This is a genomic window from Phaeobacter sp. CC-HEC084, from assembly GCF_059429255.1.
The window spans coordinates 1-83,309 of sequence record NZ_JCAIJQ010000007.1; the positions used below are offsets into that span (position 1 = coordinate 1).

General features: G+C 60.9%; 73 protein-coding genes and 1 pseudogene. 45 read left to right on the forward strand and 29 right to left on the reverse strand.

Annotated features, from left to right (window positions below):
• Positions 1-52: 52 nt before the first annotated feature.
• Entirely contained in the window at positions 53-511 is a 459-nt protein-coding gene (locus AC5SSZ_RS16805) for an Lrp/AsnC family transcriptional regulator (protein WP_274830762.1), read from the reverse strand.
• 116 nt (positions 512-627) lie between these two features.
• Between AC5SSZ_RS16805 and AC5SSZ_RS16810 the strand changes: the two genes are divergently transcribed.
• Positions 628-1,830: a methionine gamma-lyase gene (locus tag AC5SSZ_RS16810; protein ID WP_495438943.1), complete on the forward strand. Its 1,203-nt coding sequence runs from the start codon at positions 628-630 to the stop codon at positions 1,828-1,830.
• A gap of 10 nt (positions 1,831-1,840) precedes the next feature.
• Entirely contained in the window at positions 1,841-4,207 is a 2,367-nt protein-coding gene (locus AC5SSZ_RS16815; RefSeq protein WP_495438945.1) for a thiamine pyrophosphate-binding protein, read from the forward strand.
• Positions 4,208-4,217: 10 nt separating this feature from the next.
• Here the strand turns inward: AC5SSZ_RS16815 and AC5SSZ_RS16820 are convergent, their stop codons facing one another.
• From AC5SSZ_RS16820 to AC5SSZ_RS16830, 3 genes are all read right to left on the reverse strand, one after another.
• A complete protein-coding gene (locus tag AC5SSZ_RS16820; RefSeq protein ID WP_495438947.1) occupies positions 4,218-5,174 on the reverse strand; it encodes a 1-phosphofructokinase family hexose kinase in 957 nt (318 codons plus the stop codon).
• 103 nt (positions 5,175-5,277) lie between these two features.
• On the reverse strand, positions 5,278-6,165 hold the full coding sequence (locus AC5SSZ_RS16825; protein ID WP_495438949.1) for a LysR substrate-binding domain-containing protein: 888 nt from the start codon (positions 6,163-6,165) through the stop codon (positions 5,278-5,280).
• A complete protein-coding gene (locus AC5SSZ_RS16830) occupies positions 6,165-7,064 on the reverse strand; it encodes a LysR substrate-binding domain-containing protein (protein WP_495438951.1) in 900 nt (299 codons plus the stop codon). Before AC5SSZ_RS16830 ends, AC5SSZ_RS16825 begins: the two co-directional genes overlap by 1 nt.
• A gap of 142 nt (positions 7,065-7,206) precedes the next feature.
• Here AC5SSZ_RS16830 and amaB point away from each other — a divergent pair, with 142 nt between their 5' ends.
• Positions 7,207-8,709: an L-piperidine-6-carboxylate dehydrogenase gene (amaB, locus tag AC5SSZ_RS16835; RefSeq protein ID WP_495438953.1), complete on the forward strand. Its 1,503-nt coding sequence runs from the start codon at positions 7,207-7,209 to the stop codon at positions 8,707-8,709.
• Entirely contained in the window at positions 8,699-9,973 is a 1,275-nt protein-coding gene (locus tag AC5SSZ_RS16840; RefSeq protein WP_495438955.1) for an NAD(P)/FAD-dependent oxidoreductase, read from the forward strand. Before amaB ends, AC5SSZ_RS16840 begins: the two co-directional genes overlap by 11 nt.
• 44 nt (positions 9,974-10,017) lie before the next feature.
• On the opposite strand, the gene AC5SSZ_RS16845 is transcribed toward AC5SSZ_RS16840, so the two are convergent.
• Positions 10,018-11,064, reverse strand: a complete 1,047-nt coding sequence (locus AC5SSZ_RS16845) for a zinc ABC transporter substrate-binding protein (RefSeq protein ID WP_495438957.1) — start codon at positions 11,062-11,064, stop codon at positions 10,018-10,020.
• Between the two features lie 135 nt (positions 11,065-11,199).
• Here AC5SSZ_RS16845 and AC5SSZ_RS16850 point away from each other — a divergent pair, with 135 nt between their 5' ends.
• The 4 genes from AC5SSZ_RS16850 (at position 11,200) to AC5SSZ_RS16865 (ending at position 14,267) form a co-directional block, all read left to right on the forward strand.
• Entirely contained in the window at positions 11,200-11,682 is a 483-nt protein-coding gene (locus tag AC5SSZ_RS16850) for a Fur family transcriptional regulator (protein ID WP_274830753.1), read from the forward strand.
• A complete protein-coding gene (locus AC5SSZ_RS16855) occupies positions 11,679-12,476 on the forward strand; it encodes an ATP-binding cassette domain-containing protein (RefSeq protein WP_495438961.1) in 798 nt (265 codons plus the stop codon). The genes AC5SSZ_RS16850 and AC5SSZ_RS16855 overlap by 4 nt, the downstream gene beginning before the upstream one ends.
• Positions 12,473-13,285 (forward strand): metal ABC transporter permease, encoded by an 813-nt coding sequence (locus AC5SSZ_RS16860; RefSeq protein WP_495438963.1) that lies wholly within the window; start codon positions 12,473-12,475, stop codon positions 13,283-13,285. The genes AC5SSZ_RS16855 and AC5SSZ_RS16860 overlap by 4 nt, the downstream gene beginning before the upstream one ends.
• Positions 13,286-13,352: 67 nt before the next feature.
• Positions 13,353-14,267: a MurR/RpiR family transcriptional regulator gene (locus tag AC5SSZ_RS16865; protein ID WP_495438964.1), complete on the forward strand. Its 915-nt coding sequence runs from the start codon at positions 13,353-13,355 to the stop codon at positions 14,265-14,267.
• Between the two features lie 5 nt (positions 14,268-14,272).
• Here AC5SSZ_RS16865 and AC5SSZ_RS16870 read toward each other — a convergent pair whose 3' ends face one another.
• From AC5SSZ_RS16870 to AC5SSZ_RS16885, 4 genes are read right to left on the reverse strand one after another with little or no spacing between them, the layout of a single operon-like run.
• A complete protein-coding gene (locus AC5SSZ_RS16870) occupies positions 14,273-15,055 on the reverse strand; it encodes a dimethylarginine dimethylaminohydrolase family protein (RefSeq protein WP_495438966.1) in 783 nt (260 codons plus the stop codon).
• Between the two features lie 3 nt (positions 15,056-15,058).
• Positions 15,059-16,660, reverse strand: coding sequence for a 5-guanidino-2-oxopentanoate decarboxylase (locus tag AC5SSZ_RS16875; RefSeq protein ID WP_495438967.1), 1,602 nt, complete (start codon positions 16,658-16,660; stop codon positions 15,059-15,061).
• On the reverse strand, positions 16,657-17,844 hold the full coding sequence (locus AC5SSZ_RS16880; protein WP_495438969.1) for a pyridoxal phosphate-dependent aminotransferase: 1,188 nt from the start codon (positions 17,842-17,844) through the stop codon (positions 16,657-16,659). Before AC5SSZ_RS16880 ends, AC5SSZ_RS16875 begins: the two co-directional genes overlap by 4 nt.
• Positions 17,841-18,500, reverse strand: a complete 660-nt coding sequence (locus tag AC5SSZ_RS16885) for a TetR/AcrR family transcriptional regulator (protein ID WP_495438971.1) — start codon at positions 18,498-18,500, stop codon at positions 17,841-17,843. The genes AC5SSZ_RS16880 and AC5SSZ_RS16885 overlap by 4 nt, the downstream gene beginning before the upstream one ends.
• A gap of 91 nt (positions 18,501-18,591) precedes the next feature.
• Between AC5SSZ_RS16885 and AC5SSZ_RS16890 the strand changes: the two genes are divergently transcribed.
• Genes AC5SSZ_RS16890 through AC5SSZ_RS16905 form a run of 4 tightly spaced genes read left to right on the forward strand, consistent with a single transcriptional unit; the run spans position 18,592 to position 21,756 of the window.
• Entirely contained in the window at positions 18,592-19,401 is an 810-nt protein-coding gene (locus tag AC5SSZ_RS16890; protein WP_274834727.1) for an ABC transporter ATP-binding protein, read from the forward strand.
• Positions 19,402-19,450: 49 nt separating this feature from the next.
• Entirely contained in the window at positions 19,451-20,215 is a 765-nt protein-coding gene (locus tag AC5SSZ_RS16895) for a transporter substrate-binding domain-containing protein (protein WP_495438973.1), read from the forward strand.
• A gap of 9 nt (positions 20,216-20,224) precedes the next feature.
• Positions 20,225-20,977, forward strand: a complete 753-nt coding sequence (locus AC5SSZ_RS16900) for an ABC transporter permease (RefSeq protein WP_274830743.1) — start codon at positions 20,225-20,227, stop codon at positions 20,975-20,977.
• Positions 20,974-21,756: an ABC transporter permease gene (locus AC5SSZ_RS16905; protein WP_274833981.1), complete on the forward strand. Its 783-nt coding sequence runs from the start codon at positions 20,974-20,976 to the stop codon at positions 21,754-21,756. The genes AC5SSZ_RS16900 and AC5SSZ_RS16905 overlap by 4 nt, the downstream gene beginning before the upstream one ends.
• 45 nt (positions 21,757-21,801) lie before the next feature.
• On the opposite strand, the gene AC5SSZ_RS16910 is transcribed toward AC5SSZ_RS16905, so the two are convergent.
• A complete protein-coding gene (locus tag AC5SSZ_RS16910; protein ID WP_495438976.1) occupies positions 21,802-22,485 on the reverse strand; it encodes a hypothetical protein in 684 nt (227 codons plus the stop codon).
• A gap of 557 nt (positions 22,486-23,042) precedes the next feature.
• On the opposite strand from AC5SSZ_RS16910, the gene AC5SSZ_RS16915 reads away from it, so the two are divergent.
• Complete coding sequence (locus AC5SSZ_RS16915) at positions 23,043-24,347, forward strand: AAA family ATPase (protein WP_495438977.1); 1,305 nt, start codon at positions 23,043-23,045, stop codon at positions 24,345-24,347.
• A complete protein-coding gene (locus AC5SSZ_RS16920) occupies positions 24,344-25,462 on the forward strand; it encodes a ParB/RepB/Spo0J family partition protein (protein ID WP_495438978.1) in 1,119 nt (372 codons plus the stop codon). Before AC5SSZ_RS16915 ends, AC5SSZ_RS16920 begins: the two co-directional genes overlap by 4 nt.
• A gap of 88 nt (positions 25,463-25,550) precedes the next feature.
• On the opposite strand, the gene AC5SSZ_RS16925 is transcribed toward AC5SSZ_RS16920, so the two are convergent.
• Positions 25,551-26,591 carry an OmpA family protein gene (locus AC5SSZ_RS16925; RefSeq protein ID WP_495438980.1) on the reverse strand — a complete coding sequence of 347 codons (1,041 nt, stop codon included), beginning with the start codon at positions 26,589-26,591 and terminating at the stop codon, positions 25,551-25,553.
• A gap of 190 nt (positions 26,592-26,781) precedes the next feature.
• Here AC5SSZ_RS16925 and AC5SSZ_RS16930 point away from each other — a divergent pair, with 190 nt between their 5' ends.
• A complete protein-coding gene (locus tag AC5SSZ_RS16930) occupies positions 26,782-28,278 on the forward strand; it encodes a caspase family protein (RefSeq protein WP_495438982.1) in 1,497 nt (498 codons plus the stop codon).
• 62 nt (positions 28,279-28,340) lie between these two features.
• On the opposite strand, the gene AC5SSZ_RS16935 is transcribed toward AC5SSZ_RS16930, so the two are convergent.
• From AC5SSZ_RS16935 to AC5SSZ_RS16960, 6 genes are read right to left on the reverse strand one after another with little or no spacing between them, the layout of a single operon-like run.
• Positions 28,341-29,843 carry a DUF4384 domain-containing protein gene (locus tag AC5SSZ_RS16935; RefSeq protein ID WP_495438984.1) on the reverse strand — a complete coding sequence of 501 codons (1,503 nt, stop codon included), beginning with the start codon at positions 29,841-29,843 and terminating at the stop codon, positions 28,341-28,343.
• The gene (locus tag AC5SSZ_RS16940; protein ID WP_495438986.1) at positions 29,840-30,247 is read right to left on the reverse strand and encodes an ExbD/TolR family protein; all 408 of its coding nucleotides are present in this window, start codon (positions 30,245-30,247) and stop codon (positions 29,840-29,842) included. The genes AC5SSZ_RS16935 and AC5SSZ_RS16940 overlap by 4 nt, the downstream gene beginning before the upstream one ends.
• Positions 30,244-30,654 (reverse strand): ExbD/TolR family protein, encoded by a 411-nt coding sequence (locus AC5SSZ_RS16945; protein WP_495438987.1) that lies wholly within the window; start codon positions 30,652-30,654, stop codon positions 30,244-30,246. The genes AC5SSZ_RS16940 and AC5SSZ_RS16945 overlap by 4 nt, the downstream gene beginning before the upstream one ends.
• Positions 30,655-30,669: 15 nt before the next feature.
• Complete coding sequence (locus tag AC5SSZ_RS16950) at positions 30,670-31,287, reverse strand: MotA/TolQ/ExbB proton channel family protein (protein ID WP_495438988.1); 618 nt, start codon at positions 31,285-31,287, stop codon at positions 30,670-30,672.
• 1 nt (position 31,288) lies between these two features.
• Positions 31,289-31,723, reverse strand: coding sequence for a hypothetical protein (locus tag AC5SSZ_RS16955; protein WP_274833996.1), 435 nt, complete (start codon positions 31,721-31,723; stop codon positions 31,289-31,291).
• A gap of 54 nt (positions 31,724-31,777) precedes the next feature.
• Complete coding sequence (locus tag AC5SSZ_RS16960) at positions 31,778-32,617, reverse strand: hypothetical protein (protein ID WP_274830731.1); 840 nt, start codon at positions 32,615-32,617, stop codon at positions 31,778-31,780.
• A 171-nt stretch (positions 32,618-32,788) separates the two neighbouring features.
• On the opposite strand from AC5SSZ_RS16960, the gene tssA reads away from it, so the two are divergent.
• The 22 genes and pseudogenes from tssA to AC5SSZ_RS17070 all read left to right on the forward strand — a co-directional run bounded on the left by tssA (position 32,789) and on the right by AC5SSZ_RS17070 (position 62,635).
• Positions 32,789-33,844, forward strand: coding sequence for a type VI secretion system protein TssA (gene tssA / locus AC5SSZ_RS16965; RefSeq protein WP_274830730.1), 1,056 nt, complete (start codon positions 32,789-32,791; stop codon positions 33,842-33,844).
• Positions 33,845-33,926: 82 nt separating this feature from the next.
• Positions 33,927-34,445: a type VI secretion system contractile sheath small subunit gene (tssB, locus tag AC5SSZ_RS16970; RefSeq protein WP_274830729.1), complete on the forward strand. Its 519-nt coding sequence runs from the start codon at positions 33,927-33,929 to the stop codon at positions 34,443-34,445.
• Between the two features lie 11 nt (positions 34,446-34,456).
• Positions 34,457-35,953, forward strand: coding sequence for a type VI secretion system contractile sheath large subunit (gene tssC / locus AC5SSZ_RS16975; protein WP_274830728.1), 1,497 nt, complete (start codon positions 34,457-34,459; stop codon positions 35,951-35,953).
• A gap of 79 nt (positions 35,954-36,032) precedes the next feature.
• Positions 36,033-36,536: an Hcp family type VI secretion system effector gene (locus AC5SSZ_RS16980; protein WP_274830727.1), complete on the forward strand. Its 504-nt coding sequence runs from the start codon at positions 36,033-36,035 to the stop codon at positions 36,534-36,536.
• 72 nt (positions 36,537-36,608) lie between these two features.
• Positions 36,609-37,436, forward strand: coding sequence for a type VI secretion system accessory protein TagJ (locus AC5SSZ_RS16985; RefSeq protein ID WP_495438992.1), 828 nt, complete (start codon positions 36,609-36,611; stop codon positions 37,434-37,436).
• A complete protein-coding gene (tssE, locus tag AC5SSZ_RS16990; protein WP_274830725.1) occupies positions 37,429-37,926 on the forward strand; it encodes a type VI secretion system baseplate subunit TssE in 498 nt (165 codons plus the stop codon). Before AC5SSZ_RS16985 ends, tssE begins: the two co-directional genes overlap by 8 nt.
• Before the next feature lie 2 nt (positions 37,927-37,928).
• Positions 37,929-39,806 (forward strand): type VI secretion system baseplate subunit TssF, encoded by a 1,878-nt coding sequence (tssF, locus tag AC5SSZ_RS16995; protein WP_495438994.1) that lies wholly within the window; start codon positions 37,929-37,931, stop codon positions 39,804-39,806.
• Positions 39,770-40,825: a type VI secretion system baseplate subunit TssG gene (gene tssG / locus AC5SSZ_RS17000; protein ID WP_495438996.1), complete on the forward strand. Its 1,056-nt coding sequence runs from the start codon at positions 39,770-39,772 to the stop codon at positions 40,823-40,825. The genes tssF and tssG overlap by 37 nt, the downstream gene beginning before the upstream one ends.
• 1 nt (position 40,826) lies before the next feature.
• Positions 40,827-43,535, forward strand: coding sequence for a type VI secretion system ATPase TssH (gene tssH, locus AC5SSZ_RS17005; protein ID WP_495438998.1), 2,709 nt, complete (start codon positions 40,827-40,829; stop codon positions 43,533-43,535).
• A gap of 90 nt (positions 43,536-43,625) precedes the next feature.
• Positions 43,626-44,864, forward strand: a complete 1,239-nt coding sequence (locus AC5SSZ_RS17010) for a hypothetical protein (RefSeq protein ID WP_495439000.1) — start codon at positions 43,626-43,628, stop codon at positions 44,862-44,864.
• Positions 44,865-44,895: 31 nt separating this feature from the next.
• Positions 44,896-45,753, forward strand: coding sequence for an ion transporter (locus tag AC5SSZ_RS17015; RefSeq protein ID WP_274830720.1), 858 nt, complete (start codon positions 44,896-44,898; stop codon positions 45,751-45,753).
• A pseudogene (tssB, locus tag AC5SSZ_RS17020) lies at positions 45,746-46,240 on the forward strand (type VI secretion system contractile sheath small subunit); the annotation flags it as partial. The gene AC5SSZ_RS17015 and the pseudogene tssB (AC5SSZ_RS17020), both read left to right, overlap by 8 nt.
• Before the next feature lie 768 nt (positions 46,241-47,008).
• The gene (locus tag AC5SSZ_RS17025) at positions 47,009-50,155 is read left to right on the forward strand and encodes a type VI secretion system contractile sheath domain-containing protein (RefSeq protein WP_495439030.1); all 3,147 of its coding nucleotides are present in this window, start codon (positions 47,009-47,011) and stop codon (positions 50,153-50,155) included.
• Positions 50,156-50,218: 63 nt separating this feature from the next.
• On the forward strand, positions 50,219-52,330 hold the full coding sequence (locus AC5SSZ_RS17030) for a type VI secretion system Vgr family protein (protein WP_495439003.1): 2,112 nt from the start codon (positions 50,219-50,221) through the stop codon (positions 52,328-52,330).
• A 9-nt stretch (positions 52,331-52,339) separates the two neighbouring features.
• Complete coding sequence (locus AC5SSZ_RS17035; RefSeq protein WP_274830718.1) at positions 52,340-52,948, forward strand: DUF6931 family protein; 609 nt, start codon at positions 52,340-52,342, stop codon at positions 52,946-52,948.
• A 17-nt stretch (positions 52,949-52,965) separates the two neighbouring features.
• A complete protein-coding gene (locus AC5SSZ_RS17040) occupies positions 52,966-53,265 on the forward strand; it encodes a PAAR domain-containing protein (RefSeq protein ID WP_495439006.1) in 300 nt (99 codons plus the stop codon).
• An 8-nt stretch (positions 53,266-53,273) separates the two neighbouring features.
• The gene (gene tagH, locus AC5SSZ_RS17045) at positions 53,274-54,779 is read left to right on the forward strand and encodes a type VI secretion system-associated FHA domain protein TagH (RefSeq protein ID WP_368999463.1); all 1,506 of its coding nucleotides are present in this window, start codon (positions 53,274-53,276) and stop codon (positions 54,777-54,779) included.
• Between the two features lie 39 nt (positions 54,780-54,818).
• Positions 54,819-56,159 carry a type VI secretion system baseplate subunit TssK gene (tssK, locus tag AC5SSZ_RS17050; protein ID WP_274866621.1) on the forward strand — a complete coding sequence of 447 codons (1,341 nt, stop codon included), beginning with the start codon at positions 54,819-54,821 and terminating at the stop codon, positions 56,157-56,159.
• 77 nt (positions 56,160-56,236) lie between these two features.
• Positions 56,237-57,661 carry a type IVB secretion system protein IcmH/DotU gene (icmH, locus tag AC5SSZ_RS17055; RefSeq protein WP_495439007.1) on the forward strand — a complete coding sequence of 475 codons (1,425 nt, stop codon included), beginning with the start codon at positions 56,237-56,239 and terminating at the stop codon, positions 57,659-57,661.
• Positions 57,658-61,233: a type VI secretion system membrane subunit TssM gene (gene tssM / locus AC5SSZ_RS17060; RefSeq protein WP_495439008.1), complete on the forward strand. Its 3,576-nt coding sequence runs from the start codon at positions 57,658-57,660 to the stop codon at positions 61,231-61,233. The genes icmH and tssM overlap by 4 nt, the downstream gene beginning before the upstream one ends.
• Positions 61,233-61,916 carry a type VI secretion system-associated protein TagF gene (gene tagF / locus AC5SSZ_RS17065; RefSeq protein ID WP_274830712.1) on the forward strand — a complete coding sequence of 228 codons (684 nt, stop codon included), beginning with the start codon at positions 61,233-61,235 and terminating at the stop codon, positions 61,914-61,916. The genes tssM and tagF overlap by 1 nt, the downstream gene beginning before the upstream one ends.
• Positions 61,913-62,635: a PP2C family protein-serine/threonine phosphatase gene (locus AC5SSZ_RS17070; RefSeq protein ID WP_274834027.1), complete on the forward strand. Its 723-nt coding sequence runs from the start codon at positions 61,913-61,915 to the stop codon at positions 62,633-62,635. The genes tagF and AC5SSZ_RS17070 overlap by 4 nt, the downstream gene beginning before the upstream one ends.
• 25 nt (positions 62,636-62,660) lie before the next feature.
• Here the strand turns inward: AC5SSZ_RS17070 and AC5SSZ_RS17075 are convergent, their stop codons facing one another.
• The gene (locus AC5SSZ_RS17075; protein ID WP_495439011.1) at positions 62,661-64,826 is read right to left on the reverse strand and encodes a serine/threonine protein kinase; all 2,166 of its coding nucleotides are present in this window, start codon (positions 64,824-64,826) and stop codon (positions 62,661-62,663) included.
• Positions 64,827-64,870: 44 nt separating this feature from the next.
• Positions 64,871-65,389 (reverse strand): OmpA family protein, encoded by a 519-nt coding sequence (locus tag AC5SSZ_RS17080; RefSeq protein ID WP_495439013.1) that lies wholly within the window; start codon positions 65,387-65,389, stop codon positions 64,871-64,873.
• A 256-nt stretch (positions 65,390-65,645) separates the two neighbouring features.
• Here AC5SSZ_RS17080 and AC5SSZ_RS17085 point away from each other — a divergent pair, with 256 nt between their 5' ends.
• Positions 65,646-66,485: a M15 family metallopeptidase gene (locus AC5SSZ_RS17085; protein ID WP_495439015.1), complete on the forward strand. Its 840-nt coding sequence runs from the start codon at positions 65,646-65,648 to the stop codon at positions 66,483-66,485.
• A 15-nt stretch (positions 66,486-66,500) separates the two neighbouring features.
• On the opposite strand, the gene AC5SSZ_RS17090 is transcribed toward AC5SSZ_RS17085, so the two are convergent.
• The 9 genes from AC5SSZ_RS17090 to AC5SSZ_RS17130 form a co-directional block, all read right to left on the reverse strand.
• Positions 66,501-67,103 carry a hypothetical protein gene (locus AC5SSZ_RS17090; protein ID WP_495439017.1) on the reverse strand — a complete coding sequence of 201 codons (603 nt, stop codon included), beginning with the start codon at positions 67,101-67,103 and terminating at the stop codon, positions 66,501-66,503.
• A 22-nt stretch (positions 67,104-67,125) separates the two neighbouring features.
• Entirely contained in the window at positions 67,126-68,556 is a 1,431-nt protein-coding gene (locus AC5SSZ_RS17095; protein WP_495439019.1) for a caspase family protein, read from the reverse strand.
• Positions 68,557-68,759: 203 nt separating this feature from the next.
• Complete coding sequence (locus tag AC5SSZ_RS17100; RefSeq protein WP_274830705.1) at positions 68,760-69,086, reverse strand: DUF8776 family protein; 327 nt, start codon at positions 69,084-69,086, stop codon at positions 68,760-68,762.
• A gap of 1 nt (position 69,087) precedes the next feature.
• Entirely contained in the window at positions 69,088-69,474 is a 387-nt protein-coding gene (locus AC5SSZ_RS17105; protein WP_274830704.1) for a response regulator, read from the reverse strand.
• Between the two features lie 33 nt (positions 69,475-69,507).
• Positions 69,508-70,374: a CheR family methyltransferase gene (locus AC5SSZ_RS17110; protein ID WP_274830703.1), complete on the reverse strand. Its 867-nt coding sequence runs from the start codon at positions 70,372-70,374 to the stop codon at positions 69,508-69,510.
• Entirely contained in the window at positions 70,371-70,859 is a 489-nt protein-coding gene (locus tag AC5SSZ_RS17115; RefSeq protein WP_274830702.1) for a chemotaxis protein CheW, read from the reverse strand. The genes AC5SSZ_RS17110 and AC5SSZ_RS17115 overlap by 4 nt, the downstream gene beginning before the upstream one ends.
• Entirely contained in the window at positions 70,843-72,990 is a 2,148-nt protein-coding gene (locus AC5SSZ_RS17120; RefSeq protein ID WP_274830701.1) for a chemotaxis protein CheA, read from the reverse strand. The genes AC5SSZ_RS17115 and AC5SSZ_RS17120 overlap by 17 nt, the downstream gene beginning before the upstream one ends.
• A 1-nt stretch (position 72,991) precedes the next feature.
• Positions 72,992-73,366, reverse strand: a complete 375-nt coding sequence (locus AC5SSZ_RS17125) for a response regulator (RefSeq protein ID WP_274830700.1) — start codon at positions 73,364-73,366, stop codon at positions 72,992-72,994.
• Positions 73,363-73,650 carry an STAS domain-containing protein gene (locus AC5SSZ_RS17130; RefSeq protein WP_274830699.1) on the reverse strand — a complete coding sequence of 96 codons (288 nt, stop codon included), beginning with the start codon at positions 73,648-73,650 and terminating at the stop codon, positions 73,363-73,365. Before AC5SSZ_RS17130 ends, AC5SSZ_RS17125 begins: the two co-directional genes overlap by 4 nt.
• 442 nt (positions 73,651-74,092) lie before the next feature.
• Between AC5SSZ_RS17130 and AC5SSZ_RS17135 the strand changes: the two genes are divergently transcribed.
• The 7 genes from AC5SSZ_RS17135 to AC5SSZ_RS17165 all read left to right on the forward strand — a co-directional run bounded on the left by AC5SSZ_RS17135 (position 74,093) and on the right by AC5SSZ_RS17165 (position 82,364).
• Entirely contained in the window at positions 74,093-76,372 is a 2,280-nt protein-coding gene (locus AC5SSZ_RS17135; RefSeq protein WP_495439021.1) for a methyl-accepting chemotaxis protein, read from the forward strand.
• A gap of 154 nt (positions 76,373-76,526) precedes the next feature.
• The gene (locus tag AC5SSZ_RS17140; protein WP_274830766.1) at positions 76,527-77,465 is read left to right on the forward strand and encodes a CheB methylesterase domain-containing protein; all 939 of its coding nucleotides are present in this window, start codon (positions 76,527-76,529) and stop codon (positions 77,463-77,465) included.
• A 35-nt stretch (positions 77,466-77,500) separates the two neighbouring features.
• The gene (locus AC5SSZ_RS17145) at positions 77,501-78,058 is read left to right on the forward strand and encodes a chemotaxis protein CheD (protein WP_274830765.1); all 558 of its coding nucleotides are present in this window, start codon (positions 77,501-77,503) and stop codon (positions 78,056-78,058) included.
• Positions 78,059-78,255: 197 nt separating this feature from the next.
• On the forward strand, positions 78,256-79,038 hold the full coding sequence (gene modA / locus AC5SSZ_RS17150; protein WP_495439024.1) for a molybdate ABC transporter substrate-binding protein: 783 nt from the start codon (positions 78,256-78,258) through the stop codon (positions 79,036-79,038).
• An 8-nt stretch (positions 79,039-79,046) separates the two neighbouring features.
• The gene (gene modB / locus AC5SSZ_RS17155; protein WP_274834948.1) at positions 79,047-79,739 is read left to right on the forward strand and encodes a molybdate ABC transporter permease subunit; all 693 of its coding nucleotides are present in this window, start codon (positions 79,047-79,049) and stop codon (positions 79,737-79,739) included.
• A complete protein-coding gene (modC, locus tag AC5SSZ_RS17160; RefSeq protein ID WP_274830763.1) occupies positions 79,739-80,827 on the forward strand; it encodes a molybdenum ABC transporter ATP-binding protein in 1,089 nt (362 codons plus the stop codon). The genes modB and modC overlap by 1 nt, the downstream gene beginning before the upstream one ends.
• A gap of 190 nt (positions 80,828-81,017) precedes the next feature.
• Positions 81,018-82,364 carry an ISNCY family transposase gene (locus tag AC5SSZ_RS17165; RefSeq protein WP_495439026.1) on the forward strand — a complete coding sequence of 449 codons (1,347 nt, stop codon included), beginning with the start codon at positions 81,018-81,020 and terminating at the stop codon, positions 82,362-82,364.
• A 69-nt stretch (positions 82,365-82,433) separates the two neighbouring features.
• Here AC5SSZ_RS17165 and AC5SSZ_RS17170 read toward each other — a convergent pair whose 3' ends face one another.
• Complete coding sequence (locus AC5SSZ_RS17170; protein ID WP_495439028.1) at positions 82,434-83,159, reverse strand: hypothetical protein; 726 nt, start codon at positions 83,157-83,159, stop codon at positions 82,434-82,436.
• Positions 83,160-83,309 lie beyond the last annotated feature (150 nt).

Genomic DNA, 83,309 nt, shown 5'->3' on the forward strand with positions numbered 1-83,309 from the left:
CAATTAGGGCGACGTATCTGCGCCGACCGCTTTTTGGCGACATGCACCGCGCTCACGCAACCGAAGGAAACACCGCCGTCTTTTTCACCGTGCCGTAGACAAAACTGGTGTCGATCGAGGCGATGCCGCCGATGGGATGAATGCGGTTCCGGATGAAATCCTCATAGGCTTCGAGATCGGGCACAAGCACCCTCAGCTGGTAATCCATTGCGCCGGTCATCACGTGACATTCCAGCACCTCATCGATCATCCGGATACGGCTTTCGAAGTTCTTTACATCCGCCTCGTTGTGCCGCTCCAGCCGGACGCGCACGAACACCATGATCGACAGACCATAGGCCGCCGCGTCCACATCGGCGCTGTAGCCCTGCACGATCCCCTTGGCTTCAAGGTTCCGGATCCGCCGCAGACAAGGAGAGGGTGACAGATTCACCGCATCGGCAAGATCCTGGTTGGTCATGCGACCGTCCCGCTGCAACGCACGGATGATTTGTCGGTCCTTACTGTCCATGAAGCCCTCATATTGGCAGATACTGCCAATAATTACCTCAACCAAGGCAGAATTGGCAATCAAATGCCGTACAAGGCAGCACAAAGTGGCGCCATCAAGTTTCAGGAGATATCCCAATGAGCCGCGCCACAGGATTTGCCACCCGTGCCATCCACCACGCCTATAACCCGCTCGACAATGACGGCGCGCTGACCCCGCCCCTGCATCTGACCTCGACCTTCTCCTTTGAAACCGCCGAAGCGGGCGGAGATACCTTCGCCGGAGAGCGCGAAGGCCATATCTATTCCCGCATCTCGAACCCGACCTGCGATTTGCTTGAGCAGCGCATCGCCACGCTCGAAGGGGCCGAGGCAGGCCTTGCCATGGCCAGCGGCATGGGCGCGATCACTGCGGTTCTGTGGACCCTTCTGTCGCCGGGCGACGAGGTAATCGTCGACAAGACGCTATATGGCTGCACCTTTGCCTTCATGCGGCACGGGCTGGCAAAATGGGGTGTCACCATTACCCATGTGGACATGACCGACGTGGAAAACCTGCGTGCCGCGATCAGTGACAAGACCCGCGTCGTCTATTTCGAAACCCCGGCCAATCCGAACATGCGTCTTGTTGATATCGCGGCTGCATCAGACATCGCCCACGCGGCAGGTGCGCAGGTCGTGGTCGACAACACCTATGCCACCCCCTATCTGACCCGCCCGATTGAGCTTGGCGCCGATATCGTGGTGCATTCCGCCACAAAATACCTTGGCGGCCATGGTGATGTGGTGGCCGGGCTGATCGCAGGCACTGCCGAGCAGATCACCGAAATCCGGTTGGTGGGGATGAAGGACATGACGGGGGCAGTAATGGCGCCTTTCAATGCCATGCTGATCCTGCGCGGGCTCAAGACTCTGGCCCTGCGCATGGATCGTCACTGCGCCTCTGCCCGGGTGGTGGCGGAGTATCTGGAGGCGCATCCGGCCGTCAGCAGCGTCCATTTTCCGGGGCTTCAAAGCTTCCCCCAGCACGAACTGGCCGAACGCCAGATGACGCAGCCGGGTGCAATGATCGCCTTTGAAATCGACGGCGGTATGGCTGGCGGGATCCAGTTCATGAACGCGCTCGAGATGATCCAGCGCGCCGTGTCGCTTGGCGATGCGGAAACGCTGATCCAGCACCCGGCCTCGATGACCCATTCGACCTATACCGCCGAGGAACGGCTTGAGCATGACATCAGCGATGGCCTGATCCGCCTGTCGGTGGGGCTGGAAGACGTGGCCGACATCCTGCAGGATCTGGATCAGGCCCTGCCCACGCCCGCCAAACACGCTGCCGAATAAGGAGAGCGCCATGCCCGCCGATCTCACCCACCTGAAGACCGTCGAACAGCGGCTGCTGTGGCTGTCGCACTGGATGATCCATCACGCCAATCACGTGCGCCCCAAGGTGGACGGGATCAAGATCGGCGGGCATCAGGCCTCCTCCGCCTCGATGGTATCGATCATGACCGCGCTCTATTTTTCGGCCCTGCGGCCCGAGGACAGGGTGGCCGTGAAACCCCATGCCTCGCCGGTCTTTCACGCGATGCAATACCTGATGGGCAACCAGACCCGCGAGAAGATGGAGAATTTCCGCGGCTTTGGTGGCGTGCAGAGCTATCCCAGCCGGACCAAGGATATCGACGATGTGGATTTCTCCACCGGTTCGGTGGGCCTTGGCGTGGCGATCACCTCATTTGCTGCGATTATCCAGGATTACATCAAGGCCAAGGATTGGGGGCGCGATGCCCCGATGGGCCGCATGGTGGCGTTGGTCGGCGATGCAGAACTGGACGAGGGTAATATCTACGAAGCCCTGCAGGAAGGTTGGAAAAACGATCTGCGCAACACTTGGTGGATCATCGATTACAACCGCCAGTCACTGGACGGAATCGTACGCGAAGGGTTGTTCGGGCGGATCGAGAAGATTTTCGACGCCTTCGGCTGGGATGTGGTGCGGGTCAAACATGGCGTCTTGCAGCGGGCCGCGTTCGAGGAACCCGGTGGCGATCATTTGCGCGACTGGATCGATGCCTGCCCCAATCAGGAATATTCCGCGCTGACCTTCATGGGCGGTGCAGTCTGGCGCAAGCGGCTGATGGATGATCTCGGCGATCAGGGCGATGTGACGGCCCTGATCGACCGGCGCAGCGACGCCGAACTGGCCGCGCTGATGGAAAACCTGGGCGGCAACTGCGTAGAGACCATGGCTCAGACCTTTGACGCCATCGACCACGACCGGCCCACCTGTTTCCTCGCCTATACGATCAAGGGCTGGGGCACACCCATTGCGGGACACAAGGACAATCACGGCGGGCTGATGAACAAGTCCCAGTTTGCCGAATGGCAACAGCACATGGGCGTGGCTGAAGGCGAAGAATGGGAGCCTCTGGCAGCGGTCAAAGACCCGGATGCCCTGCGCGCCTTCCTGTCTGAGGTGCCCTTCTTTGCCAAGGGCACCCGCCGCTATCAGGATGACAAACTGGCGGTGCCCGCGATTGCCGTCGACACCTCGCGCGAGGTGTCGACCCAGATGGCCTTTGGCAAGATCCTTGATGATCTCTCGAAGGGCGATAGCGCACTGGCCGACCGCATCGTCACCACCTCACCTGATGTGACCGGCACCACCAACCTTGGCCCATGGGTGAACCGGCGCAAGCTCTTTGCTCGCACCGAACAGGCCGATGCCTTTATCGAAAACCGCATTCCCTCGACCGCGAAATGGGAGTTCACACCGCAGGGCCAGCATATCGAACTGGGCATTGCCGAGATGAATCTGATGCTGCTCTTGGGCGCGGCGGGCCTGTCGCATTCGCTCTTTGGCAAGCGGCTCATCCCCATCGGCACGGTCTATGACCCCTTTGTCGCCCGCGGCCTCGATGCGCTGAACTATGCCTGTTATCAGGACGCGCGTTTCATTCTGGTCGGCACCCCCTCCGGGGTGACACTGGCGCCCGAAGGCGGTGCGCACCAATCCGTCGGAACCCCTCTCATCGGAATGAGCCAGGACGGGTTGGCCTCCTTTGAACCTGCCTTTGCGGACGAACTGGCAGTGATCATGGAGTGGGCCTTTGACTACGTGCAGCGCGATGGCGAGGGCGATCCGGATGAACGCACCTGGCTGCGGGATGAGACCGGCGGGTCGGTCTATCTGCGCCTCACCACCAACCCTGTTGAACAGCCCGGCAAACGCGTCGACGAAGAATTCCGTCAGGGTGCCATCGATGGCGCCTACTGGCTGCGCAAGCCGGGGCCGAATTGCGACGTGGTAATCGCCTATCAGGGCGCAGTTGGCCCAGAGGCGATCAAGGCCGCCGGAATGGTCGGCGAAGGTCGCCGCGACATTGGCGTGCTGGCGGTGACCTCGGCGGACCGGCTGAATGCAGGCTGGACAGCGGCGCAACGCGCTCGCGCCCGCGGCAATGCGGCGGCGCAATCGCATATCGAAGCCCTGATGGGGCGGCTGCCGCCCCATTGCCGGATCATCACCTTGATCGACGGTCATCCGGCCACATTGTCATGGCTTGGCTCTGTCGCCGGGCACCAGACAATCCCGCTTGGGGTGGAGCATTTTGGCCAGACCGGCACTATAGGGGATCTTTACCGCCACCACGGCATCGACGCCCGCGCCATCGTCGAAAAGGTGAATGGTTTGACAGCCGGGAAGAAGATGGCCTGAGAGGCGCACATCAAAGGGATGTATCTTCGCGAAGCGCGCAGCGGTCCAGCAGTGCCGTTACATCCTCGGCCTTGAACAATGCGGTACCTTCGGTCTGGACCGTTGCACTGGCGGCGGCAACGCCCCAGCGCAGCGCCTGCCCCAGAGGCTGGCCCTGCGACAGGGCCAGCGTCAGCGCCCCGGTAAAGGCATCCCCTGCCCCGATTTTACTGACCATAGGAACCTCGGGCGCGCGGCAGAAAAACCGCTGCTGCCCCGTCACCAGAATGGAGCCTTCACCGCCGCGGCCGCCAACCACGAGCTCCGCCACGCCGCGCGCAATCAGCGCCTCGGCAAAGGTGTAGCTGTCATTCAGGCTCTCCATCCTGTGCCCTGCTGACTGCTCCGCCTCACGCTGATCCAGCCGCAACAGATGCACCGGATCGGAAGGTGAGGAGAGCAGATGTTCCAGCGCAGTCTTTGAGGTATCGACAACCAGCTTGCCCCGGCTCGGGGTCAGGGCCGCCAGAACCTTTTGCGGGAAATCGTCACCCAGACCGGGCGTGACGCCACCGCTGAGGACCACATAACCATCCCTTGGCGCGGCAGAGGCAATCGCATCGAGCAGACGCGCGCCATCAGCCTCACTCATTTCCTCACCCGGAACACTGAAGCGGAACTGTTCGCCGGTCGATGTATCCGTCACCGCAAAACTCTGCCGCGTTTCACCACCGGCCTGCACGGGATCCACCGGGACGCCCTCCGCTGCCAGAAGCTGCAACAGCCGCTCCCCCATGGCGCCGCCTACGGCAACCAGCGCCAGAACATCGCCGCCCAGCCTGTGAATGGCCCGGGCCACATTGACACCGCCACCGCCCGGATCAGTGCGCGGAGTATCACAATAAAGCTTGGGGCCTGCCACCACGTGGGCGATCGAGGTGGCCAGATCAACGGCAGGGTTCAGCGTGATTGTGAGGATCTTGGACATTGGTTTCCCAGCAGGCAGGTCAGAGCACAGCCTCTGCACATCTAATTCTTTTCTGTCGCGCCACCAATCCCGGACGGTCTGAGCCGCCGGGCGGATATGGCGGCTAAGGCTCTTCCCTGCGCAGCTGTTTTCTAAGCCAGGCCTCGAACCGTTGCACCGGTTTTGGCGCCGCCCCGTAGGGACGCACGAAATAATAGCGTTTGCGGGAGGTCAGATGCGGACCGGGAATGCGCATCAACTCACCCGAGGCGATTTCCTGATCTACCATATCATATGGCACGATCGCTGCGCCCAGCCCGGCCACCGCTGCAGCGATAACCATCGAATGCTGGTCGAAATAGCGCCCGTCCTGACGTGGCGCACCGATGATCCCAGCTCGTGCGAACCAGTCCCGCCAGGCTTCTTCGCGGCTTTCCAGATGCAACAGCGGCACCCCAGGCCAATTCGGATTGCCCGCAAGATCCTGCCCGGTAAAGAAATCCGGCGCGCAGACCGGGATCATCTGCTCGCCGAACAATTCGGTCATCAGCGTACCCGGCCAATTGTCGAGTCCGTAGTGAATGGCCAGATCAAAAGAGGTGCGGCTGAAATCAAACGGCTCCAGCCGGGTGGTGAAATTCAGCTCGATCTCGGGGTGGCGGGCAAAGAAATCCGGCAACCTTGGGATCAGCCAGCGATTGGCGAATGTCGGCAGGACGGCGATCCGCAGCGCCGAACGCCCGGCCCCGGCGGCAACCGCTTTTTGCAGGCTGGCCTTCAGCGATCCCAGATCCTGCGCCAGGTCGGTGGCGAGCCCCTGCCCCGCCGGGGTCAGCACCACACCGCGCCCGACCCGCTGGAACAACTCGAACCCCAGGACCGTTTCCAGCTCTTTCACCTTCTTGCTGACGGCGCTTTGGGTCAGCCCCAGTTCCTCGCCGGCGGCGGTGAAGTTCTGATGCCGGGCCGCGCTTTCGAAGCAACGCATATGGGTCAAGCTGGGCAGCCGCATCACGACACCTCCTGCGGGCCAATCTGCCCGACCAGCCAGTCACGGAATTTCAGCAAGGGATAGTCAGTCGCCCGATCCTGTGGCCAGACCAGAAAATACGACCCCAGCGTAACCGGCGCGCCCGGCACTGCCAGTTGCAGCCGACCCTGGGCAATTTCCGCCTCGGCAATGAAGGTCGGCAGCAAGGCAACGCCAAGCCCATGTACCGCCGCCTGTGTCATCGCCGAGGATTGATCGAACAACATGCCGCGCAGTTTTTCCGCCGGAACATCATGCAAGGCAAACCATTGCTCCCAGCTGTCCGGGTGGGTCTCCAGATGCAGCAGCGGAAAACTGAGCAGCTCCTCCGGCGTTGCGGCCGGGGCATGCATCAGTCCGGGCGCGCAGACCGGCAGCACGTGTTTGGGCATCAGGGGCAAATATTCGACGCCCGGCCAATCACGTGTGCCATAGTGAATTGCAGCCTGTGTGGTGCTGCCCTCAAAACTGAACGGCAGGTTATGAGTCTGAAGGTTGACGGTAATCCCCGGATGCCCTGCCACGAAATCCTTCAGCCGCGGCGCCAGCCAGTGCAGCCCGAAGGAGGGCAGGATCGACAGGTTCAGACTGCCCCCATCCGGGTTGGCCCTGAGTTTCACCGAGGCCTGCGCAAGCCGGGTCAGGATACCGCGTGCCTCCTGTGCGAACCCTGCCCCCGCCGGTGTCAGCTGCATCCGCATCTGATCTCGCGCAATCAGATCAACCCCCATCTGCTCTTCCAGCTGTTTCAGTTGGCGGCTGACCGCGCTTTGGGTCAGCGACAGATCCTCAGCCGCCGCCGAGGCACTGCCCAGACGGTCCACCGCTTCGAGGGCAAGCAGGGATGGAATGGAGGGTAAAAAGCGACGCGGCGCGATCATATGACTTTACCTCATACCGGCAGGAATTAGTTTCATGTGCAAACCACTCCTTTCAATGACAAACAAGGGAAAACGCCAACACCTGATCATCAAAGATAGTTCTTTCCCTCATGATCAGCATTCTCTGACAAGGACTCCTTCCATGGATTACGCAGATATCCTGACCGCCGCTGGCCTGACCAAAGACGAACTCTGGGGTGGAACGCTCAGCGTGACCACGCCGGTCGATGGCAGCGAAATCGCCAAGTTGAAGATGCACAGTGTGAGCGAGGCAAAAACCCAGATCGAAGACGCGAAACAGGCATTCACGGCCTGGCGGCAAGTGCCTGCCCCGCGCCGCGGTGAACTGGTCCGCCTGCTTGGCGAAGAGCTGCGCCGCGAGAAGGAAAACCTTGGCCGACTGGTGACGCTGGAATGCGGCAAGATCTATCAGGAAGGCCTTGGCGAAGTGCAGGAGATGATCGACATCTGCGATTTCGCGGTTGGCCTGTCGCGCCAGCTTTATGGCCTGACCATTGCATCCGAGCGCCCTGGCCACGCCATGCGCGAAACCTGGCACCCGATGGGCACCTGCGGCATCATCACCGCCTTCAATTTCCCGGTCGCGCCCTGGTGCTGGAACGCGGCGCTGGCCCTTGTCTGCGGCGATCCGGTGATCTGGAAACCTTCCGAGAAGACCCCCCTGACGGCGCTGGCGGTTCAGAAGATCTGCGAGCGGGTTATGGAAACTTTCGGCGACGAAGCTCCAAAGGGCCTGATTCAGACTCTGGTCGGCGAACGCGATCTGGGCGAAGCGCTGACAGCCTCCAAGGATGTTGCGATCATCTCGGCCACCGGTTCGGTGCCGATGGGCAAGGCGGTTGCCGCCGATATGTCCAAACGTCTGGGGCGCACGATTCTGGAGCTGGGCGGCAACAACGCGATGATCGTGGCCCCTTCGGCGGATCTGGAAATGGCCCTGCGCGCCATCGTGTTCTCCGCCGTTGGCACAGCCGGGCAGCGCTGCACCACCCTGCGCCGCCTGATCGTGCACAAAGACATCTATGACCAGCTGATCCCGCGCCTGATCAAGGCCTATGAGGGTCTGCCGATTGGCGACCCTCTGGCCGATGGCACCCTGGTCGGCCCGCTGATCGACCGTCCCGCGCTGGACGCCATGGACGCTGCGTTGGCGCAGGCCAAGGCCGAAGGTGGAAAGGTGCACGGCGGCGGGCAGGCGCAAAAGGGCAGCCATGGCGATGCGGCCTATGCCCATCCGGCCATCGTGGAAATGCCGGAACAATCGGCAATCATGCATACCGAAACCTTCGCGCCGATCCTTTATGTGGTGAAATACGACGATCTGGATGAGGCCATCGCCCTGCAGAACGACGTGCCTCAGGGGCTCAGCTCCTGCATCTTCTCCACCGATGTGCGCGAGACCGAATATTTCCTCTCGGCAGCGGGTTCGGATTGCGGTATCGCCAATGTGAACATCGGACCCTCCGGTGCCGAAATCGGCGGGGCCTTTGGCGGAGAAAAGGAAACCGGCGGCGGCCGCGAAAGCGGATCTGACGCCTGGAAAGGGTATATGCGCAGGCAGACGAATACTGTGAACTATTCACGCGATCTGCCACTTGCACAGGGGATCAAATTTGACATCTGATCTGGCGTCCAGTCTTTGGCATGACACCTGCCGGGAGCAGATCCTGGCGCCGCAGCTGACCGAAGAGGTCACTGCGGATCTGGTGGTGATCGGCGGCGGCTACACAGGGTGTGCCGCCGCGCTGAAGGCTGCGGGACTAGGCGCCGATGTCCGCCTGATCGAGGCGGGCAGTTTCGGCAGCGGTGGGTCGGGGCGCAATGTCGGTCTGGCCAATGCCGGCCTCTGGCTGCCCCCCGAGGATATCAACGCCGAAATCGGCGAGGCAGCTGGGCGCCGCCTGTCCGGCCTGCTCGCCGGGGCACCGGATATGGTCTATGACCTGATCGAAACCCATCAGATCGCCTGCGAACCTGTCCGCAAGGGCACGCTGCACTGCGCCCATGCCCCCAGCGGCATGAAAGACCTGCAACGGCGCTTCGGCCAGCTGTCGCGGATCGGCGCTCCGGTCAAACTGTTGGACGCAAGCGAAGCGCAGGCAAGGGTCGGGTCCGAACAGGTGTTCGGCGCGCTGTTCGATCCACGCGCTGGCACGATCCAGCCGCTGGCCTATGCCCGTGGCCTCGCCCGGGCCGCTGCGGGTGCAGGTGCAAAGGTCCACGCAGAGACCCCTGCCCTTTCGGCCACACGGCAGCAGGATATCTGGGACATCACCACCCCCAATGGCCGCATTCGCGCCAAGCATATGATCGTCGCCACCAACGGCTACGCCCTGCCCATCGAAGGGCTGCAAACCCCAGCCATGATCCCGGTGCATTATTTCCAAGCCGCAACCGATCCGCTGCCGGACAGTGTTCGCAGGGCCATCCTGCCCGAGCTGGAAGGATGCTGGGATTCGGCGCTGGTCATGTCCTCCTGGCGGCTGGATCAGGAAGGTCGCCTGATCATCGGCGGCATGGGGGCGCTGAACCATCCCGGCAGCGGCATTCACCTCGGCTGGCTGCGGCGCAAACTGGCCGATCTATTCCCGGCGCTGGCCGACACGCCCTTGCGACAGACCTGGTTCGGGCGGATCGCAATGACCACGGAACACCTGCCGAAGATCCAGCATCTGGACGGCGGCTATGCCTGTTTCGGCTATTCCGGGCGCGGCATCTGCCCCGGCACACTGTTTGGCACCCGCATGGCGGAGGCACTGCTGACTGGCGAGACATCCTGCCTTCCGGTAGACCCGGTGGCCAGCCACAGCCTTCCCTTTGCCGGACTCAAACAAGCCTATTACGAGACCGGCGCGACCCTGACGCATTTGGTCAAGAACCGGTTTTGAAAGGGGCGGACCAGTGTCCCCCGCCCTGCCCCTTTCCGGAATACCTATTGGCAGCTCGCCATGGCGCTGCCCAGTTCGGACAACAGATCCGTGTAGAAATCCGGCCCCGGCAGGATGTGGCTGCCCATGGGGTCGATCACTACCGTTTTTGCCCCGGTCCCATCCAGCACCGTATCGACCAGTCCCGGATTGAACTGCGGCTCGGAAAAGACACAGGCAACGCCATAGGACGCTACCGCATCGCGGATCTCGGCAATGCGCGCAGGGCTTGGGTCCGAAGCATCGCCCAGCGAAATCGCCCCGGATGAGGTCAGCGCAAAACTGTGCTCGAAATACTGGTAAGCGTCGTGGAAAACGATGAAGGCGCTGGCGCGCAGTGGCTCCAGAACCGCATCAAGGCGCCCTACGGTTTCCTTGATTTCCGCCTGACCGGCCTTGGCGTTGGCCATGTAGATCTCTGCGTTTTCGGGGTCCAGCGCGGCCAGCTCTGCGGCAATGACCGATAGCCACAGCTCTGCGTTTTCCGGCGCCAGCCAGGCATGGGGGTCAATGCCTTCATGTGCGTGGCCAGCGTGATCCTCGTGATGCGCGTCGCCGTGTTCATCATGCGCCATGTGATCATGATCGTCACCATGCTCGCCCTCTTCGGCGTGATCCTCATGTCCATCGTGATCTTCGCCAGCGTGACCGTCATGATCATGCTCGGCTTCATGATCGTGATCATCGTGATCAAAGGTCGTGCCCGACCGGAACTCCAGCTCCAGCGTGCCATCGACATCCAGCAGTTCGGTCACCCGCGCCCGCCCCGCCAGGGTCTCAAGCGGGCCTTCCAGCCAGGGTGTCAGTGCTTCGCCAATCCAGAACACCGCATCAGCGCGGTCCAGCGCCAGCGCTTCGGAGGGGCGCATCGCGTAGCCATGGGGTGACGCACCGGGCGGCACCACCAGATCCGGCTCTCCCACTCCCTGCATCACACGGGCGACCAGCCCATGCACCGGCGCGATATCAACCGCTACCCGCGGCACCTCGGCCAGCGCCATCCCTGCTCCAAAAACAGCAGGCAGCGCCGCTGCGTAAGATAAGCCTTTCATTCCGACAGTCCTCTCGTCCCGAGTCGATGTAATTGTATAACATTACGCGGCTTGATAAACGTCATAACATAACATATCAAGACCCAAATCGGCGCCTGTTACTGCCCCTTCAATTGCCCTGTGCGGAGACCCCTGATGGATTCGATCGGCTTCGAAACCCACGATCACAGCAGCTGTATCCACGACTGCATTGCCGCAGTGGATGCCCGGTGCAAGGCAAAGGGCCTGCAATTCACCCCCGTACGGCGGCGGGTGCTGGAAATCCTGCTGCAAGAGCACCGGGCGCTCGGCGCCTATGACATTCTGGACCGGTTGCGCGAAGAGGGACTCGGCTCGCAGCCCCCGGTCGCCTATCGGGCGCTGGATTTCCTGGTCAAGAATGGCTTTGCCCACAAGATCGAACGGTTGAATTCCTTTGTGGCCTGCACCCATCCCGGCGACAGGCACGCGCCGATCTTCATGATCTGCCGAATCTGCGATGCCGTGGCCGAAGTGCATACCGATCCTACCAAGGGACAGCTCGGCGCCGCAGCAGAGGAAGCCGGGTTCCTGATCGAACGCACCGTCGTCGAAGCCGAAGGGATCTGCCCAAAATGCCAGAAGGCACAGGCTGCATGAGCCTTGTATCCCTGAAAGGCCTGTCCGTTCAGTATGGCGGCAACACGGTGCTGTCCGATGTGAACCTGAATATCGAAGCGGGTGAGATCCTCACCATCGTCGGGCCGAACGGATCGGGAAAATCCACGCTCTTGCGCAGCATCATCGGCGCCCTGAAGCCCAGCCGGGGCAGCATCACCCGCGCGCCTGGCCTGCGCATCGGCTATGTGCCGCAAAAACTGCATATCGATCCGACCCTGCCGTTAACCGTGCGCCGGTTTCTGAGCCTGCCGAGCCGCGTCACTGACGCCCAGGCCGAAGCCGCATTGGCACAGGCCGGCGCCGACCGGCTGGCCACCCGGCAGATGTCGGGCCTGTCGGGCGGGCAGTTCCAGCGCGTCCTTTTGGCCCGGGCGCTGCTGACAAACCCGCAACTTCTGATTCTGGATGAAGCCACCCAAGGCCTTGATCAGCCCGGCTCCGCCGCCTTTTACCAACAGATCGCAACCGTACGGGCTGAACTCGGCTGCGCGGTGTTGATGGTCAGCCATGAATTGCACGTGGTCATGGCCGCCTCTGACCGGGTGATCTGCCTCAACGGCCATATTTGCTGCGAGGGGGAGCCGGAACACGTGGCCTCTGCCCCGGAATACCGGGCGCTGTTTGGCACCGGAACCCAAGGAGCGCTGGCGCTTTACCGGCACGAACACAACCACTCGCACGACCATTCCCACGATCATGGTCCTGGCTGCGACCACGATCATGGCCCCTCCGACGCAAACCGGGACGCCGCAGATATGGACAAGGTATCATGAGCTTTCTCGACAGTTTCCTGATCCGCGCCGCACTTGCCGGGATCGGTGTCGCGCTAGCGGCGGCGCCGCTGGGCTGTTTCGTGGTCTGGCGCCGGATGGCCTATTTCGGCGATGCCACGGCGCATGCTTCCATCCTGGGCGTAGCTTTGGCGCTGGCTTTTGACACCTCGGTTTTTGCGGGCGTGCTCGTTACCTCGCTAATGATGGCGACAGCGGTTTCGAGCCTCAGCAACCGGGGCTATGCCATGGATACGCTGCTCGGGGTTCTGGCACATTCTTCGCTGGCCTTTGGCCTAGTCGCGGTCTCCTTCCTGCATGGGGTCCGGATTGATCTGATGGCTTATCTGTTTGGCGATATTCTGGCCGTCAACCGCGTTGATCTGGCGATTATCTGGGGCGGCGCGGCGCTGGTTCTGCTGTTGCTCTGGGCGCGGTGGTCGGCGCTTCTGACGGCGACCCTGAACCCAGATCTAGCCTATGCCGCCGGGATCGACCCGAAACGAGAGCAGATGGTGCTGACCATTGCCCTCGCGCTTGTCGTCGCGGTGGCGATCAAGGTGGTCGGCGTCTTGCTGATCGCCGCGCTGTTGCTGATCCCGGCCGCCGCCGCACGTCCCTTTGCCTCGACCCCGGAACGAATGGCGCTGATTGCGGCAACGATCGGCGCCTTGTCTGCCCTCGGGGGGCTGCAACTGGCTTTTACCTTTGACACGCCGACCGGGCCGACCATTGTCTGCCTTGCCGCCATCCTGTTCGCGCTTTCCGGTCTGGGTCACGCCCTGCGCCAGCATATCATCGGTCGCAATTGATCCGTGGGCCTGCGCAGACCGTGTGATTTCCTGTTGCATGGTTCAGCACATATGTTCTTTTTATCCCATGAACCCCCAACTTGATCCGAAACAGACCGCCCGCCTGCTGGCCACGCTGAAAGAGGGCATTTCCCACATGCCGCCCAAACTGGCGGCGGCGGCGAAATATATCATCGATAAGCCGGGTGATTTCGCGCTCGACCCGGTGCGACTTACCGCTACCAAGGCCGGGATCAGCGCCAATACGCTGGTGCGTCTTGCTGAACATCTGGGGTTTGACAGTTTCGAAGCCCTGCGCACCCCCTTCCGCGCCGCGCTTGTCACTGGGCAAGAGGCGGGGCTGGGAGAGGATTGGCTGGCGCAGATGCAAACCTCCGATGCGCCGTCGGCGGCGCTTCAGGCGCGCGCGGCCCGCAACGAGATCAACATCGTAGCGCGCTCTTTGCGGCTGATGACCCCCGAACGGACCGCTGCCATTGTTGAAACGCTGACCTCGGCACGGCGATGTTACGTCACCGCCACCCGCGCCTCATATTCACTGGCGCATTACTTTCACTACGTGGGGCGGATGGCACTGCCGGATCTGGATCTGGTGCCGCGCCATATGGGCTCGGCGATGGACGATCTAATCGACCTCTCGGCGGAGGACTGCCTGATCGCCATCACCTTTGCCCCCTATTCCTCGGGGACCATTCAGGCCCTGCGCATGGCGGCAAAGAGAGGCGCCAAGGTCGTGCTGATTTCAGACAGCGAGGTGATCGCCCCCGGCATCCACGCCGATCATGTGCTGGCCGTCGCGTCGAATTCGCTGCATGCCTTTGGCGCCTATGGTGGTGCCATGGCGGTGCTGGAATGCCTGCTGACACACCTGATTACGGCAGGCGGAGACACCGCCCGCCGCCGGATCGAGGCCTATGAGGACCTGCGTCAGGACAGCGGCGCCTACTGGAGTGGCACCAAACTGCCCCGCACTGGCCGCTGACGGGATCAGAACCGCAGCGACAGGCAGGACATGCCGCCGTCCAGTTTCGCGCAGTCGCGGTTGTCAATCTCCACGACCTCGAACCCTTCGCGGTCCAGCATTTCGGCAGTGCGCGGGAACCCCGCCGCCATCAGCACCAGATTGTTGAACCGGATCGCGTTGGCCGCTGCCTCTTCGCCATCGGCCACGTGCAGAACCCGGTAGCCTTCGAAACAGCCCGAGGCATCCAGCCGACGGGTGGACAAGATCGTTTCCGCATCCATCAGGGAACAATCGGTCTTGAAGTGCAAAACCCCCTCGGGCGTGAAAACCTCGCGCAGGGAGTGGCCCCATTCCGCCGCGATCTCTGCCAACTCGGCAACGCCCGCCGCATCCGTGCGATCCGAGCGGCCCACCAGGATCTCGCGACCGGTCACCAGAATGTCCCCGCCTTCGATATGGCCGGGTCCCTTGATTTCGCGCAGATCCTCATAGCATCCTCGCAGGGCCGGAGCCATTTCGGCCACCTCCCCCATGCGGGACGGCGCGCCGGGGCGCATCAAAACGGCGCCCTGCGGCAGGCACAGCGCGGTGTCCTCGACAAAGACCGCATCGGGATAGGCCTCCAGCGGCTCCAACTCGATCACTTCGGCGCCGGTGCTTTTGAGGGCCGCCACATAAGACGCATGGGCCTTCAGCATGGTCTCCAGATCCGGGGTGCCGATATCCTCGGCGCGCAGCCCGTTGACGATGCTGGCCGCCGGACGGCGGGTGATAGCGCGGGTAAACTCAAACGAAGGGTTGCTCATATTCTAGTCCTGTGTCGGCACAAAAACAGGTGCCGCGATTTCAATCATGGAAGGGCCGGTTTTCGGCGCCGCGCGCAAAGCAGCGGCGACCTCGGCCGGGGTTTGAGCCACCGCCTGATGCGGAATGCCAAAGGATCGGGCGGTTGCGGCAAAATCGGGCGGCGTGGGATCACAGCCAACCACTGTCACGCCAACGTCCTGCATCGAGGTCGCGATTTCGCGGTAGCCGTGGTTGTTCCAGACCACGAATGTGACCGGCAGATCTTCCTCGACCGCGACCATGACTTCGGGCAGCGAAAACTGCGCACCGCCATCGCCGACGATACAGATCACCCGCGCGTCAGGCGCAGCTATCGCGGCCCCGATGGCTGCGGGAATGCCATAGCCGAGCGCGCCATATCCCGTTGCCGCATTGAACCAGCCGCCGGGGCGGTCGTGATCGTAGTAAAGATTCCCGGCATAGATCGGCTGCGTTGAATCCCCGACCATGATCGCCCCCGGCAGCGCATCGCGCATGGCCTCAAGCACGGCAACCTGATCGCGATACTCCGGTCCAAGCTCTGCCAGCGCGGCATCGCGGGTGCGGGCCGCCCGCGCGGCGCCATCACTACCCGCCTGCCCGTCCGGCATCGCTGCCAGAAGGGCAGTCAGAAAGCCCCCTGCCCCGCTTTGAATGCTGAGCTCAGCAGGGTGACGCTGCAATTGTTGGTCACATAGATCGACCCGGATCAGCCCAGCCATCGCAGGCATGGTGCCGGTTGCGTACATGTCATAATCCGTCGGCCCCATCTCGGTTCCGATGGCCAGAACCACGTCGGCCTCTTCGATCAGTGCCCGTGTTGCCTGCAGGCTGGGGCTCGCCGGAACGCTCAGGGCATGATCGAAAAGCACCCCACGGGCGTTGACCGTCTGTACCACTGGAGCATCCAGCCGTTCAGCCAGGCGCCGCAACTGCGCCGCTTCCGATTTGGCCCCGCCGCCTGCAAGGATCACCGGGCGCCGCGCGGCGTTCAGCCGTCGCGCGGCTTCGGCAATCTGATCGGCATCCGCCTCTGGATAGTTCGCGTTTGACTGGGGAGCCGCCGCGCCTTCGGGTGCAGCATTACCGGCGATATCCAGCGGGATCTGCACATGCACAGGACCGGGTCGCGGGCTCTGTACCTGATCGAACACCCGGTTCAGCGCCGGAGTCAGCGCTTCTGGACTGTCGACATGTTCGGACACCAGTGCCACCGTCGCCGCCAGCGCGTGCTGGTCGGGCAATTCGTGCAGATGCCCCATACCCTTCCCCAGCGACGGGGCCGCATTGACCCCAGAGACGACCAGCATCGGCACGGAATCCGCCCGCGCCTGCGCCATGGGCGTCAGCGTGTTGGTCAATCCCGGCCCGGTGATGACAAAGGCTACGCCTGGCTGTCCCGACACGCGGGCGTAGCCATCTGCCATGAACCCAGCGCCCTGTTCGTGGCGCGGCGTCACATGACGCAGCCCCGACGCGGCAAGCCCCCGGTAAAGTTCCACGGTGTGCACTCCGGGAATACCGAACACACAGGTCACGCCGCGCGCCTTCAGATCTGCGACAAGCTGTTCTCCGACGCTGGTCATGCGACCTCCTGCGCCTTTTGGGCGGCATGGGCCACGATCCGGTCAAGCGCTTTGTCGAAACCAGCATCTTCGATGGTCAGTGCCACGCGCACCCAGGTTTTCAGGCTTTCCCCGAAAGAAGAGCCCGGCATCACCGCAACCCCAGCGTTTTCCAACAGATCCATCGCATAGGCATCACCATCCATGCCGGTGGCAGAGACATCGATCATCGCGAACATACCGGCTTCGGGACGGTGCACGGTCAGTCCTGTTTCCGCATGCAGCCGATCCGCCAGACGTTCGGCGCGGGCAGAGAACCGGCTCACCATGCCTGCCGCCACAGAAGATCCCTCGCGCACAGCCTGTTCGGTCATGTCCGCGATGAAAGGCTGGTTGCCGAACAGCATGGTTTCGGAAAACGGCAGCAAGGCATCGCAGAACTCCTTGGAGGCGACACACCAGCCGCTGCGGAATCCCGGCGCCGCATGGGATTTGGAAACCGAGGATACGGCGATCACCCGGTCCGCGATATCGGCCTGCGCCAGCGGCGATGTAAACTCAGCACCATCGAACACCAGTTCGGCGTAAACCTCATCCGAGATGATCCAGAAATCATGCTCCACGGCAAGTTTGCCGATGGCCGCGATATCCTCTGGCGTCAAAATCGACCCTGTGGGATTGTGCGGTGAGGTCAGCAGCACCGCGCGGGTCCGCGGTGTGATACGGGCGGCGATATCTTCGGCCTGCATGCGAAACCCGTGTTCGGGGCGCAGGGGCACGGGCACCATATTGGCGCCGGTTGCGCGAATGACCCCTTCGTAGGTGGCATACATAGGATCCCCGACCAGCACCTCATCGCCGTGCTGCGCGACACCGGTCATCACCGCGAACAGTGCGGTCTGGGTGCCCGGGAAACAAAGGAAGTTGTCCGGCTCGAACGCCCGGCCGATCTTGCTGCTGTATTGCGCGGCCAGCGCTCGGCGCAGGTTCATTTCGCCCCGCCCATCGGAGTATCCAGTACGGCCAGACTGCATAGCGCGGGCCGCAGTATCCAGCAGCGCCTGAGGCACCGGCACGTCCGGCTCACCGATGGTCATCTCGACCAGATCGGCGCCTGCTTCGGCCATGGCGCGTGCTTTCAGGTGTATTTCCCATTTTGCACCGCCCAGCCCTGCCAAACGCGTGGTCACATCTGTTGTTTTCATGGCCGATCAGCCTTTTCCTGAGGTGTCATTTTCAATTCCAATCCGGTAATGGCGCCGACGGAGCGCACCCCGATTTCGGGCAGCTCTCCCGGCTCAAAAGCATCCGGCAAGGCGCCACCTTCGAGCCACAGACCGTCGATCACCGCGTCGCAGGCAATGGCGAGATGGCGCAGGCCAAGCGGCGCGACGGAGCGTCCGGTCTCACGCAGCGCAGCATCAATCAGCGCCTCAAGCCGGTCCCGGAAATCGGCATAGGTCTGCGCGTGAATCTGGCGCATGACCGGATCCTGCTGCACCTTGTTGAGGAAACTGGCCCAAAGACCAATCGAACGCGGATCGACAACCGGCGGCGTAAGCGAGGCCACAACAAAGGCCGACAGCCTGCTCACCGCACAGCCGGTGACCTGCGTCGCCGGGGCCTCGGTCAGATCCGTCATATAGGTCATGTGATGTTCGTAGGCGGCGCTGATCAACTCTTCCTTGGAGGAGAAGTAGTGCCGGATCAGACCTTGCGTCACATCGGCACGCTCGGCGATGGCCCGGACCGTCGCCCCGCGCACGCCATTTTCGGCAACCAGCTCAAGCGTAGCCGCGATCAGGGCGGCCTTTCGGGCCTCTGCAGTCTCCCGCTTAAATTTCCGGCGTTCTTCGGTCACGGTCTCTCCGGCCTGACGATTTCAAATTATACACTTGCATAATTACTATTGTTCGTCCTTACTACAAGCCGAAAAGTAAGGACCGCGAAAAATGCCGCAAAGCGCCGCTGCCAGCACAGCTGCTCAGACACCCCCTGCCCCCGACGCCGCCACCGAGGCGATCCGGGTCACGGATCTGCACAAATCATTCGGGCATCTGGAGGTTCTGAAGGGGGTTTCACTGACCGCGCAGAAAGGCGACGTGGTCGCCATCATCGGCGGCTCCGGCTCTGGCAAATCAACTATGCTGCGCTGCATCAATTTTCTGGAACAACCCACGTCCGGCAAGATCATCATCGGCGGCGAGGAGGTCGCCATGCGCAGCGATGGCAGCCCGGCGAATCGCCGTCAGATCGAACGGATCCGCACCCGTCTGGCCATGGTGTTCCAGCAGTTCAACCTCTGGACCCACCGCACCCTTTTGGAAAACGTGATCGAAGTGCCGGTGCATGTGCTGAAACAACCGCGCGCCGAAGCGATCACCAAGGCCCGCCAGTTGCTGGAACGGGTCGGGCTTGCCGATAAGGCAGATACCTTTCCGGCCTTTCTGTCCGGCGGACAGCAGCAGCGGGCAGCGATTGCGCGCGCGCTGGCGGTTGATCCGTCGGTCATGCTGTTCGACGAACCCACATCGGCGCTGGATCCGGAACTGGTGGGCGAAGTGCTGACCGTCATCCGCGACCTTGCCGCCGAAGGGCGCACCATGCTGCTGGTAACCCACGAAATGAAATTCGCCCGCGAGGTCGCGGATCACGTTGTCTACCTCTACCAGGGGAGGATCGAGGAACAGGGACCGCCAGAACAGGTCTTTGGCAACCCGCAATCCCCCCGTCTGCAACAGTTTCTGAAATCCGTCCACTAAGGGCGGCAAGGCCGCAAAGGCCAATCATCTCAACTCAGGGAGAATACCTATGACATTCAAATCATTGCTTTCCGCGACGACCGCCGCGCTGGCGCTGGCCGCGACCATGGCCACAGCCGAAGAAGTAAAGATCGGTATCGCGGCCGAACCCTATCCGCCCTTTGCCTCGGCTGACAGCTCCGGCAACTGGGTTGGTTGGGAAATCGACGTCATCAACGCGGTTTGCGCCGCTGCTGAACTGGACTGCGTGATTACTCCGGTTGCATGGGACGGCATTATCCCGTCGCTGACCGGCAAGCAGATCGACGCCATCATGGCCTCCATGTCGATCACCGAAGAGCGCATGAAAACCATCGATTTCTCCGACGCTTACTATAACACCCCCACGGTGATCGTTGCGGACAAGACCATGGACATTGAGCCGACCCCTGAATCGCTGGCAGGCAAGATCCTGGGCGTGCAGGCCTCGACCATCCACCAGGCCTATGCGCAGGAATACTTCAAGGACGCCGAAATCCGCGTCTATCAGACCCAGGACGAAGCCAACCAGGATCTGTTCGCCGGCCGCATCGACGCGACCCAGGCCGACAGCATCGCCATGGCGGATTTCGTCGGTTCTGACGCAGGCGCTTGCTGCGAGATCAAAGGCCCGGTCAAAGACGATCCTGCTATTCTGGGCAAAGGCGTCGGCGCCGGTGTGCGCAAGGGTGAAGAGGATCTGAAGGCGGCGCTGAACAAAGGAATCGCCAAGATCCTTGCCGACGGCACCCACGCCGAAATCACCTCCAAATACTTCACGACCAGCATCTACTAAGGCGCTACCGTGACTGACTTCCTGAACGCGCTTGGTCTGGCTGACAGCGCAGCACTGCTATCGCTGTCGGCTCCAGGCTGGGGAAGCAACCTGCTGCGCGGGTTGGCAAATTCTCTGCAAATCGCCTTTGGTGCTTTTGGACTGGGGCTTCTGATCGGGCTGTTCGGGGCCTATGGAAAACTTTACGGCGGGAAGGTCACGCGTGACCTTCTGGCCGTATACACCACCGTGATCCGCGCCGTTCCCGAACTGGTGCTGATCCTGATCCTCTATTACGTGGGCACCGATCTTATCAACAAGGCGTCCGCGCTGCTTGGCGGTGGGCGGATCGAGATCAACGGGGTCGCCGCCGGCATCTGGGTTCTGGGGATCGTGCAGGGCGCCTATGCGACCGAAGTGCTGCGCGGCGCCATTCAAGCCGTCCCGCCCGGCCAGATCGAAGCGGCCCGCGCCTATGGGATGCCTGCATTGATGACTATGCGCCGGGTCACCATCCCGGCAATGATGGCCTTTGCCACGCCGGGTCTGGCCAATCTGTGGCTGATCGCGACCAAGGACACCGCATTGTTGGCCGTTGTCGGTTTCAACGAGCTGACGCTGGAGACCAAACAGGCCGCCAGCAGCACCCGCGCCTATTTCACCTTCTTCCTTGCTGCCGGGGCGCTCTACCTGCTGGTTACGCTCTGCTCCGGGGTCATCTTTGGCCGGGTTGAGAAATGGGCCCGCCGTGGTCAGCCGTCGCTAAAGGAGGGCCGCCAATGACCAGCCTGCGCGCATTTTTCCAACCGCATCGGATCGTGATGCTGGCGCTTTTTGCGGCCTTTGTTGTCTGGTGCGCCGTCAGCCTGCGCTGGGACTGGCTGCCGAAATACATGCCGCTGGCGATCGAAGGCATGTGGACCACACTCTGGATCCTCGTGGTGACAACCATCCTCGGCTTTCTTCTGGCGGTGCCGCTGGGGCTCGCCCAGGCGGTGGGGCCTTGGTATCTGTCCGCCCCGGCCCGGATGTTCTGCACGGTGATACGCGGCACCCCGTTGCTGCTGCAGATCTGGCTGCTGTATTATGGGCTTGGCTCCTTATTTCCGCAGTTTCCCTGGATCCGTTCCTCTGAACTCTGGCCGTACCTGCGGCAGGCCTGGCCCTATGCGGTGCTGGCGCTGACGCTGTCTTATGCCGGGTACGAGGGCGAGGTGATGCGGGGCGCATTCTCTGGCGTTGCCCGTGGACAGCTGGAAGCGGCCAAATCCTTTGGCATGCCCCGGATGACCATGTTCCGCCGCATCTGGCTGCCTCAGGCCGTGCGCAACGTGCTGCCGACGCTTGGCGGGGAAACCATCCTGCAATTGAAGGCAACGCCGCTGATCGCCACCATCACGGTGATGGACATCTACGCGGTGTCCTCCCGCGTTCGCTCCGACACCTTCATCGTCTATGAGCCGCTCTTGCTGCTGGCACTGGTCTATATGGTGATTGCAGGGATCATCAGCCTTATGTTCGGCTATTTCGAACGTCAGGTGCCCGGCGGGCATCGCCGATAGGTTCACCTACCGTTCTAGGCGCCCTCCGATGCGGGGCGCCTTTCTTCACGACACGACGGTAATGTCTGTAATGTCGCTGTCCACATCACGGCAGGCGGTCAGCAATCTGCGCTTCAGGTGCGACATGACATAGGTCGCATGGAACCGGCTCGGCGCGCGCAGCACCAGGCGGCCCCCTGCCCTACTCTCCCGTGTCAGAGCCTGTATCCAGGCCGTATAGGTCGCCATGTCCTCTGTATGCAGCAGGCCCTTGGCGAGGCTCCATTCGGTGCCATCAGACAAATCCGGCGCCGGTGCGCTGGCCTCGCTGCGCAAGGGCACCACATTGGTTGGCTGTTCGTCGCTACCGCTCATCCTGCAGTCAAAATCAGGGCCTACGGCGGCCCAGCGGTCCCGGGTGTCATCCAGTATCCGATCCAGCCCCAGACCGTACTGAGAGACCCTGCCCCGCGCGCCCTGCCGTTTGATGACCAGCCATCCCATGGAGCGCAGCTTGGCCATCTCTCGCTTCACGGTGCGCTCATCCACATCCCAGAGCCGGGCAATCTCACGCTGGCCTACAGCGAGTTCATCCCGTTGCCAGTTGTAGCGAGCTGTCAGAAGCGTCAGTAAACGAAGAACAAGCCGTTGGGAGGTCGGTCCCTGTGCCAGCGCATATGCTCCCATGGCAGTGAGAACATCGTACTTGATCGCCGCCGCATGACGACCCGCTGGTCTTTTGGCAAGCATTGCCATCCCCGTTCCCGCCATGGCTGCTATTTGAAACAAATAGCAGCCGGTTGCCTCATGCGCTGTGTTTTCTTGTCTGAGAGAACGCAGCCGTCGTGTTGGTCGGTTTCGATCCGAACTCAACGTTTTTCTGTATCTTGGCCTAATTTGCGTCCGGAGTTCCGATTCTGTCAAGAACCCATCGGATTGGTCGGGCATACCCAAACCTTTTTCTGATAAGAAAATTGGTATCAATGGTATTGGGGGACGCGCAGGATGTCCCCTATTCAATCGAAAATGTCCCCCAATAGGTTGGGGAGGGTTTCTTCATGTCCCCCTATATCTGCGCCATTGAAGGCCAAAAAACGGGGCGTATTGCCATGTGCCTCCGAATCGGCTGAGCAGTGACACAGGCGTTTGTTTTCAGCCCTCTGAACAAGGTGTCCCCGCAGGGACAGGACGCTAATTCAAACAATAATAGGTTTTGCGTTTTTTGCAAATCCGACGTAAATGGGTTTTGAGGCAGAATTAGCGTCCTGGGTAAACGGGACCTATGCCACTTTGATGTAGGAGCAGTCATGTTTACACACGAAGACCTAGCCCGGTTGCAGGCGCAGTCACTCAAGATGCAAAGCTGGATCCGGCAGCAGACCTTTTCCCCCGAGATGGAAAAGACCCTGCGCAGATTTTCCAGCTGGGAAGTCGCAGAGCTGATTTTCAAGGTCAATCAATCCACTCTGCGCGGGCGGTTGGCGGCCGACCCCTCCCTGCCGCAGGGACAGGTCGAGGAAGACGGCCGCCAGCGCTGGTATTCCCTGGAAGAGATCAACGAGCTGCGGCGCCGGATCAAGATCAACCGCAAGTCCCTGCTGCCGCAGCGCCCGGCGGGCAAGCGCGCTCTGCGGGTGGCGATTTCCAACTTCAAGGGCGGCGCCGGCAAGTCTACCGTGGCGCTGCATTTCGCCCACGCGGCGGCGCTGGACGGATACCGGGTGCTCTGCCTCGATTTCGATCCGCAGGCGACTCTGTCCCACTCCATGGGGCTGAGCGACGTCACCGAGGACTATACGGTCTGGGGCATCATGGCGCGGGATCTGGTGCGCGAAACCGAACGCATGAACGCATCGGCCCGGGGCGCAGAAACCGGGGCCGCCCTGCCCGAACGCCGCCTGCCGGGATCGATCACCGGCATGGGCCTGCAGGATCTGCGCATCGGGGATTTCATCAAACCGACCAGCTGGCCGACGATCGATCTGGTGCCCAGCTGCGCCAATGCGGCCTTTGTCGAATTTGCCAGCGCGCAGTACCGCTACCTCAATCCCGAATGGTCCTTCTTTGCGGCGGTGTCGCGCTACCTCGATCAGCTGCCTGCGGATGAATACGACCTGATCATTTTCGACTGCCCGCCGGCGATTGGCTATCAGTCGATGAATGCGGTCTTTGCGGCCGACATGCTCTACATCCCGTCGGGGCCGGGCTATTGGGAATATGACTCGACCACCTCCTTTATCGGACAGCTGTCCGAAGCGCTTGAGGATCTGTCAGCCTTCAACGGGGTTGTCCCCGCGGGGACATTCTCTTTGCCCAAGGTGTTTCAGGACGTTCGCTTTCTGTTGACGCGCTATGAGTCCGGCAACGATCTGCACCGCGCGATGCGTAATGCCTTCATGAAGGTTTTCGACGGCAGGATGACCGAGCACCCGATCGAAATGACCCGTGCGGTCGAACAGTCGGGACGGTTCCTGAGCTCGATCTACGAGATCGATTACCGGGACATGACGCGCGAAACCTGGCGGCGCGCGCGGGCGTCTTTCGATCAGGCCTATGATGAGTTCAAGACAAACGCGGTCGCCGCCTGGGAGAAGCTGGAGGATGAGGCATGAGCAAGCGCAGAGTTTTCGACATCGATTTCCCAGAAGACCCCCCTGCCCCGGCTGCGGCCAAAACGCCCCGGCAAAAGACGCCTGAGGTATCCGGCGCCGGAGAGGCGCGGCGCGGTCCGATGGCGACGGCTATCACCGAGAACGCAGATGCCCTGCGCCAGCGCGCCGAGGCAGAGAAAACGATCCGAGCGGAAAATGACCGGCTGGCGCATGAGTTCGTGCGACTCAAGAAACTGGGGCTGGTCGTGGACCGGATCCCGCTGGGGAAGATCCGCACTGACAAACTGGTCCGGGACCGCTCTGTCAGCCGGGATCCCGAATTGGATGAGCTGAAGGATTCGATCCGCTCGATCGGGCTGTCGAACCCGATCCGGGTCGAGGAAGACGGGGGTGTCTATCAGCTGGTTCAGGGCTTTCGGCGTCTGTCGGCTTATCGTGCCCTGCTTGAGGAAACAGGTGATGACAGCTTCGCAGCCATTCCGGCTGGGCTAGTGGCCAAGGGGGAAACCCTGCAGGGCCTCTATCGCCGGATGGTCGACGAAAACTTGGTGCGCCGGGATATCTCCTTTGCCGAGATGGCGCAGCTGGCCGTGTCCTATGCGCAGGATCCCGAGACGGAGGCGGACAGCATTGATGAGGCCGTGCGGCTTCTCTATGCCTCTGCCGGTCGTCAGAAACGCAGCTACATTCGCCATTTTGCCGACTTGCTGCTCATGATCGGGACCGAGCTTACCTTCCCTGAGGTGATCCCGCGCGCGTTGGGGCTCGATCTGAAGAAGCGGCTGGCGGATGATCCAAAGGCGCAAGCGCAGTTGCAGGCGCAGCTGCGGTCTCTGCGGCCTGATACGGCAGAGGCAGAACTGGTGCTGTTGCGGGGCGTCCTAACATCGCCGACATCCGAAGTTTCCAGCAGCCCCGCTGGTGGGACCGCGCCGAAATCGGCCAGTGCAAAGACGACCCTGCGCTGCGCTGTCCCCGCGGGGACGGTGCGATGTCAGGCCCGGGATGGGAAGATCGAGATGGCGATGGAACGGGATTTCTCCGCCATCGACCGGCGTCGGCTCGAAGAGGCAATCTCGGCCTTCTTCACCACGCTGGACCGGGGCGCGGAATAAATCCCAGCCACAGGGCGAAGTGTCTTGGAGAAAATAAAAGGGCTGTCCCCGCGGGGACAGCCCTTTCTTTTTACCGGTTTGCCGTGGGTCAGTTCAGAACCTTGAAATCAATCCGACGGTTCTTGGCACGGTTCTGCGCGGTGTCGTTGGACACCAGCGGCGTGGTTTCACCATAGCCGACCGGTTTCAGTCGATCCGCCCCAATGCCTTTGCGGGTCAGATAGCTCACCACCGCATCGGCGCGTTGCTGGCTCAGTCGCATGTTCCAGGCCGCCTGGCCCTGACTGTCGGTGTGACCGCCAACCTCAAGAATGATCGAGGGGCAGCGGCTGACGATATCGTACAGGCTGTCCAGAAAGATGATCGAGGTTCGGTCCAGCCGCGCGGTGGACGGGGCAAAGTTCACGCTGCGGCTGCGGGACAGAATATCGAACCGGCCAAGGCAGGCCTCACGGCTGAAATCTCCGGCGGTTTCCAGCGCGGCCGAGGCTCCGGACACAGGCGCGGCGATGGCTGGCGCCGTTCCGGGGGAGGTGCGTTGGAAGGTCAGGTTGAGATTGACGATCCCCAGCGGTGTGATGGTGACATTGGCGGCTTCCTCCAGCTTCTCGCGCCCGGCCATCAGGTTGAAATCCTTCAGCTGCAGGATGACGGGATCGACCGAGGAAATATTGACCCGGTCATTGTCCAGCAGGGTTACCGCAACCCGCGGGGACAGGTCGACATCGGCGCCATGCAGCGACAGGGTGACGGGAACCTGCATCAGCTTGCGGCGCACTGTGGGCAGGTCCGCCAGTTGCGCCGGATCCAGAACCGCGGTGACGGTGGCCTCGGGATGGGCGAAGGTTTCAAAGAACAGGAACCGCATCCGCACATTGCGCAGGTCGATCTTGGTATCGACCGAATCCAACGCGATCTTGATCTGGGCGATGCCTTTTTCGGTGATCTGCCCGCTGAAGGCCGCGAATTCGCTGGTCTCGGCGATGGTGCCTTTCTTGACCGACAGGAAGGTGATGGTGGAAATTTCCGGATCCAGTTGCCAGCCGTGTTCGAACGGATCGGCCGCAAAAACCGTGCGGGGCAGGGTGAAAAGGGCAAGGAAAATCGGAAGAATGAGCAATCGGAACATGGGACAAGCCACTCCTGGCGGAACTAGGACACTGTTCCCCGCATAGCACGAAATAGTAGGGAACTGCTGCTAGCATAACAGGAAACTTGTGGTGTGGCGCAAGGATGGCGATACTTTCGGCAGGAATTTCCCGGCCTTGCGATCCTTTGTGGATGCTGCGACGGTGTGAAAAGGTGTTGGAGTAAAGTAAATGCGCGCGATGTTTGCGGCGATCCGAATTGGTCTCGCTCTTCTTTTGGTTGTGTTTTGGGGAGCCAGTCATGCGAGGGCGGAAGAACGTCTGGCCCTGGTCATTGGCAACTCTGCCTATGCATCCGTCACCGCGTTGGACAACCCCGACCGGGACGCACAGTTGATCGCGCAGACGTTGGAACAGCTTGGATTTACGGTCACTGTTGAGACGGATCTGACACAGGTCGGGATGAAGCGAGCGATTGCCCATTTCGGGCGCAGCCTGCGGGCGGCGGGGGAAGATGCCACCGGGCTGTTCTATTACGCCGGGCACGGGGTGCAAAGCTTTGGCAACAACTACCTGCTGCCGGTCGATGTTGCGCTGGCCGATGCCGCGGATCTGGACCTGATGGCGGTCGAAGCGCAATCAGTGCTGCGGCAGATGGCTTCGGCGCGCAATCGAACCAACCTTGTGATTTTGGACGCCTGCCGCAACAACCCGTTCGAAAATGTGCCGGATCTGGACGAAAGCGGCCTTGCCGAAATGAAGGCTCCGACCGGCACCTTCCTGGCCTATGCGACGTCCCCGGGTGGGGTGGCTCTGGATGGGGACGGGGACAACAGTCCGTTTACCCAGGCATTGGCGACGCAAATTCAGGTGCCGGGTCAGCCGGTCGAGCAGGTGTTCAAGGACGTGCGCCGCGCGGTACTGGAGCAGAGCCGGGGGCAGCAGACCCCCTGGGATACCTCATCGCTGGTCAGCGACTTCGTCTTTGCCAAGGCTCCTGAGGAACGGGAGCTCACACCGGCAGAGACTGAGGAGCTGCAGTTGTGGCGCTCGGTCGAGGCGACGCGGGATCCGGTGCAGTTGATGCTGTTCCTGCGCGGCTATCCCGACGGAGCCTATACCCAGGAGGCGCGGGACATGCTTAAGGACGTCATGGCAGAGGAACTGGCCGGTGGTGGCACCGCGGCGCCTGCGCCCACGTCACAAGGTCCCGACGAGGCCGAAACAGCCATGTTCAATGCGGCGCAGCAGGATGGCAGCCTCAGCGCTTATGAGGCCTATCTGCAAGATTACCCGGCTGGCACCTATGCCGAGATCGCCCGCACCGAAATCGCGGCGCTGACGGCCGGTTCCGGCACGGATCCAGAGGCCGGGGGAGAGCCGGAGGTCGTCGCGGCGCCTGCCGAAGATCCGGGGCCAAGACCCGCGGATTCTGGGCCGGTCACCTATGCCAGCCCTCTGGATGCAGAGGTAGCAGCGCTTGCGGGCAAAAGCCTGGCCGAAGTGGTCGATCTATCGCCGATGTTTCCCCCAATCGAGGGGCTGCCGGAAAGCTACTGGAAAGAGCAGACCTGCAGCGCCTGCCATCAATGGAACCGGGAGCGTCTATGCGATCAGGGCAATACCTACCTCAGCCTCAATATGCAGCGTTCCCTGTCCAAGCAGCATCCGTTCGGCGGCGCCTTGAAACGCACGCTGAAATCCTGGGCCGCCGGGGGCTGCCAATAGGGGATCACCTATCACGGGTGGCAGATTGGGTGCCTGCCTGTTCCGCATGATGCTGGACGGGATCAGGGTGCGTGCGTGGTGACAAGGAAATAGACCCATTCCCCTTTAAAATCAGTATGTTGCTCTCTCGCTTCTGTCACACGCTCGCGCAGCCAAGCCAGATAGGGTTCGGCGGGTTCGCTGATAGGACGCAGTCCGGAATAAAGCGGATGAGAGGCGGCAAAGGCGACTGCGATTTCCTGCCCGTAGGGCGGGCCAACAGCGATCTGCAGGCCGGGATCTCCGTCTTCCCTGGCACCAACGCGCAGCGGATCTTTGGCAGGGGTCTGCTGCAGTGCGATGGTTTCATTCGGGACCAGATGCAGCACCTGCCCGCCTGCATCGAAATAATCGACATAGACATAGGCGGGGTAATCCGGCGCGGTCAGATCGAAGAACAGCCGGTCGCCGCCTGCATAGGTCAGGACCCGTGCGTGGGCGTCGTCCCCGACCAACAGGGGATTGGTGATCTGATCCGTACTTTGCGGCAGGCCGACCTCTCCGATCCCGGCAAGGGCGCCGCATTGCGGGCGCGGTAGCAGGCGCATCTGGTCGGATACGGTGATGTCCTGTCCCATCTGCGCCTGCAACGCGGCAAGAACCGGTGCCCGCATTCCGTCTTCCGGAATATGACCCCGCAGGGACAGCGTGGCGGTATCCGGGTCAAAGGCAACCTGAAGCCGGGAGCAGGGCACGGCGGCCAGACTGCCCAGCAGCCCATCCCGCAGGCTGTTTCCGTCTGACGCAGCGGCGGTGGGCGCCATGAAGCTTTGGAAGGCGGCCAGTGAGACAGGGTCGATCCCGTCAGGTGCGCCGCCCTGAAAGGCAAGAGCGGCGGTGACCTGATCGCTTTGCGGAACGGCGGTGGGCAAAACCGTAGCTTTGGGCGGGAGCGTTTGCGCCGCATCCACTGATGGTGATGCCTGCGGCACCGGCGCCGTGTCAGGGGCGAACTGAGCAATGGGCTGCGCCGCCGGGGCCGCTGTTTTCACGTCGAGTGAGGGCTCTGCAGCCGGTGAAAGGCGGGCAGGCGGTAGATCGGTTGCGGCAAGCGCCACATCGGCAGACGGTGTGGTCGATATGGATGGTGTGATCTCGGGAGATAGGCTGGCAACCGCAGCCGGTTTGACTTGCGCTGACGCAATGGGCTGCGCCGCAGGTGGGGTTTGCGCGATCGCTGCACTTTGTGCGGGCGCGGCTGCCGGAACCGGGGCAGGGGAGGGGGGCGAGCTCGCAAGGGCCTGCGGTTGCGGCTCGGCCGGGCGCGCCTCTGATTGCGGCAGAGGATTGGCCGCCAGCCCCTCCTGTTGCGGATCAGCCTCTGCGGCGGCCTCGCCTTCGGGCTGCTGCGGGATTGCCTGGCTGCGGTTCAGCCGTTGCGCCGCCATTGTCAGGCTGCTTTGGGGCGTGGGCTGTTTGACCAGATCATCAGGGCGCAGGCTGAACACCAGCGCCCCCGCCATGGCGGCGTGGGCCAGGCCAGATGCGACAAGACCCGCACCCCATATGGAGGCCCGCGATGTCATCCGCCGGTCTCGGGGGTGACGACCAGAACCACATCGCGGAAGCCGAGCTGTTGCGCGCGGCTGACCAGAGGCAGGACATTGCGCAGCTCTGCTGCGCGGTGGGCGTTGATCCGTAGGCGCAGATCCGGGTTATCCTGCAGATGCCTGCTCAGCACGTCGGGCAGATCTTCTGGGCGCATGTCATCGCCATCCAGCGCCAGGGCGCCCTTCGCCGATACGGCCAGCGTGATGCCGCCAGCGGGCATATCGCGTCCGGTTTCAGCATGGGGCGGGGTGACTTCAAATGGAGCGGTGGCGTCCATCCGTCCGATCAGCATGAAGAAAATGAGCAGGAAGAACACCACATCGATCAGGGCAATGATCGTTTCGGATTGGGCTGCGCGGGCAGGGCGGGTCAGCTTCATGGCTGCACCTCCAGCCTCAGGACCCGTAGCTGCTGCACATCGGCTTGTGCGGCCTTGTCCATCACGCTGATCAGAGCCTGCGTCGATGCGGCTCCAGAGGGCAGGATCAGAACCTGTGTCAGAGGATCGCCGGCAATGGTGCTGCGCAGGAGGCTGTCCAACTCGGAGCCGGACAGGGGCTGCCCTCGGATCACCGGAACGCCATCTGCGCCGAGGCGAATCATCACCGTATCGGTTGGCGTCGCGGCAGGGCCTGTTGCCCCGTCGGGGGCCCGCAGGGCCGGTATCATATCAAGGTTCAGATAGGTCGAGGTGACCATGAAAAACACGAGCAGGATCAGCATCACGTCGATCATCGGCACCAACGAGATCAGCGCGCGGGGTCTTGAGGCTCGTTTCAGGATCATGGCGCCACCATCCGATCAGCGGCTGGCGTCGGCCAGCATCAGCCTGCCCACGGCGCTTTCGATGGTCTGGGCCGCGCGTTCGATCCGGGATGCGAAAAGCCCTGCCGCGATGGCCGCCGGAATGGCCACCAGCAGCCCTGCCGCGGTGGTCAGCAGAGCCTGCCAGATCCCGCCGGCCAGAACCGAGGCGTTTGCAGCGCCCTGTGCCAGTTCAAGCTCCTGAAAAGACTGGATCATGCCCAGAACGGTGCCCAGAAGCCCCAGCAGGGGCGACACCATGGCGATGAGTTCCAGCAACCGGATCAGGCTGTTCATGCCCGCAACCTCTTCGTTGCCGCGCCGCTCCAGTTCGGACATCAGCAGAGGGCCTTTGAGGCCGCTGCCCAGGGCGTTCATCGCATAGGTCATGACACGGTCGGCCGGGGCGCGGCCCGCTGTGATTGCGTCTTTGGCGCTTTTCCGGTCGCCGCCGCTCCAGAGGTCGATCGCTTTTGCCCGCGCCGCCTCTCCGCGGCAGACGGACCAGAGCTGGATCAGCTTCACCGCGATCACGGTGAGGGACAGTAGCGACATCAGCGCCAACAAGGCGATGACTGGCCCGCCAGTGCCCAGCATTTCCCAGGTGGTGGCCATCTTATTTCACCAGCTGCGCAGCTGCGCGCGATTCAAGGTTGAGGATCGGAAAGCAATCCATCTGCTCTTCGTTCTGCGGCTGGCAGGAGGTGATGTCATGCAGCAGGATCTCGGAAATGTTGCTGCAGGCGATGTCGGGAATTTCAAAGAGTTTCAGGGTTGTGCGCTGAACGGGCAGGGGGGCGGCATCCACCGACAGAAGCCGGTCGATAACACCGCCAGCATCAAGGATCGCCAGAGACATTTCAAACCCGGCAAAGCTTTTCCCGGTTTGATTCCGGAACAGGAAGAAGGCCCGGCACCCACCGCCGTCGATCTCTTCGGTCTTGTTCAGTTCCACCAGCAGCGGGCCTGTCTCGGCCATGGCATTGCGGGGCAGGGCAATGAGCGTAACCGCGACCATCACGGCCGCGACGTGCAGGAATTTGAGGGGCATGAAAGTCTCCAGTTCTTCAAAATGTAATTAAAAACTCGACTGCCCGGGGGGGGGTCAGACAAGCGTGGTCAGGGCTTTTTCGATGCGGTCCATGACCGATTGCGCGCCGCTGAGATCGCGTTTCTTCAACAGGCGCGCGGCGACATGTACGGCCCGGTCCAGACGGTCGCGGGCCGGGCCCGGGGCGCGGGCGACATTGGCCCTGAGTGCCTGAGCGCGTTTGACCTGCGCGCCAAGCGAGCGCTGGTCCATTTCCCGTTGGCCGCGGCGCATGCTTTTGTCGGCGCTTTCGCGGTCCTTTCCGATTCGGGCGATGGCCCGTTCGATCACCACGATCAGGGTTTCGGCCTCTTGCAGACGGCCTGCATTGATCAGCTTGACCGATTTGGATAGGGCGCGTTTCAGTTTCAGCTCCAGTGGCCCCGGAGCCAGTGCAATCCTTGGCTGGATGCGCTTCAGGCGCCGTGTCAGAGGTGCCACCGCGCTGGCATCAATGCCGGTGGCCGAGACATCATCGACATCCGCCTGCCCCTTGCTTTCGCCTTCGGGTTTGAGACTGTCCAGAAGGTTGCCGCCGTCATCATAGAACAGCACGTTCACCTTGGGCCGGTTCCTTTGCAGGAACTTTTTCAGCGCCGTGATCATCTTGCCCGGGGCCTGTTCGCAGATCATTTCCATCTCGCCGTCCCGCACAACATAGGTGCCCCAGGCCATGGGGTTTGTTCCTCCGGCCTGCTTTACCGGGTTGCGCAAGGTTTCGGGTTTTTTGCCGGGCTGGATCATCAGCAGAGGATCCTTGGAGCCATCCAGGCAGAAGGCAAAGCTCATCCGCTTCTTGGCGCCTTCCCGCACCATCGTCCTGACATCGTCACCGTTAACCCGGTCTGCACACATGACCACCACTCGCAAAAGGACGTGAAAACAATTGACTTTAAGAATTCGATAAGGCTCACTTGACGTCAAGTTATTGTTTTAGAGTGGCGCGGTTCACACCGCTGCATGGGTATCGATTGAATACTTGTTGTAGCGGGGCGGACTGCGTTTGACCGGGTTTTGGGAGGTCAGATGGATCCGGCGGTACTGCTGCAGCCAAAGGAAGAGGATGCACCAAGCGGTGCAAATCTCGAGTATGACCCGGCCTTCACGGACATGGAGCTTGCTGCTCAGCCGGGGGAAGAAACCGTTATCGGCGATGAGCGCACCGAGGCGACGGATCCCGATTACCGCGAAGTCGCAGTCAAGGCGACAGAGGTTCTGGAGCGCAGCCACGATCTGCGGGCTGCCGTGTTTTTGGCCGATGCCTTGCTACAATCCGAAGGTCTGTCCGGTTTTGCGGATGTGACCACATTCATGCGCGGCTGTCTTGAGCAATACTGGGACACCTGCCACCCCGAGCTTGATGAAGACGACGGCGATCCGATCATGCGGATCAACGCGGTTCAGGATCTTTGCGGTCAACCCGGTGGCATGGCAGGGCCTTCACCGGTCTACCGGTCTCTGCGCCGCACCCCGCTGAGTGACAGCCGCGGATTTGGCCGCTTCTCCCTGCGGGAAATGGAAGTGGCCGAAGGGATTGCTACGGCGCCATCGGACATGGAGCGGGTGCCGGATCAGGCGACCATAAGTGCTGCCTTTCAGGACAGCGATCCCGAAGGGGTCGCGACCCGGCTGGCGGCGGCTGAAACGGCGGTCGAGAACGTTAAGGCAATCTCTGCGGTGTTTGACGAACAGACACCGGGGCAGGGGCCAGAACTGGATCCGCTGATCAAGCTGCTGCAACAGATTGCCAAACGGTTGCGCGACTATGGCAATGTCGAAGAGGGCGCCGAGGCGCCAGAGGCCGATGCGGCAGAAGAGGCCGAGGCCGGAGCTGCCGTGGCAGCGCCCGCCGCAGCTGCCGGGATTGCGCCGGGGGCGATCAACTCACCGGCGGATGTGTCCAACATGCTGGACCGCATCATTGGCTATTACGCACGCGAGGAACCATCGAGTCCGGTGCCATTACTGCTGGAGCGGGCAAAGCGTCTGGTGGGGGCCGATTTCCTCACCATCATGAACGACATGGCGCCACGCGGGCTGGAGAATGTGCAGTTGATCGGCGGCATTGAGGACGACGATTGAAACAACAGGGACAGTGGCGTGTGACGACAGGTCGAAAAGATCACCGCATCGTGCCACGGAATTGACGAGTAAGGAGACCTAGATGGCCGGAAGTTCACAAAAGTTCATCGCCCGGAACCGGGCACCCCGGGTTCAAATCGAATATGATGTGGAGCTGTACGGCGCGGAAAAGAAGGTCCAGCTGCCCTTTGTTATGGGTGTGATGGCGGATCTGACCGGGAAATCCGAGGTGGAACAACCCGCAGTCGCCGATCGCAAGTTTCTGGAAATCGACGTGGACAACTTCGATGACCGGATGAAGTCCATGGCGCCGCGTGCCTCTTTCACCGTGCCCAACACGCTGACCGGCGAGGGGAACCTGGCCGTCGATATCACTTTTGAAAGCATGGATGATTTCAAACCGGCCGCTATCGCTGCCAAGGTCGAGCCGCTGCGCGAGCTGTTGGATGCGCGCACGCAGCTGAGCAACCTGATGACCTACATGGATGGCAAGACCGGCGCCGAGGATCTGATTGCAAAAATCATGCAGGATCCGAGCCTGCTGAAAACCCTGGCGGCCCAACCGAAACCCGGCGGCGATGCCGGGTCTGATGCGGAATAAGGAGGATCACAATGGCTGACGAAGAACTCCAGACCGAAGCCGCCGTTGCCGAAAGCGCCTTTGGCTCCGCCGAATTTGAAAACCTCCTGCAAAAGGAATTCCGCCCCAAGTCCGATCAGGCCAAGACCGCCGTCGAAAGCGCGGTCAAGACACTGGCCGAACAGGCCCTGGCCAATACCGGGCTGATTTCCGACGATGCCCTGCGCTCGATCGAGAGCATCGTGGCTGAGATCGACAAGAAGCTGACCGAGCAGGTCAACCTGATCCTGCACAATGAAGAATTCCAGCAATTGGAAAGCGCCTGGCGCGGACTGCATTATCTCGTCAACAATACCGAAACCGACGAGATGCTGAAAATTCGGGTGATGCCGATCAGCAAAAAGGAACTGGGCAAGACCCTGAAGAAATTCAAAGGCACTGCCTGGGACCAGTCTCCGATCTTCAAGAAGCTTTATACCGAAGAATTCAGCCAGCTGGGCGGTGAACCCTATGGCTCTCTGGTGGCGGATTATCACTTCGACCATTCTCCGCCGGATATCGAACTGCTGGGCGAGATGTCCAAGATCGCCGCTGCAACCCATGCGCCGCTGATCACGGGCGCCAAGCCGACCCTGTTCCAGATGGACAGCTGGTCCGAACTGTCCAATCCGCGCGATCTGACCAAGATCTTCCAGACGCCGGAATATGCCGCCTGGCGGTCCCTGCGCGAAAGCGAAGACTCCAAATACGTTGGTCTGGCGATGCCACGCTTCCTTGGCCGTCTGCCTTATGGATCGAAGACCGATCCGGTGGATGAATTCGCATTCGAAGAAGACACCAGCGGTGCGGGCAGCGAGAAATACGGCTGGGTCAATGCCGCCTACGGCATGGCCACCAATATCACCCGCTCGTTCAAGACTTACGGTTGGTGTTCGCGGATCCGCGGCGTCGAAAGCGGCGGTACACTGGAAGAGCTGCCATCGCATACCTTCCCGACCACGGATGGCGGTGTGGATCAGAAATGCCCGACCGAGATTGCCATTGATGACCGGCGCGAGGCGGAACTGGCCAAGAACGGCATGATGCCGCTGATCCACCGTAAGAACACGGATGTGGCGACATTCATGGGCGCGCAATCCCTGCACAAGCCCACCGAATATGACGATCCGGATGCGACAGCGAATGCCAACCTTGGGGCCCGCCTGCCGTATCTTTTCGCCACCTGCCGGTTCGCGCATTACCTCAAATGCATGGTGCGCGACAAAGTCGGGTCGTTCAAAAGCCGCCAGGACATGGAAAGCTGGCTGCAGAACTGGATCAACAATTACGTCGATTTCAACGCCGATATTTCATCGGAAAACGAGAAGGCGCGCAAACCTCTCGCCGCTGCGGAAGTGGTGGTCGAAGAGGTCGAGGGCAACCCGGGCTATTACAGCTCCAAATTTTTCCTGCGCCCGCATTACCAGCTTGAAGGACTTTCTGTCTCGCTCCGGCTGGTATCGAAACTGCCCTCAGAAAAAGGAGGCTGATTTCCACTCATCAGCCGCACACAACAGGGTCTGACAAAACATTTGGCCTTAACGAGTACTGAATTTGAAAGGATAGAAAATGGCTGCGAATATGTTCGTCGAGATTTCGGACATCGAAGGCGATGCAACCGAAGAGAACCACAAGAACTGGATCGTGATCCAGTCCGCCAGCTGGAACGTGGAACGCGCTGTTGAAATGACCGACCTCGGCTCGACCCAGCGGATGCATGCGAACTCGAACTTTGGCAAGATCGAACTGACCTCCCAGATGGGCAAGGCGTCCAACGAACTGGCGAAATCGGTGGCAAACGGCACGGTGCGCCCGGAAATCATCATGCACTGGTGTCGTTCCGGTGATAGCCAGTCCGAAGGTCTGCTGGCCTATTCCGAATGGAAGCTCAAGGATGTGGTGGTCGACAGTTATTCGATCTCCGCGAGCGAGGATGGCATCCCCGAGGAAACCTGGTCGCTGGCCTATGCCGCGATCGAGCACACCTACAAGTCGACGAACCAGAAGACCGGCAAACTGGAAAAACCGGTTGTCTTCCAGTGGAACGTTCAGTCTGGCAAATTCGAATACTGATATGCCCTCGCCCCGGACGTTTTGGGCGTCCGGGGTATTTGTTTGTGATCAAGTAACTGTCGGAGTTGGCGCATGACCCCCGAGGAATATCTGAAGTCGGGCGATCCTGGTAAGGCGCTGACGGCCCTGCAGGATAAGGTGCGGGCGGACCCGTCGAATGCGAAACTGCGAATTTTCCTGTTTCAACTGCTCTGTATTCTAGGGGACTGGAAACGGGCCATCGCCCAGCTGAAGTTGAGCGCGGAACTGGATCCGGGCGCCACGCTCATGGCGCAGACCTACCGTGAAGCGATCATCTGCGAGGTGTACCGAGAAAAGGTCTTTCAGGGTGAAAAGGCCCCGATGATCTTTGGCGAGCCTCAGGACTGGCTGGCGCATCTGATCGAAGCGCAGAAACTTCTGGCGCAGGGCAAACACGATGAATCCGCAGCGCTCCGGGCCAAGGCTTTTGATGCGGCCCCGGCGACCCCGGGAGAAGCGGATGGCAAGGTCTTTGAATGGATCGCCGATGCCGATATGCGGCTTGGCCCGGTGCTGGAGGTGATTATCAACGGTCGGTATTTCTGGATGCCCTTTTCTCAGATCCGGTCGCTTGAACTGGATGAACCGGCTGATCTGCGCGATCGGGTCTGGATGGCAGGCACCATCACGCTGGTGAACGGGGGAGAACTGGTTGCGCTGGTGCCGACCCGATATCCAGAAAGCACCGAGGCAGACCCGGAGGCCATGATGGCCCGGGCAACGGATTGGCAGGATATCGGCGCGAATACCTATGTCGGCATCGGTCAGCGGTTGCTCACCATTGGCGATCAGGACATCGCGATTATGGATTTGCGCAGTCTGCGCTTGCATGGCGCCGAGGACACGGATGAGCCGCAGGGCGGCCTGACGGATGGCTGATCAGACTCTTGCCGAACGCCTTCAGCCCTCTTTGCTGGATCGGCTGACGGACAATGATCCCGGCAACCGCAAGGAAAGCCGGGAATCGCGGGTGATCGACCTGAACCGGCTCCGCGATATCATCCAGCGGGATCTGTCCTGGCTGCTGAACACGCTGAACGGAGAAAGCCATATTCCGGTCGACAGATATCCGGCGGTGGCGGCTTCGGTTCTGAACTATGGGCTGGGTGAAGTTTCGGGTGAGTATTCGACCAGCGAGAAAACGGAAATGATCCGGCGCGGGATCGAGCGGGCGGTGTCCCGCTATGAGCCGCGGATCATCGAAGGGTCTGTCGATGTCCGCCTGACCGGCGAAACAGAGGCCGCAGGCATGACGGTGGCTCTGGAGATCCGCGCGGATATGTGGGCGCAACCGATGCCGCTGGAGCTTTACCTGCGCAGCAAGGTTGATCTGACCACCGGTGAAGTGAACGTGGAACGAGGGCTGTAGCAATGGATACACGGCTGCTGGACCACTATGAAAACGAGCTGAATTACCTGCGCGACATGGGCAGCGAATTTGCTGCGGCCTATCCGAAAATTGCGGCGCGGCTTGGTATGGAGGGGGTTGAGGTTCTCGACCCCTATGTGGAACGGCTGCTGGAAGGGGTCGCGTTCCTGTCGGCCCGGGTGCAGCTGGAGCTGGAGCTGCAGTATCCCAATTTCACTTCGAACCTGCTTGAAATCATTTATCCGCATTACCTTGCGCCCACGCCGTCGATGATGATCGCAGCCTTTGAACCGGATACCAGCAACTCTGCCGTCAAAAGCGGCTATGTCATGCCGCGCGGCTCGGTGCTGCGGTCGCGTCTGACCGAAGGGGAGCAGACCCCTTGCGAATTTCGCACCGCGGCAGAAATCACCATGTGGCCGATCGAGATCACTGAGGCCCAGTATATCGACGGTCGCGGGGATCTGGTGGCCGCCGGGGTTGCAACCGGCTTTGATGCCCGCGCCGGTATTCGCCTGCGGCTGAAACGCAACGATGGTGAGGCGCTGCGCGATCTTGGCATGGACCGGTTGCAGATCTACCTGTCCAGCGCAGCGGGCAACAGCTGGCCCTTGCTGGAACTTCTGTGCACCCAGGTGCAGGGGGTCGTCGCGCGGTCAACCAACCGCAGGGCCGATTGGCAGGCGCCTTTGGCTGATGGCGCCGTGGTGCAAAAGGGGTTTTCCCGCGAAGAGGCTTTGCTGCCGGTGCCCCGGCAATCCTACGACGGCTATCGCTTGCTCCAGGAATACTTTGCCATGCCCGAACGGTTCCGCTTTGTGGAACTTCAGGGGCTGGCGCCTGCATTGCAGCGTGCCGAAGGGGATGAGGTCGATGTCTACATCCTGCTGCGCGAAGGCATGCGCGGTATCGAGCCCATCGTCGTGCCCGAGGTTTTTCAACTAAATGCGGTTCCGGCGGTGAACTTGTTTGAAAAACGTTGCGACCGGGTCCGGATCACCCCGAACGACACAGAACATCAGGTGATCCCGAACCGGACTGCGGGGCTGGATTTTGAAATCTACGCCTTGCGCAGCGTTACCGGGATCAGCGGCGAAGGCGAAGATGACGTGGTCTTCCGCCCGTTCTATTCGGCCACTGATTTTACCGCTGCGGGGGAAACCCATCCCGCCTATTACACGATCAAACGCCGGATGCGGCAAAGGTCGGAAAAGGAGCGCCTGCGCGGGGTACGCTCGTCCTATCTGGGGTCAGAAGTCTACCTGACGCTGGTGGACCGCACGCAGGCGCCCTTCGGGCCGCATCTGGAACAGCTGGCGGTCAATGCGCTTTGCACCAACCGGGATCTTCCCTTGTTGCTGGCAACCGGGAACGATGACGTGTTTCACCTGCCGGAGGGCGGCCCGGTACGCAAGATTTCCTTGCCGGTCGCTCCGACGCGGCCGCATCCGACTCTGGCGCAGGGGGATACCGCCTGGCGGCTGATTTCCCATCTCAGCCTCAACTACGTGTCGATTGCCGACAGCGGCAAGGGGCAGGCGGCAGAGGCCCTGCGCGAGTTGGTGGGCCTTTATGCCCCATTGGGAAACCGGGTCACCGAAAAGCAATTGGAAGGGATCGTATCGGTGTCGAGCCGCCCCATCGTGCGGCGGATGAGTGACGAGATCCTGTCGACCGCCGTGCGCGGGCTCGAGATCACAATCGGATTTGACGAAAGCTTTTTTGAAGGCAGCAACATCTATGCGCTGGGGGCCGTGCTGGAGCGGTTCTTTCGCGGATATGCCACCATCAATTCGTTCACGGAAACGGTTCTTCGAACCGAGAAACGCGGAGACATTGCCAGATGGCGACCGGAAAAGGGCCTCGGCCGGATGATCTGAGTCTATATGGCCGGCTGGCCGCGTCGCCTGAAGAGCATCACGTTTTTCAGGCCCTGCGGCTGCTGGAGGCGCATTTTGCCGAGGCCCCGCGCCTCGGCGAAAGCCGTCGTCCGCGCGAGGACCGTCTGCGGCTGGGGCAGGAGGCCGAGCTGGCCTTTCCACCCTCCACCATTGCGGGCTTCACCCCGCCAGAGGGCGACCGGCCTGCGCGCCTGACCAACCGGTTCTTTGGTCTGTTCGGCCCGCAGGGTCCGCTGCCGCTGCACCTGACGGAATATGCCCGGGATCGCAAACGGAACCACCGCGACCCGACCATGGTGGCCTTTGCCGATATGCTGACTCACCGGATGCTGAGCCTGCTGTACCGGGCCTGGACACAGGGGCAGCCGGCCGTCAGCTTTGACCGCGCCGATGATCCGATGGCCAAACGCATCGCTGCCTTTACCGGCTACAGCGGCAAGGGCTTGCCGGATCGCGATGCAATGCCCGATTTGGCGAAGCTGCATTTTTCAGGGCACCTCTCGCAAGGCGCAAAGCATCCCGAAGGGCTGGTCTCGATCCTGTCCGCCTTCCTGGAGGTGCCTGTCCATCTGGAAGAATACGTCGGCAGCTGGCTGCAGCTGGAACCGGATGACCGCTGGCAACTGGGATCCGGGGCGTTGGGACGCAGCACCAGCCTGGGTGACAAGGTCTGGAGCAGGACCGCCAAGTTTCGCCTGCGGATCGGCCCGCTCAGCCTTGCGGATTACAATCGGCTGCTGCCGGGGGGCAGGGCACTTTCGCGGCTGCGGTCCATCGTGCGGTCCTACGTCGGGGATGTGCTGGACTGGGATGTGAATCTTGTGCTGGCCGGAGACGAGGTGCCGCGCGCCAGTCTCGGCGACAGCACCCGGCTGGGCCATACCAGCTGGATCCGCTCGCGGCCCGATCCGGACAAGGACCAGCCCGATGCGGGTGATCTGTATCTGTATCCCGGTGTCGCCGCCGGGTCCCAAGAACGAGTAGAGGGAGTGATGTGAAATGACCGAGATCAGCCGTGTGGCCTTGTTCGGCAAGCTCAACAAACTGGGGTATCAGGCCGTCGAAGGCGCAACCGTATTCTGCAAGATGCGGGGCAATCCCTATGTGGAGCTGGTCCACTGGATGCATCAGCTTCTGGCGCTACAGGACAGCGATCTGCACCGCATTATCCAGCACTATGACCTGGACACCGGCAAGATCGCGACGGAACTGACGCGGGCGCTGGATATGCTGCCGCGCGGGGCCTCGGCGATTTCGGATCTGAGCGATCATTTGATGGATGCAATGGAACGCGGCTGGGTCTGGGGCTCGCTGCTCTATTCAGACTCCAAGGTGCGCAGCGGTTATCTGCTGCTGGGGATGCTGAAAACACCCGCCTTGCGCAATATCCTGGCGTCGATGTCGCCCGAGCTGGCCAAGATCGGCGCCGATGATCTAGCCGACAATTTTGCCGAAGCCACGGAAGGATCGCCCGAGGATCGCCTTGGCGCGCAGGATGGCAGCGACGTGGGCGGCGGTGCCGAGCCGGGCGAAGCCTCGAACGCGATGGCCCCCGGCGCCATGGGCAAGGGCGAGGCGCTGGAGCAATTCTGCACCGACCTGACCGAACAGGCCCGCAATGGGGAAATCGATCCGATCGTCGGCCGGGACGAGGAAATCCGCCAGATCGTCGATATCCTGATGCGGCGGCGCCAGAACAACCCGATCCTGACCGGGGAGGCAGGCGTCGGGAAAACCGCGGTGGTCGAAGGTTTCGCGCTGCGCATCGCCCGCGGTGATGTTCCGCCCGCCTTGCAGGATGTGCGGCTGCTGGTGCTTGATGTGGGTCTGCTACAGGCCGGCGCCAGCATGAAGGGCGAATTTGAAAACCGTCTGCGGCAGGTGATTGACGAGGTGCAGGCGAGCCCCACGCCCATCGTGATGTTCGTGGATGAAACCCACACCTTGGTCGGGGCAGGGGGCGCGGCGGGCACCGGCGATGCGGCCAACCTGCTGAAACCCGCCCTGGCGCGCGGCACCCTGCGCACCATCGGCGCAACCACATGGGCGGAATACAAGAAGTACATCGAAAAGGACCCCGCGCTGACCCGCCGTTTCCAGGTGGTGAAGGTGGATGAGCCGGACATTCCCAAGGCGATCCTGATGATGCGCGGCATCGCCTCGATGCTTGAGAAACACCACCGCGTGCAGGTTCTGGATGAAGGGATCGAAGCGGCGGTCACCCTGTCGGCGCGTTATATCCCGGCGCGGCAATTGCCGGACAAATCCGTTAGCCTGCTGGATACGGCCTGCGCCCGTGTGGCGGTCAGTCAGCATGCCGTCCCGGCTGAGGTGGACGACAGCCAGCGCCGGATCGAGGCGCTGACCACCGAGCTGGAGATCATCGGTCGCGACGAAACCGCCGGCTATGACGTTGCCGCGCGGCGCGAGGCCGTGGCCGCTGCAAAGGCCGCCGAGGAAGAGCGCCTGGCGGAACTCAAAGGCCAGTGGGACCGGGAAAAAGCCGTGGTTGAGGCGATCCTTGAGCTGCGCGCCAAGCTGCGCGAGGGCGCCGCGCCGGTGGATGCGCCTGCCGAAGAAGTTGAAGAAGCCGGTGACAGCCCGCTGGATGAGGAAACCCGCGCCACCCTGATGCAGGAGCTGAAGGAGAAGAACGCGGAACTGGAAGAGCTGCAGGGTGACCGCCCCCTGATCCTGCCCATCGTCGATCATCAGGCGGTGGCCTCGGTCGTGGGGGACTGGACCGGCATCCCGGTGGGTCGCATGGTCAAGGATGAAATCGCCACCATCCTGTCGCTCGAAGAGCATCTGGCCAAGCGGGTGATCGGACAGGACCACGCGATGCAGATGATTGCCAAGCGCATCCAGACCAGCCGCGCCGGCCTCGACAACCCGAACAAACCCATCGGTGTCTTCCTGCTGGCCGGGACCAGCGGTGTGGGTAAGACGGAAACGGCGCTTGCGCTGGCCGAGGTCCTTTATGGTGGTGAGCAGAATGTCATCACCATCAACATGTCCGAATATCAGGAGGCCCATTCGGTCAGCTCGCTGAAAGGCGCGCCTCCGGGCTATGTCGGCTATGGTGAGGGCGGCGTTCTGACCGAGGCGGTGCGTCGCAAGCCCTATTCGGTGGTGCTGCTGGATGAGGTCGAAAAGGCCCACCCGGACGTGCACGAGATCTTCTTTCAGGTCTTTGACAAGGGCGTGATGGAGGACGGCGAAGGCCGCGTGATCGATTTCAAGAACACGCTGATCCTGCTGACCTCGAACGCGGGTAGCGATCTGATCATGGATATGTGCGCGGACCCGGATCTGATGCCGGAACCCGAAGGCATCGCCAAGGCGCTGCGTGATCCGCTCCTGAAGATCTTTCCGGCGGCGCTTCTGGGGCGTCTGGTGACGATCCCCTATTATCCGCTCAGCCCCGACATGATCGCAGAGATTACCCGGCTGCAGCTGGGTCGGATCAAGAAACGTGTCGAGGAAGCGCATAGCGTGCCGTTCTCTTATTCGGATGCGGTCGTCGACAAGATCGTCGAGCGTTGTCAGGAGCTGGAAAGCGGTGGCCGGATGATCGACGCCATCGTCACCAACAGCATGCTGCCGGACATCTCGAACGAATTCCTGCGCCGCCTGATGGAGGGCCGGGAGGTGAGCAAGGTTGAGATCGACATCGCGGATGACGCCTTCTCATACGCATTCGAATAGGGGCGCAAAGCGCGCCGGGTGAACCGGCACAAGTAGTCAGTAGGAAACAGCGGTCGACGGGGCTGCAATTTAATCAGTGAGGATCTTGAGATGGCAAAGACGACAGTAACAAAGGCAACGCTGCCAATCATCGATATCGTGCGCAGCAAACCAAAGCTGATCTATCTGGAAATCCCCAAATACCGCGCGGACGTGGTGATCGAGGTCACAACCACCGGCAAGCTGTCGAAGCCCAAAGAGGTGCCCAGCACGGCGATGAACCGTCTGAAAGCGGCCGCCGAGGCGGTGATGCTGGATTACGAGAAGATCATCAAGGAAGAGGCGGTCCGGCTCGACAAGAAGATCGGCGAGCTGATGCAGGAGCCGACCAAAAAGAACGTGGCAGCGGCGCAGCAGATGATCGCTGACTCCAACATGAGCATCAAGAACGCCTTGGCCTCGGCCGAACCGGCAGCCCAGAAGGCGGTTGAAAAGACGCTGAAAGCCGAGGCGCAGAAAGACAAGTTGTTAAAAGAGGCGCGGGTCAAAACCACGGTCAAATGCAGCCTTGGTGTGATCAAGATCGGCGCCTCTGTGGCGAAACTGATTGCCACGTCGGGGGCCGAGATCACCTCCTACAAAACCATCGTGGTCGAGGTGGCCAAACTGGGTCTTGAGATCAATCAGCAGCTGAAGAACGAAGCCAAGCTGCGCAAGGACCTGCAAAAGGGACTCGCTGCCTTTCTGAAACTGCGGGAAACCTCGGTGCAGCAGGCAATCGACCGGCAGGGACTTGGCGATATCGCGGGCAATCTCGATTATTCCAAACCGATGGCCGCGATCAAGGGAGCGCTGAAATCCGCAAAAGATGCCGGAGAGGAAGTCACCCAGGGGCGTGATCTGAAATCCATCGCCGCAAAGATCATGGATTTCTCGGTGAAGAAGATCAAAAGCAACCTTGCCGATGTGGAAAAGGCCCGCGTGGCCTATCGTGAACACACCACCAAGACCCGCCACCGCGCTGACAAACTGGGAGCCAGCGCCGACAAGCTGATGAAGGCGATGAGGTCCAACAGGACCCTGAAGGAAGGGGTCAAGATCGGCGCGAAATGTATGGATCTGAAACGGGCTGGCTCTGCCTTGAACAAGAAGCTGGCCGAGCGCGAAGCGTTTCTCGTTGAAATTCAGGAGGTGATGAAGGGCAACGGTCTGGAGATCGACGACCGTACCACCATTCAGAAGATCAAGGAGCTGGAGAAGCTGACCATCCTGGAAGAAGGCAAGGGCGTCCTCGATGCGATCAAGGACATCAAGGGCCTGGTCGATAATGTGGTGGAAGCGGCGGCCTGACGCCTGCCAAAGAGCGAGAGGAGAAGAGACGTTGAGTACCGCAGACCACGAAGAGAGTTTGACGCTGCGCGCCCGCGCCCGCATTTTTGTGGAACGCCCTGCGGTGACCAACGGTATCCTGGGTGTCATCATCTTCAACGCGGTGACGCTGGGGCTCAGCACCTCACAATCGGTCGATGCCCAGATTGGCGGTTTGCTGGATGGGATCGACCGGCTTGTGCTTGGGATCTTTGTTGCTGAACTGGCGCTGAAACTCTTCGCCTATGGGTTCCGGTTCTTCGCCTCGGCCTGGAATATCTTTGACCTGCTGGTCGTCAGCGTCGGTCTTTTGCCGGACAAACAAGGGCTGTCGGCCCTGCGCGGGTTGCGGGTGATCCGGGCGCTGCGCCTGCTCTCGGTCATTCCGCAGATGCGCGCGGTGGTGCAGGCGCTTCTGGATGCCTTGCCGGGCATGGGCGCGGTGATCGTCATGATCTCGATCGTCTTCTACGTCTTTGGGGTGATGGCAACGCTGATGTATGGCGCGGCTTTCCCGGAATGGTTCGGCACGCTGGGGCGGTCGCTCTATTCCCTCTTCCAGATCATGACATTGGAAAGCTGGTCGATGGGGATCGTGCGTCCGGTGATGGAGGTTTTCCCCTTTGCCTGGTCGTTCTTCGTGCCCTTTATCGTCATCACCGCCTTTTCGGTGCTGAACCTGTTCATCGGTCTTCTGGTCAATACCATGCAGTCCGCGGTGGAGGCTGAGGCGGAAGCCGAATTCGAACAGCTGCGCGATCTGGTGCGCCGGGAGACTGATGTGATCGACGAACATGTTCTGGAGATGCATCAGGAGATCAAAGTGCTGCGCAATGAACTGGCGGCGCTGAAAGGGGGCGGGGATGGCTGACAGCTCACAAAAGTTCATTGCCCGCAATCGCGCGCCCCGGGTTCAGATCGAATATGATGTGGAGCTTTACGGCACGGAGAAGAAGGTTCAGCTGCCCTTTGTCATGGGGGTGATGGCGGATCTGACGGGCAAATCGAAGGTGCCGTCGGTGGCGGACCGGACATTCCTGGAGATCGATGTCGACAATTTCGACGCGCGGATGAAGGCGCTGGCGCCCCGCGCCGCCTTTTCGGTGCCCAACACGCTGACCGGCGAGGGCAATCTGTCGGTCGATCTGACTTTCGAAAGCATGAAGGATTTTTCACCCGGCGCGATTGCCGCCAAGGTGGACGCGCTGCGCCCGCTGCTGGAGGCGCGCAGCCAGCTGCAAAACCTGATGGCCTATATGGATGGCAAATCCGGGGCCGAGGCGCTGATCGAAAAGATCCTGCATACGCCCAGCTTGCTGGCGGCAGTGTCGGCCTCCGAACCCTCCGCCGACACAGAGACGGCCCTTGAATCCTTGCGTGGCATAGATTTGCCCGAGGAAGCCGCGGATGAAAGCAGCAATATTCTGTCGGATCTGGCGGGCCAGGCCCCGGTAGAGGAAAAAACAGAGGACGGGTCCGAGGGTGTTCTGGACAGTCTGCGCGGGCAGGCGCCTGAGGAAAAGGACGAGGCGGATGCGACCGCCGGTATCCTTGAGGGTCTTGCGACGGGTGAACCGGCGGCAGAACCTGCAGAGGACGAGACGGCGGATGTCCTGAAGGATCTGGCGGGGTCAGAACCATCTCAGGACCCGGGGGCTGACACGGTGACCGATGTCCTGGCCGGGATCGCAAGCACTGCACCTGCCGCTGAGGATGCCGGGCCTGACATCGATGATGTTCTCGGAGGTATTGAGGCGACGGACACGGCAACGCCGCCTGAAAAGGACGACGCGGCGCAGGTGTTGCAGGGCCTTTCGCAGTCCCCGGTAGAAGAGGAAGAGACGCAGGACGATCTGTCCGCCGCGCTCGACAGTCTGCCCGAAACCGAAGACAGCGACACGCCGGATGAGGCTCTGGCCGCGCTGGACAGCCTGACGGCCATCGAGCCAGAGGACACTGCTGAGGACGATGTCGGCGATATCCTTGGCGGCCTGGCTTCGGCGGAAGAGACGGATCCTGACAGCGACGAAGAGGAGGCACTGAAAGCCCTCGATACCCTGACCACCGCCGCGCCACCGCCGGAGCAGGAGGAAACAGAAGACACGCTGGCAGATATCCTCGGGAGCGTGCCGGAGGATACCAGCGACGCGGAGGAGGAGACGGCGCAGGCAGAAGCTCTCAGCAGTCTTGCCTCAATCGAGGTTTCAGACAGAGGAGCGCCTGAGGACGATGTCGCGGCGCTGCTGGAAGGGCTAGCGGAGCCGGAAACCGACGCGGTAGAGGAAGCCGATACAACGGAAGACGCGCTGCAGTCTCTGGCGGAAGTCGAGACAGGGCAAGGCGAGGAAGACGACCCCGATCTCGATGACATTCTAGGCGACATTTCCGAAGAGGAGCCGACCGGCGGCGACGACACGGACGAAGGGGGAGCGGATGATATCCTTTCGGATCTCGGCCTGAGCGATAGCCCCGATGACGAAGAGGCAGAAGGCGAAGACACTGCGCAAGTGGTAGCCCTTAGCAGCCTTGCGTCAGTTGAAGTTTCAGAAACCGAAGCGCCGGAAGATGGTGTTGCGGCGCTGTTGGAAGGGCTAGCCGAGCCGGAAACCGAAGCGGCAGAGGCAAGTGATACAGCGGAGGACGCGCTGAATTCTCTGGCGGAAGTCGAGACAGGGGATAGCGAGCAAGCTGATCCCGACCTTGATGACATTCTGGGTGGTATCTCTGAAGAGGATCGGGTCGGCGACGACGACGCGGACGAAGGGGATGCGGATGACATCCTGTCCGATCTGGGTCTGAGCGACGAGGCAGAGGAGACAGCGGCCGAGGACAGTGATCTGGACGATCTTCTCGGTGATTTGACTGCAGATGAAGAGCCTGAAGGGCAGGCAGATCAGATGCAGGAGGAGGACGACCTCGCAGCCCTCTTGCAGGATGCGACCGAGGTCCAAGAGCCGGATGACGCTCCGGACGATGACCTTGCCGCTTTGCTGGCGGACGATGAGGAGGAGGTGTCCGAGGCAGAGCCGAGTGATGCGGATTTCGATCTGGATGCTCTGCTCGCGGATGAGACTTCGGACGACTCTGATGAAGCCGAAGAGGCGGCAGAGGAAGCGGCGGGCGATGATCTGGATGATTTGTTGTCCGGGTTCGAAGAAGACGCCAGCGACGATGCAGATGAGGATGATCTGGACAGCCTGCTCGCAGGCTTGGGTGACGAAGCTTCCGAGGAAAAAGAGCCTGATGAAATCACAGATGAAGCTGAGGATAGCGATGACCTCGACGCTCTTCTGACGGATCTGGATGATCCGGGTGATGATCTGGATGCCCTGTTGGCGGGTGAGGAAACTGCGGATACGGCCGACGATGATGATCTTGACGATCTGTTGGCTGGGCTTGCCAGCGAGGATGAGGACGCAGGCGGCGACGATCTGGATGATCTTCTGGGGGATCTCACGGCAGATGAGACAGCCAAAGAAGAGGTGGCCCCTCCGGCAGCGGCGGAAGCCGAGGCTGACAAGGACCCGGAATTCGCATTTGGAACCCTCTCCGCAGACCGTCCTGAGCCGCAGAAATTGGTGAGAAAACGCTTCCGCTTGGCGCTGTTCGGGGATTTTTCGGGCCGGGCGGCGCGCGGTATTGTCGAAACCGGCGATGCCCTGGCTGCGCGTAAAGCGGTTCTCTTGGATCCCGATACGGTCGAGGATGTGATCGAAAGCTTTGCCACCGAACTGGTGCTGCCCATCGGCAAGGATGGCGCAGGCATCGCGGTCAAGCTGGGCACGCTGGACGATCTGCACCCGGATGAGCTGTTTGAAAATGTTGCGCTGTTTTCTGAACTCGTGGGGCTGCGCAAACAGTTGCAAAGCGGCGCCACGGCGGATCATGCGGTGACGACGTTGCGCGCCTGGGCGGAGAAACACGGCACCCGCGCCCATGCGCCGAAAACCCGCTCGGCAGGCAGTTCGGTGCCCGCGGACCGGCGGCTCAGCGCCTTCCAGCAGCTGATCGGCGATACCGGCAATGCGCTGCGGCAAGCCTCTCCGGTCGAGGAGATGCTGGCCCGTATCGTTGGCCCGCATATTCGCGCGCTGCCAGATCCGGGCGTGGCGGCGATGCAGGTGGCGGTGGACGAAGCGCTGTCTGATGCGATGCGGCTGGTGCTGCATCATCCGGAATTCCAATCAGTTGAAGCGCAGTGGCGCGCGCTGGATCTGATCGCGCGCTCGGTCGAGGTCGACGACAGTCTTGAGGTCATGCTGTATGACGTTTCGGCCGAGGAACTGGCCGCGGATCTGGCCGCCGCCGATGATCTGACCCAAAGCGGTTTTGCCCGCCTGCTGACCGAGGAGCCGCTGGACGAGGAAAACGGGCGTGGCGGCTATTCGGCGCTGATTGGTCTCTATGGCTTCGAGGAAACCCCGCCGCATGCGGAGCTTCTTGGCCGGATCGCGCGGGTGGCTGCGCATGTGGATGCGCCCTTCTTTGCTGCTATGTCGCCCGCCTTCCTGGCGGTCCCGAAAAAGGAACGCCCGAAACTGGTGGCCGAGGCCTGGGACACCCTGCAGGGTATGTCCGAAGCGGGGCATTTGGGACTGGTCAGCCCCCGGTTCCTGCTGCGCCGCCCTTATGGCGCCAAAAGCGATCCGATCTACGAGTTCGATTTTGAGGAGTTTACCGAGGCCGAGGGGCTGCGCGGGATGCTCTGGGCTAATCCGGTGGTTCTGGTGGTCATCCTGCTGGCGCGCTCCTTCAAGGCCAATGGTGCGGCGATGCAGCTGGGCAGCATCATGAGCCTTGGCGGCATGCCCTATCATTATGTGAATGACCGGTTTGGCGATCAGGTGGCGCTGCCCTGTACCGAACGCAACATCGATCTGGACAAGATCGCCATGGCCAATGAGCGTGGCTTCATGGCGATTGCGGCGGTCAAGGGACGGGACGAGTTGCGTCTGACCTCCTTCCAGTCGGTGAAAGGCGGGGAAATCCTGGGCCCCTGGACTGGCGTGCCCGCGCCAGAACCCTCGCCGCCCGATCCGCGCAAGGCTGCATCTGCCGCAGGCGGCGAGGACACCGTTCCCGGTTCAGATGGTGGCGATGATGACGATCTAAACCTTGATGATCTGGGGCTCGACGACCTTGATCTTGATACGGGTGGCGACGACGGCGGCGATCTCGATGATTTGCTGGCGTCTTTTGAAGATATTGATGAGGACAGCGGCGACGACGATGGCATGGATGCCGATCTTGCCGCGCTATTGGATGATTTATGATGTTTCGGATGGACATAAGGCGGGCTGGCTCCGCTCTGGCTTCCATTCGTGAAAGGAGCCGCCATGGTTGAGAGCAAAGCCCATGAAAGCGATATGGTGTGGATGTCGGGCAGCTACAGCGCCCGGGACCTGCACCTGAAACGGGCCATCGTGCGCGAAGGGTTGAGCAAGCTGACCGAAACCACGGTCGCGTTTCAGTCCAAGAACAAGGCGGTCAAACTGGAAGAGATCGTTGGCCAGACCCTGAACTTGCATGTGACAACGGCAGATGGAAGCGACCAGAAGTTTTCCGGCCTGTGCATCTCGGTTGAAAACATGGGGTTCCGGGATGGCTATGGTCACTATGTGGCTGAGGTCCGGCCCTGGTTCTGGTTGTTGACGCGCACCTCTGACAGCCGGGTGTTCCAGAACCTGTCGGCGGTCGACATCATCAAGCAGATCTTTAGCGAATATGGTTTCAGCGATTTTCGCGACCGGCTCAGCGATTCATACGAAAAGCGGGAATACTGCCTGCAATACCGGGAAACGGACTACGCCTTTCTGTGCCGCCTGATGGAAGAGGAAGGCATTTATTTCTACTTTGACAGCAATAAGGACAAGAATTCTGCCGAAAGCCTTGTGTTGTGTGACGGGATCAGCGGGCATTCCCCGATCAACGGCTCATCGACCATCGAATTCCATGCCCGCGATGATCGCGATCGCCGCCGCGAGGATCACATTGCCGAATGGACGCGCGAGGAAACGCTGACCCGTGGCAAGGTGACGCTGAATGATTTCGATTTCACCTCACCCATGGCGGATCTCAAGGTCAATAACTCGATCACCCGCGGCAATCACAGCCACAAGGATTACGAGGTCTACGACTATCAGGGCCATCACCGCAAAGACACCGGCCTAGGCGGAAAACTGGCCCGGGTACGGATGGAAGCCGAAGCGATAGCTCATAAACGCTGGCGCGGTGCCTCCAGCGTGCGCACCCTTGGCACTGGTGGAACCTTTACTCTGAAAAACCACCCGGACAGTGACGCCAATGGCGAATATCTGGTGGTGGATACGATCCACTATCTGCAGGTGGCAGGGGATTACAACGAAAGGGAAGACCGCAAGAGCGACGCTGCCAAAGAGGGCGAGATGCGGCGGGACGTGAAACCCCGCAACATAGATTTCCCCGAAGAGGTCGCAGGCGACGCCTATGCTTCGACCTTTTCTGCGATCGAAAAGCAGGAACAGTTCCGCGCCCCGCTGGTGACGCCCTGGCCCGAGGTGCCGGGCCTTCAGACCGCGACGGTTGTCGGGCAAAGCGGCGAGGAAATCTGGACCGATGAATATGGCCGCATCAAGGTTCAGTTTCACTGGGACAGGGAGGGCAAGAAGAACGAAACCGCCTGTTGTTTCGTGCGCGTCGTCACGCCCTGGTCTGGTAAGAACTGGGGCATGGTGGCAGTGCCGCGTATCGGTCAGGAGGTGGTGATCCAGTTTGAGGACGGCAATCCGGACCGCCCGATCTGCACCGGAATGCTCTATAATTCCGACACAATGCCCCCCTACAAATATCCCGACGATCAGACGCAGCTGGGGATCAAGACCAACTCGTCCAAGGGCGGCGGCGGCTATAACGAGCTGATGTTCGAGGACAAAGCCGGCGAGGAGCTGATGCGTGTTCAGGCGCAGAAGGATCACCAGATGCTGGTCAAGGATCGCTCAGCGGTGACGGTGGGGCTGGATGCGCCTGATCCGGATGCGCCGGGCACGGACGAGAAAAGTTTTGCGATGACCATCAAGCAGAACATGACAGAAACCGTGAAATCTGGGGATCGCACGGAACTGGTGGAGACGGGTGACAAGTCTGAAACCATCCAGAAGGGCAACATGACCCTTGATGTGGACACCGGTAACCTGACCGAAACGATTGCCAAGGGCAATCACTCCGAAACGGTCTCGCTTGGTAATCTGACCGTGGATGTGACGGCCGGGAAGATCGAGATGTCGGCGGGACAGGAAATCCTGCTCAAGGTGGGGGGATCCTCGGTCAAGATCGACAATTCGGGTGTCACCATCAAGGGCCCGATGATCAAGATCGAAGGCTCCGGCATGGTCGAGGCGAAGGCGCCGATGACCACGGTCAAAGGCGACGCAATGCTGACCCTCAAGGGCGGCCTGACGCTGATCAACTAGGTGGGAACGATGTCGGAAAACTATGATGATCTGAAAAAGCTTCCCGCCGATCCGGTCGCCAAGCTGCTGTCGCGGGCGAATGTTCTGCTGAAGACCCCGTTACAGTCTCCGCCGACCGCAACGGCCCCGGCGGTGCTGAAAGAACTGGCGGACAAGGGCGCTTTGGTGGACCTGTTGCGTCTTCTTGCCGTGCTTTTGCCGCCACGGGAGCGGGTCTGGTGGGCCTGCCTTGCCGCGCGTGATTATATCGGGCCACGCTCGCCCAAGGATCCGCCGTCACTGACCACCTCCGAAGCCTGGGTTTTGGACCCGAGCGAGGAAAACCGCGATGCGGCGCGCATCACGCTGGACCATGCCTATGTGGATGATGACACGGTCAATTGTGCACTGGCGGTGCTTTATGCCGATGGCACCCTGGGGCCGGGCGATCTGCGCCAGTATCCCGCGCCGGCCGGGGCCTCCGAGGCGGCTGCTTTTGCCATGAATATGGTAGCGTTGGGCCAATTGTCTGATAGGTTTGAAGAACATGGCCGTGTGTTGGTCGCCCGAGCGCTGGATATTGCGCGCGGCGGCAATGGTCAGGGGGCTGCCACGTCGGCGGCCTCTGAAGAAGTGTAACGAGGAGGTGGTTTGACATGGGAATGCCCCAGGCCCGCGTGACCGATCTGCATGCTTGCATGCTGCCATCGACGCCGCCGCCACCGGTGCTGCCGGTGCCGACACCGATTCTGCCGCCCTGCGCCGTGACCGTTCTGGTCGGCGGCCTGCCTGCTGCCCGGATGAGCGACATGTGCACGGCCGCCCCACCGCATCCGATCATCAAGGGATCGGCGACGGTATTGATCAACAATCTGCCCGCCGCCCGCATTCTGGATAACGCGGCCTGTGGTGGCATGATCACCATGGGGCAGCTGACAGTGATTGTAGGAGGATAATCGCGACTATGGCGGTGACGCTCAAATTTCAGAGCTCGGGAACGATGCCTGGCGATGCGGCGCCGGTGCCGATGCGGGGGGCCAGCCTGACCGTCGGGCGCGGCGCCAGCAATGATATGGTGCTGCCGGACCCCGATCAGATGCTGTCGCGCCATCACTGCGTGATCGAGGATCACAACGGCTCGGTCGTGATCGTCGATCTCAGCTCCAACGGCACCTTTCTCAACTACTCGAAAATCCCGCTTGGCCGCACACCGACGCCGCTCAACAACGGTGATGTGATCTGTATCGGGAATTACGAATTGGTCATCGAAATCCGGGATGATCTGGCCGAACCGGATGCGGGCATTGCAGCGCCACTGGAGGCGGCACCGATGTCACCCGGGGTGGCCGAGAACGCGCCGGACCCGCTGGCGCTGCTGGACGATGCCGGTCCGGGGCGTGATTTTCTGGATGATCTTCTGGGCGGGTCGGAGCCGACCGGCCCCTCGCAGCTGAACCCGGTAGATCCCATCGACGAATTGCTGCCGCCGATGGGCGAAGACGAAGATCCGTTTTTCCAGAAGGCCAGCGATGGCCGCGAAGGGGAGGGTGCCAGCCTGCCCAGCCATGCCCCCTCGGCGCAGGACAGTTTTGCATCGCCCAGCACGTCATCTTCGGCGCTCATCCCGGATGATTGGGATGATGATTTCCTTTCGGGGATCGAGGGATCTTCCGAGGCGCCGACCCCGCCCGCGGATCCAGCAGTGGCTGCGCCGCCTCCACCCCCCGCGGATATGTCGCCAGCCGCCCCCCCTGCAGAGGACCAGCAGCCAGATCCTGCACCAGCGCCACCGCCGCAACACACCGCGCCGGAGCCAATAGCCCCGCAACCGGCTGACGCGCCGCCGACTGATCAGACAGCGGCGGCCGCGGCATCGGATGCATCTGGCGATCAGATCACGGCGGCCTTCCTTGAAGGGCTCGGCGCCGAAGAGGCGGCCTTGAAAGGCGAAGATCCGGCGACGGCCATGCGCAGGATGGGCCGGGTCATGCACACCCTCATCGCGGGCCTGCGCGAAATCCTGATGACTCGGACCTCGATCAAATCCGAGTTCCGGATCGAACAGACGATGATTTCCGCAGGCGGCAACAACCCGTTGAAATTCTCGATCACGCCGGAACAGGCGATTGAGACCATGCTCCGCCCCGCGACCAAGGGCTACCTGTCGCCGGAAACCGCTGCCGAAGAAGCGTTGGAGGATATCAAGGCGCATGAGGTCGCCATGGTCACCGGCATGGAGGCCGCGCTCAAAGGGGTGCTGGGCCGTCTGGATCCCAAGGCGCTGGAGGCGCAGATCGAGGACAAGGGCGGCCTTGGCGGGATCTTGCGCGGCAAGAAGGCACGCTATTGGGATGTTTACGAACAACTATACGCCGAGATTTCAGATCAGGCGGAAAACGATTTTCACGACCTGTTCAGCCGCGAATTTGCGCGGGCCTACAAGGCTCAGCTGGATCGGTTGAAAGACTGACCCGCGCCCTGCGCGTGGTCCAATTAAAAGGAGAACCCAGTGTCCTGGGACAGTAAAGTGCTTTGGACCGAGGGGCTGTTTCTGCAGCCTCATCATTTCCAGCAGGCCGACCGCTATACCGAGGCGCTTGTCGGCGGGCTGGCGCGGCGTCTTGGCCCCTATACCTGGGGGGTGAACGGGCTTGAGATCGACCACGAGGCGTTGAAAATCGGCCAGTTTGCACTGAAGTCCTGCGAGGGGCTGACCCATGATGGCACGGTGTTCCGGGTGCCTATGGCCGATCCGCATCCGCCCGCGATGGAGGTGCCGTCGACGGTCAAGGACTGCGTCGTCTACCTGACCGTACCGCAACGCCGTCAGGGCGCTGCCGAGGTGGATCTGTCCGGCGCCGAACGGTCAGCCAGCCGGTTGCGTCCCGACACGCAGGAGGTGACCGATGTCACCAGCGCCGAGCGTAAACCGGTGCCTTTGGATGTGGGCAAGATGCGGCTGCAATTCGCGCTTGAGGTCGATGATCTGGCTGACCTGCTGGCCATCCCTGTGGCCCGGATCATCGAAGTGCGCCCTGATCAGGAAATCGTGCTGGATCAGGCCTTCATTCCCTCCTGTCTGGATGTGCGTGCGGCTCCGGCGCTTTCGGGGTTTTTGCGGGAACTCGAAGGGCTTCTCGCGCATCGCATGGAGGCCCTGGCCGGACGTCTGGCCGAAGCCGGCGGCGCCCGTGGCGTGGCAGATGTGTCCGACTTCTTGCTGCTGACGGTGGTGAACCGCACGCTGCCGATGGTGCGCCATCTGCGGCAGATCGAAAACCTGCACCCCGAACGCCTGTTCATGCTGCTGACCGGGCTGGCCGGTGAGTTGTCGGTTTTCATGTCTACGGAAAAACAGGCGCCCGAATTCCCCGCCTATACCCATGATAATCTTATGGGCTGTTTCGCACCGGTGATCCGCACCCTGCGGCAGTACCTCAGCTCGGTGCTGGAACAGACCGCGATTTCAATCAAGCTGGAGCCGCGCAAATACGGTATTTCCGTCGGGGTCATCGCGGACCGCAAACTGCTGGGCAATGCCGGGTTTGTCCTGGCGGTCAGCGCCGAGATCCCGGCCGAGGATGTGCGTCGCCACTTTGCCGGTCAGGCCAAGATCGGCCCGGTCGAGGAAATCCGTCAGCTGGTGAACTCCGCGTTGCCGGGGATCACGCTGCGCCCCTTGCCGGTGGCGCCGCGGCAGATCCCCTACCATGCGGGTGTGGTATACTTCGAAATGGATGCCGACAGCCCCTATTGGCGCAAGATGACCACATCCGGTGGCATCGCCGTGCATGTGTCGGGGCAGTATCCCGGGCTCAAGATGGAGCTGTGGGCGATCAGAAACGGGTAGGGCGGTCCGGTACCGGATCGTCATGCGGCGCCCTCAGGGGGCTGCAGAATTGTACAAGGGTGACAGGGTAAAAAGATATGGGTGATTATGACGATCCCTTTGCCGAGCCGGGTGATACCGACAAGACGGTGATCAAGCCCAATCCGGGCGGGCGGCGCGCGACCGCGCCCATGCCAAGCCCTGAACCCTCGGTGCCACCGGCCGAGCCGACGGCAGACCCGGATGCCCCGCCAGCACCTGAATCCTATGGGGTGCCCCAGGCCGCCGCTGCTGCGCCAAAATCTTCCTCTGGAAAAGCTTCGCAACTGGCGCTGACTGGGATGAACCAGCTGACGGCGTGCGCCGCGACCCTGTTTGCCCTGATCAGCCGTATCCGGAACCGCGCGCAGCACATGGACCCGGACGCTTTGCGCAAAAGCGTCGTGGCCGAGGTGCGCGCCTTTGAAAACCGCGCCTTGCAGGCGGGTATTCCGGCGCAGACAGTCAAGGTCGCGCGCTATGCTCTGTGCGCGACGCTGGATGATGTGGTGCTGAACACGCCCTGGGGCGGGCAGTCCAGCTGGGGCCTGCAATCCATGGTGGGCACTTTCCACCGCGAAACCGTGGGGGGGGACCGGTTTTACGACCTGCTGGCGCGGCTGGAAAAAGAGCCGGGCGCCAACATCGACATGTTGGAGTTCCTCTACATGTGCATGTCGCTAGGATTCGAAGGCCGCCTGCGCGTCGAACAGGGTGGCAGTGAGAAACTGATGCAGATCCGCGCGGCGCTGGCCCGGATTATCCGCAATCAGCGCGGGCCGCTGGAATGGGATCTGTCGCCACATTGGGAGGGGGTGAAAAAACCCTTCAAGGCGCTGTCGGCCTGGCGTCTGGTCTGGATCGCGCTGGCGGTGACCGGCGCGCTGTTGGTGCTGCAATATGCCGGCCTCAGCTGGGCCCTGTCGAACCAGACCGAGAATGTCTCTGGTCGCCTTGCGATCATCGATTCCGGCCCTGCGGCGCAGCTGGAGCGGCGCGCGCCGCCGCCCCCTCCGCCGCCGCCTGCGCCCACGATCGAAGAACAGGTGGCCAAGGTGTCGGGCTTCCTTGATCCCGAGATCAAGGAAGGCATCGTCGAGGTGTTTCAGAAGGGCAACCTGCTGATCATCCGGCTGGCGGGATCCGGCATGTTCGGCTCTGGCTCTGACAAGCTTTCCGATGCTTTCAAGGGGCCGGTCAACCGTCTGGCCGAGTCGCTGAACGATGAAAAGGGCAAGGTCATCGTCGTCGGCCACTCCGATAATATACCGATCCGCTCCTCCCGGTTTCCGTCAAACATGGCGTTGTCGCTGGCCCGCGCCAAATCGGTGATGGCGGGAATGGCCGAAGTGATGACAGATCCTGACCGCCTATCCGCAGAAGGCCGGGCTGATAAGGAACCTATTGCCGACAACGGCACCCGTGAAGGCCGGGCCAAGAACCGCCGGATTGAAATCCTTCTGGTGCAGGAGATTGACGAATGATCCGCCGCTATATTCTGCCGCTGTTCAGATCCCTCTATTTCGTGCTGATCCTGCTGGCGGCCGGTCTGTCGGCCTGCGTGTGGTATTTCGCGCCATTCATCGGCTCGGAGGACTGGCGCCCCTTTGACAGCATCCTGTCGCGAGGCATTACCATCGGCGTGATCTGGGTGGTAATCCTGATGATCATCGGTCTGGTTTTCTGGCGTCGGCGGCGCCGGGATCGCCAGATGACCGAGGATATGGCCGAGGCCACGGAGGTGCCGGAAGAGGACGATGTGCTGGCCGAAGAAATCGGCGAGTTGCGCGGCAAGTTCAAACAGGCCATGGCCGAATTGCGCAAGTCCAAGAACGGGCGCCGTCACCTCAGGGATCTGCCCTGGTACGTGATGATCGGCCCGCCCGGCGCGGGCAAGACCACGGCGATTGTTAATTCCGGCCTGCAATTCCCCCTGGCGGACAAGATGGGCAAGGCCGCGATTGGAGGCGTCGGCGGCACCCGCAATTGCGATTGGTGGTTCACCAATGAGGCGGTGCTGATCGACACTGCCGGGCGTTATACCACGCAGGAAAGCGATGCGGATGCGGATAATGCCGCCTGGCTGGGCTTTCTAGGCCTGCTGAAAAAGTACCGCAAACGCCAGCCGATCAACGGGGCGATCATCGCGATTTCCTTGTCAGACCTGTCCCTTCAGGATGAGATCACCCAGAAATCCCACGCCCAGGCCGTGCGCCGCCGCCTGTCCGAGCTGCGCGAGAAACTCGGCGTGCGGTTTCCCGTCTATGTGCTGTTCACCAAGGCTGATCTGATCGCGGGGTTTCAGGAGTATTTCGATGCCCTGGGCAAGGAAGAGCGCGAACAGGTCTGGGGTTTCACCCTGCCGCTGCCCAAGGGCAAGAAAGAGGCTGCCCCGATTGCAGGCTTTGACGAGGAATTTGCGGCTCTTCTCGGGCAGTTGAACGCACAGCTGTTGGAAAAGATGCAGGGCGAAAGCGATCACCAGCGGCGGGCGCTGGTGGCGGGTTTTCCGGGGCAGGTGGCCTCGATGCGCCGCGTGGCGCGCGATTTCCTGACCGAAGTCTTTCAGGATAACCGCTATGATCAGCGTCAGATGCTGCGCGGGGTCTATTTCACATCGGGCACCCAGGAAGGCACGCCGATCGACCGGCTGATGCTGGGTATGGCGCAGACCTTCGGCATTGGCCGTCAGGCCATCGGAACCGGGCAGGGCAGTGGGCGATCCTACTTTCTGACCCGCTTGTTCGAAGGGGTAATGTTCCCCGAGGCCGGGCTTGTCTCTGCCGATGACAAGGTTGAGCGCCGCTATCGCTGGACCCGCCGCGCCGCCATCGCCGCCACGGTAATCTTTGCCTCGGTGACCGGGGCGCTTTGGGTGAATTCCTACCTGAAGAACGCCGCCTTGATCGAACAGGCCGCCGGGCAGGCCGCAGCCTATCAGGCGGCCGCGGCCGAACTGCCGCCCAGCCCGGTGGGCGATACCGATCTGGTGCCGGTTGCCGCTGCGCTGAACCTGCTGCGTGACATGCCCGGCAACCCGGTTCTGTCGGATCCGGAGCCGGAGCGCGCCATGACCTATGGTCTTTATCAGGGTGAGGTGATCGGAACAGAGGCGGCGCAGACCTATCGCGCCGCGCTGAACCAGCGGCTGCTGCCCCGTCTTCTGGTCCGGTTGGAAGAGCAGATCAGCGCCAATATGAACAACCCGGATGTTCTCTATGAGGCGCTGAAGATCTACCTGATGCTGGGGCTTCAGGGGCCGATGAACCCCGACCTGGTCAAGGAGTGGATGCAGCTTGACTGGGAATCGGTGGCCTACCCCGGAACGGTGCGGGCGCAGCTGCGGGCGGATCTGATGGATCACCTGACGGCGATGCTATCCCAGCCGATGACAGAAATCGCGCTGAATGGTCCGCTGGTGGAGCAGGCCCAGAATATCCTGTCGGAAATGCCGCTGGCGCAACGGGTCTACAATGGCATCATCAATTCAAACACTGCCACCAGCCTGCCGAAATGGCGGCTGACCGATATCGGCGGGCCTTCGGTGAAACGAGTGCTGGTGCGCAGCTCCGGCAAGCCGCTGAACGAGGGTGTCGAGGGCATCTTTACCTATGACGGATTTCACAACGTCTTCCTGCCCGAAGCGGTGAGCGTGTCCGAACGTGTCCAGCGCGAAGTCTGGGTGCTGGGTGACCGCGGCGGTGAGCAGATCCAGAGCGAAGCCGCGCTTCTTGCGCTCAGCCGGGATGTGCTCGACCTTTATTACAACGACTATATCACCCGGTATGATCAGGTGCTGGGGGATGTGGACATCGTGCCGCTGGAAAGCCTCAGCCATGCGGTCGAGGTGACCAATGTGCTGTCCGGGCCGACCTCTCCGATCACCAATATCCTGACGGCGGTCAGCCAGGAAACCAGCCTGGCGGAGGACCGCTCGCAACTGAACACGGAATCCCTGGGCGAAGGCGTGTCGCAGGTGGCAGCCATCGAAACCCGGTCAAGCCTGTCTATCCAAGGACAAATCCTGCTTGAGGCACTTGTCAGCTCGGCATCGACCGCCTCGGGCGAGCCGCCAAAGCCACCGGGTGCCTATGTGCAGGACCGATTCCAGTGGTTGCACGATCTGGTGGCCCGCCCCGAAGGGCAGCCCTCGCGGCTGGACGACCTCATGGTCTCTCTGCAACTGGTCTATCAGGAGCTGAACAAGATGTCGTTCAGCGGCGTTACCTCGGGCGAAAGCGGGCAGGCCCTACTGCAGTTCCAGCAAACGGCCTCGCGGATCGACGGGCCGGTGCAACGCTGGGCCATGCAGATCTCGACGGGCTCTTCCGGCATTACCTCGGAAGGAACCCGCGCCTCGATCAATGCCCGCTGGCAGGCCTCGGTTCTGCCCTTCTGCGAAAAGGCGCTGGATAACCGCTATCCCTTCAACCGGCGCGCCCGCGCCGATGTGGCGATGGTGGATTTTGCAAAACTGTTTGCGCCGGGCGGGCTGATCGACAGTTTCTTTGACGAGAACCTGCTGAAATATGTCGATACCCGCAGCCGCCCTTGGACCTGGAAACGCGTCAATGATGTCGATCTCGGGATCAGCCAAGCGGTGCTGGAACAGATGCAGTATGCCGCTGAAATACGTGATGCCTTCTTTGCCGGTGGGGACACGCCGGTGGTCCAGTTCCAGATCACCCCCAAGGCGCTGGATTCAAAGGCCAAGGAGGTTCTTCTGGAGATCGACGGCACGCAGGTGTCCTATAATCACCGGATGGGACAGCCCACGCCGGTTGCAGTGACCTGGCCGGGGACTGTCGGCCTGGCGCGGATCACCCTTTTGCCGGACAAGCGCAATATTGAAAACGTTCTGTCGCGGGATGGGCCCTGGGCCTGGTTCCGGTTGTTGGACGCCGCCGAGGTACGCCGGACCAACGTCACCGACCGGCGGCGGGTGAACTTCCGGGTTGGTGGGCGTCTGGCCCTGTTCGAGCTGCAATCGGGATCTGTCGTAAATCCCTTTGCCCTGCCGGCGATGGCAAAATTCAGCTGCCCGAAGTCGATGTGATGGAGGCAGGGTTCGGAGCCTTCGGCAAGATGCCCTCGGTCGGAGATTTTTTCCGGATCAACATGCCGGGCGGTTTTGTCCGCCTGTGGGATGGCTGGCTGCAGCAGGTGCTGCTGGCCGGGCAAAGCGCCTATGGCACCGCCTTTGATCGCAGCTATATGTCAGCGCCGATCTGGCGGTTTTCATTACCCGCGGGCCTTGCCGGGCCGGAAAAGCTGACGGGGGTTCTGATGCCCTCGGTTGACCGGGTCGGCCGCCGGTTTCCGCTGACACTGGTGGCGCCTCTGGCCACGCCGGGGCCTGCGGCACTGGATCATTTCACCGACACAAAGCTGTTTGAGCAGCTTGAGGCGATTGCCCTGGATGCATTGGAGGACAGCATGACACAGGACAAATTATCCGCAGCCCTCGGCGCGGTGCAGCCGCCCGCCATGCGCGCGGTGGCGCCGCTGCGCACATCGGGCAACACGCTGGTGCTGACCGGCGCTGGTCAGACGGAGGATCTGCCAAACACCGTGGCGGCGGCCTTGCTGGACAGCCGGGCTGCTGATACCAGCATCTGGACTGCGGTTCTGGACAGCGGCCCGCGGATGATGATGTGCCCGGGCCTGCCGCAAGGCGGGGCTGCAATGGGTCTGTTCGATCTTACGGCTCCCATCTGGCAGGAGGCCCGGCCGCTATGAATCCGATGCACCCCTATCGCTATGCCGTTCAAACCCATGTCGGCCTGCAACGCAAGGTCAACGAAGACGCGGTGCTGGCGCTGCCGGACCATGACATCTGGCTGGTTGCAGATGGGATGGGAGGCCATGATGCCGGCGATTATGCCAGCCGTCTGATCGCGGATTCCGCCGCGATGATCCCCGGTGGGCTGGATCCGGCGGCCAAGATGCACGCCTTGCGCGATGCCCTGCAAGGCGCCCACCGCGCCATCCAGGCCGAGGCCACGGCGCGGGGGGGCGGCACCATTGGTGCAACGGTTGCCGCCCTGATCATGGCGCAGGGCCATTTCGCCGGTATTTGGGCCGGCGACAGCCGTATCTACCGGCTCCATGGCGGGCAGATCGACATGCTGACGGCAGATCATTCCGTGGTCGCCGAATACGTCCACTCCGGCAAGATGAGCTGGGATGAGGCGGATCAGCATCCGCAATCCAATGCCATCACCCGCGCGGTCGGGGTCGGGGAGGATCTGGAACTCGACAAGGTGCGCGGCACCGCCGCAAGCGGAGACAGGTTCCTGATCTGCTCGGATGGGCTGACGAAATATGCCACCTTCTCCATGCTGGAGGATATTCTGTCCAGCACGCCCTTGGAAACCGTCGCCGAGCGGCTGGTGCAGGTCGCACTGACCGGGGGCGGGGCTGACAATATCTCGGTGATCGTCGTCGACGTGCTCTGACGGGCGCCGGTCCGACAGGCCGCAATCAGGGGCGGGCTGTCACCAATATACGGCTGTCCAGCGACAGGATCCGGCTCGCATCCTCTGCCGCGCTTTGCTGCAGCGCTTCGGCAAAACCAACCGCGCTTTCCGATGTGGGACGCATGCCCGCGAACAGCGGTTCCGAGGAATGCAGGACCAGAATACGGCTTTTGCCCAGGGTGCTGTCATCCACCTTGAACGCCAGCCCGCCGGTTTCTGCTGCATCCTGCAAATCAAAGGCGACGCGCACGGAAAACGGCCCGATCTCACCATCTCTGAGGTCCGCAATCGCATTCTCGGGACGTCCGATATTGGGCAACAGATGAAAGACGTTGCCAGAGACATCCAAGATTGAGACGGTCAGAAAGCCGTCGGTCATGTCTTCCGGCAGGATCACGTCGATGACCGGATTTTCCCCGACGAAGAACCGCCCCGATGGGTTCGGCGTGCCTTCCCCGCCAAGGGTATAGCTGACCTTTGCCCCGCCCGCAGGCGCCTTGGGCAGGCGTTGCTCTACAACGCAAAGGGCGGGGTTCAGCACTTCGGCGTCCAGAACCACCTTGCGATCACCCGCGATGGCGCGCAACGCATCGAACAGAGCAACCCGGGTTGATGTTTCCGCCAGCCGCCCGGTGATCACGATGGAATCCTCGGGCGCAAAGCCGCCGGTTCCATCTGTGCCGGACAGTTGCAACGGGCCGCAGTCCTGATGATCAGCGATCACCGACAGGATCTCTTCCCGCGCCAGAACAGGCAGTTTGAAAACGATATCGACCGCGCCGTCCAGTGCTCCCGGCAGCCCATCGGCAAACCGCGCGTTCAACGACGCCGCGAGTTCGGCATCCTGCGTCACGCCGCTCAGTCTGCCTTGATTGTTGCTGACGGCAAGGCGCCATTCACCGAGTTGATCCAGCGGCGCAATGGTTGCCAGTACATCGTCGCCCCAGCTGTCGGCGATTGCCCCCGACGCCAGCGAGACATCCGTGGTTTCAACCATGTCCTGCAGCGCAGTGAGGCTCGCCTCAGACGGCATGTTCCCGGTTGCCCGGGCCGGGGCCCCTGCGGATTTTTCAATAATCAGCGTGAAAGGTTCGGCAACCGGCAGGGATGGTCCAGTGAGATTGCCAAACAGCCCGGCGAAATAGCCGCCAACGCCCAGACCCAGCACACCCATAAGGAGGATAACCGCCACGAGGCCACCGCGCCCTTTTGCCGGTTTTTCGTCTACCGGAGGCGTCGAGGGCGCAGGTTTTGCGGTTGGCGCTGCGGTCTTCGGAACAATGATCGTGGCTTCTTCCGCCGGGGGTGGAGTGTCTGCCTTGGGCGGCGTACCAGCAGGGCGGGGGTCCGGGTCATCGATATAGGCCAGAACCTCTGCTGCGTTTTGAAACCGGTCCGCAGGATCCGGCGCGCACATGCGGTCGATCAACCCCTTCAAGGGTTCGGGCACACCCGATGTATCCAGCGGCTTCTGCTTGTTTTCCACCACTTCCATCGGGTTTGCGCCCAGCGACGGCGGCGCACCGCGAAAATTCGCCAGCAGCAAGGCGCCAAGCGAGTAGATATCCGACCGGGCGTCGGTTTGCCCGCTCATCTGCTCGGGCGCGGCATAGGAGTATTTGCCGGCGAATTCATTACCGACAATCGTCTGGGCACCTGGGTTGGTATCCTTGGCGATGCCGAAATCGATGATCACGGCCTCGGCCGGATCACCGCCGCGCAGGATGATATTGTCCGGGCTCAGATCCCGATGCACGATCTTGCGCGCATGGGCGGCTTGCAGACCCTGCGCCACGCGTTTGCAGATGATCATCAGATCATCGGCAGACATCGGTCCCTGTTTCAGCTTCCGGTCCAGCCCCGGCCCGTCGACGTAATCCATCAGCAGGTAGATATGCCCATCCGGGGTGCGGTGATTTTCCGAATAACGCACCACCGCGTCATGGCGGATTTCGCGGATGTTTTCCTCGCGGGCCATCAGGACCTGAAAGTCCTCGTTGGCAGAGAGTTCCTGTTTGAGAACCTTGATCGCCACCAGATTGCCGGAGATTTCCGAGCGCGCCTTGTAGACATCCGAAGTGCCACCGCGACCCAGCAGCATCTCGATCCGGTAGGTGTTGTTCAGCAGATCACCGGGTTGAAAAATATCACCGGGGCGGGATTCGATCATCTGTCATGTCCCGCCTTGTACCCGCCCGAAGCGACGTTCATCCCTCAGCCCAGAGCCTGGAACTCGACACGGCGGTTTTCATCGGCCCGCGGATCGTTTTCATCAAAGGGCGCGGTTTCCCCCATGCCGATCGCTTTCAGCATGTCCTCGGGAATGCCGCAGGAGCCGATCAGATGGCGCCGAACTTCCTGCGCCCGCAGCAGAGACAGGCGTTCATTGTATTCGGCCGAGCCCGAACTGTCGGTGTGACCGATGATTTGGAACACGGTGCCCTGCATCAGCTTCATCGACTCGCACATATTGGCCAGCTTCGGCTCCTGATCCGCGCGCAGGGCTGCGCTGTCGAAATCAAAGGAAATCTGGACGTTGATCTGCGATTGCCGCTCAACCGGGTTATATTCTTCCGCAGCAGCAGCAACGGTGGCCGTTTCCGCAGTGTCGTCGCTCTGCGCCGCAGAGGACGTCGCCGCGTTCGGCACGATGACCAGACCGCGGGTTTTTTGCTTCTTGAAGGCTTGGGTGATTTCTTCGACCGAGGGGCTGTCATCGGCAGACTGGGCCATAGCGTCAGGCGCCTGCAACACACCCAAACTCAGAATACAGGCAGAAATAATGCGAAACCGGACCATAACCTGTCCCTTACGTTGAAAACATATACTGAATAAAAGCCTATACCACACTTGTTGATCTGCCAATGGGCCGCCGCAAACAGCGCTGCAAAAACCCCTATACTCTGCCCTATCCGCGAAGGATGGAATTGAGGGCTTTACGAAGGCTGGCTCAGGGCATTCAATAGGGGCGTAGTATGTTGAGGGTTCTATGCGCGTCGTTTCGGCAGTTATCATCGCGACAGGCATCGTCCTGGCGCCCGTTGTCTGGTTCGGCCTGAGCTGGCTCATGTCTGATGAAGACTATGCAGGCGGGGCCGTCGATTCCACGGCGCGGATCGAACTGGAAATGCTCCGTCAGCAGATCGAGGATCTGCAACTCCGGATGAGTGACCTTCAGACAGAGATTGCGCGCCTGCCCGCGGGAGGAGCAGGCTCCAACGCCCCTTTTCTCCCGGACGCTGACGCCGAGCGTCAGATCTGGGAGCAAACCGAAGGTACAGACCTTGATTATGCGCAGGTGGTGCTGATCGCAGACCGGCTGAATGTCAATCGCGGCCTGAACGTGGCCGGGGGCAGGTATCTGTCCGAAAAACTGGGGCGCCCGCGTGAGGATCTGAGCGACAGCTGCCAGCCCATGACCAACCCGGAGCTGAAGGAAAAACTCGTAACCGAGCAGGTTGGTCCGATCCGTGTCAGCATGCTGCAGCCCGCGATCGAGAGCCTGCGGATCGTGTTCGAAAACATCCGCAGCGTCGACCCGGACCTTTATTCGCGCATCAACACCGCCGGCGCCCTTTGCGTGCGGCGGATCCGCGGCACGGTGAACTCCCTGTCGACGCACAGCTACGGGCTGGCGGTGGATCTCAATATCGACGGCAAGTTGGATAATTTCACCGATGGCAAAACGCAGCTGGGGCTGACGATCATGGCCGATTTCTTCTTTGATGAAGGCTGGGTCTGGGGGGCCGGTTTTGGCCGCGAAGACAGCATGCATTTCGAAATCAGCCGCCGCCAGCTGGACACCTGGATCGCGGAGGGGCGACTGTAATCAGCCCCGACGGCATCACAGTGAACGCAGCAGGACCTTGTTAGAGCCAAGCGCCGCAGCGATTTGCTGGTATTGCACAGCTCGGGCGGTCGATTGGGCGGCGGATCTGAGCAGGAGCGTCTCCGCCTCCTCAAGCGCAGAAACGGCTGCGGCAGCCGCCTGCCGCTTGCGGGTGGATGCCACCGCCACCAGCGGGCGGGAGGATTTCGTATTGGCATCCGAGTGTTGCACCACTGCGCGCGGGGCCTGCGGATCGCGGTTATCACGCGCGATCTTGCGCAGATTGGCAGCCGTCTCACCTATGGTTTTGCGCGCGTCCTGATACCCGGACAGACCGGACATGCCCTCAGCCAGCTGCTCCATGCGTTCTGCCATGCAATCGACAAGATAGGCCCCGCTGCTGCTGCAGAACTCGGGAATGGCATTCAGCCGCATAACCACTTGCTGCGGCGTCGCAACACGGTTTGCCACCGACAGGCCCGGACTGGTTGTACCCTCACCACCGTAGCTACCCTCACTGCCACCATAGGTGCCTTCGCCTGTGCCCCCGGTTTCCTGCGCCGCAACCGGGCCGACCAGAACAAGCGTCAGGATAACCAGATATCGCAGTACCCGCATGACGTCCTCCCGCTTCCGTTGATTACCCGTCCAACCCATAGGCCCGCCGGATGCCGCGCTGCGTGCCGGGACCGAAATCCCCATCGATCGAGCCTTGGTAAAAATCATTATCTTTCAGCTTGGCCTGCAAAGCCTTGCGCGTTTGATCGGTGAACATCCTCGGCCGCTCGCTGAGCAGTTTCAGAACATCCGAACTGCCGGACCGCAAAGCCGCGTAAAGATACTGCGCCGCGTCTTCGGGGTCCTTGTTGGGGATCAGACCGTCATCGATCAGGGCTGCAAAATTGAACTGGGCCTGCGGATGACGCAGATCCGCGGCCCGCTCAAAGAAGGTCAGGGCCTTTTGCGGATTGGCCGGCAGACCCAGCCCGCCCTGGTAATGCAGGAACCCAAGATCATTGATCGCATCGGCAAAATTCTGATCCGCCGCCGCCCGGTAGAGCGCCAAAGCCTTGGCCGGATCCGGTTCAACACCCGTGCCCCGCTCGTACAGCTTTGCCAATTCAAACTGCGCTTCGGGAGATCCCGCATCCGCAGCCCGCTGCAAAAATTCAATCGCGGCGGCCGGATCAAACCGGTCCTGGTTTGGGTTGAGCCGGATATAGGCCAGCCCCAGCATCGACCGGGTGTCTCCAAGCTCGGCAAGGGCGAGAAGCTGTTCCTCCTGATCCGGTTTCAGTGCCGCCCAGGCATCCGTGCTACCCGCGCTCTCATTTCCGCCAGCCAGATAGAAGGGCACCCCGGTAAGCGAACCATAGGTATGTGGTTCCTGCAGGTTTCCGGTTTTCTGAAGCACAAGATCGCGGACCTGCCGAAACATCAGGCTGATCTCCAGACCGGGCTGAACCATCTTTTCCATCAGCGCCAGCGCATAGGGGCTGTTCTCTCCCCGGCCATCCAGCGCGACCTGTCCATCCTTGGCGGCAAAGGCCACCAGCGTTCCGCGATCCGGGTTTGCAGGGGCCAGACCTGCACGTTCGGGTGCCGTCGATGCATTCGTTGTTTCCGAAGTGTCTCCCGCCAATGCATCGCCAAGGGGGTTATCGCGGCAGCTGTCCAGGATCACGATGCGCATCTTTCGCGCTTTCTCAACAGCCGCCAACAGCTGCTTCAGCGACGCGGACTGGCGCTCTACATCCCTGTTGCTTTGCACCTGAACATCAACCGGGATCAGGAAATTTTCGCCCTGCACCTCGACCCCGTGACCGGCAAAATAGATCAGGGCCAGATCGGCAACCTCGGCGCGGAAGGCAAAGCCTTCGAGCATGCGGGTCATGTCTTCGGCACCGACGTCGATGCCAAGGGTCACGTCAAACCCGATCCCCTCCAGGGTTTCCGCCATCCGCAGGGCATCGTTGCGGGTGTTGTCCAGCTTTGGCAGATACTGGTAATCAGCCATCCCCAAGACCAGCGCCGCACGATCAGTCGCGGCCACGCTCGCCACAGGCAGCATTATGGTGGCCAATGTCAAAAGTATTCGAAACACAAAGCTCATGATCGCACCGGGCAAAACTGATTACACATCTTGAGTGTAGCCGTTGCAGACGGTGAAGCAAACGATCAATCCGGAGCCTGCGCGATCTTCGTCCTGATGGATGATATTATCGCGCGGCTCAAACGGGAAACGCCGCCTGGGGCAGGCGGCGTCTTTGTTGTTCAGGCGTTTTGCAAACCGCCGGGAGAGAGTAGTCTTTCCCGCAGACGTTCCAGGGTGACCCCTTTGGCGGCGGCAGGCAGATCGGCCGGTCCGGATTTTTCCACCTGGTCCTGGACGCGCTCATAGAATCCCGACAGCCCGGCGAGTGTCTGGATTACCAGATCGAAATCCTGCAATGCACGCAGTTCCGCACTGGTAGGGCGGGTACCACGTTCCATGACCGTGAGAGCAACATCCTCCAGCTCTTGAATTTTGACTTTCAGCTGGTGCATTTCCCAAGATGAAATGGTGCAGAGATCTTTCAGGGCTTTGTCAGGATGGTCCATATCAGAGCCGCCCAACCACTTGTTCGATCGCCTGCTTCATCGTTGCAACCGTGAAGGGTTTGCGGATGATGTTGTTCAGGCCGAGTTTCTTGCCAACTTCGATGATCTCAGGAGTCGGTTTACCCGTCACCAGGATAAACCCGACACGCTGGGTCACCTGATGGCCACGAACCGCTTGCAGCAGGCCAAGACCATCCATGCCGGGCATGTTGTAGTCGGACAAGACCAGGTGCACCGGAGTCTTCGTAATCTTCTGGAACGCGGATTGTCCGTTGTTTTCCACCATGTAGTTCTTGACGCCAAGCTCATCCAAGCATTGCGTCAGAATCCCGCGGCTCGTTGACATGTCGTCCACGACCATGACGCGAAGAGAGTCTTTCAAGCTCATTTGTTTTCCTCGTGTTTCTTCATACTGCTCAGACTATCGGGCATCCCCACCCGATGGTGTGTGAATGTAGGTGGTTATTCCTGCCGTTTTCATATGTTGGGCAGCCGGTCCGGACATTCGTTCGGAATGTCCGATAAACAGGTAGCCTCCGGGAACCAGTGATCGCTGAAACGCCTGCCAGACCTTTTGCTGCGTTGCTGTATCAAAGTAGATGGCCACATTCCGACAGAAAATCGCATCGAATTTTCCCTTAAACGGAAAGGGTTCAATGAGATTCAGTACACCAAGTGTCACCATCGACCGGATGCTTTCAGGTAGACGGCCATCAGCATCAAGTTTTGGCAGGTATTTGCGGTATTCCGCAGGGATCTGCGCAATCTCGTCCGCCGGATATTTGGCAGCCGTTGCCGTTTGCACGACAACCGGATCGATATCAGTGCCCAGGATCTTGAAATCCAGGCGGTTCACCTCCGGACACATGTCCTGGATGATCATCGCCAGCGTGTAGGGCTCCTGTCCGTTGGAACATCCTGCCGACCAGATGCGCACCCGTCCGCCTTCTCGTGCCTTCTTGATGAGGTCCGGAAGAACGTCTTTGCGCATCGTTTCAAAATGATGCGGCTCCCGGAAGAACTGCGTCACATTGGTGGTCAGCAGAGACAGCAGGTTGCTGCGCTCCTTGTCGGAATTCGGCCCATTCAGGCGTGCAAGATAATCCTTGAAGTTCAAGACGTTCTGCTTTCGCAGACGACGAGCCAGGCGGGCCGAAACCAGAGGTTTCTTGCTGCTCGACATCGCCAACCCAAAATGCTTGTAGGCGAACTGGGCGATGGCTTCGAAATCCTGATCTGTCAGGGTGAAACCATCTGCCTTGGACTCTATGGGACTTCTTGCGTTCACATCAGCACCTGTTCCGGAACGGAGATAACCGCATCCAAGTTGATGATCCGGACCATGGTGTCATCATGCGAGATGATGCCTTGGATATATTCCATGGTGAATCGGCTATCGACCGGCGGCGTGTCCTGAATATCATCGGGGTTGATCGAGATGATTTCCGAAACGGATTCCGCCAGCAGGCCAACCGGCTTGCCACCGACCGCCACGACGATCACCACGTTACGCTCACTGGCCTCGGTCTGCTCAAGACCGAACCGCGCCGACAGATCATAGATCGGAATCACCGCACCGCGCAGGTTCATGACACCCAGCACGTCCGACGGCGCGTGCGGCAGGATTGTCACCGGCGACCAACGACGGATCTCACGGATCTGGGTGATTTTGAGACAGAAAGCCTGCCCCGCCACAGTGAAGCTCACGAACTCACTGAACTGGGCGTGCTTTACTTCCTGATCGCCAGGCTTGGCTTCAACTTGCGACTGCATTGTTCATTCTCCGATCTGTGTCAAAGGCGGCTGCTGATGGCGAGGCCGCGATAATGCTTTCCGGATCCAGGATCATGGCAATCTTGCCATCTCCGAGAATAGTGGCAGCAGCCACCCCGGCAATCTCCCCACAGACTCCATCCAGGCTCTTGATGACCACCTGCCGCTGGTCGTGGATATCGTCCACCGCCAGGGCGCTGCGCTGTCCCGTTTCCGTTTCAACCAGGAGATAGACTCCGGGCGGTTGGTCATCCTGCTTGCTCAGCCCAAGGGCGCCAGCAACGTCGCAGATCGGGACGAAGTTTCCACGGATCGAAAGCAATGTGCCATCGGCGCCAAGGTTATTGATCATGTCGTCGCTGCCGCGCATCGTCTCGACGATTGAGGTGATCGGAACCACCATCGTCTGATCCGCAACCGAGACCACCATGCCGTCCATCACTGCCAGCGTCAGTGGCAGAATGATGGTAAAGGTCGAGCCTTTGCCCGGGGTCGAGGTGATGTTGATCCGGCCACCAAGACCCGTCACGGCGTTCTTGACCACATCCATCCCGACACCGCGGCCGGACAGGTTCGAAACCTCCTTGGCGGTGGAAAAACCGGGCAGGAACAGTAGGTTGTCAATCTCACTGTCGGTCAGATCGGCGTTTTCGGGGATCAGGCCCTTGTCGATCGCGATTTGTTTCACACGGGGGCGGTTTACGCCGGCACCATCGTCCTTGATTTCGATGCAGACACTGCCGGACCGGTGCGACGCCGACAGACGGATTTCACCGACCCTGTCCTTGCCGCCACCCTCACGGTCATCCGGTTTCTCGATCCCGTGGTCCACCGCATTGCGCAGAATATGCGTCAATGGGTCTGACAGGCGCTCGATGACTGTCTTGTCGACTTCGGTGTTTTCTCCCTCGGTGACAAGCTTGCAGGATTTTCCGGTAGCGCTAGAGGCTTCGCGCACAATACGGGCCATGCGCTGGAACAGCGGTTTGACCGGCTGTGCACGGATCGACATAACGCCTTCCTGGATGTCCCGCGCAAGGTTCTTAAACCCTTCCAGCTCGGTCTCCACATCACGCACGTCCGCAACATCAAGATTGGCAATCTGCTGCGCCAGCATCGAATGGTTGATGATCAGCTCGCCGACCGCGTTGATAAGCCGGTCCACCCGCTCAAGCTCCACACGCAGAGTCGGCTTGGGACCCCGCTGCTCCGATTTCGCGGCCTCGGCCTTTGGAGATGGTGCCTTGTCACCCGCAGGCGCAGAGTCTGCCTCCGGTGTCAGAGCAGGGGCCGGCTGTTCAAAAGGGGCAGGCGTCGTCTCCCCGTCCTCAATGGACGGAGCAACACCGAATGCAGCGTCCAGCGCGGCAAGGGCCTGCGCATCCGCTTCGGCGTCACCATCGCCTTCGATCGACAGCTCGCACAGGCCTTCGACGAATTCGAAAACAGCCTCTACCTTGTCGCGCGGCTCAGAGGTGATGAGAACCAGATCCCAGGCGATATAGCTTTCGGCGACGTCAATGGCATCGAAACCGGGCAATTCGGTGTCGTCCAGCTTGACCTCAAGCTCACCCAGTTCCTTGAGCGCCTGGAACAGGAAGATGGGTTCATTGCCGGTGCCGTACATCTCCTTCATGGGATGGAAACGGATCCGGTAGGTTTCTTCCTGAGGCACCACGGGAAGATCGATCGCTGCAGGCGCGAAACCTGCGCCGCCCAGGCCCATCGGCTCGAACGTCAGATCTTCTTCCTCTTCGGGAATATATTCGTCCAGCGCCGCGATCAGCACGTTGTGATGCGCTTCGTCGGTTTCGCCGCCATCCCGCGCCGTCGCCACCAGATCACACAGATGGTCACTGGCGCGCAGCAGAAGCTGAACAAGCTTTTCGCCCAGCTCCAGACGATTGGTCCGCACCTCGTCGAAAACGGTTTCGAACCTGTGGGCAAAGGCCACCAGTTCATCCAAGCCAAAAGCCCCGGCGCCACCCTTGATCGAGTGAACAGCGCGGAAAACGGCGTTGACCACCTCTGGATCACGATCGCCACCTTCGATGGCGGTCAGACCCTCATCCGTCGCTTCAAGGAGTTCTTCGCACTCCTCAAAGAAGGTATCCTGAATCGACCCTGACATCTTACGCCGCAGCTCCGGTGACGCGCTTGAGCGCAAAAATCAAAGACGTGTCATCGAAGGGCTTGGTAATCCAGCCGGTTGCACCCGCATTGCGCGCACGGGTTTTCATTTCCGCGGCACTCTCGGTGGTCAGAACAAGAATCGGCACCTTCGAATTGATACCGTCGCCCCGGAGCTCTTCGATGACACCGAAGCCGTCCAGATTGGGCATGTTGATATCGGTAATCACCACATCCGGCGCGACGTCGGGATACATATCAACGCCTTCACGGCCATCGACCGCGCAGTGATATTCAAAGCCGGCTTCTTCCAGCGTGGCAGCAAGCAGATTCCGAATCGTGCGGGAATCATCAATTGCAAGGACTTTGGTTTTCATGCTGTTTCCTCGTCTTCAAAGCGGTTGGACTCTAAACCCAAAAGCGACAGAGACTTTCGGCACGATTCACTGATGTTTGTGACCGCAAATCCCAATTCTTCGGAACGCCACTGCTGCTCCGCACTCAGCAGAATCTGAAGGCATCGCGAGGGCATCGCCATAACCTTGGAGCAGTCGATTTCTACCGCAGAGGTGCGCGCTCCGCGCAGGAATGCAATCAGCGGATCAAGGTCCGAAAATGCATTCGGAAGGTCTAATAGGTGTTTTTGCGTTTCCGTGGTCATCTTCCGCGATTCGCACCCCCGTTGTTCGGTCACATGTTAGAGTTCGATAGGGTCATTCTTAGGCTCGGGGGTTTAATAATTGATTGCCGCAAAGGCACCGCAACACCCTTTTGCCAGCCCTCAAGCCCTCCGGGGAACGCCGTTTTGCGGACAATTTTACATGCCCGATTCTTCGTTGCGATGAAGAGAGCCATCGCGGCCACACAGTTAGAATCCCTATACGCGCGACAGCGGCAGCATTTCCCGACGCTGCGACCAGAAGGCTTTTTAAAATTCGAACGAATGCCGGAAATTTAAGCCGCAAATTAACCCCCGCCGGGCATTCATTCCATTGGACAGGGCCGATCCGGGCCTTGGTTTGCAAAGCGTAAGCAAGAAGGCCTTTGGAACAGTGAAAATCGCACACAAGCTCCCGCTATTCGTCGTCGCATTCGGTGCAGTCATGGCTGCGATCGTGGTTTCGATCAGCACGATCACGTCGCAGAACAGCGCAAGGACCCAGGCCCAAGAGCATTTCGAATCTCTGGTCGCCAGCCGCAAGGCAGCGGTCGAATCCCTGATGCGGGGTATTACGGCTGATCTTCTGACACTCGCCGCCGTGCCCTCCACCGGGACCGCGCTGCAACGCTTGTCTGGCGCATGGACCAATCTTGGCGATGAGGCTGCTCAGACCGTGCGTGATGCCTATATCACCAACAACCCCAATCCTCTGGGGGAACGCCATCTGCTAGATCGCGGCAAGCAGACAATTCCGTACAACATTCACCACGCCAAATTTCACCCGGCCTTCCGCACCCTGCTGACCAGTAAAGGGTACTACGACGCCTTTCTTGTGAACCTGTCCGGCAACGTACTTTATTCGGTCTACAAAGAAGACGATTACGCGACCAATCTTTATGATGGTCCGTACAAGGATTCGGGGCTTGCGCAGCTATTCCGCAGAACTGCGGATGCGCAGCCGGGAGAAGTGTTGTTTTCCGATTTCGCGCCTTATGAGCCAAGCCAGGGCAAACCGGCCGCCTTTGTCGCCACACAGATCGTCGCCAATACCGGCCAGACCGTCGGAATCCTGGTTCTGCAGATGCCGGTGAGCATGATCAGCGCCATCATGAACGAGGCCCGGGGCATCGGGGAGACAGCCGATGCCTATCTGGTAGCCTCTGACCTGCTGGCACGGTCGTCTTCACGATTCGAGGGTGGCCATATGCTGCTGGATCCGATTGCAGAGCAGGAACACATTACCTCTGCTCTCAATGGTGAAAGCAAGTTCTATCCCTCGACGACTGGCCTGAACGGACGGGAAGTCAGCGCCTTCTCCGAACCAATTGCTCTGGCAGGCAAGGAAATGGCAATCGTGATCGAACAGGACCGCGCTGAACTCATGGCGCACGTGAACAGTGCACGTAACTTCCTGCTTCTGGTGTCACTGGCCTGTACGGCAGGGATGTCTCTGCTGGGTTGGCTTTACGCCCGGACGATTACACGGCCGCTGGACCGCATCAGCAGCAATATGGAATCGGTGGCCTCCGGCAATCTGGAAACTGAGGTCAGCGAAGCCAAGCGTGTCGATGAAATCGGGCAGATTGGCAAGACGCTGGTCTCCATGCAGGATGACCTGCGGCACGCACGCACCGCGCAGGAAGAGCGCGCCCAGCAGCAGCAGGAACAGCAACGGGTGGTAGAGACCCTAAGTTCCGGTCTACTACGGCTGGCCCAAGGTGATTTCTCTGAAAAAATCACCGAACCCTTCACCGGCGAGCATGAACAACTGCGGTCCGATTTCAATAAAACCGTCGAAAACCTCAGCGATACGGTGTCGAAAGTGGTGGAATCCGCTTCCAGCATTCGCAACGGCGCGGCTGAGATCAGCCAATCTTCGGATGATCTATCGCATCGCACCGAAAGTCAGGCCGCAACGCTCGAAGAAACTGCTGCTGCGCTGGATGAACTGACCGCATCGGTCAAATCCGCTGCCGACGGTGCACGTAGCGTGGAAAACATCATGGATGAGGCCAAGCAGGAAGCCGAAAACAGCGGCGTCGTGGTGCAAAGCGCGGTTTCGGCGATGACCGAGATCGAGCAATCCTCGACCCATATCGCCCAGATCATCAGTGTCATCGACGACATCGCCTTCCAGACCAATCTCCTAGCGCTCAACGCCGGGGTCGAAGCCGCCCGTGCCGGCGAAGCAGGCCGTGGTTTTGCCGTGGTTGCCTCCGAAGTGCGCGCGCTGGCGCAGCGGTCCTCGGATGCGGCGATGGAGATCAAGACCCTGATCGGCGACAGCTCGAAACAGGTGGAACGTGGCGTGGATCTTGTCGGCAAGGCCGGGGAGGCGCTGCAGAATATTGTGCAACGGGTCAACCACATCTCGAAATTGGTGACGGATATCGCCGAGGGCGCGGCCGAGCAATCGACCGGCCTGGGGGAAATCAACACCGGTGTGGTGCAGCTGGATCAGGTGACCCAGCAGAACGCCGCCATGGTGGAAGAGGCCACTGCTGCGGGTCACATGCTGAACAGCGACGCCACCAAGCTGGCCGAACTGGTCGCACACTTCAAGATCACGGGCGGCAGCAATATTACCGCAATGCCGCAGCCTTCGGCACCCATCGCACCGACGGCTCATGGCGAAGATGATTGGGATCTGGACGAGATCACTCCGACCCCTGTCGCCGCAACGGACGGAAACGCCGCCATCGACAAGTGGCAGGACTTTTAACCTGTCATCGATCCGGGGCGCACAGGGTGCGCCCCACCAATTATGTAACTTTCGGTTGTTCACCGAACTAACGTGACTGGGTATAGAATTGACCTCTCAGAACCTATTAATAATAACAACTGACCGGACATTTGCCCGCTCTTTGCAAAGCCACATGGAAGCCGCATATCCCGGTATGAAAGTGCTTTTGGCTAACAACCTCATGATGGCCTACAACCAGGCCGAAGCGGCGCAGCCAACCTTTGCGTTTGTGGAGGATGGTTTCACTCGATTGCCAGAATTCGAAATGATGCTGGCACTGTTCTCGGCCGTGGACACCCGCTGGGTCTCGGTCATGGATAGCCCGGGTGCGACACCTGCACGCCAGTCTTCTCCGTTGCTGAACGTAGGCGCGGGTATTTTCGAACTGACAAAGGCGGACAGCCCGCGCCAGTTTGCCCAATATTACGACATGATGGTCAAGGCGCCGCGGCGCGGTGCCCCAGCGCGGACTTCTGCCTCAGCTCCGCCGCCGCCCAAACGCGATTTCAAGAAATTCATCCTGATCGGTTCCTCCACCGGCGGTGTCGAAGCGCTGCGTAGCGTATTGGTCGGCTTCACCCAGAATTGCCCACCGACGCTGATTGTTCAGCACACCGGCAAGAACTTCGGCCCCGGGCTGGTATCCCTTCTGGACCGGATCTGCGCCGCCAAGGTGGTTGCGGCCGAGGACGGCATGCAGATTGAATCGGGGCATGTCTACGTTGCCGCAGGACAAACCCGCCACATGGGGCTATCGCCCCGTAAACCTCTGCGCCTTCGCATGAAAGAAGGACCGCCAATTTCGGGCCACACTCCGTCCGTTGACGCTTTGTTCACTTCTGCCATGCCATATGGAAAGGACGTGGTCGCAACAATCCTGACCGGTATGGGCCAGGACGGAGCCAAAGGGCTTCTGGAGTTGCGCAAAGCCGGGGCAGCCACATTTGCACAAGACGAAAAATCGTCTGTTGTTTATGGAATGCCAAGGGTTGCCTGGGAAACTGGAGCCGCACAGAAACAAGTGTCTCTTGCCCGCATGGCCGGAGCGCTACTTCAGGCCTGCAAGACCTGAGCCGGGTTTTCCCCGGGCTAAACAAGGAGACCGCTGTGACGTCAGTATTCGCCAACACCACCTCCGTGACCATCCTGCAAGGGGATTACCGCGTGTCCAAGGACCCGTCGGTCGTCTTCTCGACTGTGCTTGGCTCCTGCATTGCAGCCTGCATCTATGACGCGGAGAATGGCGTTGGCGGCATGAACCACTTCCTGCTGGCGAATGCCAATGGTGGCGGTGTCAGCGCCCGCTATGGCATTCACGCCATGGAGCTTCTGATCAACGGCATCATGAAGAAGGGTGCCGAGCGCCGCAATCTGAAGGCCAAGGTGTTTGGCGGCGCAAAAATGTCGGTGAATCTGTCCGATATCGGTGCCTCAAACGCGCAGTTCGTCCAGCAGTTCCTGAAAGACGAGGGTATTCCCTGCATCTCCTCCAGCGTGGGCGGCACATCGGCCCGCCGGGTTCGGTTCCATCCGACATCGGGCAGCGCCCAGCAGACCCGGGTTGCCAACGACCGGCGTCTTGGCGAACAGGAAGTGGCGGCAGCACGCCAACCCACACCCGCACCCGCCACCCCGGCTGGCGCAGGCGATCTGACCCTGTTCTGATTTGCCGCAGGCGGTCCGGGACCGCCGCAAGACCACATTTCCAAAAAGCCGGTTGCAGCTTTGCGACTGGCTTTTTGCATTGTGAACACCCACGCAGTGGAAAGCGCCAACCACGGGTGCAGGAAATTATCCCTTGCTCCGTTTCCGGCCCGGCGCTACGCCAAGTGAGATATGCAGACGTTCCACGAGGCCCGCCAATGATCCTGTCCCGCACCCGCCGCCTATGTCTGGCTGCCGTGCTGGGATTTGCGTTTGCCATCGCAGCGCCCGGTCTGACCTTTGCAGGCGAGGTCACTGTGTTCGCCGCCTCCAGCCTGACCAATGCAATCGAGCGTATCCGCGCAGGGTTTGAAGCCGAAACCGGGCATACCGTTGCGGTTTCACTGGCCGGGTCTTCCGTTCTGGCGCGCCAGATCGAATATGGCGCGCCTGCTGATGTTTTTATCTCTGCCAACCCCGCCTGGATGGACCATCTTGAACAGCGCGACAGGATCGTAGCAGGCAGCCGGTTTGACCTGATGGGCAACAGCCTTGTGCTGATTGCACATGGGCAGCAGCAACCGGTGACACTTTCGCCCGATTTTGACCTTGCCGGACTGCTAGGGGAAAACCGGCTTGCGATGGCCCTGACCGAAGCCGTGCCGGCCGGGATCTACGGCAAGGCGGCGCTGTCGTCGCTGGGCCTTTGGGACAGCATTGCCCGCAATGTAGCGCAAACCGACAACGTCCGCGCCGCGCTCGCCCTAGTCGCCACCGGAGAGGCGCCCTTCGGCATTGTCTACGCCACCGATGCAAAGGCCAGCGCAGACGTCAGCATTATCGCCACCTTCCCGCGGGAAAGCCACCCGCCGATCATCTACCCCGCCGCCGCCATCGTTCCCGGGGAAAACCCCGCCGCGCTTGCCTTTCTCGATTATCTCAAAAGCCCCGCCGCAGGTGCCATCCTGACGGCCGAGGGCTTCACCGTTTTGCCGGAATAGCCCGCATGATGGACTGGCTCGGCCCCGAGGAATGGAACGCGGTTGCCCTGTCTTTACGGGTATCATTCTGGGCAACCCTGGCGGCGCTGCCTCCGGCCATGCTGATCGCCTATGCCTTGGCCCGGTGGGAGTTTCCGGGCAAGCAGTTGCTGAACGGTCTGGTCCACCTGCCGCTGATCCTGCCACCTGTGGTGACGGGGTACCTGCTGCTTCTGACCTTTGGCACCCAGGGGCCGGTCGGGGGCCTGCTGCAGCAGATGGGGATCGTGCTGGCCTTCCGCTGGACCGGCGCGGCGCTGGCAGCGGGCATCATGGGGTTTCCGCTGATGGTGCGCGCGATCCGGCTGTCCGTCGAAGCCGTCGATCCAAAGCTGGAGCAAGCCGCATCCACCCTGGGCGCGTCGCGGGTTTGGGTGTTTGTCAGCGTCACCCTGCCGCTAGTGTTTCCCGGGCTGATTGCAGGCGCGATCCTGGCCTTTGCCAAGGCGATGGGGGAATTTGGCGCCACGATTACCTTTGTGTCGAACATACCGGGCCAAACCCGGACCCTGCCATCAGCGATCTATGCCTTCCTGCAGATCCCCGGCGGTGAAGCTGCCGCAACCCGACTGGTTCTGATCTCGGTTGCCCTTGCCATGACCGCTTTGCTCCTGTCCGAAGCCCTCGCCCGCAGGGCGGCCAAACGCATAAGGGACGCGTGATGCTCTCGGTGCAGCTCAGCCATAGCAGGCCCGGTTTCACCCTCGATGTCGCCTTTGAGGCGCCGCAGGGGATCACCGTCCTGTTCGGCCGGTCGGGGTCCGGGAAGACCACTGTTGTCAATGCGGTGGCTGGGCTTTTGAAACCGGATGCAGGACGCGTGGCGCTGAATGGACGGGTCCTGTTTGACACCAAATCGGGTCTATGGCTGCCGCCAAACCGGCGCCGCATTGGCTATGTCTTCCAGGAAGGTCGCCTGTTCCCGCATCTGACCGTCCGGCAGAACCTCCTGTTCGGTCGCTGGTTCGCCCCAAAGGATACGCCCCGCGCAGATATTGATCGGATCGTCGAGATGCTGGGGATCGGCCACCTGCTGCAACGACGGCCCGGAGGTCTGTCGGGTGGTGAGAAACAAAGGGTTGCAATTGGCCGTGCCCTGCTGTCCTCGCCGGAGATGATCCTGGCCGATGAACCGCTGACGGCGTTGGATGAGGCGCGCAAGGCGGAAATCCTGCCGTATTTCGAACGGCTGCGCGATGAAACCGATATTCCAGTGCTCTACGTCAGCCACGCCGCAGCCGAAGTGGCGCAGCTGGCCACCACGGTTGTTATCCTGCAAGACGGTAAAACGGTTCAGCAGGGACCCGCCGCGCAGATCCTAAGCGATCCCAATGTCATGCCGACCGGTGTTCGTTCCGTTGGCGCGCTGCTGGAAACCCGGGTCAAAGCGCATCACCCGGACGGGCTGACCGAACTCGACGCAGGCGGTATCCCATTGTTCCTGCCAAAGATCGCCCAGGCACCGGGTCAGATGATCCGAGTCCGGGTTGCTGCGCATGAGGTGATCCTATCACGGCAGCGTCCCGAGGGGCTTTCTGCGCTCAATATCCTGCCGGGCACGGTCCAGCAGATCCGCGCCGGTGACGGCCCCGGGGCCATGGTGTCTCTCAAAACGCCAGCTGGGCGCATCCTGGCCCGCATCACCCAGCGCTCGGCGCGGGCGCTGGAGCTCACCGAAGGCGCCGAATGTTTTGCCGTGGTGAAATCGGTCGCCATCGCGCCCAGCGATATCGGTGGCGCTTCGGGATAAGCCTGCCATAGCTTCTGCACTAGGGCACACGGACAAGTTTCACGCATCGGCTAAAGCACTGTTCGCCACGTCCAAACATTACATAACACACATTATGTGCATAATTAGTGTAGCCGCAAAGCAGTAATGTCACCCATCAGCAAAGCAGAAGTGTCACTCTCCTTGCATACGGTAGCGAGGATGAGTGGACATGGGATGGGTTATGATGAGCGAGCGCGAGTTGAACCGCGTTGAGGTTTTGGCGCAGGTCGATGATGGCCGACTGACGGTAGACAATGCGGCAAACCTGATGAATCTGACACGGCGGCAAGTGTTCCGGCTTCTCAAGCGATACCGGCAAGATGGTGCCTCAGCGATCCGGCATAAGGCGCGTGGCAAACCTCCAAACAATCGTATCCATCATGCAAAGCGCGATTATGCTCTGAGCCTGGTTAAAGAGAATTACCCGGATTTTGGCCCAACATTGGTAGCTGAGATGCTGGCCGAGCATCATGGGTTCAAAGTTTCGCGCGAGACCTTGCGCAAGTGGATGATCGAAGACGGTATGTGGCTGTCGCGCAAGCAGCGACGTGTCCTTCATCAACCTCGCTTACGGCGCGAATGCTATGGTGAGCTGATCCAGATTGATGGTTCCGATCACCGCTGGTTTGAGGATCGGGGTGATCCCTGCACCCTGCTCGTTTTCATCGATGATGCCACCAGCACCTTGATGGAGCTGCGGTTTGTGAAGTCCGAGAGCACGTTCAGCTATTTCGAGGCGTTGGACAGCTATTTGGTTCAGCATGGCCGCCCAGTGGCCTTTTACAGCGACAAGCATTCGGTATTCCGAGTTGCCAAAGATGACGCCAGGAATGGTGCAGGCATGACCCAGTTCGGGCGTGCGTTGAATGAGCTGAACATCGAGATCCTGTGCGCCAACAGCTCTCAAGCCAAAGGCCGCGTAGAACGGGCCAATCGCACGCTTCAGGACCGGCTTGTCAAAGAGCTGAGGCTGGCAGGCGTTTCGGACATGGAAGCCGGAAACGCCTTTCTTGAAGGCTTCAAGAACCGCTTTAACGCCAAATTTGCCAAGGCCCCGGCCAAACCGGACAACCTGCACCGGGCGTTGAATGTGGAGCCGGATCGGCTGGCGGAAGTGTTGTGCTGGCGTGAGAACCGCTATGTCGGCAAGCAGCTGACATTTTCCTATGACCGCAAACGGATCATGCTCGAAGAGAACGAGCTGTCACGCGCTCTGGTCGGCAAATATGTGGACACCTATGTCTTTGTGGATGGGCGGTTCGAGGTACGCTGGAAAGGCCAAGCCCTGCCCTACAGGATCTTTGATATGGACCAGCGCGTCACCCATGCAGCCGTCACCGAGAACAAGCGGCTCGGTGCGGTTCTGGCCTATGTCAAAGAGATGCAGGACGCCGCACCGCCTAAGCCGAAGGTGCGGACAAACTCAGAGAAGATGGGCTACAAGCCGAACGGGCGTCGGCCAGGCAGACCGCCAGGATCGCGGGCCAAGAAGAAGATTGCGCGCGCGGCAGAATAACTCAAGACTGCTGACATGGACGCCTATTACGAGCGCAAACACGCCGAGCAGGATGCGGCAGCTGTGGCATCAGACAAGGCGTAAAGCGGCCTGACCATCGGTTTCGAGTTTAAGGGCTGCGTGCCAGAGTGGCGTCTTGTAAAATGTGCCGTCGTCCCAAATCCTCAGCCCCTCCCGATCTTCCCAAAGCAGGCCGAGCCAACACAGTGGCTGCAAGACGCAGAATTTCAGCGCAAACCGCATGTCGCTGTGCTCCGGAGCGTAGCGGTCCTTTTCTTCCCACCCGTAAAGCGTTTTGAGAAGATGTGCTAAGGTACACCCTGCCCGCGCCTCGACATTGATCACATTCAGAAAGATGTCCCAGTTGCCCAAGGGGCCACCCCGGGCTTCGATCCGTTCATCATGGATGAACCGATAAAGATAAACCGGAGCGGTCAGATCAAAAAAGACGTCAGATGCTTCCGCCATCTCCCGTCCTTTCCTAGTCGCAACCAGCTTACCCTTGTAACGACGAAGAAGCTTCAGATGACGCAGCAACCCATGCACCGGGAACAAAGGTGGCATTTTGTATTCATCCAGCACCTTGTTCATTTCGAATAACTCGGTGGCCGTGAAATCTGGCCATTCAAAGTGTTCCGCCGCCCAATGCACAAACTTGCGGTTGAAGGCGCCTGATTGCGTCAGCCCGATCCCGCCATTTTCGTCGGCATAACGCAACGCAAGCGTCATCCCACGCACCAGCGGCGAGTGTTTCAGGACTTCAGCATCTGAGTGAAGTTTGAGCGTCGGGAGCATGTCACCACGCTATCCTCGACACCTCAGACCCGCAATCCGCAAGGCTTTTCAGCCCTCCGATATTTGGGGTCTGCGGGCTGAAAAGCCTTGCTCCCGTAGCGCCCTGTGGTGACCTTTCTGCTTTGCACAGCAGGTGACATTTCTGAATGG

Coding starts and splice junctions, on each gene's coding strand:
- AC5SSZ_RS16805 (WP_274830762.1), bottom strand. CDS start 511: ATGGACAGTAAGGACCGACAAATCATCCGTGCGTTGCAGCGGGACGGT.
- AC5SSZ_RS16810 (WP_495438943.1), top strand. CDS start 628: ATGAGCCGCGCCACAGGATTTGCCACCCGTGCCATCCACCACGCCTAT.
- AC5SSZ_RS16815 (WP_495438945.1), top strand. CDS start 1,841: ATGCCCGCCGATCTCACCCACCTGAAGACCGTCGAACAGCGGCTGCTG.
- AC5SSZ_RS16820 (WP_495438947.1), bottom strand. CDS start 5,174: ATGTCCAAGATCCTCACAATCACGCTGAACCCTGCCGTTGATCTGGCC.
- AC5SSZ_RS16825 (WP_495438949.1), bottom strand. CDS start 6,165: ATGCGGCTGCCCAGCTTGACCCATATGCGTTGCTTCGAAAGCGCGGCC.
- AC5SSZ_RS16830 (WP_495438951.1), bottom strand. CDS start 7,064: ATGATCGCGCCGCGTCGCTTTTTACCCTCCATTCCATCCCTGCTTGCC.
- amaB (WP_495438953.1), top strand. CDS start 7,207: ATGGATTACGCAGATATCCTGACCGCCGCTGGCCTGACCAAAGACGAA.
- AC5SSZ_RS16845 (WP_495438957.1), bottom strand. CDS start 11,064: ATGAAAGGCTTATCTTACGCAGCGGCGCTGCCTGCTGTTTTTGGAGCA.
- AC5SSZ_RS16850 (WP_274830753.1), top strand. CDS start 11,200: ATGGATTCGATCGGCTTCGAAACCCACGATCACAGCAGCTGTATCCAC.
- AC5SSZ_RS16855 (WP_495438961.1), top strand. CDS start 11,679: ATGAGCCTTGTATCCCTGAAAGGCCTGTCCGTTCAGTATGGCGGCAAC.
- AC5SSZ_RS16860 (WP_495438963.1), top strand. CDS start 12,473: ATGAGCTTTCTCGACAGTTTCCTGATCCGCGCCGCACTTGCCGGGATC.
- AC5SSZ_RS16865 (WP_495438964.1), top strand. CDS start 13,353: ATGAACCCCCAACTTGATCCGAAACAGACCGCCCGCCTGCTGGCCACG.
- AC5SSZ_RS16870 (WP_495438966.1), bottom strand. CDS start 15,055: ATGAGCAACCCTTCGTTTGAGTTTACCCGCGCTATCACCCGCCGTCCG.
- AC5SSZ_RS16875 (WP_495438967.1), bottom strand. CDS start 16,660: ATGACCAGCGTCGGAGAACAGCTTGTCGCAGATCTGAAGGCGCGCGGC.
- AC5SSZ_RS16880 (WP_495438969.1), bottom strand. CDS start 17,844: ATGAAAACAACAGATGTGACCACGCGTTTGGCAGGGCTGGGCGGTGCA.
- AC5SSZ_RS16890 (WP_274834727.1), top strand. CDS start 18,592: ATGCCGCAAAGCGCCGCTGCCAGCACAGCTGCTCAGACACCCCCTGCC.
- AC5SSZ_RS16895 (WP_495438973.1), top strand. CDS start 19,451: ATGACATTCAAATCATTGCTTTCCGCGACGACCGCCGCGCTGGCGCTG.
- AC5SSZ_RS16905 (WP_274833981.1), top strand. CDS start 20,974: ATGACCAGCCTGCGCGCATTTTTCCAACCGCATCGGATCGTGATGCTG.
- AC5SSZ_RS16910 (WP_495438976.1), bottom strand. CDS start 22,485: ATGCTTGCCAAAAGACCAGCGGGTCGTCATGCGGCGGCGATCAAGTAC.
- AC5SSZ_RS16915 (WP_495438977.1), top strand. CDS start 23,043: ATGTTTACACACGAAGACCTAGCCCGGTTGCAGGCGCAGTCACTCAAG.
- AC5SSZ_RS16920 (WP_495438978.1), top strand. CDS start 24,344: ATGAGCAAGCGCAGAGTTTTCGACATCGATTTCCCAGAAGACCCCCCT.
- AC5SSZ_RS16925 (WP_495438980.1), bottom strand. CDS start 26,591: ATGTTCCGATTGCTCATTCTTCCGATTTTCCTTGCCCTTTTCACCCTG.
- AC5SSZ_RS16930 (WP_495438982.1), top strand. CDS start 26,782: ATGCGCGCGATGTTTGCGGCGATCCGAATTGGTCTCGCTCTTCTTTTG.
- AC5SSZ_RS16935 (WP_495438984.1), bottom strand. CDS start 29,843: ATGACATCGCGGGCCTCCATATGGGGTGCGGGTCTTGTCGCATCTGGC.
- AC5SSZ_RS16940 (WP_495438986.1), bottom strand. CDS start 30,247: ATGAAGCTGACCCGCCCTGCCCGCGCAGCCCAATCCGAAACGATCATT.
- AC5SSZ_RS16945 (WP_495438987.1), bottom strand. CDS start 30,654: ATGATCCTGAAACGAGCCTCAAGACCCCGCGCGCTGATCTCGTTGGTG.
- AC5SSZ_RS16950 (WP_495438988.1), bottom strand. CDS start 31,287: ATGGCCACCACCTGGGAAATGCTGGGCACTGGCGGGCCAGTCATCGCC.
- AC5SSZ_RS16955 (WP_274833996.1), bottom strand. CDS start 31,723: ATGCCCCTCAAATTCCTGCACGTCGCGGCCGTGATGGTCGCGGTTACG.
- AC5SSZ_RS16960 (WP_274830731.1), bottom strand. CDS start 32,617: ATGTGTGCAGACCGGGTTAACGGTGACGATGTCAGGACGATGGTGCGG.
- tssA (WP_274830730.1), top strand. CDS start 32,789: ATGGATCCGGCGGTACTGCTGCAGCCAAAGGAAGAGGATGCACCAAGC.
- tssB (WP_274830729.1), top strand. CDS start 33,927: ATGGCCGGAAGTTCACAAAAGTTCATCGCCCGGAACCGGGCACCCCGG.
- tssC (WP_274830728.1), top strand. CDS start 34,457: ATGGCTGACGAAGAACTCCAGACCGAAGCCGCCGTTGCCGAAAGCGCC.
- AC5SSZ_RS16980 (WP_274830727.1), top strand. CDS start 36,033: ATGGCTGCGAATATGTTCGTCGAGATTTCGGACATCGAAGGCGATGCA.
- AC5SSZ_RS16985 (WP_495438992.1), top strand. CDS start 36,609: ATGACCCCCGAGGAATATCTGAAGTCGGGCGATCCTGGTAAGGCGCTG.
- tssE (WP_274830725.1), top strand. CDS start 37,429: ATGGCTGATCAGACTCTTGCCGAACGCCTTCAGCCCTCTTTGCTGGAT.
- tssF (WP_495438994.1), top strand. CDS start 37,929: ATGGATACACGGCTGCTGGACCACTATGAAAACGAGCTGAATTACCTG.
- tssG (WP_495438996.1), top strand. CDS start 39,770: ATGGCGACCGGAAAAGGGCCTCGGCCGGATGATCTGAGTCTATATGGC.
- tssH (WP_495438998.1), top strand. CDS start 40,827: ATGACCGAGATCAGCCGTGTGGCCTTGTTCGGCAAGCTCAACAAACTG.
- AC5SSZ_RS17010 (WP_495439000.1), top strand. CDS start 43,626: ATGGCAAAGACGACAGTAACAAAGGCAACGCTGCCAATCATCGATATC.
- AC5SSZ_RS17030 (WP_495439003.1), top strand. CDS start 50,219: ATGGTTGAGAGCAAAGCCCATGAAAGCGATATGGTGTGGATGTCGGGC.
- AC5SSZ_RS17035 (WP_274830718.1), top strand. CDS start 52,340: ATGTCGGAAAACTATGATGATCTGAAAAAGCTTCCCGCCGATCCGGTC.
- AC5SSZ_RS17040 (WP_495439006.1), top strand. CDS start 52,966: ATGGGAATGCCCCAGGCCCGCGTGACCGATCTGCATGCTTGCATGCTG.
- tagH (WP_368999463.1), top strand. CDS start 53,274: ATGGCGGTGACGCTCAAATTTCAGAGCTCGGGAACGATGCCTGGCGAT.
- icmH (WP_495439007.1), top strand. CDS start 56,237: ATGGGTGATTATGACGATCCCTTTGCCGAGCCGGGTGATACCGACAAG.
- tssM (WP_495439008.1), top strand. CDS start 57,658: ATGATCCGCCGCTATATTCTGCCGCTGTTCAGATCCCTCTATTTCGTG.
- tagF (WP_274830712.1), top strand. CDS start 61,233: ATGGAGGCAGGGTTCGGAGCCTTCGGCAAGATGCCCTCGGTCGGAGAT.
- AC5SSZ_RS17070 (WP_274834027.1), top strand. CDS start 61,913: ATGAATCCGATGCACCCCTATCGCTATGCCGTTCAAACCCATGTCGGC.
- AC5SSZ_RS17075 (WP_495439011.1), bottom strand. CDS start 64,826: ATGATCGAATCCCGCCCCGGTGATATTTTTCAACCCGGTGATCTGCTG.
- AC5SSZ_RS17080 (WP_495439013.1), bottom strand. CDS start 65,389: ATGGCCCAGTCTGCCGATGACAGCCCCTCGGTCGAAGAAATCACCCAA.
- AC5SSZ_RS17085 (WP_495439015.1), top strand. CDS start 65,646: ATGCGCGTCGTTTCGGCAGTTATCATCGCGACAGGCATCGTCCTGGCG.
- AC5SSZ_RS17090 (WP_495439017.1), bottom strand. CDS start 67,103: ATGCGGGTACTGCGATATCTGGTTATCCTGACGCTTGTTCTGGTCGGC.
- AC5SSZ_RS17095 (WP_495439019.1), bottom strand. CDS start 68,556: ATGCTGCCTGTGGCGAGCGTGGCCGCGACTGATCGTGCGGCGCTGGTC.
- AC5SSZ_RS17100 (WP_274830705.1), bottom strand. CDS start 69,086: ATGGACCATCCTGACAAAGCCCTGAAAGATCTCTGCACCATTTCATCT.
- AC5SSZ_RS17105 (WP_274830704.1), bottom strand. CDS start 69,474: ATGAGCTTGAAAGACTCTCTTCGCGTCATGGTCGTGGACGACATGTCA.
- AC5SSZ_RS17115 (WP_274830702.1), bottom strand. CDS start 70,859: ATGCAGTCGCAAGTTGAAGCCAAGCCTGGCGATCAGGAAGTAAAGCAC.
- AC5SSZ_RS17120 (WP_274830701.1), bottom strand. CDS start 72,990: ATGTCAGGGTCGATTCAGGATACCTTCTTTGAGGAGTGCGAAGAACTC.
- AC5SSZ_RS17125 (WP_274830700.1), bottom strand. CDS start 73,366: ATGAAAACCAAAGTCCTTGCAATTGATGATTCCCGCACGATTCGGAAT.
- AC5SSZ_RS17130 (WP_274830699.1), bottom strand. CDS start 73,650: ATGACCACGGAAACGCAAAAACACCTATTAGACCTTCCGAATGCATTT.
- AC5SSZ_RS17135 (WP_495439021.1), top strand. CDS start 74,093: ATGGCTGCGATCGTGGTTTCGATCAGCACGATCACGTCGCAGAACAGC.
- AC5SSZ_RS17140 (WP_274830766.1), top strand. CDS start 76,527: ATGGAAGCCGCATATCCCGGTATGAAAGTGCTTTTGGCTAACAACCTC.
- modA (WP_495439024.1), top strand. CDS start 78,256: ATGATCCTGTCCCGCACCCGCCGCCTATGTCTGGCTGCCGTGCTGGGA.
- modB (WP_274834948.1), top strand. CDS start 79,047: ATGGACTGGCTCGGCCCCGAGGAATGGAACGCGGTTGCCCTGTCTTTA.
- modC (WP_274830763.1), top strand. CDS start 79,739: ATGCTCTCGGTGCAGCTCAGCCATAGCAGGCCCGGTTTCACCCTCGAT.
- AC5SSZ_RS17165 (WP_495439026.1), top strand. CDS start 81,018: ATGGGATGGGTTATGATGAGCGAGCGCGAGTTGAACCGCGTTGAGGTT.
- AC5SSZ_RS17170 (WP_495439028.1), bottom strand. CDS start 83,159: ATGCTCCCGACGCTCAAACTTCACTCAGATGCTGAAGTCCTGAAACAC.